This window comes from Streptomyces sp. A5-4 (assembly GCF_051131715.1).
In the GTDB taxonomy this organism is placed as follows: domain Bacteria; phylum Actinomycetota; class Actinomycetes; order Streptomycetales; family Streptomycetaceae; genus Streptomyces.
Genome location: NZ_CP178591.1, coordinates 6,064,444 through 6,178,828, shown reverse-complemented (window position 1 = coordinate 6,178,828; position 114,385 = coordinate 6,064,444). Strand labels below are relative to the sequence as shown.

General features: G+C 68.9%; 101 protein-coding genes, 1 tRNA gene and 4 pseudogenes (2 of these 106 running past the window's edge). 42 read left to right on the top strand and 64 right to left on the bottom strand.

Translation table 11 applies throughout. The features are described from left to right. The 3 genes from ACLLJJ_RS29085 to ACLLJJ_RS29075 form a co-directional block, all read left to right on the top strand. Positions 1-1,586 carry the 3' portion of a sensor histidine kinase gene (locus ACLLJJ_RS29085; protein WP_434596800.1) on the top strand. It extends 10 nt beyond the left edge of the window, so only the last 1,586 of its 1,596 coding nucleotides appear in the window; the start codon falls outside the window, past its left edge; it ends in the stop codon at positions 1,584-1,586. Positions 1,587-1,632: 46 nt separating this feature from the next. Further along, positions 1,633-2,307, top strand: a complete 675-nt coding sequence (locus ACLLJJ_RS29080; protein WP_434596797.1) for a response regulator — start codon at positions 1,633-1,635, stop codon at positions 2,305-2,307. A 267-nt stretch (positions 2,308-2,574) separates the two neighbouring features. Further along, a complete protein-coding gene (locus ACLLJJ_RS29075) occupies positions 2,575-3,249 on the top strand; it encodes a helix-turn-helix domain-containing protein (protein ID WP_434596795.1) in 675 nt (224 codons plus the stop codon). Between the two features lie 124 nt (positions 3,250-3,373). Here the strand turns inward: ACLLJJ_RS29075 and ACLLJJ_RS29070 are convergent, their stop codons facing one another. Continuing rightward, positions 3,374-4,399, bottom strand: coding sequence for an ATP-dependent 6-phosphofructokinase (locus ACLLJJ_RS29070; RefSeq protein WP_283515623.1), 1,026 nt, complete (start codon positions 4,397-4,399; stop codon positions 3,374-3,376). A gap of 302 nt (positions 4,400-4,701) precedes the next feature. Here ACLLJJ_RS29070 and pta point away from each other — a divergent pair, with 302 nt between their 5' ends. The 3 genes from pta to pyk all read left to right on the top strand — a co-directional run bounded on the left by pta (position 4,702) and on the right by pyk (position 9,610). After that, positions 4,702-6,777, top strand: a complete 2,076-nt coding sequence (pta, locus tag ACLLJJ_RS29065; RefSeq protein ID WP_434596792.1) for a phosphate acetyltransferase — start codon at positions 4,702-4,704, stop codon at positions 6,775-6,777. After that, the gene (locus ACLLJJ_RS29060) at positions 6,774-8,051 is read left to right on the top strand and encodes an acetate kinase (RefSeq protein ID WP_434596790.1); all 1,278 of its coding nucleotides are present in this window, start codon (positions 6,774-6,776) and stop codon (positions 8,049-8,051) included. The genes pta and ACLLJJ_RS29060 overlap by 4 nt, the downstream gene beginning before the upstream one ends. A gap of 128 nt (positions 8,052-8,179) precedes the next feature. Beyond that, positions 8,180-9,610 (top strand): pyruvate kinase, encoded by a 1,431-nt coding sequence (gene pyk / locus ACLLJJ_RS29055; RefSeq protein WP_434596788.1) that lies wholly within the window; start codon positions 8,180-8,182, stop codon positions 9,608-9,610. A 252-nt stretch (positions 9,611-9,862) separates the two neighbouring features. Here the strand turns inward: pyk and ACLLJJ_RS29050 are convergent, their stop codons facing one another. The 4 genes from ACLLJJ_RS29050 to ACLLJJ_RS29035 all read right to left on the bottom strand — a co-directional run bounded on the left by ACLLJJ_RS29050 (position 9,863) and on the right by ACLLJJ_RS29035 (position 14,088). Then, positions 9,863-11,230 (bottom strand): hypothetical protein, encoded by a 1,368-nt coding sequence (locus tag ACLLJJ_RS29050; RefSeq protein ID WP_434600552.1) that lies wholly within the window; start codon positions 11,228-11,230, stop codon positions 9,863-9,865. Next, positions 11,220-11,777: a DUF6114 domain-containing protein gene (locus ACLLJJ_RS29045; RefSeq protein ID WP_434596787.1), complete on the bottom strand. Its 558-nt coding sequence runs from the start codon at positions 11,775-11,777 to the stop codon at positions 11,220-11,222. The genes ACLLJJ_RS29050 and ACLLJJ_RS29045 overlap by 11 nt, the downstream gene beginning before the upstream one ends. Positions 11,778-11,875: 98 nt before the next feature. Continuing rightward, on the bottom strand, positions 11,876-12,517 hold the full coding sequence (locus tag ACLLJJ_RS29040) for a DUF6230 family protein (RefSeq protein WP_434596784.1): 642 nt from the start codon (positions 12,515-12,517) through the stop codon (positions 11,876-11,878). 590 nt (positions 12,518-13,107) lie between these two features. Continuing rightward, positions 13,108-14,088 carry a tetratricopeptide repeat protein gene (locus ACLLJJ_RS29035; RefSeq protein ID WP_434596782.1) on the bottom strand — a complete coding sequence of 327 codons (981 nt, stop codon included), beginning with the start codon at positions 14,086-14,088 and terminating at the stop codon, positions 13,108-13,110. A gap of 295 nt (positions 14,089-14,383) precedes the next feature. On the opposite strand from ACLLJJ_RS29035, the gene ACLLJJ_RS29030 reads away from it, so the two are divergent. Next, complete coding sequence (locus ACLLJJ_RS29030) at positions 14,384-15,025, top strand: TetR/AcrR family transcriptional regulator (protein WP_434596780.1); 642 nt, start codon at positions 14,384-14,386, stop codon at positions 15,023-15,025. 11 nt (positions 15,026-15,036) lie between these two features. Here the strand turns inward: ACLLJJ_RS29030 and ACLLJJ_RS29025 are convergent. Further along, positions 15,037-15,375, bottom strand: a pseudogene (locus tag ACLLJJ_RS29025) (GDP-mannose 4,6-dehydratase); the annotation flags it as partial. 72 nt (positions 15,376-15,447) lie between these two features. Between ACLLJJ_RS29025 and ACLLJJ_RS29020 the strand changes: the two are divergent. The 3 genes from ACLLJJ_RS29020 (at position 15,448) to ACLLJJ_RS29010 (ending at position 17,894) form a co-directional block, all read left to right on the top strand. Next, complete coding sequence (locus ACLLJJ_RS29020) at positions 15,448-16,137, top strand: MFS transporter (RefSeq protein ID WP_434596777.1); 690 nt, start codon at positions 15,448-15,450, stop codon at positions 16,135-16,137. Positions 16,138-16,156: 19 nt separating this feature from the next. Beyond that, entirely contained in the window at positions 16,157-16,909 is a 753-nt protein-coding gene (locus ACLLJJ_RS29015; protein ID WP_434600551.1) for a glycosyltransferase, read from the top strand. Between the two features lie 73 nt (positions 16,910-16,982). Beyond that, complete coding sequence (locus ACLLJJ_RS29010) at positions 16,983-17,894, top strand: NADP-dependent oxidoreductase (RefSeq protein WP_434596776.1); 912 nt, start codon at positions 16,983-16,985, stop codon at positions 17,892-17,894. A 38-nt stretch (positions 17,895-17,932) separates the two neighbouring features. On the opposite strand, the gene ACLLJJ_RS29005 is transcribed toward ACLLJJ_RS29010, so the two are convergent. Beyond that, complete coding sequence (locus ACLLJJ_RS29005) at positions 17,933-18,589, bottom strand: DsbA family oxidoreductase (RefSeq protein ID WP_434596774.1); 657 nt, start codon at positions 18,587-18,589, stop codon at positions 17,933-17,935. Positions 18,590-18,846: 257 nt separating this feature from the next. On the opposite strand from ACLLJJ_RS29005, the gene ACLLJJ_RS29000 reads away from it, so the two are divergent. After that, on the top strand, positions 18,847-19,470 hold the full coding sequence (locus tag ACLLJJ_RS29000) for a hypothetical protein (protein WP_434596771.1): 624 nt from the start codon (positions 18,847-18,849) through the stop codon (positions 19,468-19,470). 85 nt (positions 19,471-19,555) lie between these two features. Next, positions 19,556-20,122 carry an NADPH-dependent FMN reductase gene (locus ACLLJJ_RS28995; protein WP_434596769.1) on the top strand — a complete coding sequence of 189 codons (567 nt, stop codon included), beginning with the start codon at positions 19,556-19,558 and terminating at the stop codon, positions 20,120-20,122. A 61-nt stretch (positions 20,123-20,183) separates the two neighbouring features. Here ACLLJJ_RS28995 and ACLLJJ_RS28990 read toward each other — a convergent pair whose 3' ends face one another. From ACLLJJ_RS28990 to ACLLJJ_RS28980, 3 genes are all read right to left on the bottom strand, one after another. Then, positions 20,184-21,884: an acyl-CoA mutase large subunit family protein gene (locus ACLLJJ_RS28990; protein WP_434596767.1), complete on the bottom strand. Its 1,701-nt coding sequence runs from the start codon at positions 21,882-21,884 to the stop codon at positions 20,184-20,186. A gap of 92 nt (positions 21,885-21,976) precedes the next feature. Next, entirely contained in the window at positions 21,977-22,303 is a 327-nt protein-coding gene (locus tag ACLLJJ_RS28985; RefSeq protein ID WP_434596766.1) for a DUF3817 domain-containing protein, read from the bottom strand. Between the two features lie 74 nt (positions 22,304-22,377). Then, positions 22,378-22,887 (bottom strand): MarR family winged helix-turn-helix transcriptional regulator, encoded by a 510-nt coding sequence (locus ACLLJJ_RS28980; protein WP_434596764.1) that lies wholly within the window; start codon positions 22,885-22,887, stop codon positions 22,378-22,380. A 166-nt stretch (positions 22,888-23,053) separates the two neighbouring features. On the opposite strand from ACLLJJ_RS28980, the gene ACLLJJ_RS28975 reads away from it, so the two are divergent. Beyond that, entirely contained in the window at positions 23,054-24,097 is a 1,044-nt protein-coding gene (locus ACLLJJ_RS28975) for a glycoside hydrolase family 6 protein (RefSeq protein ID WP_434596762.1), read from the top strand. A 123-nt stretch (positions 24,098-24,220) separates the two neighbouring features. Here ACLLJJ_RS28975 and ACLLJJ_RS28970 read toward each other — a convergent pair whose 3' ends face one another. The 4 genes from ACLLJJ_RS28970 to ACLLJJ_RS28955 form a co-directional block, all read right to left on the bottom strand. Beyond that, on the bottom strand, positions 24,221-26,176 hold the full coding sequence (locus ACLLJJ_RS28970; RefSeq protein WP_434596760.1) for a galactose oxidase-like domain-containing protein: 1,956 nt from the start codon (positions 26,174-26,176) through the stop codon (positions 24,221-24,223). Between the two features lie 4 nt (positions 26,177-26,180). Then, a complete protein-coding gene (locus ACLLJJ_RS28965) occupies positions 26,181-27,959 on the bottom strand; it encodes a glycosyltransferase family 2 protein (RefSeq protein WP_434596759.1) in 1,779 nt (592 codons plus the stop codon). A gap of 358 nt (positions 27,960-28,317) precedes the next feature. After that, the gene (locus ACLLJJ_RS28960; RefSeq protein WP_434596757.1) at positions 28,318-28,728 is read right to left on the bottom strand and encodes a hypothetical protein; all 411 of its coding nucleotides are present in this window, start codon (positions 28,726-28,728) and stop codon (positions 28,318-28,320) included. Between the two features lie 5 nt (positions 28,729-28,733). After that, positions 28,734-31,829, bottom strand: coding sequence for an RHS repeat-associated core domain-containing protein (locus ACLLJJ_RS28955; protein ID WP_434596755.1), 3,096 nt, complete (start codon positions 31,827-31,829; stop codon positions 28,734-28,736). Positions 31,830-32,082: 253 nt separating this feature from the next. Between ACLLJJ_RS28955 and ACLLJJ_RS28950 the strand changes: the two genes are divergently transcribed. Then, positions 32,083-33,372 carry an ISL3 family transposase gene (locus tag ACLLJJ_RS28950; RefSeq protein ID WP_434596753.1) on the top strand — a complete coding sequence of 430 codons (1,290 nt, stop codon included), beginning with the start codon at positions 32,083-32,085 and terminating at the stop codon, positions 33,370-33,372. On the opposite strand, the gene ACLLJJ_RS28945 is transcribed toward ACLLJJ_RS28950, so the two are convergent. Next, entirely contained in the window at positions 33,322-34,788 is a 1,467-nt protein-coding gene (locus ACLLJJ_RS28945) for a DUF6531 domain-containing protein (RefSeq protein WP_434596751.1), read from the bottom strand. The two genes, ACLLJJ_RS28950 and ACLLJJ_RS28945, sit on opposite strands and share 51 nt — an antisense overlap. A 440-nt stretch (positions 34,789-35,228) precedes the next feature. Between ACLLJJ_RS28945 and ACLLJJ_RS28940 the strand changes: the two are divergent. Beyond that, positions 35,229-35,429 (top strand): annotated as a pseudogene (locus tag ACLLJJ_RS28940) (helix-turn-helix domain-containing protein); the annotation flags it as partial. Between the two features lie 231 nt (positions 35,430-35,660). Beyond that, a complete protein-coding gene (locus ACLLJJ_RS28935) occupies positions 35,661-36,473 on the top strand; it encodes a hypothetical protein (RefSeq protein ID WP_434600700.1) in 813 nt (270 codons plus the stop codon). Positions 36,474-37,176: 703 nt separating this feature from the next. On the opposite strand, the pseudogene ACLLJJ_RS28930 reads toward ACLLJJ_RS28935, so the two are convergent. Beyond that, positions 37,177-37,314, bottom strand: a pseudogene (locus ACLLJJ_RS28930) (thiamine-binding protein); the annotation flags it as partial. Beyond that, positions 37,311-37,658 carry a DUF3817 domain-containing protein gene (locus tag ACLLJJ_RS28925; protein ID WP_434596749.1) on the bottom strand — a complete coding sequence of 116 codons (348 nt, stop codon included), beginning with the start codon at positions 37,656-37,658 and terminating at the stop codon, positions 37,311-37,313. The gene ACLLJJ_RS28925 and the pseudogene ACLLJJ_RS28930, both read right to left, overlap by 4 nt. Positions 37,659-37,827: 169 nt before the next feature. Between ACLLJJ_RS28925 and ACLLJJ_RS28920 the strand changes: the two genes are divergently transcribed. The 4 genes from ACLLJJ_RS28920 to ACLLJJ_RS28905 all read left to right on the top strand — a co-directional run bounded on the left by ACLLJJ_RS28920 (position 37,828) and on the right by ACLLJJ_RS28905 (position 40,488). Beyond that, the gene (locus ACLLJJ_RS28920) at positions 37,828-38,466 is read left to right on the top strand and encodes an AIM24 family protein (protein WP_434596747.1); all 639 of its coding nucleotides are present in this window, start codon (positions 37,828-37,830) and stop codon (positions 38,464-38,466) included. Position 38,467: 1 nt separating this feature from the next. Continuing rightward, the gene (locus ACLLJJ_RS28915) at positions 38,468-39,118 is read left to right on the top strand and encodes an AIM24 family protein (protein WP_283517449.1); all 651 of its coding nucleotides are present in this window, start codon (positions 38,468-38,470) and stop codon (positions 39,116-39,118) included. A 5-nt stretch (positions 39,119-39,123) separates the two neighbouring features. Next, the gene (locus ACLLJJ_RS28910) at positions 39,124-39,903 is read left to right on the top strand and encodes an AIM24 family protein (protein WP_434600550.1); all 780 of its coding nucleotides are present in this window, start codon (positions 39,124-39,126) and stop codon (positions 39,901-39,903) included. A 108-nt stretch (positions 39,904-40,011) separates the two neighbouring features. Continuing rightward, positions 40,012-40,488: a MarR family winged helix-turn-helix transcriptional regulator gene (locus tag ACLLJJ_RS28905; protein ID WP_434596745.1), complete on the top strand. Its 477-nt coding sequence runs from the start codon at positions 40,012-40,014 to the stop codon at positions 40,486-40,488. Here the strand turns inward: ACLLJJ_RS28905 and ACLLJJ_RS28900 are convergent. Together ACLLJJ_RS28900 and ACLLJJ_RS28895 are read right to left on the bottom strand one after the other, a co-directional pair. Then, the gene (locus ACLLJJ_RS28900) at positions 40,485-41,885 is read right to left on the bottom strand and encodes an ATP-binding protein (RefSeq protein ID WP_434596743.1); all 1,401 of its coding nucleotides are present in this window, start codon (positions 41,883-41,885) and stop codon (positions 40,485-40,487) included. The two genes, ACLLJJ_RS28905 and ACLLJJ_RS28900, sit on opposite strands and share 4 nt — an antisense overlap. Next, the gene (locus tag ACLLJJ_RS28895) at positions 41,882-42,541 is read right to left on the bottom strand and encodes a response regulator transcription factor (RefSeq protein ID WP_434596740.1); all 660 of its coding nucleotides are present in this window, start codon (positions 42,539-42,541) and stop codon (positions 41,882-41,884) included. The genes ACLLJJ_RS28900 and ACLLJJ_RS28895 overlap by 4 nt, the downstream gene beginning before the upstream one ends. Positions 42,542-42,657: 116 nt before the next feature. Between ACLLJJ_RS28895 and ACLLJJ_RS28890 the strand changes: the two genes are divergently transcribed. Continuing rightward, complete coding sequence (locus ACLLJJ_RS28890) at positions 42,658-43,260, top strand: PepSY domain-containing protein (RefSeq protein WP_434596738.1); 603 nt, start codon at positions 42,658-42,660, stop codon at positions 43,258-43,260. Positions 43,261-43,687: 427 nt separating this feature from the next. Here the strand turns inward: ACLLJJ_RS28890 and meaB are convergent, their stop codons facing one another. Both meaB and ACLLJJ_RS28880 read right to left on the bottom strand, forming a co-directional pair. Then, entirely contained in the window at positions 43,688-44,644 is a 957-nt protein-coding gene (gene meaB / locus ACLLJJ_RS28885; protein WP_434596736.1) for a methylmalonyl Co-A mutase-associated GTPase MeaB, read from the bottom strand. A 76-nt stretch (positions 44,645-44,720) separates the two neighbouring features. Then, complete coding sequence (locus tag ACLLJJ_RS28880) at positions 44,721-45,923, bottom strand: acetyl-CoA C-acetyltransferase (RefSeq protein WP_434596734.1); 1,203 nt, start codon at positions 45,921-45,923, stop codon at positions 44,721-44,723. A gap of 138 nt (positions 45,924-46,061) precedes the next feature. Here ACLLJJ_RS28880 and mce point away from each other — a divergent pair, with 138 nt between their 5' ends. From mce to ACLLJJ_RS28855, 5 genes are all read left to right on the top strand, one after another. After that, positions 46,062-46,502 (top strand): methylmalonyl-CoA epimerase, encoded by a 441-nt coding sequence (gene mce / locus ACLLJJ_RS28875; protein ID WP_434596732.1) that lies wholly within the window; start codon positions 46,062-46,064, stop codon positions 46,500-46,502. 168 nt (positions 46,503-46,670) lie between these two features. After that, on the top strand, positions 46,671-50,633 hold the full coding sequence (scy, locus tag ACLLJJ_RS28870; protein WP_434596730.1) for a polarized growth protein Scy: 3,963 nt from the start codon (positions 46,671-46,673) through the stop codon (positions 50,631-50,633). A 183-nt stretch (positions 50,634-50,816) separates the two neighbouring features. Next, positions 50,817-51,758 (top strand): cellulose-binding protein, encoded by a 942-nt coding sequence (locus ACLLJJ_RS28865; RefSeq protein ID WP_434596727.1) that lies wholly within the window; start codon positions 50,817-50,819, stop codon positions 51,756-51,758. 86 nt (positions 51,759-51,844) lie between these two features. After that, positions 51,845-52,813 (top strand): ABC transporter ATP-binding protein, encoded by a 969-nt coding sequence (locus ACLLJJ_RS28860; RefSeq protein ID WP_434596725.1) that lies wholly within the window; start codon positions 51,845-51,847, stop codon positions 52,811-52,813. A gap of 2 nt (positions 52,814-52,815) precedes the next feature. Next, a complete protein-coding gene (locus tag ACLLJJ_RS28855; protein ID WP_434596723.1) occupies positions 52,816-53,586 on the top strand; it encodes an ABC transporter permease subunit in 771 nt (256 codons plus the stop codon). Here the strand turns inward: ACLLJJ_RS28855 and ACLLJJ_RS28850 are convergent. Further along, positions 53,567-53,998 carry a hypothetical protein gene (locus tag ACLLJJ_RS28850; protein WP_434596720.1) on the bottom strand — a complete coding sequence of 144 codons (432 nt, stop codon included), beginning with the start codon at positions 53,996-53,998 and terminating at the stop codon, positions 53,567-53,569. The two genes, ACLLJJ_RS28855 and ACLLJJ_RS28850, sit on opposite strands and share 20 nt — an antisense overlap. Positions 53,999-54,255: 257 nt before the next feature. On the opposite strand from ACLLJJ_RS28850, the gene ACLLJJ_RS28845 reads away from it, so the two are divergent. The 3 genes from ACLLJJ_RS28845 (at position 54,256) to ACLLJJ_RS28835 (ending at position 56,768) form a co-directional block, all read left to right on the top strand. Next, positions 54,256-54,612, top strand: a complete 357-nt coding sequence (locus ACLLJJ_RS28845) for a hypothetical protein (RefSeq protein ID WP_434596718.1) — start codon at positions 54,256-54,258, stop codon at positions 54,610-54,612. 99 nt (positions 54,613-54,711) lie between these two features. Next, positions 54,712-55,929, top strand: a complete 1,218-nt coding sequence (locus ACLLJJ_RS28840; protein WP_434596716.1) for an ABC transporter ATP-binding protein — start codon at positions 54,712-54,714, stop codon at positions 55,927-55,929. After that, the gene (locus ACLLJJ_RS28835; protein ID WP_434596714.1) at positions 55,926-56,768 is read left to right on the top strand and encodes an ABC transporter permease; all 843 of its coding nucleotides are present in this window, start codon (positions 55,926-55,928) and stop codon (positions 56,766-56,768) included. Before ACLLJJ_RS28840 ends, ACLLJJ_RS28835 begins: the two co-directional genes overlap by 4 nt. A 39-nt stretch (positions 56,769-56,807) precedes the next feature. On the opposite strand, the gene ACLLJJ_RS28830 is transcribed toward ACLLJJ_RS28835, so the two are convergent. Further along, a complete protein-coding gene (locus ACLLJJ_RS28830; RefSeq protein ID WP_434596711.1) occupies positions 56,808-57,875 on the bottom strand; it encodes a saccharopine dehydrogenase family protein in 1,068 nt (355 codons plus the stop codon). A 96-nt stretch (positions 57,876-57,971) separates the two neighbouring features. Here ACLLJJ_RS28830 and ACLLJJ_RS28825 point away from each other — a divergent pair, with 96 nt between their 5' ends. Then, a complete protein-coding gene (locus tag ACLLJJ_RS28825) occupies positions 57,972-58,919 on the top strand; it encodes a helix-turn-helix domain-containing protein (protein WP_434596709.1) in 948 nt (315 codons plus the stop codon). Positions 58,920-58,990: 71 nt separating this feature from the next. Here ACLLJJ_RS28825 and ACLLJJ_RS28820 read toward each other — a convergent pair whose 3' ends face one another. Then, positions 58,991-59,323, bottom strand: coding sequence for an ATP/GTP-binding protein (locus tag ACLLJJ_RS28820; RefSeq protein ID WP_434600549.1), 333 nt, complete (start codon positions 59,321-59,323; stop codon positions 58,991-58,993). A 224-nt stretch (positions 59,324-59,547) separates the two neighbouring features. Between ACLLJJ_RS28820 and ACLLJJ_RS28815 the strand changes: the two genes are divergently transcribed. Next, entirely contained in the window at positions 59,548-60,579 is a 1,032-nt protein-coding gene (locus tag ACLLJJ_RS28815; RefSeq protein ID WP_434596707.1) for an LLM class flavin-dependent oxidoreductase, read from the top strand. A 158-nt stretch (positions 60,580-60,737) separates the two neighbouring features. On the opposite strand, the gene ACLLJJ_RS28810 is transcribed toward ACLLJJ_RS28815, so the two are convergent. After that, positions 60,738-61,130, bottom strand: a complete 393-nt coding sequence (locus ACLLJJ_RS28810) for an SCO5389 family protein (RefSeq protein WP_283517413.1) — start codon at positions 61,128-61,130, stop codon at positions 60,738-60,740. A 219-nt stretch (positions 61,131-61,349) separates the two neighbouring features. On the opposite strand from ACLLJJ_RS28810, the gene nucS reads away from it, so the two are divergent. Continuing rightward, positions 61,350-62,021 (top strand): endonuclease NucS, encoded by a 672-nt coding sequence (nucS, locus tag ACLLJJ_RS28805; protein WP_434596704.1) that lies wholly within the window; start codon positions 61,350-61,352, stop codon positions 62,019-62,021. Between the two features lie 384 nt (positions 62,022-62,405). On the opposite strand, the gene ACLLJJ_RS28800 is transcribed toward nucS, so the two are convergent. The 3 genes from ACLLJJ_RS28800 to ACLLJJ_RS28790 all read right to left on the bottom strand — a co-directional run bounded on the left by ACLLJJ_RS28800 (position 62,406) and on the right by ACLLJJ_RS28790 (position 66,552). Continuing rightward, complete coding sequence (locus tag ACLLJJ_RS28800; protein ID WP_434596702.1) at positions 62,406-64,934, bottom strand: ATP-binding protein; 2,529 nt, start codon at positions 64,932-64,934, stop codon at positions 62,406-62,408. A 236-nt stretch (positions 64,935-65,170) separates the two neighbouring features. Further along, positions 65,171-65,494: an STAS domain-containing protein gene (locus tag ACLLJJ_RS28795; RefSeq protein ID WP_434596700.1), complete on the bottom strand. Its 324-nt coding sequence runs from the start codon at positions 65,492-65,494 to the stop codon at positions 65,171-65,173. Between the two features lie 209 nt (positions 65,495-65,703). Continuing rightward, the gene (locus tag ACLLJJ_RS28790; protein WP_434596698.1) at positions 65,704-66,552 is read right to left on the bottom strand and encodes a 3-hydroxyacyl-CoA dehydrogenase family protein; all 849 of its coding nucleotides are present in this window, start codon (positions 66,550-66,552) and stop codon (positions 65,704-65,706) included. Positions 66,553-66,906: 354 nt separating this feature from the next. On the opposite strand from ACLLJJ_RS28790, the gene ACLLJJ_RS28785 reads away from it, so the two are divergent. Beyond that, entirely contained in the window at positions 66,907-67,479 is a 573-nt protein-coding gene (locus tag ACLLJJ_RS28785; protein WP_434596696.1) for a cob(I)yrinic acid a,c-diamide adenosyltransferase, read from the top strand. A 10-nt stretch (positions 67,480-67,489) separates the two neighbouring features. On the opposite strand, the gene ACLLJJ_RS28780 is transcribed toward ACLLJJ_RS28785, so the two are convergent. Further along, on the bottom strand, positions 67,490-68,074 hold the full coding sequence (locus ACLLJJ_RS28780) for a hypothetical protein (protein ID WP_434596694.1): 585 nt from the start codon (positions 68,072-68,074) through the stop codon (positions 67,490-67,492). A gap of 88 nt (positions 68,075-68,162) precedes the next feature. Between ACLLJJ_RS28780 and ACLLJJ_RS28775 the strand changes: the two genes are divergently transcribed. From ACLLJJ_RS28775 to ACLLJJ_RS28765, 3 genes are all read left to right on the top strand, one after another. Then, positions 68,163-69,425: a sensor histidine kinase gene (locus tag ACLLJJ_RS28775; protein ID WP_434600548.1), complete on the top strand. Its 1,263-nt coding sequence runs from the start codon at positions 68,163-68,165 to the stop codon at positions 69,423-69,425. Beyond that, complete coding sequence (locus tag ACLLJJ_RS28770; protein ID WP_434596692.1) at positions 69,422-70,072, top strand: response regulator; 651 nt, start codon at positions 69,422-69,424, stop codon at positions 70,070-70,072. Before ACLLJJ_RS28775 ends, ACLLJJ_RS28770 begins: the two co-directional genes overlap by 4 nt. Positions 70,073-70,258: 186 nt before the next feature. After that, positions 70,259-72,085 carry a glycosyl hydrolase family 18 protein gene (locus ACLLJJ_RS28765; RefSeq protein ID WP_434596690.1) on the top strand — a complete coding sequence of 609 codons (1,827 nt, stop codon included), beginning with the start codon at positions 70,259-70,261 and terminating at the stop codon, positions 72,083-72,085. Between the two features lie 91 nt (positions 72,086-72,176). Here the strand turns inward: ACLLJJ_RS28765 and ACLLJJ_RS28760 are convergent, their stop codons facing one another. From ACLLJJ_RS28760 to ACLLJJ_RS28635, 26 genes are all read right to left on the bottom strand, one after another. Next, positions 72,177-72,623: a DUF2550 domain-containing protein gene (locus ACLLJJ_RS28760; RefSeq protein WP_434596689.1), complete on the bottom strand. Its 447-nt coding sequence runs from the start codon at positions 72,621-72,623 to the stop codon at positions 72,177-72,179. 125 nt (positions 72,624-72,748) lie between these two features. Next, positions 72,749-73,123, bottom strand: coding sequence for a F0F1 ATP synthase subunit epsilon (locus ACLLJJ_RS28755; RefSeq protein ID WP_434596687.1), 375 nt, complete (start codon positions 73,121-73,123; stop codon positions 72,749-72,751). Positions 73,124-73,233: 110 nt separating this feature from the next. Next, positions 73,234-74,676 carry a F0F1 ATP synthase subunit beta gene (gene atpD, locus ACLLJJ_RS28750; protein WP_283517398.1) on the bottom strand — a complete coding sequence of 481 codons (1,443 nt, stop codon included), beginning with the start codon at positions 74,674-74,676 and terminating at the stop codon, positions 73,234-73,236. After that, positions 74,676-75,617, bottom strand: a complete 942-nt coding sequence (locus ACLLJJ_RS28745) for a F0F1 ATP synthase subunit gamma (RefSeq protein WP_434596685.1) — start codon at positions 75,615-75,617, stop codon at positions 74,676-74,678. Before ACLLJJ_RS28745 ends, atpD begins: the two co-directional genes overlap by 1 nt. 20 nt (positions 75,618-75,637) lie before the next feature. Beyond that, the gene (gene atpA / locus ACLLJJ_RS28740) at positions 75,638-77,233 is read right to left on the bottom strand and encodes a F0F1 ATP synthase subunit alpha (RefSeq protein ID WP_434596683.1); all 1,596 of its coding nucleotides are present in this window, start codon (positions 77,231-77,233) and stop codon (positions 75,638-75,640) included. 145 nt (positions 77,234-77,378) lie between these two features. Beyond that, complete coding sequence (locus ACLLJJ_RS28735) at positions 77,379-78,194, bottom strand: F0F1 ATP synthase subunit delta (protein ID WP_434600547.1); 816 nt, start codon at positions 78,192-78,194, stop codon at positions 77,379-77,381. A 2-nt stretch (positions 78,195-78,196) separates the two neighbouring features. Next, positions 78,197-78,739 (bottom strand): F0F1 ATP synthase subunit B, encoded by a 543-nt coding sequence (locus ACLLJJ_RS28730; RefSeq protein ID WP_434596681.1) that lies wholly within the window; start codon positions 78,737-78,739, stop codon positions 78,197-78,199. Between the two features lie 41 nt (positions 78,740-78,780). After that, positions 78,781-79,032 carry an ATP synthase F0 subunit C gene (gene atpE / locus ACLLJJ_RS28725; RefSeq protein ID WP_434596679.1) on the bottom strand — a complete coding sequence of 84 codons (252 nt, stop codon included), beginning with the start codon at positions 79,030-79,032 and terminating at the stop codon, positions 78,781-78,783. A gap of 77 nt (positions 79,033-79,109) precedes the next feature. Further along, the gene (atpB, locus tag ACLLJJ_RS28720; RefSeq protein ID WP_434596677.1) at positions 79,110-79,922 is read right to left on the bottom strand and encodes a F0F1 ATP synthase subunit A; all 813 of its coding nucleotides are present in this window, start codon (positions 79,920-79,922) and stop codon (positions 79,110-79,112) included. Positions 79,923-80,147: 225 nt separating this feature from the next. After that, on the bottom strand, positions 80,148-80,585 hold the full coding sequence (locus ACLLJJ_RS28715) for a hypothetical protein (RefSeq protein ID WP_434596675.1): 438 nt from the start codon (positions 80,583-80,585) through the stop codon (positions 80,148-80,150). A 266-nt stretch (positions 80,586-80,851) separates the two neighbouring features. Next, positions 80,852-82,210 (bottom strand): MraY family glycosyltransferase, encoded by a 1,359-nt coding sequence (locus ACLLJJ_RS28710; protein WP_434596673.1) that lies wholly within the window; start codon positions 82,208-82,210, stop codon positions 80,852-80,854. A gap of 105 nt (positions 82,211-82,315) precedes the next feature. Beyond that, positions 82,316-83,575 carry a serine hydroxymethyltransferase gene (glyA, locus tag ACLLJJ_RS28705; protein WP_434596671.1) on the bottom strand — a complete coding sequence of 420 codons (1,260 nt, stop codon included), beginning with the start codon at positions 83,573-83,575 and terminating at the stop codon, positions 82,316-82,318. A 120-nt stretch (positions 83,576-83,695) separates the two neighbouring features. After that, positions 83,696-84,343: a protein-tyrosine-phosphatase gene (locus tag ACLLJJ_RS28700; protein ID WP_434596669.1), complete on the bottom strand. Its 648-nt coding sequence runs from the start codon at positions 84,341-84,343 to the stop codon at positions 83,696-83,698. Beyond that, positions 84,340-84,987, bottom strand: coding sequence for an L-threonylcarbamoyladenylate synthase (locus ACLLJJ_RS28695; protein WP_434596667.1), 648 nt, complete (start codon positions 84,985-84,987; stop codon positions 84,340-84,342). The genes ACLLJJ_RS28700 and ACLLJJ_RS28695 overlap by 4 nt, the downstream gene beginning before the upstream one ends. 44 nt (positions 84,988-85,031) lie before the next feature. Beyond that, the gene (prmC, locus tag ACLLJJ_RS28690; protein WP_283517382.1) at positions 85,032-85,877 is read right to left on the bottom strand and encodes a peptide chain release factor N(5)-glutamine methyltransferase; all 846 of its coding nucleotides are present in this window, start codon (positions 85,875-85,877) and stop codon (positions 85,032-85,034) included. 38 nt (positions 85,878-85,915) lie between these two features. Then, positions 85,916-86,995 carry a peptide chain release factor 1 gene (gene prfA, locus ACLLJJ_RS28685; protein ID WP_434596665.1) on the bottom strand — a complete coding sequence of 360 codons (1,080 nt, stop codon included), beginning with the start codon at positions 86,993-86,995 and terminating at the stop codon, positions 85,916-85,918. 135 nt (positions 86,996-87,130) lie between these two features. After that, positions 87,131-87,349, bottom strand: coding sequence for a 50S ribosomal protein L31 (rpmE, locus tag ACLLJJ_RS28680; protein ID WP_434596663.1), 219 nt, complete (start codon positions 87,347-87,349; stop codon positions 87,131-87,133). A gap of 160 nt (positions 87,350-87,509) precedes the next feature. Beyond that, the gene (locus tag ACLLJJ_RS28675; RefSeq protein ID WP_434596661.1) at positions 87,510-88,613 is read right to left on the bottom strand and encodes an LCP family protein; all 1,104 of its coding nucleotides are present in this window, start codon (positions 88,611-88,613) and stop codon (positions 87,510-87,512) included. 194 nt (positions 88,614-88,807) lie between these two features. Continuing rightward, positions 88,808-90,439, bottom strand: coding sequence for a trypsin-like serine protease (locus tag ACLLJJ_RS28670; RefSeq protein ID WP_434600546.1), 1,632 nt, complete (start codon positions 90,437-90,439; stop codon positions 88,808-88,810). A 347-nt stretch (positions 90,440-90,786) separates the two neighbouring features. After that, the gene (gene rho / locus ACLLJJ_RS28665) at positions 90,787-92,880 is read right to left on the bottom strand and encodes a transcription termination factor Rho (protein ID WP_434596659.1); all 2,094 of its coding nucleotides are present in this window, start codon (positions 92,878-92,880) and stop codon (positions 90,787-90,789) included. A 396-nt stretch (positions 92,881-93,276) separates the two neighbouring features. Then, positions 93,277-94,194, bottom strand: coding sequence for a homoserine kinase (gene thrB, locus ACLLJJ_RS28660; protein WP_434596657.1), 918 nt, complete (start codon positions 94,192-94,194; stop codon positions 93,277-93,279). 250 nt (positions 94,195-94,444) lie between these two features. Further along, positions 94,445-95,515 (bottom strand): threonine synthase, encoded by a 1,071-nt coding sequence (gene thrC, locus ACLLJJ_RS28655; protein WP_434596655.1) that lies wholly within the window; start codon positions 95,513-95,515, stop codon positions 94,445-94,447. Between the two features lie 3 nt (positions 95,516-95,518). Next, complete coding sequence (locus ACLLJJ_RS28650; protein WP_434596653.1) at positions 95,519-96,820, bottom strand: homoserine dehydrogenase; 1,302 nt, start codon at positions 96,818-96,820, stop codon at positions 95,519-95,521. Between the two features lie 109 nt (positions 96,821-96,929). Beyond that, positions 96,930-98,321 (bottom strand): diaminopimelate decarboxylase, encoded by a 1,392-nt coding sequence (lysA, locus tag ACLLJJ_RS28645; protein ID WP_434596652.1) that lies wholly within the window; start codon positions 98,319-98,321, stop codon positions 96,930-96,932. 13 nt (positions 98,322-98,334) lie between these two features. After that, positions 98,335-99,282: an ArgS-related anticodon-binding protein NrtL gene (gene nrtL / locus ACLLJJ_RS28640; protein WP_434596650.1), complete on the bottom strand. Its 948-nt coding sequence runs from the start codon at positions 99,280-99,282 to the stop codon at positions 98,335-98,337. A gap of 77 nt (positions 99,283-99,359) precedes the next feature. Continuing rightward, positions 99,360-99,848: a response regulator gene (locus ACLLJJ_RS28635; RefSeq protein ID WP_434596648.1), complete on the bottom strand. Its 489-nt coding sequence runs from the start codon at positions 99,846-99,848 to the stop codon at positions 99,360-99,362. Positions 99,849-100,062: 214 nt separating this feature from the next. On the opposite strand from ACLLJJ_RS28635, the gene ACLLJJ_RS28630 reads away from it, so the two are divergent. Continuing rightward, positions 100,063-100,134 (top strand) — tRNA-Arg (locus tag ACLLJJ_RS28630). A gap of 211 nt (positions 100,135-100,345) precedes the next feature. On the opposite strand, the gene ACLLJJ_RS28625 is transcribed toward ACLLJJ_RS28630, so the two are convergent. The 3 genes from ACLLJJ_RS28625 to ACLLJJ_RS28615 form a co-directional block, all read right to left on the bottom strand. Further along, on the bottom strand, positions 100,346-101,722 hold the full coding sequence (locus tag ACLLJJ_RS28625) for a tyrosine-type recombinase/integrase (protein WP_267838829.1): 1,377 nt from the start codon (positions 101,720-101,722) through the stop codon (positions 100,346-100,348). Beyond that, positions 101,719-101,892: a helix-turn-helix transcriptional regulator gene (locus ACLLJJ_RS28620; protein WP_267838830.1), complete on the bottom strand. Its 174-nt coding sequence runs from the start codon at positions 101,890-101,892 to the stop codon at positions 101,719-101,721. Before ACLLJJ_RS28620 ends, ACLLJJ_RS28625 begins: the two co-directional genes overlap by 4 nt. A 452-nt stretch (positions 101,893-102,344) precedes the next feature. Next, the gene (locus ACLLJJ_RS28615; RefSeq protein ID WP_434600545.1) at positions 102,345-102,521 is read right to left on the bottom strand and encodes a winged helix-turn-helix transcriptional regulator; all 177 of its coding nucleotides are present in this window, start codon (positions 102,519-102,521) and stop codon (positions 102,345-102,347) included. Between ACLLJJ_RS28615 and ACLLJJ_RS28610 the strand changes: the two genes are divergently transcribed. Then, on the top strand, positions 102,510-102,677 hold the full coding sequence (locus ACLLJJ_RS28610) for a hypothetical protein (protein ID WP_267839014.1): 168 nt from the start codon (positions 102,510-102,512) through the stop codon (positions 102,675-102,677). The two genes, ACLLJJ_RS28615 and ACLLJJ_RS28610, sit on opposite strands and share 12 nt — an antisense overlap. 1,142 nt (positions 102,678-103,819) lie before the next feature. Next, a pseudogene (locus tag ACLLJJ_RS28605) lies at positions 103,820-104,089 on the top strand (hypothetical protein); the annotation flags it as partial. A 54-nt stretch (positions 104,090-104,143) separates the two neighbouring features. Here the strand turns inward: ACLLJJ_RS28605 and ACLLJJ_RS28600 are convergent. Further along, the gene (locus tag ACLLJJ_RS28600; protein WP_434596645.1) at positions 104,144-104,815 is read right to left on the bottom strand and encodes a DUF1932 domain-containing protein; all 672 of its coding nucleotides are present in this window, start codon (positions 104,813-104,815) and stop codon (positions 104,144-104,146) included. Positions 104,816-104,993: 178 nt separating this feature from the next. On the opposite strand from ACLLJJ_RS28600, the gene ACLLJJ_RS28595 reads away from it, so the two are divergent. The 3 genes from ACLLJJ_RS28595 (at position 104,994) to ACLLJJ_RS28585 (ending at position 107,969) form a co-directional block, all read left to right on the top strand. Beyond that, positions 104,994-105,428: an NUDIX hydrolase gene (locus ACLLJJ_RS28595; RefSeq protein WP_267838832.1), complete on the top strand. Its 435-nt coding sequence runs from the start codon at positions 104,994-104,996 to the stop codon at positions 105,426-105,428. A gap of 39 nt (positions 105,429-105,467) precedes the next feature. Next, positions 105,468-106,163, top strand: a complete 696-nt coding sequence (locus tag ACLLJJ_RS28590; protein ID WP_434596642.1) for a radical SAM protein — start codon at positions 105,468-105,470, stop codon at positions 106,161-106,163. A gap of 207 nt (positions 106,164-106,370) precedes the next feature. Continuing rightward, positions 106,371-107,969, top strand: coding sequence for an ISL3 family transposase (locus ACLLJJ_RS28585; protein ID WP_434588078.1), 1,599 nt, complete (start codon positions 106,371-106,373; stop codon positions 107,967-107,969). Between the two features lie 707 nt (positions 107,970-108,676). On the opposite strand, the gene ACLLJJ_RS28580 is transcribed toward ACLLJJ_RS28585, so the two are convergent. The 5 genes from ACLLJJ_RS28580 to ACLLJJ_RS28560 all read right to left on the bottom strand — a co-directional run. Then, positions 108,677-109,474, bottom strand: a complete 798-nt coding sequence (locus ACLLJJ_RS28580) for a phosphoadenosine phosphosulfate reductase (protein WP_434596640.1) — start codon at positions 109,472-109,474, stop codon at positions 108,677-108,679. A gap of 227 nt (positions 109,475-109,701) precedes the next feature. After that, positions 109,702-110,346, bottom strand: a complete 645-nt coding sequence (locus tag ACLLJJ_RS28575; RefSeq protein WP_267838835.1) for a hypothetical protein — start codon at positions 110,344-110,346, stop codon at positions 109,702-109,704. Between the two features lie 186 nt (positions 110,347-110,532). After that, positions 110,533-111,444, bottom strand: a complete 912-nt coding sequence (locus tag ACLLJJ_RS28570) for a phospholipase D family protein (RefSeq protein ID WP_267838836.1) — start codon at positions 111,442-111,444, stop codon at positions 110,533-110,535. Continuing rightward, positions 111,441-113,321, bottom strand: a complete 1,881-nt coding sequence (locus ACLLJJ_RS28565; protein ID WP_434596637.1) for an ATP-binding protein — start codon at positions 113,319-113,321, stop codon at positions 111,441-111,443. Before ACLLJJ_RS28565 ends, ACLLJJ_RS28570 begins: the two co-directional genes overlap by 4 nt. Then, positions 113,306-114,385, bottom strand: the 3' portion of a protein-coding gene (locus ACLLJJ_RS28560) for a DEAD/DEAH box helicase (RefSeq protein WP_267838838.1). Its footprint extends 540 nt past the window's final position; the window shows 1,080 of its 1,620 coding nt (coding positions 541-1,620); its start codon lies off the right edge, out of view — the gene reads right to left on this strand; the stop codon is at positions 113,306-113,308. The genes ACLLJJ_RS28565 and ACLLJJ_RS28560 overlap by 16 nt, the downstream gene beginning before the upstream one ends.

Genomic DNA, 114,385 nt, shown 5'->3' with positions numbered 1-114,385 from the left:
CCCGCCCTCGCAGCCTGGCCGGCCAGCTCTTCGCGATGCAGGTCGTCCTGGTCACGGTGATCGTCGCCGGGTGTGCGGTCTTCACGTACGTCTCCGACCTCTCCCAGGCGGACGACAGCGCCCGCCGCCAGGCCACCGCCACCGCGACCGCCGTCGCGAACTCCCCGGCGGTGATCGAGGCGGCCCGCTCCGACAACCCCACACCACTCCTTCAGCCGTACGCCGACGGGCTGCGCGAGGAGACCGGGGTCGACTTCGTCGTGATCATGGATCCGAACGGCACCCGCTGGACCCACCCGGAGCCGGGCCAGATCGGCAAGACCTACCTGGGGCACACCGACCCCGCGCTGAAGGGCGAGACGTTCTCCGAGACGCACGTGGGGGTGCTGGGGCGTTCGGTGCGCGTGGTGACACCGGTGCTGGACGGCGGGCGGATCACCGGGCTCGTCAGCGCGGGCATCACCGTCGAGAAGATCAGCGCGCAGCTGCGTCGGCAGGTGATCGCGCTGCTCGGGGTCGCGTCCGGCGCGCTGGCGCTCGGCGGTCTCGGTACGTACGTCATCAATGCCCGGCTCAGGCGGCACACTCACGGCATGAACGCCGCCGAGCTGAGCCGCATGCACGACTACCACCAGGCCGCGCTGCACGCCGTGCGCGAGGGGCTGCTGATGATCGACGGACAGCGGCGGATCGCGCTGATCAACGACGGCGGGCGTGAGCTGCTCGGGCTCGGGCCGGACGCGGTCGGCCGACCGGTGGCCGAAATGGATCTGCCCGCCCCGCTCACCAGCGCGCTGCTCGACCCTGGTGCGCGCGTCGACGAGGTGCACCTGACAGCGGACCGGGTGATCGTCGTCAACAGCAGGCCGGTCTCCGGCGGCGAGCAGAGCGGCACCGTCGTCACCCTCCGCGACCACACCGAACTCCAGGCACTGTCGGGCGAGTTGGACTCCGAGCGCGGCTTCACACAGGCGCTGCGCTCGCAGGCCCACGAGGCGGCGAACCGGCTGCACACCGTGGTGTCCCTGATCGAGCTGGGCCGCGCGGACGAGGCGGTCGACTTCGCCACCTCGGAGCTGGAGCTGGCCCAGGTGCTCACCGACCAGGTCGTCGGCGCGGTCGGCGAGCCGGTGCTCGCGGCGCTGCTGCTCGGCAAGGCCGCGCAGGCGAACGAGCGCGGCCTGACGCTCGTCCTCGACGAGCACAGCCGCATCGACGACGGGCTGCTGCCACGCACGCTGCCCGCCCGCGACCTGGTGACGATCCTGGGCAACCTGATCGACAACGCGATGGACGCGGCCCAGGGCAGCGAAGGCGCGCGCGTCACCGTGACGGCCCGCACCGACGAGCCCGGCGACGAGCTGCTGCTGCGGGTCTCGGACACCGGCCCCGGGGTGGCCCCGGCCGCCGCCGACGCGGTGTTCGCCCGGGGCTGGTCGACGAAGAGCCCCGGGCGGGGGCTGGGCCTCGCCCTGGTGCGCCAGGCCGCGCACCGGGGCCGCGGCACGGTGGTGCTGGCCGAAGGCCCGCACCACGGCGCGGAGTTCACCGTACGGCTGCCGTTGCGCGCGGAGGTGACCGCATGATCCGGCCCAGGGCGGGACGCGGTCCGAGAAGCCCGCGGGGGTCCGCGTGATCCGCGTCCTGGTCGTCGAGGACGACCCCGTGGCGGCCAACGCCCACGCGCTGTACGTCGGCCGGGTCACCGGGTTCTCCGTGGCGGGCGTGGCCCACTCCCGGGCCGAGGCCGTGCGCGCACTGGACCGCACCCCCGTCGATCTGCTGCTGCTCGACCTCTACCTGCCCGACGGCCACGGCCTGGCGCTCGTGCGGTCGCTGCGCGGGGCGGGCCACACGGCGGACGTCATCGCCGTCACCTCGGCGCGCGATCTGACCGTCGTACGCGAAGGGGTCTCGCTCGGCGTCGTCCAGTACGTCCTCAAGCCGTTCACCTTCGCGACCCTGCGGGACCGGCTCACCCGCTACGCGGAGTTCCGCGCGACGGCCGGCGAGGCCAGCGGCCAGGACGAGGTGGACCGCACTCTCGCGGCCCTGCGCACCCCGCAGCCCGCGGGGCTGCCCAAGGGGCTGAGCGCCCCGACGCTGGAGGCGGTGACCCGTACCCTGCGGGCCGCCGCGGCCGACGGGGTGACCGCGGCGGCGGCCGGCACGGCGGTGGGGATCTCGCGGATCACCGCGCGCCGGTATCTGGAGCACCTGGTGACGGCGGGCCGCGCCGAGCGCACTCCGCAGTACGGGCAGATCGGCCGGCCGGAGCTGCACTACCGGTGGATCTCCTTGCGCTGAGGGCCAGTTGACAGCCGCTTGACACCAACGCGCGGCCGTGCATGGGCATTGACCCTGCTGGCCGGTGCTCGTCCTCTACATCGTGATCTCCCGGCGGCTGGGCGGCGGCTTCGCACTGGGCGGTGCGGTCAAGGGGTGAGCGGCGGTCAATGCGCGATCGACGCACGTCACGCACGGTGCGAACAGGCAGGTCCGGTGGGATGTTCCTACGAGTGGTGATGTTGGCGGAACGCACCGTAGTCAGCGCACCCCACTCCTCACTACGGTATGCCCGTGCACCCCACCCCGCCGTTCAACGCCCCCGCCGCGCGCCGCCTGCGCGAAGCCCTGGGGATGGCACCCGGTCATGTCGCGTACGGCCTGCGCGCGCAGTACGGCCTCAATGTCGGCCCCGATCTGGTGATCGCCTGGGAGCGCGGTGCACGGGCCCCCGACTCCCGCGAGATCACCGCGCTGGCCGGGGTCCTGTGGTGCTCGCCCGGCGAGCTGTTCGCCGCCCCCACCACACTGCGTGAGCACCGGACGTCGCGCGGGCTCGCGGCGCAGGATCTGGCGCGCCGGATCGGCATGGAGCCGGCCGCGTATCAGCGGATGGAGGACGAGGGGCGGTGGCGCGGCAACGAGCGGCAGTCCGCGGCGCTCGCCGAGACGCTCCAACTGGCGCCGCGCGAGTTCATGACGGTGACCGGCCGCGACGACGAGCTGGCCGAGCTGTTGCGCAGCGCGGTGATGACCCGCTGGCAGGCGTACGTACGCCCGACGACCAAGGTGCTGCCGCTGCCCCGGCAGCGGATCGAGGATGTGCTCCAGCAGCTGCACACCGACTACCAGTCCCGGATGGTGGCGACGCTGAGCTGGGGCGGCGGCGATTCGGGGGGCGGCGCGGCGGGCCGGGAGTTCCTGGACGGGATCCTCGGACACTTCTGGCAGCTGGCGCGCTGATCCGAAGCCCGTTCCGGCGGGCACACCGGGGACGGGCCGCACACGAAGCGGCCCCGGCGCCCCCGGAGGGACGACAGAGCCGGTCGGCCGTGCGGAGCAGGGGCGAAAGTCCCTCGGGGCCGGGTCAGAAGACCGACTCGGCCTCGTACATCCGGTCCTCGGGGACCCTCTTGAGCTCGGACACACCCTCCGCGAGCGGCACCATCGCGATCTCGGTGCCGCGCAGTCCGGTCATCATGCCGAATTCACCGCGATGAGCGCCCTCCACCGCGTGCCAGCCGAAGCGGGTCGCCAGCACCCGGTCGTACGCCGTCGGGGTGCCGCCGCGCTGCACGTGGCCGAGGATGACCGGGCGGGCCTCCTTGCCGAGCCGGTTCTCCAGCTCGATCGCCAGCCGGGTGCCGATGCCGGTGAAGCGCTCGTGGCCGAACTTGTCGATGAGCCCCTTCTCGTACGGCATCGAGGAGCCCTCGGCCGGGCGTGCGCCCTCCGCGATGCACACGACGGCGAACTTCTTGCCGCGCGCGAAGCGCTCCTCGACCATCTTCACCAGGTCGTCGACCTCGAAGGGCCGCTCGGGCAGGCAGATGCCGTGCGCGCCGCCCGCCATGCCCGACTCCAGCGCGATCCAGCCCGCGTGGCGGCCCATGACCTCGACGACCATGACGCGCTGATGCGATTCGGCCGTGGTCTTGAGCCGGTCTATCGCCTCGGTCGCGACGCCGACCGCGGTGTCGAACCCGAAGGTGCGGTCGGTGCCGTTGATGTCGTTGTCGATGGTCTTCGGTACGCCGACGACGGGCATCCCGGCGTCGGAGAGCATCCGCGACGCGGTCAGGGTGCCCTCGCCGCCGATCGGGATGAGCACGTCGATGCCGGACCGCGCGGCCAACTCGTGCCAGTTCTCGGCCGCTTCACGCAGCCGGTCGCGCTCCAGACGGGCCGAGCCCAGGATGGTGCCGCCGCGGGCCAGGATGCCGCTGACGGCGTTGAGGTCGAGGGGGCGGTAGTGACCGTCGAGCAGGCCCTTGAACCCGTCCTCGAAGCCGATCACTTCATCGCCGTGACCCACGGCACGGTGCACGACCGACCGGATCACTGCGTTCAGCCCCGGGCAGTCGCCGCCTGCGGTGAGAACTCCGATACGCATCGCGCTGTTTCTCCTGCTCGCTAGTGGTACATGTGAGCCAGCACCCGATTGTTCCACGGGTGACAGGGGCCCCGCTCTCCCGGCTGCTCCGCCGGGAAGGCGCTCGGACCCGGCGGACAGGCCTTTCGCCCGGCGGGCGCCCTATCCACCCACGGAGGTATTGTCAAGAGGGCGGAGCCACTCCCATGGGCGTTTTCTCCGGGTCTGCCGGGGGGCAATCACACACGACGCATCCCGCACGTCGCATGCGGCCCACATGACGCATACGGACAGCACAAGCGAGCAAGGGACGGAGAACACGCGTGACGCGCAGCGTGTACGTGACCGGCATCGACCGGGGGGACGGCCGCCAGGTCGTCGAGCTGGGAGTCATGGAACTCCTGACCCGCCAGGTGGACCGGGTGGGTGTTTTCCGGCCCCTGGTGCACGACGGCCCCGACCGCCTGTTCGACCTGCTGCGCTCCCGCTACCGGCTGTCGCAGGACCCGGCGTCCGTGTACGGCCTCGACTACCACGAGGCGTCGGCGCTCCAGGCCGAGAAGGGCACCGACGAGCTGGTGTCCCGCATCGTCGACCGCTTCCACCGCGTCGCGCGCGAGTACGAGGTCGTGCTCGTCCTCGGTACGGACTTCGCCGCCACCCAGCTCCCCGACGAACTCGCCCTGAACGCCAGGCTCGCCAATGAGTTCGGCGCCTCGGTGATCCCGGTGGTCGGTGGCCGCAAGCAGACCGCCGAGTCGGTGCGCGCCGAGACCCGCAACGCCCACCGCGCGTACGGGGTCCTGGGCTGCGACGTACTGGCCATGATCGTCAACCGCTGCGCCCCCGAGGACCGCGCGGCCATCGCCGAGCGCCTGGAGGCCCGCCTCCCGGTGCCCTGCTACGTACTGCCCGACGACCCGGCGCTCTCGGCGCCCACCGTCGCCCAGATCACCCAGGCCCTCGGCGGCACCGTGCTGCTCGGCGACGAAGCGGGTCTGGCCCGCGACGCGCTGGACTTCGTCTTCGGCGGCGCGATGCTGCCGAACTTCCTGAACGCCCTGACCCCCGGCTGCCTGGTGGTCACCCCCGGCGACCGCGCCGACCTGGTGGTGGGCTCGCTCGCCGCGCACAGCGCGGGAACCCCGCCCATCGCCGGCGTCCTGCTCACCCTGGACGAGCGGCCCGGCGACGAGGTCCTCACACTGGCCGCGCGCCTCGCGCCCGGCACCCCGGTGGTGTCGGTGGCCGGCGGCTCCTTCCCTACCGCCGGCGAGCTCTTCGCCCTGGAGGGCAAGCTGAACGCCGCCACCCCGCGCAAGGCGGAGACCGCGCTCGGCCTCTTCGAGCGGCACGTCGACACCGCGGACCTGCTGGCCCGGATGTCGGTGGCCCGCAGCGGTCGCGTCACGCCGATGATGTTCGAGCACGACCTGCTGGAGCAGGCCCGCGCCGGCCGGCGCCGCGTCGTACTCCCCGAGGGCTCCGAGGACCGGGTGCTGCGCGCCGCCGACGTCCTGCTGCGCCGCGACGTGTGCGACCTGACGCTGCTCGGCGATCCGGACGTGATCCGCAAGCGCGCCGCCGACCTGGGCATCGACCTCGCCGGGACCCAGCTCATCGACCCGCGGACCTCCGAGCTGCGCGCCGCTTTCGCCGAGACGTACGCCCAGCTGCGCTCCCACAGGGGTGTCAGCGTGGAGCTGGCCCACGACGTGGTTGCGGACGTCAACTACTTCGGCACCATGATGGTCCACGAGGGCCTGGCCGACGGCATGGTCTCGGGTTCGGTGCACTCCACCGCGGCGACCATCCGCCCGGCCTTCGAAATCATCAAGACCAAGCCGAACGCCTCGATCGTCTCCTCGGTGTTCTTCATGTGCCTCGCCGACCAGGTCCTCGTCTACGGCGACTGCGCGGTGGTCCCCGACCCGAACGCCAAGGAGCTCGCGGACATCGCGATCCAGGCGGCCGGCACCGCGGCCCAGTTCGGGGTGGACCCCCGGCTCGCGATGCTGTCGTACTCGACGGGCACCTCCGGTTCGGGCGCGGACGTCGACAAGGTCCGCGAGGCGACCGCACTCGTCCGGGAACACCGCCCCGACCTGCGGATCGAGGGCCCGATCCAGTACGACGCGGCGGTCGAGCCGTCCGTCGCCGCCACCAAGATGCCCGAGTCCGAGGTCGCGGGGCGGGCGACGGTGCTGATCTTCCCCGACCTGAACACCGGCAACAACACCTACAAGGCGGTGCAGCGCTCGGCCGGCGCGGTGGCCGTGGGTCCGGTGCTCCAGGGGTTGCGCAAGCCGGTCAACGACCTCTCGCGCGGCGCGCTGGTGCAGGACATCGTCAACACGGTCGCCATCACCGCGATCCAGGCCCAGGGCAGGAGCGAATGACCGCCGTTCCCGCCATCCCGTCCGCCGCCCCCGCGACAGAAAGCACCGCCCCCGTGACCGCTGACGCCACGCGTATCCTCGTCCTCAACTCCGGCTCCTCGTCGGTGAAGTACCAGCTGCTCGACATGCGGGACGGCTCACGGCTGGCCGCCGGTCTGGTCGAACGGATCGGTGAGGCCACCTCCCGGCTGGTGCACACGCCGCTGACCGGGCAGGACGGCGAGGGGGCGAAGCGCGAGCGCACCGGCCCCATCGCCGACCACGAGGCCGCGCTGAAGGCGGTCGCCGAGGAGCTGGCGCGGGACGGGCTCGGCCTGGACTCGCCCGAGCTGGCCGCGATCGGGCACCGGGTGGTGCACGGCGGGCTGACGTTCACCGAGCCGACCGTGATCACCGGTGAGGTGCTGGCGGAGATCGAGCGGCTCGTGCCGGTGGCGCCGCTGCACAACCCGGCGAACATCACCGGTATCCGCACGGCGCAGACCCTGCGCCCGGATCTCCCCCAGGTCGCCGTCTTCGACACCGCGTTCCACACGACGATGCCGGAGTCCGCGGCCCGCTACGCGATCGATGTCGAGACCGCCGACGCGCACCGCATCCGCCGCTACGGCTTCCACGGCACCTCGCACGCGTACGTGTCGCGCGAGACGGCGAAGCTGCTCGGCAAGGACCCCTCCGAGGTCAACGTCATCGTGCTGCACCTGGGCAACGGCGCCTCGGCCTCCGCGGTCCGCGCCGGGCGGTGCGTCGACACCTCGATGGGGCTGACGCCGTTGGAGGGGCTCGTGATGGGTACCCGCTCCGGTGACATCGACCCCGCGGTCGTCTTCCACCTGGAGCGGGTGGCCGGGATGTCGACGGACGAGATCGACGTACTGCTCAACAAGAAGAGCGGCCTGGTCGGCCTGTGCGGCGACAACGACATGCGGGAGATCCGCCGCCGCGTCGACGAGGGCGACCAGCAGGCGCTGCTGGCCTTCGAGATCTACATCCACCGGCTGAAGAAGTACATCGGCGCCTACTACGCCGTTCTGGGCCGGGTCGACGCGGTGGCCTTCACCGCGGGCGTCGGCGAGAACGCGGCGCCGGTGCGCGAGGCGGCGATCGCGGGCCTGGCGGAGCTGGGCCTGGCGGTGGACGCGGACCTCAACGCCGTACGGGCGGACGGGGCGCGGCTGATCTCGCCGGAATACACGAGGGTCGCGGTGGCGGTGGTTCCGACCGATGAAGAACTTGAGATCGCTCGTCAGACCTACGCGTTGGTCACCGACTGACCTTACTGATGATCAATTGGCCAATTGATCAGGGATTTGAAGGCCATCGCCTGAGCGGCCTCCCGCCCATTTGTACATTCCACCAGACGGAATATTCCGCAGGGAAACAAACCGATAGGATCCGCCTCATGCGCCGTTCCAAAATCGTCTGCACACTGGGCCCCGCCGTCGACTCTCACGAGCAGCTCGTGGCTCTGATCGAAGCCGGCATGAGCGTGGCCCGCTTCAACTTCAGCCATGGCACTCACGCCGAGCACCAGGGCCGTTACGACCGCGTCCGCAAGGCCGCCGAGGAGACCGGCCGGGCGGTGGGCGTACTCGCCGACCTCCAGGGACCGAAGATCCGGCTGGCCAAGTTCGCCGAGGGGCCGGTGGAGCTGGTCCGCGGGGACGAGTTCACCATCACCTCCGAGGACGTCCCGGGCGACAAGTCGATCTGCGGTACGACCTACAAGGGTCTGCCGGGCGACGTCGCCAAGGGCGACCCGATCCTGATCAACGACGGCAACGTCGAGCTCAAGGTCATCTCGGTCGAGGGTCCGCAGGTCAAGACCATCGTCATCGAGGGCGGTGTCGTCTCCGACCACAAGGGCATCAACCTGCCCGGTGCGGCGGTCAACGTCCCGGCCCTCTCCGAGAAGGACATCGACGACCTCCGCTTCGCCCTCGGGATGGGCTGCGACCTGGTCGCGCTCTCCTTCGTACGCGACGCGGACGACGTCAAGGACGTCCACAAGGTGATGGACGAGGAGGGCCGCCGGGTCCCCGTCATCGCCAAGGTGGAGAAGCCGCAGGCCGTCGAGCACATGGCCGGCATCGTGGACGCCTTCGACGGTGTCATGGTGGCCCGCGGCGACCTGGCCGTCGAGTACCCGCTCGAAAAGGTCCCGATGGTGCAGAAGCGCCTCATCGAGCTGTGCCGCCGCAACGCGAAGCCGGTGATCGTGGCGACCCAGATGATGGAGTCGATGATCACCAACTCCCGCCCCACCCGCGCCGAGGCGTCCGACGTCGCCAACGCGATCCTGGACGGCGCGGACGCGGTGATGCTCTCCGCGGAATCCTCGGTCGGCGCGTACCCGATCGAGACGGTCAAGACGATGTCGAAGATCGTCGTGGCGGCCGAGGAGGAGCTCCTCTCCAAGGGCCTCCAGCCGCTGGTCCCCGGCAAGAAGCCGCGCACCCAGGGTGGCTCGGTCGCGCGTGCGGCCTGCGAGATCGCGGACTTCCTGGACGGTAAGGCACTGGTCGCCTTCACCCAGTCCGGCGACACCGCCCGCCGCCTCTCGCGCTACCGCACCGCCCAGCCGATCCTGGCCTTCACCACGGACGAGTCGACCCGCAACCAGCTGTCGCTGAGCTGGGGCATCGAGTCCTTCGTCGTCCCGCACGTGGACAACACGGACGCGATGGTGGACCTGGTCGACGGCGAACTGCTGAAGCTCCAGCGCTACAACCAGGGCGACACGATGATCATCACCGCCGGCTCGCCCCCCGGCGTCCCCGGCACGACGAACATGGTCCGGGTGCACCACCTGGGCGGCGGAGAGCGCGGCTGACGCGCGCTCCGCAGGCACGCGGCGAGGGCGGTACCCCGGATTTCCTGTTCCGCGGTACCGCCCTCGCCGCGTTCACCGCCGGGCCGACTCCTGCTTCCCCGCCGCCTCTTCCGCTTCCTCCGGCCCCGCGGGGCTCAGGCACAGCGGCCGGCCGGTACCCGGACGACTGTGGCCCGCACCGACCAGGGGCGCTCTCTAGGGGTCGGTGCGGGCCACAGCCCTTTCTCGCGGCTCCCGGGAAGGTGCGAGGCCTCAGGCCCCGGGGCTGAGGATGTGGTTGTACAGGCCCGGAACCTTCAGCGAGCCGCCGAACTGGCCGGCCTGGGTCACCTTGACCTTGGTGAACATCGCGAAGGGGACATTGATCGGCGGCGGGGTCTCCGGGCTGAAGGTGATCGGGATGAGGCCGAAGAGGTTGCCCTTCAGCTCCTCCGTGTACATCGTCACCGTGCCGCCGCGGATGGTCGACGTCGAACCCTCACGGGACTCGACCTTGTGAGTCGTGCCGCTGGGACCGACGACCGACTGGTCCAGGTCCTTGATGTCGACCGTGTCCGCGGTGAACTTCAGGACCTTCTTGATCTTGCCGGAGTACGTCTTGACCTCGACGATGCCGTGGTAGTCGAGCCCGCCCAGCGTGAGCATGGAGCTGTTGAGCATCCAGGCCTCGTCCGGGAGGAGCGGGATGCCGGGCTCCAGCTCGGCATCGGCCAGAGCCTTCGGGTCCGGCGTCGGGCAGGGGAAGGGCTCCTTGCCGTCCGCGTCCTTCTTGGCCTCGGCGTCCCTGGCCTTCCCCGCGTCCTTGGCGGCCTGGTCGAGTTCCTCCACGTCGGCGCCGGCCAGCTCGGCCGCGTCCTCAATGGCCTTCTTCGTCCTGGCCGCAGCATCGTCGGTCTTGTCCTTGACACCGGCCTCGGCCTTGGGATCCGCCTTGGGATCGGCCTTGGGATCGGCCGCCTCGTCCTTCTTCCCCGCGTCGGACGTCGGGGCGGCCTTCGCGTCGGACCCGGCATCGTCCGTCGGGCTGGACGGAGTGTCCGTCGGGTCCTTGGGCTCCTCCTTGTCCGGGCCGTCGAAGAGATCCTTGAGCGCGTCGCCCACACCCAGCGGGTCGAGCGGGTTCTTGGTCGCGCTCGGCGACGGGGTCGCGGACGGAGTCGGCTTGGTGTCCGGCGCCTTCGTGACCGGCGGCTTCGCGGCCTGACCCGCTACCGACTCCTTGGCCGGGTCCGCCGCCTCGGAGCTGCTCGCACTCGCGTCCGGCGCCGGAGTCTCCTCCGGCGTGTCCGTACTCGCACTCGGGCTCGGGGTCGCCGTGGCGGAGGGCTCCGCCGAGGGGGACTTCGACTCGGACGCGTCGGGGTCGGGGGTGTCCGAGCGGGTTACGCAGGGGCCCGGCGCGAAGGGGTTGGTCGGCTGCTCGTCGGCCAGTGCCAGCTTGGGGGTGAGCCCCATCCCCACGAACACCGCCGTGGGCATCGCGGCCAGAGCCATCGCCTTGCCCGCGGGTATCTGCCACTTCGTCAGCAACGACTTCCGTGGGGCCGCGTGACGCGGCCCGCTTCTCGCACGGACCCCGTCGCCCACAGCCGCGGTCAGCTCTGTCTCGTCACCCCGCACTGTTCCTCCCGCCATTCGCGTCTACAGATGAGTCGGTAGCGTGTGTGTTCGGTTCACCGGCCCGCGGCTCGGGAAAAACGGCTCCGTCCGGTTCGCCGCCGAAGGTCTGCGCCGCGTCGGGTTGCTTCGGCTCGACGGATGGCGCAGCGGGTTTGCCCGGCGCCCAGGCGATGGACAGCGCTCCGCCGAGCATGGCCAGCAGGAAGCCGATGACGAAGCCACCGATATTCGCCACCGGCAGGGAGACCATCGCCAGGACGATCGAGGCAACGCCCGCGAAGACCCGGACGATCTGGTGGAACCACATCGTGAAGCCCAGCGTGACCAGGAGTACGCCGATGATCAGCGAGCCTGCGCCCGCTGTGGTCGCCATGGCCAGCGTGACGTTGCCCAGCTTGAGATTGGCGTACGGGAAGTACGCGATCGGCACGCCGCCGATCATGGTGAGTAGGCCTGCCCAGAACGGCCGCGATCCTCGCCAGGCACGGAATCGCCGCCGAAATACGCGGAGGTGGTGCTCGTTGTGCCCCGGTGACTCGGCGCTCATGGAAAACAGCTCCCTGGAACCGGCATCGCCGGGGAGATAGAAGTTGGAGACAGGGGGTCGGGCAGCGGTGAAGCTCCCCGACCCCCCTCAGCGAGTGCTTAGTAGCACTCCTTGACACCCTTGTGCAGCTTCAGGCTCAGGTTGCTGAGCTTGAAGGTTCCGGCAGTGGTGGCCCACGCCGTCTGCTCCACGCCACTCAGCGTCGCCTTCCTGGCGCGCTGGGCGAACCCGAACGGATTGACCTTCTTCTCCGTACCGGGCTGGATCTTGGTCGGGTTGTTCTTGTCACCCGCCGCGACACCGATGTCGATGTCCTCGAACAGGGCGTCAGCCTTCAGCTGGGCCACGTCGAGGTAGAGGTCGGTCGCTTCGACCGGCTTCTTGGCGTTGGTGCCGGCCCTGAGCTCAAGGCTGATGGCGCCGAAGACCGGCACGTTCGGCGTGACCACCGACTGGCACATGTTGGTGATGGTGGCCCTGCTGAAGCCCGACACGGCCACCGGGTTCAAGGTGTCCTTGCCGTTCAGGTCCTTGCCCTCGGCCATGCTGCCGTACTGAATGAAGTCGTAGCCGACGAGTTCGTCGGCGCTGACCTTGAAGCTCTGGCCGGAGACGCTGAACGAAGCCGCCAGCGCGCCCTGAGCCAGGGCGATGCCTACCGCGGCCGTAGCGGCCACGCTCGGCACCATGACTATGGCGAACCGCTTCCATCTGGTTCCACCGCGTACTTGGGAACTCATGACTTTCCTCCTTCTCGGACGTACATCTCCATTACGGGCTGGAACCCGCAGGGGGATGGGAGAAGTGCTACGTCCTCGGGAAGGAGAGCGCCCGTATCGGAGGCGCGAACAGCGCCCGAAATCACCGGCGATCACCCCCGAGCGACAACCACTGGCCACGCATTCGCGCAACCGCACTGGACAGGCCCCGCCGGGTAGCAGGGACCCCCCTGTCCACAGCCGACGCGCCACTGCCGCCGGCCCACTCGGTGGGGATCCAGGGGACCGCGGCACCGAATGGCTGTCGGGCTGGTGCGGTGTTGGACCGAGCGTGGCCGATCGTGGTGCATTACAAGCCGGTGCACAAGGGGGTTCGTTACTCGCTAGTAACGGCCCGATAACCAAGGCGCGACCGCCCGGCATCGGGCGGCCGTGGATGGTGTCGTCGAGTGACGTGAAAAAAATGGTGATTGAGGATCAGAACCGGGCAGAACGACGCTCTCGGCTTACTGCAAGTAACAGCGGCCGCGATTACCAAGTTTTGGTAAAGCGCGGCCGCTTATTGTCACTGTGTCGCTAAAACTTCAGGAGTACCCCAGGGGTACCACCCGTCAGAACAGCACCCTCGCCAGTGCCATCCGCGCCGGGGCCACCCGCGGGTCGTCCGCGCCGATGACCTCGAAGAGTTCCAGCAGCCGCACCCGCGCGGCGTTCCGGTCGTCGCCCACTGTGCGGCGCACCGTCTCGACCAGTCGCCCGAAGGCGTCTTCCACATGGCCGCCGACCAGATCGAGGTCGGCCGCGGCGATCTGCGCCGGTACGTCGGCGGGGTGGTCGGCCGCGTCCTGGCGGACCCGCTGGGGGTCGAGCCCCTGCACCCGGCCGAGCAACTCGGCCTGGGCGAGGCCCAGCTTGGCCTCGCTGTTCGCGGGATCGTCGCCCAGCACGTTCTGGTACGCCTGGACCGCGCCGCCGAAGTCGCCCGCGTCCAGCGCCCGCACAGCGGCCTCAAGGAGCGCGTCGTAAGGGCCGACCGGCTCCTCGATCTCCGCGGCCTCCTCGACCGGGGCCTCCTCGGCATCGGAGTCGACGGCGATGCCGGTCAGACCGAAGCGCTCCTCCGCGACCTGGACCAGCTGGTCCAGCGTCTCGCGGATCTGCGCTTCGGGGGCCAGACCCTGGAAGAGCGGCAGCGCCTGTCCGGCGACCACCGCGAAGACAGCCGGGATCCCCTGGATCCCGAACTGCTGCATCAGCATCTGATTGGCTTCGACATCGATCTTGGCGAGGATGAAACGGCCCTTGTACTCCAGCGTCAGACGCTCCAGCAAGGGGCTGAGCTGCTTGCACGGCTCACACCACTCGGCCCAGAAGTCGATGACGACAGGGACTTCGGAGGAGCGCTGGAGGACATCGCGCTCGAATCCGGCCTCATCGACATCGATCACCAGACTCGACGGGGCGACACCCGTGGGGCCGCCCTCCGTGGCGGCCTGGGCACGGGCCTGCTCCGCCTTCTGCCGGGCTTCGCCGGCCGCCTTCACCGCGGCGAGGTCGACGACGCCGCTCATAGACATGTTCCTAGGCTGCATGCGTACATCCTCCCCCTTTCGCGCGCGGTTCTGGAATGCTTCACGAACCGGGGCCCGCTCGCAGCCCCCCGCCGGATTGCGGGGCATACGGGCGGACGGCGGTCCGAGGCCCCGAGGAGGACCGGTGGCCGGCGCCGGATCCCCATCCGGCGCCCGTGGTCGTGTCGTAGTGGCCGCGTGGTTGTCGCTGCTTTCGCTACGGGTCGTAGCGTAACTCGAAAGGCCGTCGCGCCGCTGCCCCCTTTCGGTGATCTCCCTCACTGACAATCGCCTACCGGCCGGTATGGTCACGGGCATGTCCAGCCGGATCCACCCCACCTCCCCCTCCCGAACGGGCCGCCCACGCAGCCCTGGGGCCAATGCCGCGATCCTTGAGGCGACCAGGGCGGCACTGGTGGAGCTGGGCTGGTCCAAGCTCACGATGGGCGATGTGGCGAGCCGGGCCGGGGTCGCCAAGACGACCCTCTACCGCCGGTGGGCGCACAAGAACGAGTTGGTCGTCGATGCCGTGGCCGTCCTCTTCGACGAGCTGGAACTCCCCGACCTGGGCAGCCTGGCGGCCGACATCGAGGGCGTGGTGCTGCAGTTCGCGGCGCTCCTGGACCGGCCCGAGACCAAGACCGCGCTGATGGCGGTGGTCGCGGAGTCGACGCGCGACGAGGCGCTGCGCCGGCGCATCCGCTCGGCGATCGTCGACCGGCAGAAGCGCCTGGTGGTGCTGGGACGCGAACGCGCGCAGGCCCGCGGCGAGCTGCCGTACGAGGAGGACCCCGAGCAGGCGGCCGGCAACGCGGACCTGATCTTCGACGTGATCGCCGGAGCCGTCGTCCACCGGGCGCTGGTGAGCGCGGAACCGGTGGACGCGGCCTGGGCGCACAGCTTCACGCTGCTGCTGGTGAGCGGGCTGGGAGCCACCCCGCCGGCCGGGCGGACCTGAGGGTCCGTACGTCAGACCTGGTAACGGTCCGGCGCGAACAGCCGGAGGTTCTCCGCGACCCACTCCGAGGTGTGCTTGAGCCCGTCCTCCAGCGAGACCTCCGGCCGCCAGCCCGACCACTCCAGCGCCCGCGTGTTGTCGGAGAGCAGCCGCTCCACCTCGCTGCCGGCCGGCCGCAGCCGCGCCGGGTCGACCACCACCTCGGCGTCCCGCCCCGACGCGGCGATCAGCGCGTGGGCGAGGTCCCCGATGGCGATCTCACGACCGGTACCCAGGTTGACGGCCTCGCCGAGCGCCCGGTCGCAGCCGGCCATCGCGAGGAAGCCGCGGGCCGTGTCGGTGACGTACGTGTCTTCTCCTGGCACGGCCCGTTCGCCATCTACCTCGTCGGCATTCCCACCGCGGTCGCGATGCTCATCGCGATGCCGAACCTTCCCGCGGCGGGACGGGTCAAGGGCGGCGGGATCCTCACTCTGCTGCGGTCAACACCCCAGCTGCTGGGCCTGTACGCACTGTCGGTGGTCGCTTCGTTCCTGCTGTACGTGCTGATCGTCTTCTTGCCACAGCGGTTCGACCAGCTGGGTGTCGCCGCGCCCTTCACCATCGCGGCGATCATCGCGAGCATCTCGCTCGCCGGCAGTTTCTCCGGGTTCTTCTACGGCAAGATGCGGGCGCACCTGGGTTATCTGCCCCTCATCCGTGCGGCGCTCGTGCTCTGGGGCGTGGCTTTCCTAGTGGGCGCGCTCGCGGACCAGCCCGCGCTGCTCGCCGTCGCCGCGGTCCTGTTCGGCGCGGGCAGCGGGGTCTCGGTCCCGGCCCTCGCCATACTCACCGGAGAGACTTCACCGGCCGAGATGCGCGGACAGGCGTTGGCGTTGTCGGGCACGGCCAACTTCGGCGGCCAGTTCGCGGCGCCGCTGGTGATCGGCCCCCTGGTCGGGGCCACCTCGCTCACGGCCGGATTCCTGGCCGCTGCGGCGCTCAGCGGGCTGGTGCTGCTGGTGCTGCTCTTCGTGAAGCTCGGCCCGCCCACACCGGAACTCGAAGCCCGGGAGCAGGAACAGGAACGCGAGCGGGAGGAGCAGGAGCGCTCCCAGGGCTCGGCGACCTGAGCCCCGTAGGCCCCGAACCATCGACCTGGCAGCCGCCGCCGAGCTGGGGTTCTCCCTGAAGCGCCTGGGCCTGTACGACATGCCGCGCTTCGATCTGTTCGTGGACACCTGCCCGCCGAGCCTGCGCGTGTGGGACGCCCCCGCCGCCCAGCCGATGCGGTACGTGCCCTGCACCACGCCGAAGAAGCTCGCGCCATGGATGTACACCAAGGGCAGCCGGCCCCGGGTCATGGTGACCGCGGGCAGCCGCATCACGCCGGACTACTACTACGACGTACTGGCCGCCCTGGTGGAAAAGGTGCAGCACTTGGACGTCGAGCTGCTCGTCGGAGCCCCCGACGACATGGCCGCCAAGCTGGGGCCGCTGCCGGACAACGTCCGGGCGGGCTGGCTGCCGCTGGACGTGGTCGCCCCGACCTGCGACGTGGTGGTCAATCACGCCGGCGGAAACACCGTGCTGGGCAGCATGGCGCACGGTGTGCCGCAGGTGCTCATCCCGTACCTGCCCTACGTCGTGGACTACTCCACCCGCCTGACCGAGTACGGCGCCTCGAAGATGATCCGGCCCGGCGACGACACCGCGGAGAACATCACCGCCGCGGTGCGGGAAGTCCTGGACACCCCCTCGTACCGCGAGCAGGCCGGGAACCTGCGCGACGAGATGGCCCTGATGCCGACCCCGGCGGCGGTAGTCGCCGCGCTGGAGAAGCAGGCCGAGCAGGGCCGTGCCGAACCGGCGGCCCCCAAAAGCCGTGAGCTCGCCCCGGGGTGAGCCCGCCGCACGCGGCCCGCACGCCGAGCCGGGCCGGCCGCATTCCCCGATCCGACGCATGAAAGGCATTCCCATGAAGGCAGCAGCGATCAATTCCTTCGGCGGGCCCGAGGTAGTGGAGCTCCTCGACGTCGATACGCCGACGGCAGGCCCGGGTCAGGTCCGGGTGCGGGTCAGGGCCGCAGGCATCCAGACCGCCGACTGCTCGGTGCGCGGCGGCTGGACACCGCCCGGCCAGACCCTGGCGTTCCCGCAGAAGATCGGCAACGAGTTCGCGGGGGTCGTCGACCAGACCGGCGAGGGTGTCGAGGGGGTCGAGGTGGGCAGCGAGGTGCTGGGCTGGGCCCTGCTGTCCTGCCACGCCGAGTACCTGGTGGTGCCCACCGACCAGATCGTGACGAAGCCGGCCGGTATGCCGTGGGACGTGGCGGGAGTCTTCTCCGCCTCCGGACAGACGGCGCACACCGCCCTGGACAAGCTGAAGGTCGGCTCGGGCGACACGCTGCTGGTCCACGCCGCGGCCGGCGGGGTGGGCACCGTGGCCGTGCAGCTCGCCCTGAACTACGGCGCGACCGTCATCGGCACCGCGAGCCCGCGCAACCACGACTACCTGCGCTCGCTGGGCGCCATCCCCGTGGCCTACGGCGAAGGACTGGTCGACCGGGTACGGGAGCTGGCCCCCGAGGGGGTCACCGCGATCCTCGACGGCGCGGGCGGCGAGGCGCTGGACGCCTCGGTGGAGCTGCTGGACAACCGCGACCGGATCGGCACCCTCGTGGGCTTCGAGCGGCTCGAAGAGCTCGGGATCGTCGGGGTGTTCACCCAGCGCGCCCTGACCCGCCTCAGGGAGCTGGCCGAGCTCTACACCCAGGGCAAGCTGCACATCGAGATCGCCCGGACCTTCCCGCTGGCAGCGGCCGCCGACGCCCACCGCGAGGTCGAGACCCGGCACACCCGCGGAAAGCTCGTCATCGTCATCGACTGAGCCGCCGGCCCGAACCGCTGATGGACGGGCGCCGCGCGTCAGTCGCTGCTCGCCGCGACGGTGTGCCGCTCCCACTCCTCGGTGAGCATGGCGAGTATCGCGTCGGACTCCACGGCGCCGTGGATGGCCTCGCGCCCGTCGACCACGAACGCCGGCACGGACGTCACCTTGATCGCGGCCCCCCGGGCCTCGTCCGCGCGCACCTCGGTTGCGCATCCGTCGCCGGACAGCACCTCGGAAATCGTGGCCCGGGACAGGCCGGCGTCCACCGCGAGCGCCCGGAGCACCTCATGGTCGGCGATGTTCGACAACTCGGAGTGATAGGCGTACAGAACCCGCTCCATCAGGGCGTTCACCAGGCCGTGCCCCTCGGCCGCGTGCAGCAGTCGGTGCGCGTCGAAGGAGTTGACGGGCCGGTACTCACCCGGGCGCAGTGCGATTCCCTCCTTGTCACCGAGGTCGATGATGCTCTGGAAAATGCCGTCGAGCTCCTCCTGGGAATGCCCGTCGCGCCGCATCATCTCGTTGAGGGAATCGCCTGGGACGATGGGCTGGTTCACCCTCAGCTCGAACGACCGCCATACGGTCTCGACCTGATCCGCGTGCGGGAACCGAGCGAGAGCCGCTTCCCACCGCCGCTTTCCCAGATAGCACCACGGACACACCACATCGGACCAGATCTCCACAGTCAGCACTGGGTGACACCCTTTCCTCGCAACGGAATGACACCTTCAATTCTGCATCCTCAACTGCGCTCCAGGTCAAGGGAGTAGAGAAGATTGCCGACCACCGGCGGATAACAAGGAGCGAAAATTGAGTCCACTTAGAGCGTGACGGCCGAAACTGGTGGCGCATTCCGGACGAGAGATGAATACAGCTCCGGGCATCGGAGTGCACCGACTCGTTGGCCCACCCACCGGGATCGACCGTTCTTTAGCAAGGGAGAATTTCGTTGCGTATCCACAGCACCCTGACGCGCGCTCTGGCTGTCACCGCCCTCGCTGCCTCCAGCGCAATAGCCTTTCCGGCAAGCGCTTCAGCGGCGACGTCCACCGTGCCGTACCTGTGCCCGGTCGAATTCGGCGGCGGAAGTTACGTGCTCGAATACAGCCGTAGTTTCAACGTGACCGCCCCGGCGACCGTACGGCCGCACCAGACATTCACCGTCGCGTACGACCCGGAGCCCGTCAACCCGCGCACCGAGTTCAACACCAAGGCCTGGGACGTGAAGTTCGTCTACAACCTCCCGGCAGGGGCCAAGATTCTCGGCCACAAGCTGGTCGGCGGCTCCAACCTGGGCGACTCCAAGCAGACGGTGTCCTTCTCCCCCGGCCAGGTCACGGTCTCGGCGACCGGGCCCTTCACCGCGGGGGTGGACGCCGACGTCCCCACCCTCAAGGTGAGCCTGCGCGCCCCCGCCGCCGGCGAGCTGACCACCTCGGTGGCCGGCACCAGCGCGGCCGACCCGGGCTTCCGCTGGATGGCCGAGGACCCGACGACCCACGAGATCGGCGAGCTCCCCTGCTACCCGAACCCGGCCGCCCCTGTCGTGCTCTCGCGCACCGTCGTCTCCTGACTCGAACTCGTCGGCGGCAGCGCCGGTGGGGCTGACACCTTCGTCCCCGAAGTCGGGGCACGCCCGCGCCAAGGAGGTCGAGCACATGGCCAGGATTGCAGTGATGTCCGGGAGTCTGCGGCGTGAGTCGGTGAACTCCTCGGCAGTCCTCACAGTTCAGCGGATCATCGAACGGCGCGGCGGCCATACGACGTTCCGCGTCCCCCTGCGGGATTTCCCCCTGTTCGACGAGGACACCGAGCGGGTTGGCGGCATGAGCCGGCTGTTGTCCGCGCTAGAGCGGTTCTCCACCGCCGACGCCCTGTTCATCAGCAGCCCGTCCTACAACGGCTACCCGCCGGGCGTGCTGAAGAACGCGCTGGACTGGCTCTCGCTGGGTGGTGAGAACAGCCCGCTCGCCGGCGTCCCCGCATCGGTCGCCAGCGCGTCCCCCGGTCGGGCCGGGGGGGCGAACGTACAACCGCACCTGCGCCGGATTCTCGCCAACTGCGGCGCGCGGCCGATCGAGCACGAGGAAGTCGCGATCGGCGACGCGACCCGGCTGCGCGGCGACGACGGCCTGTTCATCGAGCCCGGCGTCGTCGGCCGCTTGGAGCGCCTGGTGGACGCGACGCTGGCCGCCGTGGCCGTGCCGGTCGGCCGGCCCCTGTAGCGGGACGACGCCCGGGAACCCGCAATGCGGGTTCCCGGGCGTCCCGTTGCACGCGTCCGCGTCAGAACCCCGGCGGCTCGGTGTACACGCCCCACTCGTCGCGCAGGATGTTGCAGATCTCGCCCAGGGTGGCCTCCGCGCGCACCGCGGTGAGCATGGGCTCGATCATGTTCGAGCCGTCGCGCGCCGAGGCCAGCATCGCGTCCAGCGACGCGCGCACCTTCGCCTCGTCACGGGCCGCCTTGCGCGCGGTCAGCGCCTGGACCTGGTCGCGCTCCACCTCGTGGCTGACCCGCATGATCTCCAGGTCGCCCGTCACCGAGCCGTGCAGGCAGTTGACGCCCACGACCCGCTTGTCGCCCTTCTCCACCGAGCGCTGGTACTGAAACGCCGACTCGGCGATCTCCCCGGTGAACCAGCCGTCCTCGATGCCACGCAGGATGCCGGAGGTGATCGGGCCGATCGGGTGCTGTCCGTCCGGGTGCGCCCGGGTGCCGCGCTCCTTGATCTGGTCGAAGATCTTCTCGGCCTCCGCCTCGATGCGGTCGGTGAGCTGCTCGACGTACCAGGAACCGCCCAGCGGGTCGGCGACGTTGGCGACGCCGGTCTCCTCCATGAGCACCTGCTGGGTGCGCAGCGCGATCTCCGCCGCCTGCTCGGAGGGGAGCGCGAGGGTCTCGTCCAGGGCGTTGGTGTGCAGCGAGTTGGTGCCGCCCAGGACCGCCGCCAGGGCCTCGACCGCCGTGCGGACCACGTTGTTGTACGGCTGCTGCGCGGTCAGCGAGACGCCGGCCGTCTGGGTGTGGAAGCGCAGCCACTGCGCCTTGTCGCTCTGGGCGCCGTACACCTCCTTCATCCAGCGGGCCCAGATCCTGCGCGCGGCGCGGAACTTGGCGATCTCCTCGAAGAAGTCGACGTGCGCGTCGAAGAAGAAGGACAGGCCGGGCGCGAAGTGGTCCACGTCCATGCCGCGGGACAGGCCGAGCTCGACGTATCCGAAACCGTCCGCGAGCGTGTACGCGAGCTCCTGCGCGGCCGTCGCGCCCGCCTCGCGGATGTGGTAGCCGGAGACCGACAGCGGCTTGTACGCGGGGATGGAACGGGCGCAGTGCTCCATCAGGTCGCCGATCAGGCGCAGGTGCGGCTCGGGGGTGAAGAGCCACTCCTTCTGCGCGATGTACTCCTTGAAGATGTCGGTCTGGAGGGTGCCGTTGAGGACGGCGGGGTCGATGCCCTGCCGCTCGGCCGCCACCAGGTACATGCAGAAGACGGGCACGGCGGGGCCGCTGATCGTCATCGACGTGGTGACGTCACCGAGCGGGATGTCCTGGAAGAGGACCTCCATGTCGGCGGCGGAGTCGATGGCGACGCCGCAGTGGCCGACCTCGCCGAGCGAGTGGGACTCGTCGGAGTCGCGGCCCATCAGGGTCGGCATGTCGAAGGCGACGGAGAGGCCGCCGCCGCCGTTGGCCAGGATGGTCTTGTACCGCTCGTTGGTCTGCTGGGCGTTGCCGAAGCCCGCGAACTGGCGGATGGTCCAGGTCCGGCCGCGGTAGCCGGTCGCGTGCAGCCCGCGGGTGAAGGGGTACTCCCCGGGCCAGCCGATCCGCTCGAAGCCCTCGTACGTATCACCGGGCCGTGGCCCGTACGCGGGGTCGACCGGGTCTCCGGAGAGCGTGCTGAAGTCCGCGTCGCGCTTGCGGGCCTTGTCGTAACGGGCCTGCCAGCGCTGGCGGCCTTCCTCGATGGCGTGAGCGTCCATGCCATCGAATTTACTAGGACGTCCTAGTAAATGTCGATGGCTGACCACCACGAGCCTCGCGCGCGGCGGTCACAAATCGAGAAAATGAGCGATTACGCCTTGGCCGGAGCCGGGCGGGCGTCCGTGACCAGCGGGCGGACCTCACGCGTGATCTTCGGCTCCACAAAGAAGGAGGCGACCGGAATACAGCCGGCGGCCAGTACCCACGCCAGCTTGCCGAGCGGCCACTTCGCCTTGGTGCCCAGATCGAAGGCGAAGACGACGTAAACGATGAACAGCACGCCGTGGACCTGCGAGATCAGCATGGTGTCGCCGGTCCCGAAGCCGTACTTCATGACGATCGCGACGGTGAACACCAGCAGCCACACGGCGGTGATGTACGCCATCACGCGGTAGCGGGTCAGCACGCTTTGTTTCATGGCATCGAGCGTAACCGGGCACAACAGGCGATCTTCGGGCGGGCTGCCGCTCCCCGCCCGCCGCTGCCGCCCCTCTACTGCTCGTCGAAGTCCTGCGCGGCCACCCGCAGCGGGCGCAGCATCGCGAAGATCTCCGCGCACTCCTCCGCGTCGTACGCCCCGAGCCCGAAGTCCATCGCCATCAGATCCCGGGTCGCCGCCTCCACGACCTCGCGCCCCTTGTCGGTGATCGAAGCGAGGGTGCCGCGCCCGTCGGCGGGGTTGGGCCGCTTGTCGACGAGACCTGACCGCACGAGGCGGTCGATGGTGTTCGTCACCGAGGTGGGGTGGACCATCAGCCGCTCGCCGATCTTCGACATGGTCAGCTCCCCCTCCTTGGAGAAGGTGAGCAGCACCAGCGCCTCGTACCGCGCGAAGGTCAGTCCGTACGGCTTGACGGCGGCATCGACCTCGGCGAGCAGGATCTGGTGCGCGCGCATGATCGAGGTGATCGCGGCCATCGAGGGCACGGGACCCCAGCGCTGCCGCCAGAGCTCGTCGGCTCGGGAGATGGGGTCGAAGGGGAGGCTGAGCGGCTTTGGCACGGCATCGACCTTACCGGTCGGTCACATGCCGGTCAGCTCTGTCTCGAACTTCGGTACGGGCGCCGGGCCGCCCCACGACGGCCGGTGTCGTACCCGCACACCGTATGACCGCTATGCGACGATTGCCCGGTCCGTTCCGCCCAGTCGAACCGTTCAAGGGGGCTGGATGTCCGGCCGCAGACCGACCCGCTCACGCTCGCTCACCGGCGCCACCCTCGGCGCCCTTCTCACACTCGCCGCGGTCGGCTGCTCGTCGGCCGACCCCGCGCCGAAGTCCGAACCCGGCAGGGGCAAGGCCGCCGTCGTCCAGGGGCCTGCCCAGACGCAGCCCCCGTCCCCCTACTGGGTCGACCCGGGCAGTGACGCGGCGCGCCAGGTCAAGGCGTGGGAGGCGGCGGGCCGTGCGGCCGACGCGAGCGCCCTCAAGCGGATCTCCGAGCGGCCCGTCGCCGACTGGCCGGCCGGTGACGACCCCGCGCCCGACATCAAGAACGCCGTGCGGGGCGCGGCGGGCGACGCCCGGACCGTCGTCCTCGTCGCGTACAACATCCCGCACCGCGACTGCGGGCAGCACTCCGCGGGCGGGGCGACGGACGCGGAGGCCTACCGGCGCTGGATCGGGACGTTCGCCGATAGCATCGGCGACGCCCCGGCCATCGTGATCCTGGAGCCGGACGCGGTGCCGCACATCGTGGACGGCTGCACTCCGGTGGAGAACCACACCGAGCGCGCCCTGCTGCTGTCCGACGCGGTCGACCGGCTGAAGAAGCAGCCCAAGACCCGGGTCTATCTGGACGCGGGCAACCCGGCCTGGATCGACGACCCGGCCAAACTGGTGGCGCCGCTGCGCAGCGCGGGGGTCGCCAGGGCCGACGGCATCTCGCTGAACGTCTCCAACTTCCAGCCGGACAACGCCGTCAAGGCGTACGGCACCCAGCTCTCGGGGCTGCTCGGCGGCACGCACTTCGTGATCGACAGCAGCCGCAACGGGAACGGGCCGCTGCCCGGCAACCGCCGCGACTCCTGGTGCAACCCCTCGGGCCGCGCCCTGGGTACGCCGCCGAGCGACCGTACGGACGCGCCGCTGCTCGACGCACACCTGTGGATCAAGCGCCCCGGCGACTCGGACGGCCCGTGCCGGGGCGGGCCGTCGGCGGGCACGTGGTGGCCGGACTACGCGCTGGGGCTGGCGCGGCGCGCGAAGGCGTAGGTGCGGATGCGGGTGCGGGTGGCCGGGGCGCCGTTCCCCTGCCCGCCCCTTACCGAGGTGCGCCGACGCCGGACGGGCTGAAAGAAGATCTTTCAGCCCGTCCGGCGTTGACGGTCAGGGGGCCTACTTCACGTGGATCCACTTCGCCTCGGACGGCGTCCCCTCCGCGTCCGTGACGAAGAGCATGTACGACCCGGGCGGCACCAGCGACTTGTCCCCCGGCACCGCGAGCGTCACCTCGCCCTTGCCCTTGGTCACATCGAGCTCGATCGAGCGCTGCTCGACGTCCGTGGTGTGGGTGACCGCACTCGGCCGCATCAGCCTGGCCCGCTCGATCCGCTCGGGATGCGCCGTCCGGTACGTCACCCGGCCCCGCGCGTCCGGCGTGCGCGGCCCGTCCTGCAGCGCCGGGCGCTGCGCCTTGTCCCTGAACAGGTACGGCGGTGTGTAGATCTCCATCCGCTGCTCGAACTTGCCGAGCTTGGTGTTGTCCCTGTCGCCGAAGAGCGAGTCGGAGCCGAAGGTGACGACCCGCCCGTCGGGCAGCAGCAGCGCCTCGGAGTGGTAGTTGCGCCCCACCGTCGGCTCGGCCGCCTCCCGGAACCCGTTCGTCCTGGGGTCGTAGAACTGCGCCCTGAGGATGTTGCTGGCGCCGCGCCCCCGGTAGTCCTCCGAGCCGCCGCTGGTGAAGACCGAATCATCCGGCATGATCACACTGTTCAAGTACCGTGTGCCTTGCGGGAGTTCGGGTCCGGTCTTGAAGGCCGGACTGTCCTCCTTGAGGTCCACGATCGCCGTGCGGCCGGTCGCCTTCTCCGACTCACCGACGCCGCCGCCCCCGAGGATCATCACCTTCTGATCCTGCGCCGGCGGCAGGACCAGCGAGGCCGAGGTCTCGGTCTGGTCCGGGTCCGTGAGCCCGCCGACCTTCTTGAAGGTGTTGGTCTTCAGGTCCCACAGACCGGGCTCGCGCCCCTTCTCGGCGGGCCCGTAACCGGCGTTCGACCCGGAGTAGAAGAGCTTGCCGCCCTTGGTGAGGAACAGCGCGGGGTAGGTGGGGAAGTACCGGAAGGGCGCCTTGGACCACTTCTTCGTCTTCGGGTCGTAGTACTCGTTGTCGCCGGTGACGATCGCGCCGACGTCGTCGAGGCCGGAGACGGCGAGCACCCTGCCGTCCGCGAGGGTGACCAGCGTCGGATACCAGCGGGCCTCCTTCATCGGGTCCACGGGTATGTACTTCTCGGCCTTGGGGTCGAATTCGTACGCCGCCTTGATCCCCTGGAAGTCCTGCTTCTCCATGGTGATCTTTTCGGCGAGACCGTACGCGTTGTCGGCGTCCTCGCCCTTCAGCCCCTCGATCTCGTACTGTGCGGCCTCCTCGGTGACCGCCTGCTTCCCGTCCTTGACCGCCTCCACGAAGACCCGTGACTCGGCCGCCGTGACGGAGGTCTTCCAGGGCAGCATGCGCCCGCTCCTGGCGTACGAGATCTTGAAGTCACGCTTGGCCTTGGGCACCGTCACGGCGAACTTCGAGACGTAGGTGACGCCGGACGGCGAGCGGAAGCGGGTGCCCTTCTTGAACGTGATGGGCTTGTCCGGGTTCTCGTTCTTGACCCGCATGCCGCCGCCGGCCCGGGTGACCGTCCCGTCGAGCACCTCGTAGCGCGCGGTGCCGCCGGCCACCAGGAGGCGCCCGTCGGGGAGTTGCGAGTGCCCGGCGCAGAAGAAGTCCTCGGGGGTCGGCACCAGCTTGAAGGAGTTGTCCTTCGGGTCCCACAGGACGGTGTCGAAGGAGCCCTCATCGAACTTACTCTCGTTGTTCCCGGAGCCCGCGATGATCAGCACCTTGCCGCTGTTGAGCAGGGCCGCGTGGATCGCGTTCGTACGGTATTCGTCCGGGATGCCCACGGTGTCCCAGGCGCCGTACTGGGCCTTGTAGCCCGGCTGGTTGATCTTGTACGCGTGGTACTTCTCCTCGGCGAAGGAGACGGCGGCCGGTGCGTTGAGTCCCGCGAGGACCACGACCGCGCCACTGCCGAGCAGTACCTTCTTGAACTTCTTCGTCGGCCGGTAGCCCATCACGTCAGTTCCCTCCTGTGGTCGTGGCGAAGGCGGGCTCCGGCTCCTCGCCCGTCGCGGCGTCGCTGCCCAGGGCCGCCGCGGCGGCCCTGGCCACCGCCTCGACCCGGCCGCGCTCCCGCCGCGTGGTCCAGGTCCACACGGCGACCGGCGACAGCGCGATGACCAGCGCCAGTACGGCCCAGGTGCGCATCGCCGCATGGGTGTGGCCGAGGTAGACGGACGCCACCAGGGAGCTGACCAGCACCGCTGCCCAGAAGAGGTGGATCCGGAAGGTCAGCAGCCGGTCGGGGCTCGCCTGTCCGCCCTTGGGCGTGACGACGAACCTGCCCCGGGTGCGCAGCACCGCCGAGCCCAGCGACTTGGCGTAGATCGGCGCGCAGAGCGCGGACATCGCCATGCCAGCGAGCCCGCCCGAGCCCTCCGGCTCGTGCGGCGAGACATTGTGCCGCCGGTTCCAGAGGTAGAGCCCGATCTGGAGGGCCGCCGCGTCGCTGTAGAGCATCAGCCACATCGCGGAGGAGACCTGGGTGCCGGACGCCCCGAACCACAGGAACAGGACACAACTCAGGATGCCGAGCAGCCAGTTGATGGCGGTCATCGGGTAGTAGACGAGCATCAGCGTGTACGTGAGCAACCGGCCGGGCGGCACCCGGAACGGCGCCTTCCAGTACTGCTTGAACAGCGTCTCGTAGGTACCGCGCGACCAGCGCAGCTGCTGGGTGAAGAAGTCCGTCCAGGAGGCCGGCCCCTCACCGACGGCGAGCACGTCCGGGGTGTAGACGGACCGCCAGAAACGGCCGGTCCTCGGGTTCTTCCGGCGATGCAGCTCGAAGCCGGTGGCCATGTCCTCGGTGATCGAGTCGTACAGGCCGCCGACCTGCTTGAGCGCGCTGATGCGTACGACGTTGTTGGTGCCGACGAACATCGGGGCGCCGTAGCGGTTGCCCGCGCGCTGGATCAGCGCGTGGAAGAGGAACTGCTGGCTCTCGGCCGCCTTGGTGACGCAGGACGTGTAGTTCCCGTACACCTGCGGTCCGACGACAAAGGCGATGTCCGGGTCGCGGAAGTAGCCGAGCATCCGCTCCAGGAAGTTCGGCAGGGGCACATGGTCGGTGTCCACCGACGCGAAGAAGTCGTAGTCGTCGCCGTGCATGGCGAGCCAGGCGTTGTAGTTGCCGTGCTTGGTCTTCGCCCGGTGCGGGCCCTTCTTGCGGTTCCACTCGGGTACACCGCTGCGGGTGAAGTGCCGTACGCCCAGTTCGGCGCAGAGCGCCCTGGCCCGCTCGTCGTCGCCCTCGTCGAGCAGCCAGATGGTCAGCGGCCCGTCGTGCCGCAGGGCGACCGCGCCTTCGAGGGTGGCCCGCACCATGCTGATCGGTTCCTTGCACGGGACGTACGTCGTGAGGAACGCGACCCGGGTTCCCTCCTCGGGCGTCACCGGTACCGGGTCCCTGGCGACCATCGTGGCGTGTGCGATCGACACCACGTTGACCAGCATGAAGAACATGATCAACCCGATGGACGCAAGCATCACGGCGTCCAGATGCACCAGCCAGCGGGCGCCGCCCTCGCGCTCGGTCCAGTGCGTGGGCCAGACCAGATAGGCCAGCAGGACCGCCGAGAGCAGGGGCGCCAGGGTCATCAGCAGCACGGCCCGTATTCGGTGCGGCTCCTGCGAGAGCAGACTCCGGTACTGCACCCGATAGGCGGCAGTACCCGGTTCCGTCAGCGGCCCGGCGAGCCGGCTGTGGGTGTCGTAGTCGTAGCCCTCCGACCGCACGGTGCCTCCAAGCTGATCGATTGAGATCGATAAGCCCAGAAAAGTGGAGATCACGCGGCGTGTCGACTTGAGTACGGCCGACTGGGCGTCCCCGTGACCGGACGTCAGCGCCCCGGAGGCTTCCTGACGGAGCGCCTGAGCCGGTGCCGCACCGCCCGCTGGGCGACGGGTCCGAGGCCCGTCGGGTAGGCAAACTCCCCGGGCGAGGTACCGGTCGACACCTGGGCGAGGACGCCCCGCCCTCTCCACGGCGCATACCTGCCGCGACAGAACCCGAGCAGCTCTTGTTGGCGCGCGATACGCGTCAGCGAGGTGGCGTCCGCAGCGCCCCTGCGAGGCCGGGGCGCACCTCTACTTTTCAGTAATACCCCTCAGGAAATACCGAAACGCCCTGCACGTCCTCTTCAAGATCGTCCGGATCAGAAACAAAGAGAGCGAACCCCAGCTCAGGGAATTCGATGCCCTCTCCGTCCTCCACTCCTTGAAGCCCTCGCTCTCTCAACCCAGCAAGCACCTCACCATAAGGACGCCCCAGAAGTGAGATCCCTTCGTATCGAACATCGGCGAGAGGGGTCAATTCGATGAACTCCAGAGCATCATTCTTGTCAAAGCTCAGCTGCAACCCCTTTTCCACATAGTGGTCCACGGGACTGGACGCCGGGGTACGCCGAAACGACGCATGCTCCCCAAGGCGCCTGCGCAACTCTTCCCTCCCTTCACCAAAACGCGCGACATCAACGCCCTGACCCGACTGAATTTCATAGGCCACTCGAATCACCATCCTTTCGGAAGAAAGTAGATCATTTCCTTTATTGCATTGTCGTACTTGTCGCCGAACTTGGAACGAATATCGGCGATGTCCATATCAATGGCGTCCCGATAACGCCCCTGATCGACCAGAGCCTTCTGTTGAGCTCTGTAATCCCTTGCCTCATGACTCCGCCCCCAGCTCGCCGTCTGATAGTGGTCCGCCTGGTCCATTTGGATAGCCGCGCCACGGTTTGTCGGCACACCATTCACCGAATTCGGCGGCATGTGATTGATTTCAGTCCCGGGTATATTGCGCTTGTAGCCCGTACTCGGGTCCTTGAGCCACTTATAGATCCCACCCCTGTACACATGCCCCGCTGGAGCGACGGCACCACCGCACGGCGCCAGCCCCAGCGGGTCGGCCCAGGCATGCGGATTGTCTACGAACGCGACGGGATTCGGCGCGGGCTCCAGGCCGAGCGGGTCAGGACTGAGGTAACGGGCAGTCTCGGGATCGTAGTGGCGGAAGTAATTGTAGTGAAGGCCAGTTTCAGGGTCATGATACTGGCCGGGGAAGCGCAGTGGTGTGTACGCACTGCTGTTGGTCGCCCAAGCGGTGGTGCCCCACAAAGTAGCGCGGGCACGCCACGCAATGCCGCCGTTCTCGTCCAGAAGTTCAGTGGGCTTGCCAATGAGGTCGGTGACGATGGCGAAGAATCGTGAATCAACCTCGTGCTGGGGTTCATCAACTGCAGATATGCGCTCGGCCTGGGCAATAGGGGCGAAACCTTGGTGATCCCAAGTCAGTGTCACAGAGTTCGGGAGCGACGTCGATGTCGTGGTCTGCTCACAAAGCGTCGTACCGTCCCAGGTGAAGACGACGCGCTCGACCACGGTTTCATCATCGGGGGCCAAGCGCAGCTTGGATGTCCGACGGCCCAGAGGGTCGTATGTATAGAGCCAGCGTGTACCGTCCGGAGTGATCACTGAGGTGAGACGGTCTTCCGCATCCCACTCGTAACGCCACGTGTCGGGTTTGCGGGAAAGCCGCGTCTTCTGGCGCAGGGTGGTACGGCCGAGCTCATCGTATTCATAGCGGACGTGCCCTGCGCTGATAATGCGCGTACCGGAGTAACTGCGCACTCCGGTGGCCTCATGGCCGGGGTGCGTGCGCGGCCAGTCCGATTCAATCTGGTTGCCGGCAGCATCATAGGCGTAAGTCTCGGTCCAGTTCGCAGCATGGACGGCGGTGACTCTGCCCGCAACATCCACATCAAAGCTGCGCTTACCGGTGAGCGCGTCATCGATTCCGGTGAGATGACCATCGCTGCGGTAGGTGTAGGCACGATGTCCGATGGTGTGCCCGTTCCGGGTCGCCACCGACTGGGTGACGAGCCGGCCGAGTTCGTCGAACGCGTGGTCCAGAGTGAGGTTGGTGCCGACTCTGCGAGTGATCTCCCGCCCCTTGATGTCACGATCAAAATCGATCGCACGGCCTGAGGCGGTGAGCCGTGCGAGGAAGCCGGACTCGTCGTAGGTCCAATTGCTTGTTGCACCGGCCGGAGTAAGGCGATTGGTGCGACGGCCTGTCTCGTCGTACACAGAGGCGAGGGTTCGCTCGTCAACGGTTTCAGCGACAAGGTTGCCGGATCGGTCTCGTTCCAGGAGGAGTGAACTCTCTGCGCTGATGGCGCGGGCAAGATTTCCGAGCACGTCATATTCGAATTCGGTGACTGCCCCGCACACATCTTTACGGACCAACTGCCCTCTGACGTCGTACTCGTAGACAATGGATTGTCCCAGAGCATTGGTACGAGCGATGAGACGGCCGGCGGCGTCGTGAGCATAGGTGATGGTTCGACCATCGAAATCAGTTTCTGAGATCAATCGACCGGCCGCATCGTAGCGGTACCCCCAAGCCAAACCAAGAGGGTTGAGTACCTCTACGAGGCGCAGCGACGTGTCATACGAGAAGTGATAGCGGGCGCCACCTGGCGCCGTACTGGTGGAGAGCAGATCGAAGTGTGTGTATTCGTAGCGTGAGACTTGCCGCAACTGATCTGTATGGCTGGTGCAATTTCCCTCACCGTCATGCGCCCAAGATTCGCTGGAACCATCAGCCAGGACACGGTGGACGAGGAGCCCTTCCACCGACCACGCAAAGCGAGTCGTAGAGTCCAACTCATCCGTGCGAGCGGTGGTGCGCCCGAATATATCGCGCTGCCAGACCGTGCTGAATCCCAAGTGATCGATGAGCTCCAGAGGCAAGCCCGCAGAGTTGCAGCGCACCACAGTGCGATGCCCCAGCGCGTCGGTGACAGTGAGTGGGACTCCCGTCCAGCTGTATGTGCTGCGGGAATTGTTTCCGGAGGGATCGGTGACAGATGTGCAGTTGCCGAAGTCGTCATACGTGTATCGCCAGCATGTACCATCCGGAAGCGCGATCATCTTCGTGAGATTGAGGGCGCCATACTCATATCGGATGATGGCACCATCGGGCCCGACCACCGCAATGGGCTGTCCCAGGCGGTTGTGGCTGATCCTCGTCATACGACCAAGCTGATCCGTGAAAGCGGTGATGTTTTGGTTGGCGTCGTACGACGTCCGCACCTCGCCACCCATCGGATCGACCTCGGCAACAATCAGACAGTGTTCGTCGACAACGAACCGAGAGGTAGCACCCTCGGCCGTAGTTGCCTCAGTGACTCTGCAGCCGGGCCACGCGGGGGCTTCCAAGTCGTAGGCGAAGGCATGAGTCAGGTGTCGAGCCTCGCCGCCCTGGCTGATGCACCGGTCCCGCTCGTCGTAGGTGTAGTTATATCGGCTGCCATTGGTGTCCTCCCAGGATGTGATCCGGAGCCGCTCGTCATAGAAAAACTGGGTAGGAATTTGCGAAGAATTGATGGTGCTGGTGAGGTTGCCACTCGTATACCCATATTTTTTGACCGTTACGTCCGGTCCGCCTTCGCCACCGTCGACGAGCTCCAGCGTGACAACACGACCGTCATCAATAGTCAACGTGATGTGGTAGCCGCCCGAGTGACGGATCGCGAGAGGAGATCCTTGGGCATCGTAATCAAATGTGAGGGTGTTCTGGTTACGGTCAGATATCCGTTCCAAGAGCGCCAACCCCAAAGAGGGGGGAGCGAAATACCGGGTCTTCGAGCTTGGTGGGGGTGCGGTGAGTGCCAACGGCCGCGATGGCTACGCAGCGTGACGTTTAGTCGGGTGTGGCGCCCCCGATGTGAAGAGCCCGCAGGGCTTCGTGATCATGGTTGGTGTCTAGACAACGGATCAAGAAGAACCTGCGGGCTCGACCATCAACGATACAGAGATCAACGCGGCGGCGACGCGCCTGCTGGGGGTAGAGGGGGTGAGTGTGGTGAACGTCGTGGACGACGGGGCGGGCGGCAGCCTGGTGCACGTGGTGACCGCCGACCCGGCCGCGCGGGCCTGTCCTGGCTGCGGGGTGTTCGCCACCCGGCTCAAGGACTACCGCACCACCCGGCCCAGGCACCTGCCCTGCGGGGGCCGGCCCGTGGCCGTCCACTGGCGCAAGGCCCGCTGGTACTGCGCCGAAACCCGGTGCGAGCGCGGCTCGTTCACCGAGCAGATACCGCAGGTTACTGCCGGAATGCGGACGACGATCACGTTGCGCCGGGCGGCTGGGGCGGCGGTGGTCGACGGCGGCCGCACCATTGTCCAGACCGGCCGCGATCTGGGGCTCTCCTGGCCGGTCGTCCACCGCTGCTTCATCTCCTTCGCCGCCACCGCCCTGCCTGCCGAGCCCGAGGCCACCGAGGCGGTCGGGATCGATGAGACCCGGCGCGGCAAGCCGGTCTGGAAGCAGAACCCGGACACCGGCAAGTGGGAACTCCTCGCGGATGCCTGGCACATCGGCTTCGTCGACGCCATCGGCGGACGCGGCCTGTTCGGCCAGGTCGAGGGACGCAACGCCGCCTGCGTCGCCGCCTGGCTCACCCTCCAGCCCGAACACTGGAAACAGCACGTCAAGTACGTCGCCATCGACCTGTGCGCGACCTTCCGGGCCGCCGTGCGCACCGCACTGCCCGATGCGGTCGTGGTCGTCGACTGCTTCCACATCGTCCAGCTCGCCCAACGCCACCTCGCCGACCTGCGCCGTCGCCTCACCTGGAAACAGCACGGCCGCCGGGCCCGCAAGGGCGATGGCATCTACACCGTCCGCAAGCTGTTGCGCCGTAACAAGGAAGACCTCAACCCCGACCAACTCACCATTCTGAACACCGAGTTGGACCAGATGGGCACCTACGGGCGGCAGATATACGCCGGCTGGCAGGCCAAGGAACTTCTGCGCGACCTGCTCCGCCTGGCCTTCAAGCACACCCACACCCACCCTGACCGCTCCGCGATCTCCGCCGCCCGCCACCGCTTCAACACCCACATCGCCGACCACGCCCACCTCCCCGAACTGGTCACCCTCGCCGAGACCATCGACACCTGGTGGGACGGCATCGAGGCGTACATCACGACCGGGATCACCAACGCCGCCAGCGAAGGCAACAACCGCCTCATCAAGCTCGAAGCCCGCAACGCCTTCGGCTTCCGCAACCGCGCCAACCAACGCCTGCGCTCACGTTGCGCTACAACCCGGCGAGCCCGACGGGAGCAGCACCCCCACTAAATTCGAAGACCCGAAATACCGGCTGTGCCCAGTGATCGGGTCGGTGATGCAATAACCTTCGTGCTCCATGCGAGCCAAGGGCCAGCACGGTCCTGACTCGGGCAATACCGGCTCGCCCACCAAGCTCGGGTGGGGATACTCAAGCAGCATGCCGTCCTCAGTAACAAATATGATTCCCTCCTCATCAATCTCCAGGCGCTGGTCGATGGTGGAGGACCAGGAGGGACCAAACCAGCGCCCTGTGCGACATCCCGAGGATCCTCTGCGGGTGAACGCGAACGGCAGGGTGCCGGGCAAAGCAATGTCAGTCATTTCCATGAACATGTGCCCGGTAGCGACATCGACCGGATCTCCGCAGCCCCTGACCTTGGTCCTGAGCCGGTTGTACGTGCCTTTCGCGCCGTCGGCGATGGACCCGCGCGCCGACTTCGCCAACCCGAGTACGGACTTGCCCATGGCCTTCATGCCGCCGCGGGCGACCGCGAGGCCGCCCTTGAGACCCTTGGCGAGCCCGCCGAGGGTGGTCAGGCCCTTCATCCCCGGGATGCAGTCCAGCGCGGCGAACGCCACATCCCACAACGACGCCTCACCCTTGGCGTATTTGTTGAGGGTGTCGGCGAGGACGATCAGGGCGGCGGCCAGGACGATCAGCGCAATGGGACCTCCGATGATCATCGCGACGATGCCCAGCACGGCGACGACGACCTTGCAGACCGCGACGATGGTGTCCCAGTTGTCGGTGACCCAGTCCCCGACCTCCTCCCACCACTTCCGGTTCTTAATACCGGCGTCCGACGCCTCGTCGAGCTTGTCCTTCGCCTCCCGCGCCGCGTCCTCACGCATCTTGCGTGCGTCGGCGGCCATCTTCTTCGCCGCGTCCAGCGCACTGTTCGCCGACGACACATCCGACTTCGCCGACCCCTGCGCGGACTTCGCCGACTGCGCGTTACGCGTCGCCGCCCGTACCTTGTCCTCATCCGGCGCCGGCGCGTCCTTCTTCTCCTTGTCCTTCTGGAAGTCGTCGGACTCCTTCGTGGCCCGCCCCACCCACGAATCGGCATCCGTCACACGGGCGGTCGCCGACTTCAAATCGGCCTGCGCCTCACGCCCGTTCACCAGAGCCTTGTCCGCCAACGCCTGCGCCCGCTCCAACTTCGGCCAGAACGCCGCCAAAGCATCCCCGGCCATCCCGTAGGACTTCTCCAGCTTCCTCAGATGCTTCGGAACATCCTCAAACTCGTCCTGGAAGGCCTTGGCCGACTTCCCCGCCCACTTCAGGACGGCCTCCTCGCTGGCCATCCCCTTGACCAGCCGCAAAGCATCCGACACATCATCAGCGAAATCCTGCAACTCACGCGACAACGCCTTCACCCGCTGCGGATCACCCGGCGTCGGATCCGACTCCAGATCCAACACATGCCAATCACCCGGCCGATTCGCCGCCATCCCCACAACCCCCGTCACACCACAACCACCAGCAACCGTACGCACGAGCGAAGTTACTACGGGCATCGGAGACTGGGGTAACGGTGATCAAAGTTCGGGTGATGTGCCTTCCAGCGATCCCGGCCCTAGCTCGGAACGCACGCCCTGGGTGTGATGTCTTTTCCCGCCCCCATACCGCACTGACCTGCTGAAATGCCGCCGAAGTGAGGTTGGAACGGCACTGTTAAGGGGTGGGGAGTGCCCTCCTAACGCCCTGATCGGGGACCGGACCGTATTAGCACCTCCGGCCCTGGACGGGTTTTCGACCCGCTGAAACGACGGTTGGTCACCCCTCAACGGGCAGCCCCAAGTCATCCCTATGACCAGGGCAGTTCCCGCGCGTACGCTGGACAGTGGCTGCTACTCATCCCATGGGGGTGCTTGTGTCTGAGTCTCTACCGACCGACCTGACAACCGGCGAACGTATCCAGCTACTTCGCGAGCGTCGCGGGATGTCCCGTCCCGTCCTTGCCGGGCTCTGCGGCAGGGGCCCGGACTGGCTGAAGAACATTGAGAAGGGGAAGCGGCCACTTCGCGACCATGGGCTACTCGTCCGTCTGGCGTCCGCGCTGAAGGTCTCGGATCTGGCGGTCTTGACTGGCGGGGAATCGGCACCTGTTGACGCCGGGGCACGGCTCACGCTGCCCGCTGCGAGTGGCATCCGGGATGCCGTCCGGGGCCCTCTGTTGGCTCCGGTGCCATCGGATGGACCGTCGGGCATTGACGTACTCCGGGGCCGCCTACGGGCTGCCTGGCAGCTCTGGCATTCCTCGCGGTTCCAGCGGTCAGAAGTGGCGGCCCTGTTGCCTGACTTGATCCGGGATGCGCAAGCCATGCCACGTCAGCTTGAGGGGGTGGAAAGGCGTCGTGCGTATGCCGTGCTTGCAGACGTGTACCACCTGGCTCAGCAGACCACGGCGTACGGGGTTGAGGCTGAGCTGTATTGGATCATTGCGGACCGTGGCCGGTTGGCGGCGCAGGATGCTGACGACCCGCTGTGCCTCGCCGGAGCAGCGTGGGCGTTCGGCAATGGACTCCGAGAAACTGGCTACGCCGAGGAAGCCATCCGAGTTGTGGACGAGGCAGCCGAAGCGATCCGCCCTCAGCTCGAAGACGGGCCGGATGACCTACGGGGAATGTTCGGCGCGCTGCACCTTCATGCCGCTGTGACGTGTGCCCGCGATGGTCGCGAAGGTGACGCCTGGCGGCACTGGGATGCGGCAGACGAGGCAGCGAAGCGCTTGCCCGCTGGATACGTCCACACCTGGACTGTCTTCGGTCGTGCGAACACCGACTTTCACGGGGTCAGCGTCGGCGTGGACCTACGGACTCCGGGCCTGGCCCTGAACCGTGCCGAATCCATCGATCTGGACGCGATGCCCAGCGTTGAGCGCCGTTCACGAGTGCTGGTTGAACTGGCCCGTGCACAACGTCAGCGGAAGGACCCGGCAGGCGCGTTGCACTGGATGGGGCGGGCGTACAAGGCGTCACCGGAAACGGTCCGCTACACCCCTTCAGCACGTGGCTTGATCGCTGACTTGGCAAAAGAGACACGGGGACCGCTCAAGTCCGATGCGCTCCAACTCGCAGACGAGGTAGGGGTACTGGCCGCGTAGGGGGACAGTCTGTCCCCATTGCCAACTCGCCAGCGTCTTAGCGTCCTCCGCTACAGACTGCGAGGGGACGGCGACGATGGCGAGCGCTACCGACACTGACGCGACCAAGGATGAGTACGGGACCTTTGCCCCGGCGGGCGAGAGATGCCCCGCATGCATGAAACTGATCAAGCCTCTTGAGCCGGTACGCCGGGGTTCGCTGAAGCGGCAGTCCGGCCCGCCAGTGGTCGTGTATCGGCACGCGGCGTGCGTCCGCAAGGTGGAGCGGTGACGGCCCCAGTGCGGGTCCATAAGCGGCCCGTGGGCGACTTACCCGAGCCCGAGCTAGTCAGCCTCATGGGCGACCCGTCAGGCCCGTACGCGGCCTCTCCGGCCGGTTGGTGGTCGGAGTACGGCGGAGCACTGGACGTGGCTTCTGGCGTGGTCTACCTCCCGCCTGCGGCAACTCCCCCGCCGTGCCCGTTCCCGTGTGCGAGGTGCGGGACGGAGTGAAGCACTTACAGCGCTGGGGACTCCGCCTGTTCCTGTTCGGCGCAACGTTCGTTGCCTACGCCCTGATCGGTTACCTGATCTTCGACGCACGCCCATAGCCCCCGTCCCTCCCGTGTTCGCGGCGGCGTGATGCGGCAGGGACGGGACCACGGGTCCCCGGTTCGCACTTCCCCCGAGTGCTGGCCGTTCTATGACCTCAGAGCTGTACTCTTTCGCCCTCGATCGAGGTGAACATCGCGTCGGTGCGGTTGGGCAGGCCGGATTCGCGAACCACGCGGACGGCGTCGGCGACGTACTCCCCGACGTCCTCGCCCACGCCCAGCGGCGAGACGGAGAAGGCGACGATCATGCGGTGGTCACCGTGCCCTCCTTGCGCGCGTGCCCGGCGATGAGCGCGTCCTCGGACTCCCGCTTCAGCCTGCGGTCGGCGAAGAACCCGCCGGTGGGCAGGACCGACATCAGGAGGTAGAAGGCCGAGGTCCCCAGCGACCACTTGGCTCGCCTCCAGGAGCCCGCCCAGAAGAGGACGTACAGGACGAAGAGCAGACCGTGCACCGCGCCCATCACCGGAACCGCGTTGAACTCCGTGGTGCGCTTGAGCACCGAGCACAGGAGCAGCAGCAGGAAGGACACCGCCTCGGGGGCGGACACCAGGCGGAGGCGGCGGAGTGCGGAGGCGGTCTTGATGTCCACGGAGAGGCAACCTTCGTCGTCGCGGGAACGGTCGATCTTGTGAATGTACGCACAAGCTCGCCCCATTGTGGCAGCCCCCTTTCGCCGGATCCCCCCAGGGTCCACTCGAAGGGCGGATCGTGCCGTGGACCACTGTGCCCGGGCGCTAAGGACGGATAACGTCACCCTTGTGGCTCAGTTCCGACTGCAAGGCAGCAAGGTGCTCGCCGTCGACATGACAGGCGATGCCGTCAAGGCGAAGAACGGCTCGATGGTCGCGTACGACGGCCAGGTGGCGTTCAAAAAGATGTCCGGCGGTGGTGAGGGCATGCGGGGCATGGTCACCCGCCGGCTCACCGGCGAGCAGATGACCGTCATGGAGGCCAAGGGACACGGGACCTGTTATTTCGCCGACCGCGCCAGTGAGATCAACCTCGTGTCGCTGCGGGGCGAGAAGCTGTTCGTCGAGTCCAGCAACCTGCTCTGCACGGACGCGGGCCTGCGCACCGGCACCAGTTTCACCGGGCTGCGCGGCGGCGCGACCGGCAACGGCCTGTTCACGACGACCGTCGAGGGCACCGGCCAGGCCGCGATCATGTCGGCCGGCCCGGCGGTCGTACTGCGCGTCTCCGCCCAGTACCCGCTCCAGGTCGACCCCGGCGCGTATGTCGCGCACACCGGCAATCTCCAGCAGCACTTCCAGTCCGGGGTGAACTTCCGGACCTTCATCGGCGAGGGCTCCGGCGAGGCCTTCCAGATCCGCTTCGAGGGCGAGGGGCTCGTCTACGTGCAGCCCAGCGAGCGCAACACCATCGGGGGCGACGTCTGACATGCCGTTCCGCGAGATCAACTCCAAGGTGGTCGAGGCGCAGGTCGCGCCCGGCCAGAAAATGTTCAGCCAACGCGGCGCGATGCTCGCCTACCAGGGCGAGGTGTCCTTCACGCCCAACATCAGCGGCGGCCAGGGCGGCGTGATGTCCATGATCGGCCGCCGGGTCGCCAACGAGGCGACCCCGCTCATGACGGTCGAGGGCTCGGGCACCGTGCTGTTCGGCCACGGCGGTCATCACATCCAGGTGATCAACCTGGCGGGCGACACCCTCTATGTCGAGGCGGACCGCCTGCTGGCCTTCGACGGCGCCCTCACCCAGGGCACGATGTTCATGGGCTCGCAGGGCGGGGTCATGGGGATGGTGCGCGGCCAGGTGTCCGGCCAGGGCCTGTTCACCACGACGCTCAAGGGGCACGGCGCGGTCGCCGTGATGGCGCACGGCGGGGTGATCGAGCTGCCGATCACTCCCCAGCGCCCGGTCCACGTCGACCCGCAGGCGTACGTCGCGCACCACGGCGACGTACGCAACAAGCTCTCCACCGCACTCGGCTGGCGCGACATGGTGGGCCGCGGCTCGGGCGAGGCCTTCCAGCTGGAGCTGTCCGGCAACGGCGCGGTGTACGTACAGGCCTCGGAGGAAAAGCTGTGACCACCATGCCCGCGGGCCCTGTCGTCTTCGACCCGCAGACCCTGCCCTCCGACGACAACGTCACCCCGTACACCTTCTGCGTGGAGCTCAAGGGGAGCCAGTGGTTCCTGCAGAAGGGGAAGATGATCGCCTACTACGGGCGGATCGAGTTCAACGGCATCGGCCACGGCCGCTTCGACCGCCTGCTGCGGACCAGCTTCCACTCGCCGCTGCACGCGAGCGACTGGGTGGTGGCGGAGGGCCAGGGCAAGATGCTGCTCGCGGACCGCGCCTTCGACGTCAATTCCTTCGACCTCGACAGCGGCAACCTCACGATCCGCTCGGGCAATCTCCTGGCGTACGAGCCGACGCTCGCCCTCAAGCAGTCGATCGTGCCCGGCTTCCTCACCCTGATCGGCACCGGCAAGTTCGTGGCGGCCTCCAACGGCCCGGTCGTCTTCATGGAGCCGCCGATCCGGGTGGACCCGCAGGCCCTCGTGGGCTGGGCGGACTGTCCGTCGCCCTGCCACCACTACGACCACGGCTACATGACGGGCGTCATGGGCGGGATCCGGACACTTACCGGCCTGGGCGGTACGTCGGGCGAGGAGCACCAGTTCGAGTTCGTGGGCGCGGGAACGGTGCTGCTCCAGTCGACGGAGCTGCTCATGGCTGAGCATGCGGTCGGCGGGGTTCCGGACCAGGCGGGGGTGCCCGGAGGGCACGGCTCCGGCCAGGGGCAACCGGGCGGCTCACAGCGTCTTCCCGGTCAGCTGGGGGACCTCCAGCGTCGCTTCGGCCTGTGAGCGGTAGTCTGCAGAGTGTGACGTCGAACGTCTGCACGCCCTTTCGGGTGCCCAGTGTCACACCCTCCAGCTTAGTCCAGAATTCAACTTCTTAGGTAGAATCCATACATGGAGACCGAGACGGCCGCCCCCTGGCTGACCGATACCGAACAGTGCGCCTGGCGCACCTATCTGGATGCCAGCAGGCTGCTGGCATACCAGCTCGAGAAGGACCTGCAGCCCTACGGGCTGACCATGAACGACTACGAGATCCTGGTCAACCTCTCCGAGTCCGACGACCGACGGATGCGGATGAGCGACCTCGCCGCCGCCACCCTGCAGTCCAAGAGCCGGCTCTCGCACCAGATCACCCGCATGGAGAACGCCGGAATGGTCCGCAGGGAGAACTGCGAGTCCGACCGGCGCGGGCTGTACGCCGTGCTCACCGACCAGGGCGGCGACACCATGAAGCAGGTCGCTCCGCACCACGTGGAGTCCGTGCGCAAGCACTTCATCGGCCTCCTCCCCCCCGAGGCCCTCGCCAAGCTCAGCACCTCGCTCACCCCCGTCGTGGAGCACCTGCGCGGCAGCCGCGGCAAGCTCTAGGCCGCCGGCAGTCGCAGCGTGAAGAGAGCACCGCCGCGCTCTCCTTCACCCACCGTCAGAGTGCCGCCGTGCCTGAGCGCGACATCGCGGGCGATCGCGAGACCGAGTCCCGCGCCCCCGTCGTCACGACTGCGGGCGTCGTCGAGCCGTACGAACCGCTCGAAGACCCGCTCCCGCTCCGCCTCCGGAACCCCCGCACCGTCGTCGGCGACCATCAGCAGCACATCCCCGCGGTCGCCGTGCACCCACACCTCGACCGAACCACCGGCGTGCCGCTGCGCGTTGTCCAGGAGATTCCCGAGCACCCGCGCCAACTGCCCGCGCGAACCGGCCACTTCCAAGCCGTCGGTCACCTTCACCATCACCGGCAGCCGGTCGGAGCGCTGGGAAACCTCCTCGCGCACCAGCAGGCCCACGTCGACATGCGCCTGCCCTGGCCGCTCCCCCGCATCCAGCCGGGCGAGCAGCAGCAGATCGGCGGCCACCGCCTGGAGCCGCACGGTGTCCCTCACGGCGCCCTCCACATCCAGCAACTCCGGGTGTGCGGCGCCCACTTCCAGCTGCGTCCGCAGGGAGGCGATCGGGCTGCGCAGCTCGTGCGAGGCATCCGCGACGAACCTGCGCTGCCGCTCCACGGACACTTCGAGCGCCCCGAGGGTCTCATTGGTGGTACGGGCCAGCCGCGCCACCTCGTCGTGCGCGTCCGGCTCCGGAACCCGCCGGGACAGATCCTCCGAGGCCGTGATCGCGGCCATCTCCTTGCGGATGCCCTCCACGGGCCGCAGCGCGCGCCGGGTCACCAGCCAGGTGACACCGCCGACGACGGCCAGCATCGCGGGCAGCCCGATCAGCATGGCGTCGGTCACGGAACCCACGGCGCCCTGCTCGGCGGAGAGCGGAGCGCCCGCGTACGCCGTCACGGTCTGCCCCTGAGGCGTGGTCGCGTCGACGGCGGCGAACCGGTAGTCGGCCTGCTCCCCGTCCACCACCGCGCTCCCGCCCGACAACTTCGGCTCGTCGTCGGAGACTTCACCGCGACCGGGGTCGTCCTCACCGTCCTCGTCCGCGGCCGGCTCCGCGCCCCCGACCCGCACCTGCGCACTCCCGGCGCCTTCCACGCTCTCCAGATCCTCACTCACCGCGAGAACCCGCCCGCCCTCGCTCACGACCTGAACGACCCGGTCGTCGGGCAGATCCAGGTCCTTGAACGCCTTCCCCAGCGCCACCTGCGAGGCCACGTCCTGCGCCCCGACCTCGGCCTGGAGATCGGTCTGCTCGGTCAGATTGACCCGCAGCACCCACAGCAGGGCAAGCCCCGCGGCCACCATGGCCACCGCGACGACCAGCGTCGCCCCGATCGCCGCCCGAGCCCGTACGGACCCGAAGAGCCGCCTCATCCCGCCACCAGCCGATACCCGGCGCCGCGCACCGTCTGGATCCGCTCGGCACCGAGCTTCCGGCGCAGGGCGCTCACGTAGACCTCGATGATGTTCGGATCGCCGTCGTACGCGAAGTCCCAGACGTGCTCCAGAATCTCGGCCTTGCTCACGACCTCGCCGGCCCGCACGGCGAGCTGCTCCAGTACGGAGAACTCCTTGACGGTGAGCACGACCTCGTCCTCGCCCAGGTGCACCCGCCGGGCAGCGGTGTCCATCCGCAGATCCCCCACGCTCAGCACCGGTGAGGCGCCGCCGCCACGCCGCCGCAGCAACGCCTTGACCCGGGCCACGAGCACCACGTACGAGAACGGCTTGGTCAGGTAGTCATCGGCACCGGTGTCGAGCCCTTCCGCCTCGTCGTACTCGCCGTCCTTGGCGGTCAGCATCAGGATCGGCACGTCGTTCCCGGCGGCACGCAGGGCGCCGCAGACCCGGTACCCGTTCATGCCGGGCAGCATGATGTCGAGCAGGACCAGGTCGTACGCGCCTTCCCCGGCCCGGTGCAGCCCTTCGAGGCCGTCGTGCACCACATCAACGGCGAAGCCCTCGGCGGTGAGCCCCTTGGCCAGGGACACCGCGAGGCGCCTTTCGTCCTCCACGATCAACAAGCGCATGTGCACAGGGTCGCAAAGGGAACCTGAAGAGCCCTTCAGGCGCCTTCAGGTCCCCTTCAGCATCACTCGGGCACGTTGGACCACATCGCAACGGACAACGACTCCGGGAGGACCCCATGAAGCGCAACATCCTGATCGCCACGGTAGCCACCACCGCGCTGATCGCAGGCGGAACGGCCACCGCGTTCGCAGGAGCGGACACCACCGCCGCCACGGCCCGGACCGCCCCCGCCAAGGCAAAGGCGGAAACGACGACAACGCTCGAAAAGGCAACGACGGCAACCCTCGAAAAGACGCCGGGCACGATCACGAGCGCCGAACTCGACCGGCACAGCCATGGCGACGACGAGTCCAAGGCCGCCGCCACCACCCCGACCTGGGAGATGGACGTCTACGGCAAGGACGGCAAGTGGCACGAGGTGGACGTGAACGCGAAGACGTCCAAGGTCACCCGCACGGACACCGACGCCGATGACGACGACCTCGCCCCGAAGAGCTCGGCGATCAACGTGAACGAGGCCGCCGCGGCAGCGCTGAAGGCCCGCCCCGGCACCCTCGAGTCGATCGACCTGGACGACGACGGAAAGCTGTCCTGGGAAGCCGAGATCAAGGGCAAGGACGGCAAGTGGCACGAGCTGAACGTGGACGCGAAGACGGCCAAGGTCACCCATGACCAGCCCGACACGGACGACGACGCGGACGACGCATCCGACGACTGAGCCCCACCCGCGCGTCCCGAACACGCCCCGCCCCTAGCCGCACACCACGCGCGCCCCGAACACCACGTCAGCCACGCCCCGCCCTTAGCCACACACCACGCGCGTCCCGAACGCCATCCTGCCCCCGCCCCGCCCCTGGCCACACACACCACGCGAGGGGGCGGGACGTGGAGGGGGTGGTGTTCGGGACGTAAAGCGTGATTTGTGGGCCTCACCCCGGTCAGGGCCCCAGGCACCCCGCAGTGCGCCTAAATCATGCAGTCCCGAACGCCGCCCCCGGAACGTCACGCCCCCGCACGCACCCACCGGCACCAGCACCCCCGCGCCGCACCCACACGCACCACCGGCACCAGCACCAGCACCCACGCACCGCACCCACACGGGTCCGCACAGATCCGCACGGACCCGCACACCACCCCGCCAGCCATCACCCCTCGGTAAGCCCCGCGACCAACTCGTCCGCGGCGGCGTAAGGATCAAGCTCCCCCGCCACGATCCGCGAAGCGAGCGCCCCGAGCCGCCGATCGCCCCGCAGATCCGCGATCCGCTCGCGCAGCGCGGTGACCGCGATGTTCTCGACCTCGTAGGCGGCCCGCCGAGCCCGCCGCTCCCCCAGGACGCCCCGCTCCTCCATCCAGGCCCGGTGCTTCTCCAGCGCCTCGACGACCTCGTCGATGCCTTCGCCCCGGGCCGCCACCGTCTTCACGATCGGTGGCCGCCAGTCCCCGGGCCCCCGGGACTCCCCGAGCCCCAGCATGTGATTGAGCTCCCGGGCCGTCGCGTCCGCCCCGTCCCGGTCGGCCTTGTTGACCACGTACACATCGCCGATCTCCAGAATCCCGGCCTTCGCGGCCTGAATCCCGTCCCCCATCCCCGGCGCGAGCAGCACAACGGACGTATCGGCCTGGGAGGCGATCTCCACCTCCGACTGCCCGACCCCCACCGTCTCCACGATCACCACGTCGCACCCGGCCGCGTCGAGCACCCGAATGGCCTGGGGTGCCGCCCAGGAGAGCCCGCCCAGGTGCCCCCGGGTCGCCATCGAGCGGATATAGACACCGGGATCCGACGAGTGCTCCGACATCCGCACCCGGTCCCCGAGCAGCGCACCCCCGCTGAACGGCGAGGACGGGTCGACGGCGAGCACCCCGACCCGCTTCCCGGCCCGCCGGTACGCCGACACCAGCGCCGAAGTGGACGTCGACTTGCCGACTCCGGGCGACCCGGTGAGCCCGACGACGTACGCATGGCCGGAGAGCGGGGCCAGCGCGGCCATCACCTCACGGAGCTGCGGAGACGCCCCCTCGACCAGCGAGATCAGCCGGGCGACCGCACGCGGCCGGCCCTCTCGCGCCTGAGCCACCAGCTCGGGGACGTCCTGCATCACCACTCCGCTCTCTCAGGGCGCGCACCGCACACACGCCCGCACAACGAACCGCGACCGGCCAACGGCCGAGGGCTTACTTCCCCGAAACCCGGAGGATCAGCGCGTCGCCCTGGCCACCGCCGCCGCACAGCGCCGCTGCGCCCACGCCGCCACCGCGCCGCTTGAGCTCAAGCGCCAGATGCAGCACCACACGCGCGCCGGACATGCCGATCGGGTGGCCAAGAGCGATCGCGCCGCCGTTGACGTTCACCTTTTCCTGGGATACCCCGAGGTCCTTCATTGACTGCACGGCGACCGCCGCGAACGCCTCGTTGATCTCGATCAGATCAAGATCCTCAACGCCGAGCCCCTCCTTGCCCAGTGCGTGCGCGATCGCGTTGGAGGGCTGCGACTGGAGCGAGCTGTCCGGCCCGGCCACGTTGCCGTGGGCGCCGATCTCCGCGATCCACTCCAGCCCGAGCTCCTGGGCCTTGGCCTTGCTCATGACGACGACGGCCGCGGCGCCGTCGGAGATCTGCGAGGCGGTCCCGGCCGTGATGGTGCCGTCCTTGGCGAAGGCGGGCCGCAGCTTCCCGAGCGACTCGGCAGTCGTGTCGGGCCGGATGCCCTCGTCCTTGGAGAACAGCACGGGGTCGCCCTTGCGCTGCGGAATCTCGATCGGGGTGATCTCGGCCTCGAAGAGCCCGTTCTTCTGAGCGGCGGCGGCCCGCTGGTGCGAGAGCGCGGCGAACTCGTCCTGCGGCCCGCGGGCGATCCCGAGCCGGGTGTTGTGCTTCTCCGTGGACTCGCCCATGGCGACGCCGTCGAAGGAGTCGGTCAGGCCGTCGTAGGCCATGGAGTCGAGCATCTCGATCGCGCCGTACTTGAAGCCCTCGCGGGACTTGGGCAGCAGGTGGGGCGCGTTGGTCATGGACTCCTGGCCACCCGCGACGACCACGTCGAACTCACCGGCGCGGATCAGCTGGTCGGCCAGCGCGATCGCGTCGAGACCGGAGAGACAGACCTTGTTGACGGTCAGCGCCGGGACGTTCATGGGAATGCCGGCCTTGGCGGCGGCCTGGCGGGCGGGGATCTGCCCGGCGCCCGCGGTCAGCACCTGGCCCATGATCACGTACTGGACCTGGTCGCCGCCGATCCCGGCCCGGTCGAGCGCCGCCTTGATGGCGAACCCGCCGAGATCCGCGCCGGAGAAGGTTTTGAGGGAGCCGAGCAGGCGGCCCATGGGCGTACGGGCACCGGCAACGATGACGGAGGTGGTGCGGTTCGTTCCAGGCATGAGGCACGGCCCCTTGGATGGTGAGGAGTGAACGAGGGTTTACCTCAATGTACTGAGCGGTACGGGCCGGGTCACCGGGCAGCGAGTGTGATCGCGCGCACGTTGCGTAACCACCCTCCGAGGCGCTGCACTGGACCCATGCTGACGCGAATCGATCACATCGGGATCGCCTGTTTCGACCTCGACAAGACCGTCGAGTTCTACCGGGCCACTTATGGCTTCGAGGTGTTCCACACCGAGGTCAACGAGGAGCAGGGGGTCCGGGAGGCCATGCTCAAGATCAACGAGACCTCGGACGGCGGCGCCTCGTACCTGCAGCTCCTCGAACCCACTCGGGAGGACTCCGCGGTGGGAAAGTGGCTGGCCAAGAACGGTGAGGGCGTGCACCACATCGCCTTCGGCACCGAGGACGTCGACGGTGACGCCCAGGCGGCACGGGACAAGGGCGTGCGGGTGCTGTACGACGAGCCCCGGATCGGCTCCATGGGGTCGCGCATCACGTTCCTGCACCCCAAGGACTGCCACGGCGTACTGACCGAACTGGTCACATCTGCCCCTCCAGTCACCACGGAGCACTGACCCCGGGAATCCCAGGCCGGTAGAGTGGTCCCTTCCGGGCCGGGGCCGGGTCGGGGCCTGTGACCCATGCCTCACTGTTGATCTGACACCATTCCCCCGGGGGCCGCCCGATGTCAGGGTGGTGCTTGTTCACATGAGTTGCGACCAGGGGACGGATGGGACCGCGCAGTGCGGGGCTACGAACGCCACGAGCCTGACGACCATCTCTCGCGGTTCGAAGCCGAAATGGAACGGCTGAAGACCGATCGGGAGAAGGCCGTTCAGCACGCCGAGGACCTCGGCTACCAGGTCGAGGTGTTGCGCGCCAAGCTCCACGAGGCGCGCCGCAACCTCGCGTCCCGCCCTGCCTACGACGCGGCGGACATCGGCTACCAGGCCGAGCAACTGCTTCGTAATGCCCAGACCCAGGCCGACCAGCTGCGCACCGACGCGGAGCGCGAGTTGCGCGACGCCCGTGCGCAGACGCAGCGGATCCTGCAGGAGCACGCGGAGCACCAGGCCAGGCTCCAGGCCGAGTTGCACACCGAGGCCGTCACCCGCCGCCAGCGCCTCGACCAGGAGCTGGCGGAGCGCCGCCAGACCGTCGAGTCGCACGTCAACGAGAACGTGGCGTGGGCCGAGCAGCTGCGCGCCCGTACCGAGTCGCAGGCCCGTCGTCTCCTGGAGGAGTCGCGGGCCGAGGCCGATCAGGCGCTGGCCGCGGCCAGGGCGGAGACCGAGCGCGTCGCCGAGGAGGCCCGTCAGCGGCTCGGCTCGGAGACCGAGAATTCCCGCAGCGAGGCCGAAGCGATTCTGCTGCGCGCCCGCAAGGACGCCGAGCGACTGCTGACCGCCGCCTCCAACCAGGCGCAGGAGGCGACCTCCCACGCCGAGCAGCTGCGTACGTCCACGACCACCGAGTCCGACCAGGCACGCAGGCAGGCCGCCGAGCTGAGCCGCACCGCCGAACAGCGGATGCAGGCGGCCGAGACGGCGCTGCGCGAGGCGCGCGCCGAGGCCGAGAAGGTCGTCACCGAGGCCAGGGACTCCGCGGCCAAGCAGCTGACGACCGCCGAGTCCGTCAACGAGCAGCGCACCCGTACGGCCAAGTCCGAGATCGCCCGGCTGGTCGGCGAGGCCACCAAGGGCGCCGAGGCGCTCAAGGCGGAGGCCGAGCAGTCGCTGGCCGACTCCCGCGCGGAGGCCGAGCGGCTGCTCGCCGAGGCCGGCGACAAGGCCCGTGCGCTGGTCGCCGAGGACTCGGCGGCGCAGCTCGCCAAGGCCGCCCGTACCGCCGAAGAGGTCCTGACCAAGGCGTCCGAGGACGCCAAGGAGACCACCCGCAAGGCCTCCGAGGAGGCCGAGCGGATCCGCCGCGAGGCGGAGGCCGAGATCGACCGGCTGCGCGGCGACGCGGCCGAGCAGGCCGACCAGCTCAAGGGCGCGGCCAAGGACGACACCAAGGAGTACCGGGCCAAGACGGTCGAGCTGCAGGAGGAGGCGCGCAGGCTGCGCGGCGAGGCCGAGCAGCTGCGGGCCGAGGCGGTCGCCGAGGGCGAGCGGATCCGCGGCGAGGCCCGCCGGGAGGCCGTCCAGCAGATCGAGGAGGCGGCCAGGACCGCCGAGGAGCTGCTGACCAAGGCGAAGGCCGGCTCCGACGAGCTGCGCAGCTCCGCGTCGACCGAGAGCGAGCGGGTCCGCGGCGAGGCCATCGAGCGCGCCACCACGCTGCGCAAGCAGGCCGAGGAGACCCTGGAGCGCACCCGCGGCGAGGCGGAGCGGCTGCGCACCGAGACCGAGGAGCAGGCCGAGCTCACCACGGCCGAGGCCCAGGAGGCCGCCCGCGCCCTGCGCGAGGAGGCTGAGCGTGGCATCGAGGCCCGCCGGGCCGAGGCCGCCGACGAGCTGACCCGGCTGCACACCGAGGCCGAGCAGCGTGTCGCCTCCGCCGAGGAGGCGCTGGGTGAGGCCCGCGGCGAGGCCGAGCGGATCCGTCGCGAGGCGGAGGCGGAGATCGAGCGGCTGCGCGGCGACGCAGCCGAGCGCGTTCGTACGCTCCAGGCGCAGGCCGAGACGGAGGCCGAGCGGCTGCGTGACGAGGCCGCGGCCGATGCCGCGCAGTCCCGCGCCGAGGGCGAGGCCGTCGCCGTACGGCTGCGCAGCGAGGCGGCGAACGAGGCGGAGCGGCTCAAGACCGAGGCGCAGGAGAGCGCCAACCGGATGCGCACCGAGGCCGCGACGGCCGCGGAGCGCGTCGGGACCGAGGCCGCCGAGGAGCTGGCCGCCGCCCAGGAGGAGGCCGCGAGGCGCCGCCGGGAGGCCGAGGAGACGCTGGCCGCCGCCCGCGAGGAGGCCGAGCGCGAGCGCACGCAGGCCCGCGAGCAGAGCGAGGAGCTGCTGGCGTCCGCCCGCAAGCGGGTCGAGGAGGCGCAGACCGAGGCGCAGCGCCTGGTCCACGAGTCGGACTACCGGGCGACCGAGCTGGTCGCCGCCGCCGAGCAGACCGCGCAGCAGGTGCGGGACGCGGTGGCCGGGCTGCACGAGCAGGCCGAGCAGGAGGTCAGGGGGCTGCGGTCGGCCGCCGAGCACGCGGCGGAGCGTACGAAGACTGAGGCGCAGGAGGAGGCGGACCGGGTCCGCTCCGACGCGTACGCCGAGCGGGAGCGCGCCGCCGAGGACGCGGGCCGGGTGCGCCGACAGGCACAGGAGGAGACGGACGCCGCGAAGGCGCTCGCCGAGCGCACCGTCGGGGAGGCCATCGAGGAGTCGGAGCGGCTGCGCTCGGACTCCTCCGAGCAGGCGCAGCGGATGCGTACGGAGGCGTCGGACTCGCTGGCGTCGGCCGACCAGAACGCGGCCCGTTCGCGCGCCGAGGCCCGCGAGGACGCCAACCGCATCCGTGGCGACGCCGCCACGCAGGCCGACCGGCTGGTCGGCGAGGCGACGAACGAGGCCGAGCGCATGGCGGCCGAGGCCGTGCAGGCGCTGACGGCGGCCGGGCAGGACGCGACCCGGATCCGTTCGGAGGCCGAGCAGATCAAGGTGGACGGCGAGGCGGAGGCCGAGCGGCTGCGCGCCGAGGCGCGTGCCGAGAACGAGCGGTTGCTGGACGAGGCGCGGCAGGCCGCCGACAAGCGGCGCGGCGACGCGGCGACGCAGGCCGACCAGCTCATCTCCGAGGCGGCGGGCGAGGCCGAGCGGCTGCGCGCCGAGGCCGCCGAGACGGTGGGCTCCGCGCAGCAGGCGGCCGAGCGGATCAGGGCCGATTCGGAGCGGCTCGGGGCGGACGCCGAGGCCGCCTCCGAGCGCATGCGTGCGGAGGCGCGCACCGAGTCGGACCGGCTGCTCGACGAGGCACGCGAGGCGGCGTCCAAGCGCCGCGCGGACGCGGCCGAGCAGGCCGACCAACTGATCGCGAAGGCGCAGGAAGAGGCGCTGATCGCCGCGACCCAGGCGGAGGAGCAGGCCGACATCATGGTCGGCGCGGCCCGCACGGAGGCCGATCGGCTGGTGGCGGAGTCCACGATCGAGGGCAACTCCCGGGTGGAGAAGGCCCGTACGGACGCCGACGAGCTGCTGGTCGGTGCCCGCAGGGACGCGACCGCCATAAGGGAGCGCGCGGAGGAGCTGCGCACCCGGGTGGAGGCTGAGATCGAGGAGCTGCACGACCGGGCACGCCGGGAGACCTCCGAGCAGATGCGGACGGCCGGCGAGCGGGTCGACAAGCTGGTGAAGGCGGCGACCGAACAGCAGGCCGAGGCGCAGGAGAAGGCCAAGGAGCTGGTGGCCGATGCCAATTCCGAGGCGAGCACGGTGCGGATCTCCGCGGTGAAGAAGGCCGAGCACCTGCTGAAGGAGGCCGCGCAGAAGAAGGCCGAGCTGGTGCGGGAGGCCGAGCGGGTGCACGCGGAGGCCGAGGCCGAGGCGAAGCAGATGGTCGAGGACGGCCGGCGCGAGCTCGATGTGCTGGTACGCCGCCGCGAGGACATTCAGGCGGAAATCTCCCGTGTCCAGGACGTACTTGAGGCGTTGGAGTCATTCGAGGCCCCCACCGCGGGCGGCAAATCCGGGGCCGGCGGCGGCACCGGGGGCGTCAAGGCGGGTGCGGCGGCCGGCGGAACACGTTCGGGTGGCAAACCTTCCGAGGGCTAGCGCGCCGCGCTTCTGCCGCGCCTGACGAGGGAGTTCATCCTTCCGAGTGGCAAGCGGTCCGACAGTTAGCCACTCAAAAGGGGTGTCATTCTCCAGATCAAACGGGCATTGGCTCGATGACACGCCGCTTGGGCCCCTAGGATTCCCCCTATCACCTCACCGGTCTCATTCGACAGGAACCCCATGAGCGACACTTCCGCCTCCCCCTACGGCTTCGAGCAGGTGCGGCGTGGTTACGACCGCGGTCAGGTGGACGACCGCATTGCCAAGCTGCTCTCCGACCGTGACAGTGCTCTGGCCCGCATCACTGCTCTGGAAAAGCGCATCGAGGAGCTCCACCTCGAAACGCAGAACGCCCAGGCCCAGGTAAGCGAGGCCGAGCCTTCGTACGCCGGTCTCGGTGCGCGCGTCGAGAAGATCCTCCGCCTCGCCGAGGAGGAGGCGAAGGACCTGCGCGAGGAGGCCCGCCGCGCTGCCGAGCAGCACCGCGAGCTCGCCGAGTCCGCCGCTCAGCAGGTGCGCAACGACGCGGAATCGTTCTCCACGGAGCGCAAGGCCAAGGCCGAGGACGAGGGCGTACGGATCGTCGAGAAGGCGAAGGGCGACGCGTCGACCCTGCGCACCGAGGCGCAGAAGGACGCGCAGTCCAAGCGCGAGGAGGCGGACGCCCTCTTCGAGGAGACCCGCGCCAAGGCCGCCCAGGCCGCCGCGGACTTCGAGACCAACCTGGCCAAGCGCCGCGAGCAGTCCGAGCGCGACCTGGCTTCGCGTCAGGCCAAGGCCGAGAAGCGTCTGGCCGAGATCGAGCACCGCGCCGAGCAGCTGCGACTGGAGGCCGAGAAGCTTCGCACGGACGCGGAGCGCCGCGCCCGCCAGACGGTGGAGACCGCGCAGCGCCAGGCCGAGGACATCGTGGCCGACGCGAACGCGAAGGCCGACCGGATTCGCAGCGAGTCCGAGCGCGAGCTGGCTGCGCTCACCAACCGCCGCGACTCGATCAACGCGCAGCTGACCAACGTCCGCGAGATGCTGGCCACGCTGACCGGTGCGGCCGTCGCCGCCGCCGGTACCCCCGCCGACGACGAGCCGATCTCGCGCGGTGTCCCGGCACAGCAGTCCCGGTAGTACCCCGTCAGACACGGTGAGTGAAGTCCCCGAAGCCTTCCGCCATTCCAGTGGCGGGGGGCTTTGTGGGCCCTTAGCGTGGCCGCATGATTGAGCTGACGGGGCTGACAAAACGGTACGGCGACAAAATCGCCGTCGATCAACTTTCCTTCACCGTGCGTCCGGGCATCGTGACCGGCTTCCTGGGGCCCAACGGCGCGGGCAAGTCGACCACCATGCGGATGCTGCTCGGCCTGGACAACCCGACCGCGGGTGACGTCCGGATCGACGGCAAGCACTACGCCGACCTCAAGGATCCACTGAAGTACATCGGCGCGCTGCTCGACGCCAAGGCGATGCACGGGGGCCGCAGCGCGTACAACCACCTGCTGTGCCTGGCCCAGAGCAACGGCATCCCGAACAGCCGGGTCTCCGAGGTGCTCGACACGGTGGGCCTCACCCAGGTCGCCAAGAAGCGCGCCAAGGGCTTCTCCCTCGGCATGGGGCAGCGGCTGGGCATCGCGGGCGCCCTGCTCGGCGATCCTGAGATCCTGATGTTCGACGAGCCGGTCAACGGGCTCGACCCGGAGGGGATCCACTGGATCCGCAACCTCATGAAGTCGCTGGCCTCGCAGGGCCGCACGGTCTTCGTCTCCTCGCACCTGATGAGCGAAATGGCCCTCACCGCCGAACACTTGGTCGTCATCGGCCAGGGCAAGCTGCTCGCCGACACCTCGATGGCCGACTTCATCCGGGAGAACTCGCGCAGTTACGTACGTCTGCGCTCACCGCGGCAGGAGCAGCTGCTCGATGTCCTGCACCAGGCCGGGATCACCGCGGTCACCGCCGGCAACGGCACGCTCGAAGTGGACGGTTCGACCTCGGAGCAGCTGGGTGAGCTCGCCGCCCGGCACCAGCTCGTCCTGCACGAGCTGAGCCCCCAGCGGGCCTCCCTGGAGGAAGCCTTCATGCAACTGACCGCGGAATCGGTCGAATACCACGCGCACTCGGAGAACGGCGGACCTCCGCCGGGAACCGGCTGGGGCGCGGCCCCGCCGCAGCAGAAGGGGGCCTGACCATGGCGACCGCGCAAGTGCTCAAGTCGGAATGGACGAAGATCAAATCCGTCCAGTCCACGGTCTGGACGCTCGGCCTCTCCGCAGTGGTGACGATCGTTCTCGGCGTACTGATCAGTATTCTATCGAAGAGCGAATTCGAGAAGCTGAGCGCGGAGGACAAACTCACCTTTGATCCGACCTTCGTGAGTTTCGCCGGTACGAGTCTCGGTCAGCTCGCGATGATCGTTTTCGGTGTGCTGGTGGTGTCCAACGAATACAACACCGGAATGATCCGGATGTCCCTGGCCGCCGTTCCGCAGCGCGGCACCTTCCTCTTCAGCAAGGTCGCGGTCGCCTCGGCGCTCGCCCTGCTGGTCGGCATGGTGACGAGCTTCATCGCGTTCTTCCTCGGCCAGGCCATGCTGGGCGACCTGAAGGCAAGTATCGGCGACCCGGGCGTACTGCGCGCGGTGATCGGCGGCGGGCTCTACATGACACTGATCGCGATGTTCTCGATGGGTGTCGCGGCGATGCTGCGCGGCCCGACGCTGGCGCTCGGCATCCTGATGCCGTTCTTCTTCCTGCTCGCGCCGATCCTGGGCAACGTCTCGGCGACCAAGAAGGTCGGCCAGTACCTCCCCGACCAGGCTGGCAGCAAGATCATGCAAGTGGTGTCGCCTCTCAACGACGACGTCCCCTACGGCCCCTGGGGCGGCCTGCTGATCATGGCTCTGTGGGCAGCGGCAGCCCTGCTCGGCGGATACGTCCTGCTCAAGAAGCGCGACGCGTAGGCTCCCCGACGCCGGGGGCGGGACCGGGCTGCTGCCCGATCCTGCTCCCGGGGCCGGGCCCGTCACCCGGGTCCGGTCCGGCGCCGGGCCCCCGCGCCGGGTCGTCGCCCGGCTCGGGCAGCAGCCCGTCGAAGTCCCGCCACCCGTCCCAGGACCACACGTCCCGGTCCACGTCGGCCTCCAGCGGCACGAAGCGCCCGAGCTCGAAGCCGCACGTACTGCCCTCCCGCAACTCGAACCACCGCTCGTCGGCGACCTCCGTGCCCAGGCCCACCGTCCTGGCCGTCAGCCGCACCAGCAGCCGCACGTCCGTGGCGGCCGAGAGGTCCTTGCCCTGGATCTCGGTGAAGGGCAGCTCGGGCACCGGGGCGTCGACCGGGATCCACACGGTGAACGGCGCGCCCCGCTCCACGGCCAGCCAGGACCGCTCGTCGGCCGGCTCGCCCTTCTCGTCCAGGACCTTCAGCCACTTCTTGTAGATGACCTGGCTGTGGTCGCTGCTCGGGCCACATCAGCCCGGCCGGTTACGTCGCGGGCACCCCGTACGTCGCCAAGGGCGCCGAGGCCACGCTGGTCGTCGCGTGGCTGGACAGCTCCCAGCTCAAGGCCGTCGACGACACGGAGTTCCCCGACTACCGGCGCGCGATACTGCCCGGCGACGGGTTCCCGATGACGATGCCGTCCGGCGAGCGGCTCGGCGGCGCGTACATCTACTTCAGCGTGCACGGCGTCCTCGCCGGCCCCGACGGCGCCCCCCGCCCCGGCGGCGGCGACCAGTCCGAGCTGCTCGCCGCGCTGCTCGCCTCCTCCTCGCGGCTGCGCGACCTGCTCGGCCCGGACCCGGAGTCCTGGGTGCGGCAGGCGGGCGCGGACCGCTCGCTGCGCGAGAAGGGCACCCGGATCTTCGGCGAGGAGGGCTGGGTGCTGCCGCAGACCGACTTCCTGCCGTACGTGGACGACTCCCCCGTGCTGCGCCTGTACGACGACCTGCCCGCCCTCGGGGGTTCGCTCCCGTCCCCGGCTTAGCAGGAACCGTCAGCCGCTGGTTATCCTCCTAATCCTTACGGGGGCGCGTTCGGCCACACGGTCACAGCCCCGACACCCGAACTGTCGATGGGCTTCAGAATGATCGAGGCAATCGGCCTGACGAAGCGCTACGGCGCCAAGACGGCCGTGTACAACCTTTCCTTCCAAGTGCGGCCGGGCACGGTGACGGGGTTCCTGGGGCCCAACGGCTCCGGCAAGTCCACGACGATGCGCATGATCCTGGGGCTCGACAACCCCACCGCTGGCCATGTCACGATCGGCGGCCACCCCTTCCGTCAGCTGCCCAACGCCCCTCGTCAGGTGGGTGCCCTGCTCGATGCCAAGGCGGTGCACGGCGGGCGCAGCGCGCGCAATCACCTGCTCTCGCTGGCACAGCTGTCCGGCATCCCGGCGAGCCGGGTCGACGAGGTGCTCGGGGTCGTCGGCCTCCAGGAGGTCGCCAAGCGGCGCTCCAACGGCTTCTCGCTCGGCATGGGCCAGCGCCTGGGCATCGCCGCCGCGCTGCTCGGTGACCCGCAGGTGCTGCTCTTCGACGAGCCGATCAACGGTCTGGACCCCGAGGGCATCCTGTGGGTCCGCAACCTCATGAAGTCACTGGCCGCCGAGGGCCGTACGGTCTTCGTCTCCAGCCACCTGATGAGCGAGATGGCGGTCACCGCCGAGCACCTCATCGTCATCGGGCGCGGGCAGCTGCTCTCCGACATGAGCGTCAAGGACTTCATCTCGCACAACTCCGCGGACTTCGCCCGGGTGCGTACGCCGCAGACCGACCCGCGGCAGCGGGAGAAGCTGTCGTCGGCGCTCGCCGAGGCAGGCGGCCAGGTCGTGCCTGAGCCGGACGGGGCGCTGCGTGTCGTTGGGCTGCCGCTGCCGCGGATCAGCGACCTCGCGCACCAGGCCGGCGTACAGCTGTGGGAGCTCTCCCCGCACCAGGCCTCGCTCGAAGAGGCGTACATGCGGATGACGCAGGGCGCGGTGGACTACCGCTCGACGGCCGACCAGCTGGCCGGTTTCCAGCAGCCGCCGCTCCCCGGGCACTTCCAGCCCGAGCCGATCGCGGCGCCGCAGCAGGGCTGGTACCCCCCGCCGCCGCCCCAGGCCGGCGGCCAGCAGCCCTTCGGCGGCATCTCGGGGCCCCCGGGCACCGCCCCGGGCGCGAACCCGTACGCCACCCCCCAGGCCGCCCCGCAGGCCGCTCCTGCGGCCCCTGCCGCCCCGCCGGTGGCGCCGCCCGCTCCCCCGGCAGCGCCCGCCGCGGACCTGACCAAGAGCGACAGCCCCGAGGACGCCCGATGACGACCCCGTACCAGCAGGTCCCGCCCCAGTACCAGCAGCAGGGCGCCATGTACGTCTCGCCGATCCCGGTGCGCCGGGCGAACCTCACCGACGCGCTCGCCTCCGAGTGGACCAAGATCCGGTCCGTGCGGTCCACGATGTGGACGCTCGGGGTGATGATTCTGCTGGTGATCGGCGTCGGCCTGATCATCGCGCTGGTCCTGTCCTCGGCCACCGACTCCGGCCCGGTGAACGACCCCGCCCTCGTCCTCGGCGTCGTCGGCACGATGCTCGGCAGCATCTGCGTCATCGCGCTCGGTGTGCTGACCGTCTCCTCGGAGTACGGCACCGGCATGATACGGACCACCCTGACGGCCTGCCCCAGCCGCTCGCGGGTGCTGACCGCCAAGGCGATCGTCTTCTTCCTGCTGTCCTTCGCCATCACCACGGTGTCGACCACGGTCGTGGGCCTGTTGCAGACCGCGATCGTGAACGCCCCGAACGCCTCCGGCGAGGTCTGGCTGCGCTCCACGGTGGGCGTCGGTCTGTTCATGGCGCTGCTCGGCCTGGTGTCACTCGCGGTCGGCTCGATGCTGCGGCACTCCGCCGGCGGGATCACCGTGATGATCGGCCTGTTCCTGTTTCCGCTGGTGCTGGCGATGTTCATGTTCTCGGAATCGCTGGTCGACGTGCAGCAGGCCCTCTTCCAGTACGCGATCCCCAGCCAACTGGCCGCCCTCTACGGCGCCGAGCTCTCCGAGTCCGGCCCGGCGGGCTGGGAACCCGTGTGGATCATGCTGGGTATCGCGGTAGTGGCCCTGGGCGGCGCGTTCCTCGCCCTGGAGAAGCGGGACGTCTAGCGCGTTACCCGGAGCAGGAGCGCGGGCGTCCCCGGCCGCTCACCGCTGCTGCTTCGGGCGGAGTCCCGATGCAGGCCGGTCCGGAAGCTCGACCGACACATACGGTTCCAGCGACCGGAGGAAGTCCGCCGCGTCGAACATCGCACCGGCCGAGGCCACGCCCGCGGTCCGCGTACGACCGGTGAGGATGCGCTCCACGGCCTCGACGGCCAGGGGTGCGGTGACCGCGTAGATGTCCTGTCCGCGGGCCGTGGCGCGGCGCTCGGCGGAACCCGCGCGGACCAGGACGTCGACGACGAACGTCTGGTCCGACCGCCCCAGGGCGTCGACCGCCTCCGGCGCCGGCGTGTCCGCCCTGGCCAGGTCCCCCGCGGCCTCGACGGTCATGTGGGTGCGGACCTCGGGCACGTCCAGGTGGCTGGGGACGGTGACGACATCGGCCATGGTGAACTCGGAAATCATCGCTCGCCGGCCCAGCGGGGCGGGAAAGAGCCAGTCCCGCTCCGTCGCCTTGTCGTCGTGGTACCGCAGCGCGCCGTCCACGAACCGCACCCGACGGCCCGCGCGGCGCTCGTGCGACACCTGACCCGCCACCCGGGTGCCCGCCGTGGGACGCCAGCTGCTCAATCCGTACGCGACGTCCACCGTGTCCGCAGCCGTCCACTCGCCCATCGCCGCGGTCACCAACAGGTCACCCAGCCCGCCGTAGAAGGCCATCGCCGGCACCACGGCGGTGCCCGACTTCCGGGCTGCCTCCGCGTGGTCGGCGAACATCGCGGCGTTCGCCTCGATCTCCGCCGCGACGTCGACGTACGGGATCCCCGCCCGCAGGGCCGCCTCGACGACCGGGCCGCCCGTCACCGCGAAGGGGCCGGCGCAGTTGATGACGGCCGCCGCCCCCGCGAGGGCCCGGTCCAGCGCGCCCGCGTCGTCCACGGCGGCCGGGCGCACCACCACGTCTGCCCACTCGGCCGCCAGCGCCTCAAGCCGGGCCGCGTTCCGGCCGGAGAGGACCGGGGCGAAGCCGCGCCGCCGCAGTTCGGCGACGATGAAGCGACCGGTGTGCCCGGTCGCTCCGTAGACCACTACTGCCGCCGCTGTGTTCATGGTTCCCCGCTCTCGATGTGGTGATGGCCCCAGTCTCGGCGAGGGCGGTAGGCGACTGTGATGGTCCGGAACGACATCATGCGTACACTTTCGGACATGCCAACTGTCGCGCTACTGGCCGCCGGTGACCTCCTGCACTTCGAACTGGCGGTGGCGTACGAGATCTTCGGCAACCCCCCGCGCGAGGCCGCGGAGGACTGGTACGACGTACTGCTCTGCGGACCGGGACCGGTGCGGGTCGGCCCGTTCAAGGTCGAGCCCGACCATGGGCTGGAGCGTGCGGTCGGCGCCGACACCGTGATCGTGCCGGCCTGCGTCGACATCGACGCCCCGCCGCCGCCTGAGCTGATCGAGACCGTGCGCGCGGCCCATGAGGCGGGTGCCCGCGTCGCCTCCTTGTGCACGGGAGCGTTCGTGCTCGGCGCCGCGGGTCTGCTGGACGGCCGGCGGGCCACCACCCACTGGGCCCATGCCGCGGAGTTGAGCGCACGCCATCCCCGGGCCGTGGTTGACCCGGACGTCCTGTACACGGACAACGGCAGCGTGCTCACGGCCGCGGGCAAGGCCGCCGCCGTGGATCTCTGCCTGCACCTGATCCACCTCGATCACGGCGCCGCCGTCGCCAACTCGGTCGCCCGCCGCCTCGTCATGGCGCCGCACCGGCCCGGCGGCCAGGCCCAGTTCGTGGCCACGCCGGTACAGACCTCGGGGGACCACGCGCTCGTCCAGCTGCTCGCCTGGGTCCAGCAGCGGCTGGACCAGCCGCTGACCGTGACGGACATGGCGCGAAGGGCGAACACGAGCCCGCGCCATCTCGGCCGGCAGTTCCGGTCGGTGATCGGGCAGACGCCGATCCAGTGGCTCCTGACCCAGCGCGTGCGCCGGGCCCAGGAGCTGCTTGAGGCCACCGACGAGAGCATCGAGGCGGTCGCCCTCGCCACCGGCATGGGCACCGCCACGACGCTCCGGCGTCAGTTCAAGCGGATCGTCGGGGTCCCGCCGGACAGCTACCGGCGCTCGTTCCGCAGCGCGAGACCCGCCTGACCGGGCGGCCCGGAGCTGAGGTCCCTGTGCATCCCGTACGCCGGCACCCAGCGGGTCGACATCAGGTACGCCTAGTGCTTCGGCGCGTTGCGGGACCGCTGCACCCTGGAGGTGCGGCGGTCCTTCGCGTTCCAGCAGGCCTTGTGCCAGTGCCTGCGGTCGTCGACACCGCCGTACTCGGACCAGGCCACCAGATGCGCAACCCCAGACGGAATCTCCTGGTCGCAGCCGGGGCAGCGGTAGCGCTTGCCCGCCGCGCCGCCACCGGCGACATGACGCAGCGACCACTGCTCGCCCTGCCAGGTCTCGGTGCTCTGCAGCCCGAATCTGTCGCCCGTCGCAGCACTGTCGAACTCGGGTGGCTTCTCGTCGCCGCCTCGGGGGCGGTTGCGGCGCGGGGACACGTAGAACCTCACGGGGCCGATCGGACTGGTTCCCCCCAAGCCTAGGGCCATTCGGTGCGGGTAGGCGTACCGCACTGCGCGGGGCGGCGCCGGGCCGCCGGACTCCGCGGAGACGGCTTAGCGGAAAATCGCAACAACTTCTCTGTCGGCCGTGCCCATGGCACGTGTCAGACGTTATTGCCAGTAAGGGGGAGACCGCGCCGGCCGCAAGGAGGCAGAAGGCAATGCGCGTAGGAACGTTCGTATTGGCCGCCCAGTTTCCGGGCCAGGGCCAGGGGGAGGCACTGCATCGAGCGGTGCGGTCGGTGGAGGTCGCGGAGGAGTCCGGACTCGATTCGGTCTGGCTCGCCGAGCATCATTTCGTCCCGTACGGCGTGTGTCCTTCCGCCGTGACGCTGGCCGCGCTGCTGCTCGGCCGCACCAGCCGGATCCGCGTCGGGACGGCGGTCAGCGTCCTGCCGACGGCGCACCCCGTCACCCTCGGCGAGCAGGCGGCACTGCTGCATCTCACCTCCGGCGGGCGCTTCACGCTCGGCGTCGGGCGCGGTGGCCCCTGGGTGGACCTGGAGGTGTTCGGATCGGGTCTTTCCGCGTACGAGCACGGGTTCCCGGAGTCGCTGGACCTGCTGCTGCGATGGCTGCGCGAGGCCCGCGTCTCGGCTCAGGGGGACCGTTTCGCCTTCCGGGAGGTGGCGGTGGTGCCCAGGGCCGACGAGCTGCTGCACGAGGAGCCTTCGGGACCCGAGGTCGTCGTCGCCTGCACCTCGCCCAACAGCGTGCGGCTCGCCGCCGAGCGCGGACTGCCGATGCTGCTCGGCATGCACAGCGGCGACGAGGACAAGGCGGAGATGGTCAAGCTGTGGCGTACGCACGCACGCGCCGCGGGGCACCCGCCCGCTGCGGTGGCGCGGGCCGCCCATGTGTCGGCCGGTGTCGCCCAGATCGGGGACAGCACGGCGGAGGCGTCGGAGCAGCTGACGAAGGCGATGCCCGGCTGGCTCAAGCAGGGGCTCGACGCCCATGTGACGGTCGACGGGCGACACCGCGCCATGCGCGATCCCGTCGCCTACACGGAGATGCTGTGCGGGCTGCACCCGGTGGGCCCGCCCCGGCTGGCCGCGGACCGGCTGGCGGCCACCGCGGAGCGCACGGGCATCACGCGCTTCGCCCTGCTCGTCGAGGGCTCGGGCGATCTGGCGACGACCGAAGAGAACGTACGCAGGCTGGGGACCGAGGTCCTGCCCCTGCTGACCTGAGGCCGGGCCCGGACGGAACACTCGCGAACGACGCACACCCGGACGGCACGCCCACGGCCCGGGCGCCCGCGGAACAGGCCTGCTTGGAGGGGTACTTGAGGGAAACTGCCGCTCCGGCATCAGTTGCACCTCCCGCAATGCGGAGCGGCAGCGAAGGCTCAGCAGTCCCGCAGCAGCGGAGACTGGTTGAGCAACTGGCCCCTCATCGAGGTGAAGCGGCCGAGCCGCTCGTCCGATGAAGCATCCAGCGGGAACACCGCTACGCGGTGGCAGTTCTGGAAGGCAAGACGTACGCCGAAGTGCCGCTGCAGTGCACCGCGAATCGCGTCACTCGCGAGTGCGCGCAGCAGCTGACCACGTGCCTGCTCGTCCGGCGGGGGCGTCTGGTTGTCGGCGAACTCGCCACCGTCGACCTTCAGCTGAGCCACCAGAGAGCTGATCATCTCCCATGCGTAAGGCAGGGAAGTCCGGACGCAGTCGACGAATGCGGCTTCGTCGACCTCGCCTCGCTCGGCCTGTTCCAACAGTGCCGGTGAGACGTCCAGCGACATGGGTTCTCCTCTCGCGACTCCACCGCACGGAGCGGTGGAGTCTTACGGGCAGGGAAGGCGGTTGGCGACGCAGAGTGCACGAACGACAACCACCTGCTTCCACGGTAAGCGCGCAGTCCACGCCGCACCAGGAGATTGGGAACACAACCGGCCAATGGCGAACGTGGTCTTACAGGGCGAATCGCGTGGACGAGGCATCGTCGAGTAGCGTTGCCGACCATGCGTCTCGTCATCGCCCGCTGCTCCGTGGACTACGCGGGCCGGCTCACCGCCCATCTGCCCTCCGCTCCCCGCCTCATCCTGGTGAAGGCGGACGGCAGCGTCTCGATTCACGCGGACGACCGGGCGTACAAACCGCTCAACTGGATGTCACCGCCCTGCACACTCAAGGAGGGCACCGGGGACGACGCCGGTGTCTGGACGGTGATCAACAAAGCGGGCGAGAAATTGATCATCACCATGGAGGAGATCCTCCATGACACGTCGCACGAGCTCGGCGTGGACCCGGGGCTCATCAAGGACGGCGTGGAAGCGCACCTTCAGGAGCTGCTCGCGGACCGGATCGAGACACTGGGCGAGGGCTACTCCTTGATCCGGCGCGAATATCCCACGGCCATCGGCCCGGTGGACATCCTGTGCCGCGACGCGGACGGGGCGACCGTGGCGGTCGAGCTCAAGCGACGCGGCGACATCGACGGTGTCGAGCAGCTCACCCGCTACCTCGAACTGCTCAACCGCGACCCGCATCTGGCGCCCGTCCGGGGCGTTTTCGCGGCGCAGGAGATCAAGCCGCAGGCGCGCGTCCTGGCGACGGACCGTGGCATCGGCTGCGTGGTCCTGGACTACAACGCGATGCGAGGCATCGAGGACGACAAGCTCAGGCTCTTCTGACCCCGTTACGGGCCTCACCCCGGCCGGGCCTCGACAACGGAGCCCGACCGGCACCGCGCTGAGCCCGCGCCCTCAGCGGGTCGAACCCGGGACCCTCAGCCCGTCCGGCGCTGACGAGCCACGGTCGGGACCGGGTAACCCCGCACACCTCAGCCGTCCGGCGCGTGAGGACCGGGGTCGGGACCAGGTCACCCCACCCCTCACCCCGTCCGGCGCTCAAGGACCGGGGCCGGAACCGGGCAACCCCGCACACCCCGCCCCTCACTCCGTCCGGCGCTCAAGGACCGGGGTCCGGGGCGGAGCCCCGGTTTCGGGAAGGGGCGGGTAGGGGAACAGCGCCGCAGGCAACCCGCACCCACCCGCCGCACCCCACACCTTCCCCCGCTAAATGACGGGCGCCGTCCCGGACGCACCACTGCTACTCCTCGACGCACTCGCCGAGTCCGACGTACCCGTCTCGGCCGGCGGCGGCAGCGGAGGCGTCGTCGTCGGGGGCGGAGAGGAAGAGGACGGCGGCGGGCTCGACGGCGTCGTCGGGGGCGTGGAGGGCGAGGACGGCGGCGGGCTCGACGGCGGCCGCGTGGACCCACCCCCACCCGGCGGCTTCGTGGGCCCGGCGGAAGGCGGCTTGCCCGGCGTCGAGGGATCGGACGGACTGTCCGACGGCTTCCCGCTGGTCGACGGGTCACCGGGCACGGCGCCGCCGCCACTCTCGCCCGGCTCGGGACTGCCGGACGAACCCGGCGCCGCCGGGAAGCCCGGATCACCGGGGCGTTCGGTCGACCCCTGGGTCGGTTCGTCGGCCGGCAGGCCGTCCTGGCCGTCGCCCTCGTTGGCCGACTGCTCGGACTTGACCTTGTCCGGCGAGTCCTCGCCCCCGGACGTCGCCCCGAGCGTCACCACCGTGCCGAGCACGGCCACGAGCAGCGCGCCCGCTCCGGCGGCCACCACATTGCGCCGGGCGCCCTTGAGCACACCGCGCCGCGCACCGCCGCCCCCGGCGGGCGCCGAGTGGTTGGTGACCAGAGTGCTCTCGCCACTCGTCACCGCGGGCCGCTCGGGCCTCGTGGGCAGCAGAAGCGGCGCGACAGCGGCCGGTACCCCGCCGGGCGGCGACGCCGACTCCTCGTACCGCGCCGCGGGGACCTCTTCGCCGGGTGGCGTACGCCCGCCGGACACCAGGGCGTCGGACCGGTCGGTGACCAGGGCGCCGGACCGGTCGGTGACCAGGGCGAGCGCCCTGCGGCCCGCGACGCTCCCGCTCCTGTCGGCCAGCGCACCGCGCAGCGCGATGGAGGCCTCCAGCTCGGCGCGGGCCCGGTCGAAACTCCCGGCGCACAGCGCGAGCACACCCAACTCGTGGTGGAAGTACGCCTCTTCGGCGACCTCGCCGGCGATCCGTGCGGCCTCCTGCCCGATTCGCAGGGCCCGCTCCCACGCGCCCCAGCACAGCCCCGCGGCGAACGCGGGCGCTGCCGTACGGGCCAGCAGTACGCCGGCGCTGGCATGGCCGGACGCGGCGCCCGGCACCATCGCGGTCATCGCCGCCAGGACGGCATCGGCCTCCGTCGCCGCCCGCTCGGGCGTGACCGAGGGGTGCCCTGCCCACCAGGCGTAGTGCTGGGCCGCGGTGTGCGCCCGCTCCGCCAGATCGTCCGCGTACCCGGCGGACTCGAGCTGGAGCGCCACACCGGCCGCCAGCCGATGGCGCGCTCCGACCGGTGAGAGCAGGCCGCAGCTCAGCAGCTCGCCGAGCGCGGCATCCGCGTGGGTGTCCCCCACGAGGGCCGGCAGATGCGCCTGGTGCGGCACCTCGCCGCCGAGCGCGAGGGCGAAGCGCAGGGTGGCGCGGGCGGACTCGCTGAGCCGGGAGACGAGCAGCGGCACGGGCGCCGCGCCCTCCGCCAGCGTCGGCAGCGGCACGTCGTGGCCGTCCGGGGCGTCGAAGGGCGCGTCGACGCGCTGCTCGGCGAAGTATCCGTACTTGTCGAACGCGTTGGGGTCGGCGCGCAGCATCTCGCGCTGCACCAGCAGGGCGCCCGCCTGCACGAAGCGCAGCGGCAGCCCCTCGGACTCGAACCACAGGTCGCCCGCCCAGTTCGCCTCGTCGTCCGTGAGGGGCCGCTCCACGGCCCGCTCCAGGAGCTTCACGGTGGAGGCGCGGCCGAGGCCGGCGAGGGGAACCTCCTCGACGTGCGCGTCGGGCGAGGGCGCGGCGGTGTCCGGCGTGGTGGCGAGGAGGAAGGCGCACTCTGGTGTGGCGTCGAGGAGCTCGTCGAGGGCGGTTCCGCCGAATTCCAGGTCGTCCAGGACGACGACCGCGCCGATGTCGTGGACCAGGTCGAGCAGCTCCGCGCGGTCGGGGCGGTGCAGTGGTGCGCGGTAGACGGCGGCGAAGAGGCCGTGGAGCAGGTCACCGGGCGCACGACGGTGTCCGCTGAGGCGTACGACGCCGTCGGGGGCGAGGTCCGTGCAGTCGCCGGCGACTGCGTCGAGGAGGACCGTACGGCCGGATCCCGGGGGTCCGGTCAGCCGGACCGAACGGCCTCGCGCGAGCAGCCGTCGCAGCCGCTCACGCTCCTCCTGGCGCTCCAGGAGCGGGCGCTCGGGAACGGCGGGGCCCGCCGGTATGGGTGGCCTGGACGCGCGCAGCAGCTCGGCGCGGCCGTCCGGGCCGTGCCGGGACGGGCGCTCACCGGGAGGGCAGGTCTCTATTTCGCTGCCGTCGACCGGGTTGACGGTGAGCAGCAGGTCGCCCGAGATGAGCTGGACGGTACGGACGAGGGTGGGTGACGGCTCCCCGAAGTCCGCCGTGAGCGCGTCTCGCGGTGGTCGGCGCGCGTCGTCACCGGCACTGTTCTCGCCACGGTGATCGTTCTCGTACTCTTCCGGTCCCCGGATTATCGGGTCCATGGTCAAAGCCCCCCAGATGCGTGGCGTGCGGATGCCCCTCCCGGCCTTTCACACGCTCGCTGTCGCTTCTGGTCCGGTGCCCGCCGCATTTGGGTTCGTCATTCGGCAGGCGACCGAACCCTAGACCTTTGCTCAGTATCTATGAATGGGTGGGGGGCCACCCCGCCCTAGACGTCACAGTCTCGTGAGGATTGTGCGCGACGCGCCGTTCGCACAATTGCTCCACATCACACGCGTCACACGCGAGGCAGTGACTCCGCCACGATGCCGCCCTCGATCGCGAGGATGCGGTGCAGCCGGGTGGCGACCAGCAGGCGCTGCATCTGCGGTGGCACACCGCGCAGCACGAGCCGCCGGCCGGCCCGGCCGGCCCGCCGGTGGGCTCCCATGATGACGCCGAGACCAGTGGCGTCCCAGGAGTCCAGCTCGGTCAGGTCGAGCACCAGGTCGCCGACGCCGTCGTCGACGGCCAAATGCAGGGCCGTCCGGGCGTCCGCCGCGCTGCGAACATCGAGGCGGCCCCCGACGACCAGCTCGACATGATCGCCCCTGATATGCATATGCGCTCCCCAAGAGTGCTCGGTGCTCGTATGTACCGGCCGTAACTTCTCTACTGCTCTGCGCTTCTTGTCACTTCTGCACGACGCGACTTCATCTGCTACTTCTGACCTCACTGCAACTGACTGCCCGGAAGGCAAAGAAGTTGCCGTCTGTAAGCGAACCGATACCGAATTCACTCCTGAGGGTGATCCCTGAGGGGTGACACGGCTCAGTGCTTGTAGAACCCTTGCCCGCTCTTGCGCCCGATGTCACCCGCGTCCACCATCCGGCGCATCAGCTCCGGCGGTGCGAACTTCTCGTCCTGCGACTCCGTGTAGATGTTGCTGGTCGCGTGGAGCAGGATGTCGACGCCGGTCAGGTCGGCGGTGGCGAGCGGGCCCATGGCGTGGCCGAAGCCGAGCTTGCAGGCGATGTCGATGTCCTCGGCCGAGGCGACGCCCGACTCGTAGAGCTTGGCGGCCTCGACGACGAGCGCCGAGATCAGGCGGGTGGTGACGAAGCCGGCGACGTCGCGGTTGACGACGATGCAGGTCTTGCCGACGGACTCGGCGAACTCCCGCGTGGTGGCGAGGGTTTCGTCGCTGGTCTTGTAGCCGCGTACGAGTTCGCAGAGCTGCATCATCGGTACGGGCGAGAAGAAGTGGGCGCCGACGACCCGCTCCGGGTGCTCCGTAACGGCCGCGATCTTGGTGATCGGGATCGCGGAGGTGTTGGACGCGAGAATCGTGTCCGGGCGGACGATCTTGTCCAGCGCCCGGAAGATCTCGTGCTTGACCTCAAGCTTCTCGAAGACGGCCTCGACGACGATGTCGGCGTCGCCGACCGCGTCGAGGTCGGTGGTCGTGGTGATGCGGGCGAGCGCGGCGTCCGCGTCGGCGCCCTCCAGCTTGCCCTTGGCGACGAACTTGTCGTACGAGGCCCTGATTCCGTCCCGGCCGCGGGTCAGCGCGGCGTCGGTGACATCACGCAGCACGACGTCCCAGCCCGCCTGCGCCGAGACCTGCGCGATTCCGGACCCCATGAGTCCGGCCCCGATGACGGCGAGCTTCCTGGCCACGACGTACCCCTTGATTCCCTTGGCCCCATTGCCTGTTCAATTCAGCCTCTTCGGCGGAGGTTAGCGCTCGTGAGGGGCCGTGTGGCGGCTAAGAGATGCGCGTCACGTCTCAGATGACGGACATCACACCGGGACGCCTCATTCGGTGTTGCGTACCGCATAGTTGAGCCCCTTTTTCGCTCAGGAGTTCCCCCCTGCGGTCCCTCACGACGGGGGCCTCACAGGGCGCCCCGGTCACCTCGCGGCCCTCGGGCGCCCCCCGCGCGAAGCCGCCCGGGGCAGGTGGGCGTGACGGTCGGCACACGTGTCTTCCGCGGGGCCGGCGCGTGCCCCGCACCGCCTACGCTCGGGTGCATGGTCAATCTGACGCGCATCTACACCCGTACCGGCGACCAGGGCACCACCGCTCTCGGCGACATGAGCCGCACCGCCAAGACCGACCTGCGGATCTCGGCGTACGCCGACGCCAATGAGGCCAATGCCGTCATCGGCACGGCCGTCGCCCTGGGGCAGCTCTCCGAGGAGGTCGTGAAGGTCCTCGTCCGGGTCCAGAACGACCTCTTCGACGTGGGCGCGGACCTGTCGACGCCGGTGGTGGAGAGCCCCAAGTACCCGCCGCTGCGCGTCGAGCAGTCGTACATCGACAAGCTGGAGGCGGACTGCGACCACTTCCTGGAGGAGCTGGAGAAGCTGCGCAGCTTCATCCTGCCGGGCGGCACTCCGGGAGCCGCGCTGCTGCACCAGGCGTGCACGGTGGTGCGCCGGGCGGAGCGTTCCACCTGGGCCGCCATGGAGGTGCACGGCGAGGTGATGAACCCGCTGACCGCCACCTACCTGAACCGGCTCTCCGACCTCCTGTTCATTCTGGCCCGTGCGGCCAACAAGGAGGTCGGAGACGTGCTGTGGGTCCCGGGCGGCGAGCGCTAGGCGCGCGTGGTCAGGACTTGGTGAAGGAGCGCGGGCGCTCCGCCTCGGCGGAGCCCGTGCCCGCCGGGGCCTTCTTCGGGAAGAGCGTGTACGTCGCGGCGATGACCACGTTGATGCCCGCCAGCAGCAGCATCCTGTCCTGCCAGGTGCGCAGCGAGTCGATCGCGCCGTCGCCCCCGACGTACCAGATCGCGGCCTGGAGCAGGCCGAGCGCGATCGCCGCCGCGAGGATCCAGCGGCCCGCGGTCCGCCACTCGTTGGCGGCGCGGGCCATTCCGTACTTCGGCGGTGCGACGGGGGCCGGGCCGCCGAAGAAGCGGTGCGCGACCCGGGCGTCCGCCCACTTGATGGCGCGGTGGCCCATGGCCACCGTGAAGCCGATGTAGACGGCTGCCAGGCCGTGCATCCAGTCCGGCTCGGCGCCGTTCTTCAGGTCGATCGCCGTGACGACCAGCAGCACGACTTCGAGCAGCGGTTCCATCAGCAGCACGGCCGCTCCGGCGCGCGGCATTTTGGCCGCGTAGCGCAGGGCCAAACCTACGGCCAGCAGCACCCAGAAGCCGACCTCGCAGATGACGATCAATGTGACGATCACGGTGCTCTCCTCCCGATACACCTCAAGCCTGTCGCCCGCGTGGCCGTGCGGCGTCGTCGCCAGTGAGGAACCGTCACTGCATCCTTCGATGTACCGGCGGCTCACCCCGGACGGGGAGGACGCGGAACGGCGCACCGTGTTGGATGGTGGAGTGACCTGGTTCCCCCGCCCCCATCGCGACGACGTCCTGCTCGCGCTGCTGGGCCTGTCCGGCGGACTCCTGCTGTGGGCCCTGGGCCTGCACAGCACGGGCAACCGCCATCTGCTGCCCGCCTGGACGACCCTCGTCCCGCTCGCGGTGATGGCCGGCATGGAGCTGCTGCGCAGGTCCATGCCGCGGACGATCCTGGCCGTCGGCACGCTCGCGGTGATCGCGGACCAGTTCACGGTGGGAAACCTCGGTACGGTCATCATGTTCACCGACCTGATGTATGCCGCCGTGGTGTACGGAACCCCCGCCTCCGCCCGCCGCATCCCGGTGATCACGGGGCTGATCACCGTGGCCATGACCATCGGGGCCCTTGCCTGGCTCCGGCGGCCGGAAGCCCTGCTCATCGGCGTGGTCACCGGTCTGGTCTCGTTCGCGCCCGCCCTCACCGGCGCCGCCCTGCGCAACCATCGCGAGGCGGCGGTCGCGGCGCGGCTGCGCGCCGAGCAGACCGCGCTCCTCGCCGAGATCGACCGGACCCAGGCGATCACCGCCGAGCGGTCCCGGATGGCCCGCGAGCTGCACGACATGGTCGCCAACCACCTCTCCGCCATCGCCATCCACTCCACGGCCGCCCTGTCCATCGGCACCCCCAAGGCATCGACCGACGCGCTCGCCGTCATCCGGGAGAACAGCGTCCAGGGTCTGTCGGAGATGCGCCGCCTGATCGGCCTGCTCCGCGACAGCAGCGGCGACCAGGAGCCGACCGCCGCCCCGTCGCTGGACAGCGTCGACGTCCTGCTCGACCAGGCGCGCACGGTCGGCGCGGACAGCGGCCTCGCCTTCACCCTGGACGACACCCGCCCGCCCGGCGGCCGGCTGCCCGCCCCGGTGGAGATGGCCGCGTACCGGATCGTCCAGGAGTCGCTGACCAACGCGCTCAAGCACGCGTCACCGGGCACGGTCGCGGTGACGCTGGCCCACACCGACCGGCTGCTGTCCGTGGCGGTGACCAGCCCGTACGGAGAGCGCCCGGGGCCGCGGGCGCCCGGCTCCGGCGCGGGCCTGGTGGGTATGCAGGAGCGGGTCACCCTGCTCGACGGGGCCCTGGAGGCGGGGCCGACGAACACGGACGCCGACAGCAAGATCTGGCAGGTACGGGCGGAACTTCCCGTCGAGGACGATACGGAGCTGCACGCATGACGATCCGGGTTCTGGTCGCCGAGGACCAGTCGGCGGTACGCGCCGGGCTGGTGCTCATCCTGGGCAGCGCGCCGGACATCGAGGTCGTCGGCGAGGCCGGGGACGGCGAGGCCACGGTCCGCCTGGCGCGCGAACTGCGCCCCGACCTGGTCCTGATGGATGTCCAGATGCCCCGCCTGGACGGCGTGTCGGCCACTCGGCAGGTGGTCGCCGAGCAGCTGGCCGACGTCCTGGTGCTGACCACCTTCGATCTCGACGAGTACGTCTTCGGGGCGCTGCGCGCGGGCGCCTCCGGGTTCCTGCTGAAGAACACCGACGCGAAGGATCTGATCGAGGCGGTACGTACGGTCGCGCGCGGCGAGGGCCTGATCGCGCCCGCCGTGACCCGCCGACTGATCGCGGAATTCGCCGCGCCCTCGCCCGTACGATCGCCCAACGCGCCGAGCCCCGCGGCGCTGGACTCCCTCACTCGGCGAGAGCGCGAGGTGCTCTCCTGCCTCGGCGACGGCCTGTCGAACGCCGAGATCGCCGTGCGGCTGACCATGGCCGAGGCCACCGTGAAGACGCACGTCAGCCGCCTGCTCGGGAAGCTTGAGCTGCGCAGCAGAGTACAAGCGGCGGTACTCGCTCAGGAGTTGGGTGTGTGAACGGCCGATAAACTCAGCTGGTCCAGACCTCTTGACGATTGGTACAGACCTTCTTACGCTCACCGCACCGCAGTGGTGAGCCTGTCATGACAAAAAAGTGCTCACCGGCGGCGCAGGTCCCACCTCCGTCATTGTTGGACCTCTCTCACGGGAGCACCCTTGAGTACTGCATCCCCCCTCCAACGCATGCGTCTGAAATCAAGAGCGACAGCCGGGCTCACCGCGCTGCTCGTCCCGCTCGCCGCCATGGTCGCCCTGGCCTCCCCCGCCGAGGCCGCCGAGTCGGCGACCGCCTCGTACACGAAGGTCTCCGACTGGGGCACCGGCTTCGAGGGCAAGTGGACGGTGAAGAACACCGGCACCACCAGCATCAGCTCCTGGGCCGTCGAATGGGACTTCCCCACGGGCACGTCCGTGACGTCCGCCTGGGACGCCGATGTCACCAACGCGGGCAACCACTGGACCGCCAAGAACAAGAGCTGGGGCGGCAATCTCGCCCCCGGCGCCACCGCGACCTTCGGCTTCAACGGCAAGGGCACCGGCTCCCCCAGCGGCTGCAAGCTCAACAGCGCTTCCTGCGACGGCGGTTCGGTGCCCGGCGACACCCCGCCGACCGCACCCGGCATCCCGTCCGCGAGCACCATCACCAACACATCGGTGACGCTCGCCTGGACCGCGGCCACCGACGACAAGGGCGTCAAGAACTACGACGTCCTGCGGGACGGTGCCAAGATCGCGACGGTCACCACGCCTGCGTACACGGACAACGCGCTCTCCGCGGGCACCGACTACTCGTACACGGTCCAGGCCCGTGACACCGCCGACCAGACCGGTCCGGTCAGCGGCGCCCGCGCCGTACGGACCACCGGCGGCGGCACCGACCCGGGCCCCGGTCCGGGCAGCCAGGTCAAGCTCGGTTACTTCACCGAGTGGGGCGTCTACGACCGCAACTACCACGTGAAGAACATGGACACGTCGGGCTCCGCGGGGAAGATCACCCACATCAACTACTCGTTCGGCAACGTCGTGGGCGGCAAGTGCACGATGGGTGACGCTTTCGCTGCGACCGACAAGGCGTACACCGCCGACCAGAGCGTCGACGGCAAGGCCGACACCTGGGACCAGCCGCTGCGCGGCAACTTCAACCAGCTGCGCAAGCTCAAGGCGAAGCACCCGAACATCAAGGTGCTGTGGTCCTTCGGCGGCTGGACCTGGTCCGGCGGCTTCACCGAGGCCATGAAGAACCCGGCGGCGTTCGCCGACTCCTGCTACAAGCTGGTGGAGGACCCGCGCTGGGCCGATGTCTTCGACGGCATCGACATGGACTGGGAGTACCCCAACGCCTGCGGTCTGTCCTGTGACACCAGCGGCCCCGCCGTCTTCAAGAACATGATGCAGGCGATGCGCGGCAAGTTCGGTACCAACAACCTGGTCACCGCGGCCATCACCGCCGACGGCTCGGCCGGTGGCAAGATCGACGCCACCGACTACGCCGGTGCCGCCGCGTACTCCGACTGGTACAACGTGATGACGTACGACTTCTTCGGCGCCTGGGCCGCGAAGGGCCCGACGGCCCCGCACTCCCCGCTGACGTCGTACGCCGGCATCCCGCAGGCGGGCTTCAACTCCGCCGACGCGATCGCCAAGCTCAAGGCACAGGGCGTGCCCGCCAAGAAGCTGCTGCTCGGCATCGGCTTCTACGGACGCGGCTGGACCGGAGTGACGCAGAAGGAGCCGGGTGGCACGGCGACCGGCGCCGCGCCGGGCAAGTACGAGACGGGCATCGAGGACTACAAGCTCCTCAAGGCCAAGTGCCCCGCCAACGGCACCATCGCGGGCACCGCGTACGCGCACTGCGGCAGCGAGTGGTGGAGCTACGACACCCCGGCCACCATCGGCGCCAAGATGAGCTGGGCGAAGAACCAGGGCCTGGGAGGCGCCTTCTTCTGGGAGTTCAGCGGTGACACCAGCAACGGCGAATTGGTGACCGCGATCGACAGCGGTCTGAAGTAGTCACCACAGCGCAGTAGCCACACAGCATGAAAAAGCCGGGGAGACGAGTGACTGTCTCCCCGGTTTCGCTGTGCGTGGTGGCCGTACGGGACTACGCGACGTTGACGCGCTGGCCGGGAGGCGCGGCCTCCAGCCAGGCGAGGAAGCCGGTCAGAGCATCCTCGCTCATCGCCAGCTCAAGTCGCGTACCGCGGTGCGAACAGCCGAGGATGAAAGCGTCGGACAGCAGCGCCAGCTCCTCCTCGCCCTCCGGAGAGCGGCGCGAGAGCACCTCGATGGACGAACGCTCAAGAGCGCGGCGCGGGCGCGGAGAGTACGAGAAAACGCGGAACCAGTGGATCCGGTCGCCGCTGTAGCGAGCGACGCCGTACACCCAGCCCTTGCCCGAGAGATCGGTCTCCTCGGTGGTGTCCCAGCGCAGGCTGCAGTCGAAGGTGCCGCCCGAGCGCTGGATCAGCCGCCTGCGCAGACCGAAAACGAAGAGCCCCACCAACACCAGTGCGACGATCAGGCCGCTCACAAGCAGGGCGAGGAACATCTCCACCGACCTCCTCGCCTCATCCGGTAACAGAATCAGAACTTGGGTTACATCGCCTCAGCCGCGACCCGGTCTGGATTATCCAGTACGGGCCGCGGCTGAGGGCAAATCTCTCGGCGCGGGACTCAGTGCCCCGCCACCGCGCGCAGTCGGACATCGGCGCGCCGCTCGGCAGCGGCGTCGTCGTCCGATTGGGCACGCTCCAGCGCACGCTCGGCGCGCTGGGCATCGATCTCGTCCGCAAGCTCCGCGATCTCGGCGAGCAGCGAGAGCTTGTTGTCCGCGAACGAGATGAAACCGCCATGGACGGCGGCGACGACGGTGCCGCCCTCGCTCGTACGGATCGTCACCGGGCCCGATTCCAGCACACCGAGAAGCGGCTGGTGACCGGGCATGACGCCGATGTCGCCGGACGTGGTGCGCGCGACAACCAGGGTGGCCTCGCCGGACCAGACGTTACGGTCCGCCGCGACCAGCTCGACGTGCAGCTCAGCAGCCAAGGTGGCTCCTCGGGTCACCACCCGGCGGTTCGGCCGGGTGTTGGGTCAATTCTAGGGGGCGTGCGGAGAGGGGTGGGACGTACCCACCCCTCTCCCTTGAGTCCGGGGACTCAGGAGACGCCGAGCTCCTTGGCGTTGGCCTTGAGGTCCTCAATGCCACCACACATGAAGAACGACTGCTCCGGGAAGTGGTCGTAATCGCCGTCACAGATCGCGTTGAACGCGCCGATCGACTCGTCGAGCGGTACGTCCGAACCGTCCAGGCCGGTGAACTGCTTGGCGGCGTGGGTGTTCTGCGACAGGAAACGCTCGACGCGACGGGCGCGGTGGACAACGAGCTTGTCCTCTTCGCCCAGCTCGTCGATGCCGAGAATCGCGATGATGTCCTGGAGGTCCTTGTACTTCTGCAGGATTCCCTTGACCCGCATGGCGGTGTCGTAGTGGTCCTGCGTGATGTAGCGCGGGTCCAGGATGCGGGACGTCGAGTCCAGCGGGTCGATCGCCGGGTAGATGCCCTTCTCCGAGATCGGCCGGGAGAGCACCGTCGTCGCGTCGAGGTGCGCGAAGGTGGTCGCCGGAGCCGGGTCGGTCAGGTCGTCCGCGGGGACGTAGATCGCCTGCATCGAGGTGATCGAGTGGCCACGCGTCGAGGTGATGCGCTCCTGGAGCACACCCATCTCGTCGGCCAGGGTCGGCTGGTAACCCACTGCGGACGGCATACGGCCGAGCAGCGTGGAGACCTCGGAGCCGGCCTGGGTGAAACGGAAGATGTTGTCGATGAAGAGCAGCACGTCCTGCTTCTGCACATCGCGGAAGTACTCCGCCATGGTCAGGGCAGAGAGCGCGACCCGAAGACGGGTGCCCGGCGGCTCGTCCATCTGGCCGAAGACCAGTGCGGTCTTGTCCAGGACGCCCGACTCGGTCATCTCGTCGATGAGGTCGTTGCCCTCACGGGTGCGCTCGCCGACACCGGCGAACACGGAAACACCGTCGTGCAGCTTCGCCACACGCATGATCATTTCCTGGATGAGGACGGTCTTGCCGACGCCCGCACCACCGAACAGACCGATCTTGCCGCCCTTGACGTACGGGGTCAGCAGGTCGACACACTTCAGGCCGGTCTCGAACATCTCGGTCTTGGACTCGAGCTGGTCGAAGGCCGGGGCCTTGCGGTGGATCGGCCAGCGCTCAGTGATCTGAGCCTCGGCGTCCGGGTCGTTCAGGATCTGGCCAAGGGTGTTGAAGACCTTGCCCTTGGTGATGTCACCCACGGGAACGGTGATGCCCGCGCCCGTGTTGGTCACCGCGGCCTGGCGGACCAGACCGTCGGTGGGCTGCATCGAGATCGCACGGACCACGCCGTCACCCAGGTGCTGGGCGACTTCGAGGGTCAGCAGCTTGCGCGCGCCGTCCTCGGCAGGGTCGTCGACCTCGACGTGCAGTGCGTTGTAGATCTCGGGCATCGCGTCGACGGGGAATTCCACGTCGACGACCGGGCCGATGATCCGCGCGACGCGGCCCGTGGCCGTGGCCGTCTCAACAGTGGTCGTCATTACTTTTCACTCCCCGCGGTCGCGTCGGCCAGAGCGCTGGCGCCACCGACGATCTCGCTGATTTCCTGGGTGATTTCGGCCTGGCGGGCCGCGTTGGCCAGCCGGGAGAGGCTCTTGATGAGATCCCCGGCGTTGTCTGTCGCCGACTTCATCGCACGACGACGGGCGGCGTGCTCGGAAGCGGCTGCCTGCAGCAGTGCGTTGTAGATACGGCTCTCGACGTAGCGCGGCAGAAGAGCGTCGAGGACGTCCTCGGCCGACGGCTCGAAGTCGAACAGCGGAAGGATCTCGCCCTTCGTGCTGCTCTCCTCCGCGCCCGTGGCGGAAGCCGCTGATGTCACTGCGTCGAGCGAAAGCGGCAGCATCCGGTTGTCGATCGGGTTCTGCGTCATCATCGACACGAATTCCGTGAAGACGATGTGCAGCTCGTCGACACCACCCTCGGAGGTATCCGTCTGGATGGCCTCGATCAGCGGTGCGGCCACATTCTTGGCATCCCCGTAAGTGGGGCTGTCGGTGAAGCCGGTCCACGTTTCCGCGACCTTGCGCTCGCGGAAGCCGTAGTAGGCGACACCCTTGCGGCCGACGATGTACGAGTCGACTTCCTTGCCCTCGACACGGAGCCGCTCCCTGAGCCGCTCCGCCGCCTTGATGGCGTTGGAGGAGTAGCCGCCGGCCAGACCGCGGTCGCTCGTGATGAGCAGAACCGCGGCGCGGGTCGGCGCCTCGACCTCGGTGGTCAGGGCGTGCTTCGTGGTCGAGCCGGTCGCCACCGCGGTCACCGCGCGGTTGAGCTCGTTCGCGTACGGCATCGATGCCGTCACCTTGCGCTGCGCCTTGACGATGCGCGAGGCGGCGATCATCTCCATCGCCTTGGTGATCTTCTTGGTCGCGGTGACGGATCGGATGCGACGCTTGTAGACCCGGAGCTGCGCTCCCATGAGTCAGGTCCCTTCCGTCGTCACTTGGAGACGTTGACGGCCGGCGCGTCCTCGCCGAGGAGCTTGCCGTCCGAGGTCTCGAACTGCTGCTTGAACGCCTTGATCGCGTCGCCGATGGACTGCAGCGTGTCGTCGGACATCTTCGCGCCCTCGGCGATCGAGGTGAGGAGCTCCTTGCGCTCGCGGCGCAGGTGCTCCAGCAGCTCGGACTCGAAGCGACGGATGTCCTCGACCGGTACGTCGTCCAGCTTGCCGGTGGTGCCGGCCCAGACGGAGACGACCTGCTCCTCGACCGGGAACGGTGCGTACTGCGGCTGCTTGAGCAGCTCGACCAGGCGCTTGCCGCGCTCCAGCGAAGCCTTGGAGGCCGCGTCCAGGTCGGAACCGAAGGCGGCGAACGCCTCCAGCTCGCGGTACTGGGCGAGGTCCACACGAAGGCGACCGGAAACCTGGCGCATCGCCTTGTGCTGGGCGGAGCCACCGACACGCGAGACCGAGATACCGACGTTCAGCGCCGGGCGCTGGCCCGCGTTGAACAGGTCGGACTCCAGGAAGCACTGACCGTCGGTGATGGAGATGACGTTGGTCGGAATGAACGCCGACACGTCGTTCGCCTTGGTCTCGACGATCGGCAGACCGGTCATCGAACCGGCGCCCATCTCGTCGGAGAGCTTCGCGCAGCGCTCAAGGAGACGCGAGTGCAAGTAGAAGACGTCGCCCGGGTAGGCCTCGCGGCCCGGCGGACGGCGCAGCAGAAGCGACACGGCGCGGTAGGCGTCGGCCTGCTTCGACAGGTCGTCGAAAATGATCAGGACGTGCTTGCCTGCGTACATCCAGTGCTGGCCGATGGCCGAACCGGTGTACGGGGCGAGGTACTTGAAGCCGGCCGGGTCGGAAGCCGGGGCGGCGACGATCGTCGTGTACTCGAGCGCGCCCGCCTCCTCCAGCGCACCGCGTACGGACGCGATGGTGGAGCCCTTCTGACCGATGGCGACGTAGATGCAGCGAACCTGCTTGTTCACGTCGCCGGTGCGCCAGTTGTCGCGCTGGTTGATGATCGTGTCGATCGCCAGAGCGGTCTTGCCGGTCTGACGGTCACCGATGATCAGCTGACGCTGGCCTCGGCCGATCGGCACCATCGCGTCGACGGCCTTGTAGCCGGTCTGCATCGGCTCGTGCACCGACTTGCGGACCATGACGCCAGGCGCCTGCAGCTCGAGTGCGCGGCGGCTTTCGGTCGCGATGTCGCCGAGGCCGTCGATCGGGTTGCCGAGCGGGTCGACAACGCGGCCGAGGTAACCCTCGCCGACGCCGACGGAGAGCACCTCACCGGTGCGCTGCACCGGCTGGCCCTCCTCGATACCGCTGAACTCGCCGAGGACGACCGCACCGATCTCCCGCTCCTCAAGGTTGAGGGCGAGACCGAGGGTGCCGTCCTCGAACTTCAGCAGCTCGTTCGCCATGGCCGAGGGAAGACCCTCGATCTTGGCGATGCCGTCGCCGGCAGCGCTGACCGTGCCGACCTCCTCGCGCGAGGCCGCGTCCGGCTTGTACGACTGGACAAAGTTCTCCAGTGCGTCCCGGATCTCATCCGGCCGGATCGTGAGCTCCGCCATCTGGGTTCCCTGCTCTCCTTGTTGGGCCCGAAGGTTCTAAAGGGGTCTGGGGGCCGACCCCCAGGAATCTTCTGCAATCTCTGCACGGCCCAACCGGGCCGCTGGTACTACTACGGGTATTGCGTGCTGTTCAGTTGGTGGCTGGTCAGCCGGCCATGCGACGGGTCGCCTCTTCGAGGCGGTCCGCGATGGTGCCGTTGATGACCTCGTCGCCGACCTGTACCTGGATCCCGCCGAGGACCGTGGGGTCCACTTCGAGGTTCAGGTGCATCTGGCGGCCGTAAAGCTTCGCCAGTGCACCGCCGAGGCGCTGCTTCTGCTGGTCGGTGAGCGGTACCGCCGAGGTGACGACGGCGACCATGCGGTCCCGGCGCGCCGCGGCGAGCTTGGAGAGGGATTCGATTCCCGCTTCCAGGCTACGTCCACGCGGCTGAGCCACGAGACGGACCACAAGGCGCTCGGTGACCGGGTTGGCCTTGCCGCCGAGCAGGCTGCGCAGCAGCTCACTCTTGGCGGACACCGAAGCCGACTTGTCGGTCAGCGCGGACCGCAGGCCGGTGTTGGAAGAGACGATCCGGCCGAACCGGAACACCTCGTCCTCCACTTCGTCGAGCGCGCGGGCCTGCTGCGCCGCGGTGAGGTCGGCGGTGGCCGCCAGCTCCTCGATCGCGTCGACCAGGTCACGCGACTGCGACCAGCGGGACCGGACCATGCCGGAGACCAGGTCGGCAGTCTCGCCGCCCACCTGCCCGCTCAGCAGTCGCGCGGCAAGCTGGGCCTTGGCCTCGCCTGCCTGCGCCGGGTCGGTGAGGACCCGTCGCAGCGACACCTCGCGGTGGAGCAGCGCGGTTACGGCTGCCAGCTCGTCGGCGAGCTTCGCCGCGTCGGCCGACGTGTTGTCGGTCAGCGCGTCGAGACTCGTCCGTGCGGTCGCCAGTGCCTCGCGGCTCGCTCCGTGCATCGTCATCGGGCCGCCTCGGCCTTCTCCTCGAGCTCGCCGAGGAAACGGTCGATGGTGCGGCTCTGCCGGGCGTTGTCCTCAAGGGACTCGCCGACGAGCTTGCCGGCCAGGTCGGTGGCGAGCTTGCCCACGTCCTGACGCAGCGAGTGCGCGGCCTGCTTGCGATCGGCTTCGATCTGCGTGTGGCCGGCGGCGACGATCTCATCGCGCTGGCGCTGGCCCTCTGCGCGGAGTTCTTCCTTCAGCGCAGTGCCCTGCTCCAGTGCTTCCTGGCGCATGCGGGCGGCCTCGTGGCGGGCCTCGGCGAGCTGAGCCTTGTACTGCTCAAGCACGCTTTCGGCTTCGATCTTGGCCGCATCGGCCTTCTCGATGCCGCCCTCGATCGCCTCACGACGCTCGTCCAGAACCTTGTTGATGTTCGGGAGGAGCTTCTTCGCGAGGAATCCGAAGACGATGACGAAGGCGATCAGGCCGATGACAAGCTCGTCGAGATGCGGGAGGAGGGGGTTCTGAGGCTCCTCCGCAGCAAGCCTAAGAGCGTTCACATCAGTGCCTTCCGTGAAAGGGGTTGGGCCGTCGGTCCGGCTTACTTGTAGACGAAGCCCATGACGATGCCGATGAGGGCGAGCGCCTCACAGAAGGCGAAACCCATGATCTGGTTGGTACGGATCAGGCCGGCCGCTTCGGGCTGACGGGCGAGGGCCTGGGTGCCGTTACCGAAGATGATGCCGACGCCGACGCCGGGGCCGATCGCGGCGAGGCCGTAGCCGATTGCCGAGACGTTGCCAGAGACAGTGTCCTTGGCGGCGATGTTGACCATTTCGAGAGCAGCGGACATGCCGTTACTTCCTTCTCTTTCACGGACCGGTGGGGGTTGGCCACCGACGTCTGTTGGTTCTGATGGGCGGGGCTGGCTCAGTGACTCTTGGCGAGCGCGCCCTGGATGTAGCTGGAGGCCAGGAGCACGAAGACGTACGCCTGGACGGCCTGGATGAAGAGCTCAAAGAGGGTCATGGTGATGACCATCACGAACGAGGCGCCGGCGTAGACAAAGCCGAGCCCGTTCATCAGGTACCACGTGGCCAGCGAGAACATCACGATCAGCAGGTGCCCGGCGAACATGTTCGCGAACAGCCGGACTGCGTGGGTGAAGGGCCGGATCAGCAGGTTCGAGAAGAACTCGATCACCACGACGAGCGGCATGACCCAGCCGAGCGACTTGTCGTAGCCGGTGATGTTCTTCCAGCCGCCGACGAAGCCGTGCTTCTTGAAGGTCAGGCTGACCCACAGGACGTACACGATCAGCGCCAGGGCCGCCGGGAAGGCGATCAGCGAAGTCACCGGGAACTGGGCGAGCGGAATGATCGACCAGACGTTCAGAATCCAGACGAAGAAGAAGAGCGACACCATCAAAGGGACGTACTTCTCACCGTCCTTCTTACCGATGATCTCGTAGACGATCCCACGGCGGACGAAGTCGTAGCCGGCCTCACCGATCATCTGGATCTTGCCCGGCACCAGCTTCGGCTTGTTGAAGGCCGCCCAGAAGAATCCGACAATCACGACGGTGCCGAGGAAGGCGAGCAGCATCGGCTTCGTGAAGTCGAAACCGGCGACCGTTGCGATCGGCTCATACATGAACGTATGAAGCCCCGGAGCGGGGAACGCACAGCCGGAGAAGATATGGCAGTTCGGGTCGAAGGCGAGCATCTGTGGGTCAGCACTCACCGCGGACTCCTTCAGCGTGGCGCATAGGTACGGCAACCTCGTTGTGTCGGCGCGGCGAGGAGCCGCGGTTCGGCACTGGACTGGTGTAACGGATGTGGGGGCGGCTCTCAGACATGGAGCCTCGCGATGGAACAGGCGTCAGCTCGGATGCCCGCGCCCGCAGTGCCGCAGTTGGCACCGGACGATAGCAGGGTCTCGAACGACTACTTATCCCGGCCCTACCCTTCACGACGAGGACTCCGACTTCTCGCCCCGCGGGGCGGCGGAGGAGCCCGGTTCGACGTACAGGATCTTGGCCTTCATATAGCCGCGAGCCTGAGCCGCGATCCACACAACCGTCGTGGCGACCAGCGAAATGCCGAAGGCCTTGGGATTAAAGAAAGTGGTGTCCTGCAACGCCGCCATGAGAACGAAGATCAGCAGCAGTTGGACCGTGTAGAGCAAGAGCCCCATGGCCTGAAACAGTTGCGGATACGACTTCGCCGTTCGCTGAAGAGCGACCAGCCCGATTCCCATGAACAGGACTGCCACCAGGGTGCCGATGAACGCGCCGAGCGCTCCCTTGCCACCGGCGACCACGGCACTGATGGCTACGGCGACCGCGCCGGCGACAGTGGCGGGTACGGCGGCTTGGAGGAGAGTCCGGGCGTCGTTGGACGGCATGGCGGCAGCTCCGCTTACTCATGGGGGGCAGGTAGGTGTCGTCATGGACGAGCGTAGGCCCGGGCCGAGGTCTCACCTCTGGCCAATAGACCGTCGCACTACGGTCTTTCGGCTCTGTCTCCGGGTCTCGTGAACGGTATCACAAACTATTTGATGAGGTCTTTACCAAGAAAGTGTGCTGCCTGTCACACATGAGAGTGACCCTGCCCTTGTGTGCGGGACAAGCCGACTCTTTGTCTGGTATTGGCACTTGGTGCGGCAAATCGTCAACGTGGTGTCTTGGTTCCCGGCCGGTGAGGGAGCCGAGATCGGTGCCCGATCGCGGTCGCCCCGTTGACGCCCGCCGGCACCGGCGGCCCCTCGGCTTGCGCCTCTTCACCGGAATCCGTGAGCTCCTCGGCCTCCTGGGCGCTCTGCGGCGAGGACGCGTCGGAGGACGCCGTCGCGAGCGCCGTGCGCCGCCTCCGGTAGCGGGGCGGCAAAAACGCCTCCGCCCAGCGCGGGGCACGCGGCGTGAACCGCGGCAGGAGCAGCAGCACCAGGCCGCCCGCGCTCAGCCCGACGATGGCGAGCACGATCCACATGCTCGCCGAGTGCACCGAGTAGGCGACGGCGCCGAAGGCGATCAGGGCCGACCAGAAGTACATGATCAGCACCGCCCTGCTGTGCGAGTGGCCGATCTCCAGCAGCCGGTGATGCAGGTGCCCCCGGTCCGCGGCGAACGGCGACTGGCCCTGCCAGGTACGCCGGACGACCGCGAGGAGCAGGTCCGCGATCGGGATGGCGGTGATCGTCAGCGGCAGCAGCAGCGGGATGAAGACCGGCAGCATCGCGTGCGTGGCCTCGCGCGTACCGCCCGTGAACAGCTTGAGCGCGTCCGGGTCGACCTGGCCGGTGACCGAGATCGCACCCGCAGCCAGGACCAGGCCGATGAGCATCGACCCGGAGTCGCCCATGAAGATTCTCGCCGGATGCATGTTGTGTGGCAGGAAGCCCAGACACATGCCCATCAGGATCGCGGCGAAGAGGGTGGCCGGCGCCGCCTCCTCGATGCCGTACCCGTACCAGATCCGGTAGGCGTACATGAAGAACGCCGCGGAGGCGATGCAGACCATGCCTGCCGCCAGGCCGTCCAGGCCGTCCACGAAGTTGACCGCGTTGATGGTGATGAGCACCAGCGCGACGGTCAGCAGATTGCCCTGCCACGCGGTCACCGAGACCGGGCCGACGCCGGGGATCGGCAGCCACAGGATCGTCAGGCCCTGCGCGACCATCACACCCGCGGCGATGAACTGACCGCCCAGCTTGATCAGCGCGTCCAGCTCGAACTTGTCGTCGAGGACGCCGATGAGCCAGATCACCGCGGCGCCCGACAGCAGGGCACGCGGCTCGTTCGACAACTCGAAGACACTGTTGAGGTTCTGCAGGTGGTCGGCGACCAGCAGACCGGCGCACAGACCGCCGAACATGGCGATGCCACCGAGCCGCGGTGTCGGTTCCCGGTGTACGTCACGGGCACGGATCTCCGGCATCGCGCCGATCGCGATGGCGAACTTCCGCACCGGCCCGGTCAGCAGATAAGTCACTGCCGCCGTGACACAAAGCGTCAGCAGATATTCACGCACGGGCTGCCCCACAGATATCGCCGGCCATCTCAGCCCCACACACTAGCTTCGAGACCACATGCTCCAGGACATTCGATTACCCGCTGATGGTTGCACGACGTAGGACTATTGCGGATATGGCGGAAATCTTCCGGCCAGTTCCTGAACTTCCGCGAGCACTTCGCGCTCTTCCCGCAGCGCCTGCGAGAAGAGGACCGCGATGCGCGCCATCTCGGCCTCCCCCATTCCCTGCGTGGTGACGGCCGCCGTGCCCAGCCGAATACCGCGCTCTTCGCCGTACGGAAGGGCGCAGGTGTCGAGGACCAGTCCGGCCGCCGCGAGCCGGCCGCGGGCCGTGCGGCCCTCGATGCCCAGCGGGGTGGTGTCCGCGGTGATGAGGTGGGTGTCCGTGCCACCCGTGGTGATCACGAGGCCCTCGGCGGCCAGTGCGTCGGCGAGCACCCGTGCGTTGGCGACCACTTGATGGGCGTACGTCGTGAAGGCGGGCGCCGCGGCCTCGCCGAAGGCGACGGCCTTCGCGGCGATCGTGTGCATCTGGGCGCCACCCTGGGTGAAGGGGAAAACCGCCCGGTCGATGCGCTCGGCGAGCTCCTGGCCGCACAGGATCATGCCGCCGCGCGGGCCGCGCAGCACCTTGTGCGTGGTGGCGCACACGACGTCGGCGTACGGCACCGGGCTCGGCGCCGCGCCCCCGGCGACCAGGCCGATCGGGTGCGCCGCGTCGGCGATCAGATACGCGCCCACCTCGTCGGCGATGTCGCGGAAGCGCCGGTAGTCCGGGTGGCGGGGGTAGGCGATGGAGCCCACCACGATCGCCCTGGGGCTGTGCGCGTGCGCGAGGAGGCGTACCTGCTCGTAGTCGATCAGGCCGGATTCGGCGTCGACGCCGTATCCGATGAACTCGAACCAGCGGCCGGAGAAGTTCGCCGGGGACCCGTGCGTCAGATGCCCCCCGTACGGGAGCCCCATGGCGAGCACCGTGTCACCGGGGCGCAGCAGTGCGGCGTACGCGGCGAGGACCGCGGAGGAGCCGGAGTGCGGCTGCACATTGGCGTGCTCGGCGCCGAAGAGACCGGTGGCGCGGTCGGTGGCGAGGCGCTCGGCCACGTCGACCAGCTCGCAGCCGCCGTGGTGGCGGGCGCCGGGATAGCCCTCCGCGTACTTGTTGGCGAGAGGGGAGCCCAGGGCGGCGAGGACGGCGGGCGAGGTGAAGTTCTCCGCGGCGATCAGCTGCAGTCCGGTGGCCTCGCGGCGCAGTTCGCCGAGGATGACATCGGCGATCGCCGGGTCCTGGCGGCGCAGCGCGTCGAAGCCGGGCCCGTGGGCGGTGTGCGGCGGCTGGACGGGTGCGGTGGTGACCGGCATGTCGGGCTCCGGGCCTGGCTGAGGGGGCGCTGGGCATCGAAACAGGGCTTCGAAACCAATGTAGGCCCACAGCGCCCGCGCCGCCCGGTGCACGTGATGACTGCAGGGGGGCGGCCGGTATCAGGTGTGGGCCGGAATCCCCGTGATGGCGGTGACCACCGGGTCGAGCGCCGTGTTGATCTCGTCGCCGATGGAGCGGAAGAACGTGATGGGGGCGCCGTACGGGTCGTAGACCTCGTCGGCCTCCACGTTGGGCGCGAGCAGCCAGCCGCGCAGCGCGGCGGCGGCGCGCACCAGCGCGCGCGCACGCGCGACCACGCCGTCCTCGATCGGGTCGGGCAGCGTCGCGGGGTCTATGGCCCGTACCAGCCGGGTGAACTCCTTGAGCGTGAAGGTGCGCAGGCCCGCGGAGTGGCCCATGGAGATGACCTGGGCGCGGTGGTCTCGGGTGGCGGTGAGGACCAGGTCGGCGCGGATGACGTGCTCGTCGAGCAGCTCGCGGCCGATGAAGCCGGTCGCGTCCGCCCCGAAGTCCGCGAGGACGGCCGCCGCGTTGGCCTCCATGGGGGCGCCCTCGTGTCCCCAGGTGCCCGCGCTCTCCACCAGGAGCCCGTCGCCCAGGCGCGCGCCGAGGCGGTCGCTGAGGGCATGGCGGGTCAGCCGCTCGGTGATCGGTGAGCGGCAGACGTTGCCGGTGCTGACGTGGAGGATACGGAAGGTGTCGCTCGCGGTGCCTTCGGCTATGCCACGCCCGTCAAGGGCGGTCAATTGGCCACCTCGAGGTCGGGTACGACCTTGCGCAGCTCCTCGGCGTCGAGCGCGCCCGCCCGCAGCAGGACCGGGACCTTGCCCGAGACGTCGACGATCGACGACGGGACGATGCCGGGGGTGAGGCCGCCGTCGAGGTAGACGGAGACGGCGTCGCCGAGCATCTCCTGCGCCGCGTCGCAATCCTCGGGGACGGGGTGGCCTGTGAGGTTGGCGCTGGAGACGGCCATCGGGCCGACCTCGGTGAGCAGCTCGATGGCGACGGGGTGCAGCGGCATGCGGACGGCGACGGTGCCGCGCGTCTCGCCCAGGTCCCACTGGAGGGACGGCTGGTGGCGGGCGACCAGGGTCAGGGCGCCGGGCCAGAAGGCGTCGACGAGCTCCCAGGCCTGCTCGGAGAAGTCCGTGACGAGTCCGTGCAGGGTGTTCGGGGAGCCGATGAGGACGGGCGTGGGCATGTTCCGGCCACGGCCCTTGGCCTCCAGGAGGTCGCCGACGGCCTCGGAGCTGAAGGCGTCCGCCCCGATGCCGTAGACGGTGTCGGTCGGCAGCACGACCAGCTCGCCACGACGGACCGCCGCCGCGGCTTCGCGCAGACCGGTCTTGCGGTCGGTCGCGTCGTTGCAGTCGTATCGCCGTGCCATTTAACGGGCCTCCTCGTACGGGATCTGGTCTGGGTCGCCGGCGGTCACGGCATGGCCCTGCGGGCCGTCGCGAAGCGGGGCCGGTTGTTCAGGTCGGGGTGGTCGGCCGCGTCGGCCCAGCCCCGCTCCTCGGTGAAGATCCACGGGACCTGGCCGCCCTGGGTGTCGGCGTGCTCGATGACGACGACGCCGCCGGGCCTCAGCAGGCGGTGTGCGGTGCGCTCGATGGAGCGGATCAGGTCGAGGCCGTCCTCGCCGGAGAACAGGGCCATCTCCGGGTCGTGGTCACGGGCCTCGGGGGCGACGTACTCCCACTCGGTGAGCGGGATGTACGGCGGGTTGGAGACCACCAGGTCGACCTGGCCGTCGAGCTCGGGCAGGGCCGTCCTGGCGTCGCCCTGGTGGACGGTGACCCTGGACCCCTCGGCGTTCTTACGGGTCCACTTCAGGGCGTCGTCGGACAGCTCGACGCCGTGCACGCGCGAGCGCGGCACCTCCTGGGCCATGGCGAGCGCGATGGCGCCGGAGCCGGTGCACAGGTCGACGATCAGCGGCTCGACGACGTCCATCGCGCGGACGGCGTCTATGGCCCAGCCGACGACCGATTCGGTCTCCGGGCGGGGCACGAAGACGCCGGGGCCCACCTGGAGCTCCAGGTAGCGGAAGAAGGCGCGTCCGGTGATGTGCTGCAACGGCTCGCGGGCCTCGCGGCGCGCGACCGTCTCCCAGTAGCGGGCGTCGAAGTCGGTGTCGGGAACGTTGTGCAGCTCCCCCCGCTTGACGCCGTGCACGTACGCCGCGAGTTCCTCCGCGTCGAAGCGCGGTGAGGGCACGCCGGCGTCGGCCAGCCGCTGGGTGGCCTGGGCCACCTCGGCGAGCAGCAGATTCATCGCGGTCCTCCGGCTTGCAGGGGGTTTGACCTTGGGTCTTACTGGGCTGCCGCGAGCTTGGCGGCGGAGTCGGCGTCGACGCAGGCCTGGATCATGGCGTCCAGGTCCCCGTCGAGGACCTGGTCCAAGTTGTACGCCTTGAAGCCGACGCGGTGGTCCGAGATCCGGTTTTCCGGGAAGTTGTACGTCCGGATCTTCTCGGAGCGGTCGACCGTACGGACCTGGCTGCGACGTACGTCCGATGCTTCCTGCTCGGCGGCCTCCTGGGCGGCGGCGAGCAGCCGCGAGCGCAGGATGCGCATGGCCTGCTCCTTGTTCTGGAGCTGGCTCTTCTCGTTCTGGCAGGAGGCCACGACACCGGTCGGCAGGTGCGTGATGCGCACCGCGGAGTCGGTGGTGTTGACGGACTGGCCGCCGGGGCCCGACGAGCGGTAGACGTCGATGCGCAGGTCGTTGGCGACGATCTCGACCTCGACCTCCTCGGCCTCGGGCGTGACGAGCACACCGGCCGCCGAGGTGTGGATGCGGCCCTGCGACTCGGTGGAGGGCACGCGCTGCACGCGGTGCACACCGCCCTCGTACTTCAGTCGCGCCCAGACGCCCTGGCCGGGCTCGGTCGCGCCGTTGCCGCCCTTGGTCTTCACCGCGACCTGGACGTCCTTGTAACCGCCCAGCTCGGACTCGGTGGCGTCGATGATCTCGGTCTTCCAGCCGACGCGCTCCGCGTACCGCAGATACATGCGCAGCAGGTCGCCGGCGAACAGGGCCGACTCGTCGCCGCCCGCGCCCGCCTTGACCTCAAGGATGACGTCCTTGTCGTCGCTGAGGTCGCGCGGCACCAGGAGCAGCCGGAGCTTCTCGGTGAGCTCGACGCGCTGCTTCTCCAGTTCCTTGGCCTCGGCGGCGAAGTCGGGGTCGCTGGCCGCGAACTCGCGGGCCGTCTCGATGTCCTCGCCGGTCTGCTTCCAGGCCTGATACGTGCGGATGATCGGGGTCAGCTCGGCGTAGCGCTTGCCCAGCTTGCGCGCGTTCGCCTGGTCGGCATGGACCGAGGGATCGGCCAGCTTCTTCTCAAGATCGGCGTGCTCGCCGATCAGATCCTCGACCGCCTCGAACATCTTCGGGCTCCTGGGTTACGTGTAAACGGGAAGAGCAGCCTGTGCGTCTGGGTGCCGCGACGGATGTGTGTCACGACAAAGCGCCGGTCCTCCCCCGCCCCGTACGGAGCGGCTGAGGACCGGCGCAATGGCTCGCTACTTCGCGGCGGTTGCCTTGCCGAAGCGGGCCTCGAAGCGGGCCACGCGGCCGCCGGTGTCGAGGATCTTCTGCTTGCCCGTGTAGAACGGGTGGCACGCGGAGCAGACCTCGGCGCGGACGGTGCCGCTGGAGATCGTGCTGCGGGTGGTGAATTCCGCACCGCAGGTACAGCTGACCTGGGTCTCGACGTACTCGGGGTGGATGTCGCGCTTCAAGGTGACTCCTAGTTTCGGGAGGGCTCCGGGTCGCACGCGCGGATTGCGCGCACGTGAACCGGGACCGACGTACCAGTCTGCCAGCACTGGCCGTATCTCCCAAAACGGGAGGAGGCCCGGATGTATTCCTGATCCACCGCGGCACTCCGCGGAGCTCCGGTTACGAGCTCTCGACGACCTTGCCGGCGTCTCCCTTGTCACCCGCGGAGTCCTTGGTCGCGGAGGCGGGGATCGGCTTGTCCTGCCGCAGTGCGTCCCAGACCTGCTGGGAGTTGCGCTGGAGCGGTATGACGCGGTTGAGGTCGGCCGGGTCGTACCGAACGGGCAGGGTGACCATCTTCATGTCGCCCGCGCCGATGCCCTTGAGTCCGTTCGCGAAGGTCACCAGCTCATTGACCGAGGACAGCTCGGAGTCGGTGGTGACGGTCTTGGTGGCGGTGTTCGCGAGGTCGTAGAGCTTCTTGGGGTTACTGAAGACGCCGACGTCCTTGACCTGGTTGATCAGCGCCTTGATGAAGGCCTGCTGGAGCTGGATACGGCCCAGGTCACTGCCGTCGCCGACGCTCTTGCGGGTCCGGACGAGGCCGAGGGACTGCTCACCGCTGAGGGTGTGGGTACCAGGCTTCAGGTCCAGGTGGCTCTTGTTGTCGTTGATGGCCTGCTTGGTGGTGATCTCCACCCCGCCCAGGTCGTCGATGAGCGTCTTGAAGCCGCTGAAGTCGACCTCGATGTAGTGGTCCATGCGGATGCCGGACATCTTCTCGACGGTCTTGACCGCGCAGGCCGGGCCGCCGACCTCGTACGCCGTGTTGAACATCTGGTGCTGCCCGCCGGTGTCCTTCTGGTCGCCGTCGGAGGCGCACTCGGGGCGGCTGACCATGGTGTCGCGCGGGATCGAGACGACGCTGGCCTTCTTGTGGCCCTCGTAGACGTGGACGATCATCGCGGTGTCCGAGCGGGCGCCGCCCTCGTCCTTGCCGTACTTGGCGTTGTCGCCGGTACGGGAGTCGGAGCCGAGCACCAGGATGTCCTGCGAGCCGTTGTCGACGTTCTCCGGCCGGTCGGTGCCGAGCTGGGAGTTGATGTCGACGCTCTTCAGGTTTCCGTCGAGCTGGAAGTAGACATAGCCGAGCCCCGTGCCGCCCAGCACCACCACGGCCGCTGCGGCCCACGCGGTGATCGTGAGTGCCTTGGCGCGCTTTTCGGGTTCCCTCCGGCGCCTGCCGGTCCCCCGTATTCGCCCGCTCCTGCCCTGCTCCGTCATACGCTCCTCAGCCCCTCGTTCGGTTCCCAGTACCCCCTGCCGTGGTGATCAGGCACGGTATGTCTCCTCTTGTCAGACGGCGGATCACCGTGAAGGGTTGCACAACGCCCTGTGGCCCCTGCTGGGAGCAGGGGCCACAGGGCGTGGAAACGCCGTCCGGGCGAGAGGCCGGGCATCGGCTCTCACCTGGGTTTTCAGCCGAAGATGTTGAACTGCTGCCAGCCGGTTCCGATGGTGATCCGTGTGGCGAAGATCTCCGAGGTGGCCTTGCCGGTGCCCGGGTAGAGGTAGAGCGTGCCACCGGGCGTACGGGCCAGGAAGTCGGCCTTGCCGTCGCCGGTGATGTCTCCCGCCGCGTCGAAGGCGTTGTAGCCGCCCCACGTACGGACCAGGACGCGGCCGGAGAAGGCCGCGGTGCCCGCCTTGCCGGTGCCCTTGTAGAGATACATCTTGCCCTCGCTGCCGCGGGCGATCAGGTCGGTCTTGCCGTCGCCGGTGAAGTCGCCGTGACCGCGCAGCTGGCTGTACTGGCCCCAGCCGGTGCCGACCTTGGTGCGGGCCGCGAAGGTGCCGTTGCCCTCGCCGGGGTAGATCCACAGGGCGCCGCCGGAGTCGACGGACAGCAGGTCGGGCAGGGCGTCGCCGGTGACGTCGCCGGGGACGACGAGGTGCTTGCGGGAGCCCCAGCCGGAGGCGATCTTGGTGTTGACCCCATCGTGCGACCAGAGGACGTCACCGCCGGTGGTCCGCGCGAGCAGGTCCTGGCAGCCGTCCCGGTTCAGGTCGGTCTGCAGGATCACATTGGCGTCGCTGTAATCGCCCACGGACACCCGCCCGGCGAACGAGGTGCCGTTGGAGGCGTACTCGAACAGCTCGCCCGAGGTGCGACGGGCCAGGACGTCGGCCCGGTGGTCACCGTTGATGTTGGTGTCGTCGACCCGCGGGACGACGGCGCCGACGAAGGAGCTGACCTTCGCGTAGACGCTGTAGGCGCCCTTCTCGACACAGTCCTCGATGCCCCACGAGACGACGCCGACGATCCTGCCGCCGACGACCAGCGGGCCGCCCGAGTCGCCGTTGCAGGCCGTGACCGTACCGGCGTCCTGGCCGCTGGCCGGCGTGCCCGCGCAGACCATGTGACCCTTGACGAACTCGCCGCCCAGGCTCCAATCGGCGCAGGTGGCATCGGAGTTGACCGGGACGGTCGCTCGGCGCAGAGTCGCCGAGATGTCGTCGTTGGTCGAGCTGGTGCGGCCCCAGCCGTAGACGGTGGCGCTGGTCCCCGGCGTGTACGACGCCGTGTCGTCCGACTTCGTGACGGGGATCGGCTCGGCCTTGACCGGCTCGGGCAGGGTCAGTACCGCGATGTCGTTGTCGAGGGTGGCCGAGCTGTACGACGGGTGGTTCCACTGGCGCCAGACACCGGACATGGCGCCGCCGTGGCCCGCGGTGGTCGCCAGCTGCTCGGTGCCGGTGACGATGACGCCCTTGCTCTTCCAGTCCTTGCCCTTCACGCAGTGCGCGGCGGTCAGGATCTTCGTCGGCGCGATGACTGCGCCGCCGCAGAAGAAGGAGTTGTCGCCGTCCTCGTAGAAGAGCTGCGCCATCCACGGAGCCGAGGCGATGGGGGTCGTCGTACCGCCGATGATCTTGGGGTCGATCGTCGCGCCGGCCGAGAGCCTGGCCGGCTTGGCCGGCCGCTCGGCCGTCTTGGCGGCCGACTGCAGGCGCGCTTCCAGCTCCGCCTGCGAGGGGGCTCCGACGCGCGGCTCGAAGCCGGGGGTCGGCAGGGGCGACGCGGTGGCGCCGGCCGGGGCCATCAGCATCGCGCCCGCTATACCGGCGGCGATGAGAGCGGCGGCTGCGGGGACGGCGACGCGTATGCGCCGCCTGTGCTTCCCGCCCTGTTTGGCAGACAACACTCGGGCTCCTGTCAGAGGTCTGTGAATGCCCGGAGACAGGGAGGGGCGAACGCGTCGCGGACGACGGCCTGATGAGCCCCCCCCACCCGCGGCTGGTTGATCGTAAGACCGACTCATGGACCCCACCAGCCATTTCCGGGGGAAACGTGAACACAACTTGGCAACATCGCGTCACGGAACGCGTCAGGAACGACAAAGCCGCCCCGTCACTTCCGTGACGGGGCGGCCCAGTTGGCCCGATCGAGGCGAAATCAGTCGCTGTTGTTGCCCGAGGGAGTCGTCTTCGCGATCTGCATCAGGAACTCGGCGTTCGACTTGGTCTGCTTCATCTTGTCGAGCAGCAGCTCGATCGCCTGCTGCGAGTCGAGTGCGTGCAACACCCGGCGCAGCTTCCAGACGATGGCGAGCTCCTCCGAATTGAGCAGGATCTCTTCCTTACGGGTGCTGGACGCGTCGACGTCCACCGCCGGGAAGATGCGCTTGTCCGAGAGCTTCCGGTCGAGCCTGAGCTCCATGTTACCGGTGCCCTTGAACTCCTCGAAGATCACCTCGTCCATGCGCGAGCCGGTCTCGACGAGCGCGGTCGCCAGGATCGTCAGCGAGCCGCCGTCCTCGATGTTGCGCGCGGCACCGAAGAAGCGCTTCGGCGGGTAGAGCGCGGTGGAGTCGACACCACCGGACAGGATGCGGCCGGAGGCCGGGGCCGCCAGGTTGTACGCACGACCCAGGCGGGTGATCGAGTCCAGCAGGACGACGACGTCGTGGCCCAGCTCCACCAGCCGCTTGGCACGCTCGATGGCGAGCTCGGCGACGGTGGTGTGGTCCTCGGCGGGACGGTCGAAGGTCGAGGAGATGACCTCGCCCTTCACCGACCGCTGCATGTCGGTGACCTCTTCCGGACGCTCGTCGACGAGGACGACCATCAGGTGGCACTCGGGGCTGTTGACGGTGATCGCGTTGGCGATCGCCTGCATGATCATGGTCTTGCCGGTCTTCGGCGGGGCCACGATCAGACCGCGCTGGCCCTTGCCGATGGGCGCGACGAGGTCGATGATGCGGGTCGTCAGCACACCCGGGTCGGTCTCCAGACGGAGCCGGTCCTGCGGGTAGAGCGGCGTCAGCTTCTGGAACTCGGGACGGCCGCGGCCGGAGTCGGCAGCCATGCCGTTCGAGGAGTCCAGCCGGACCAGCGCGTTGAACTTCTCGCGGCGCTCGCCGTCCTTGGGCTGGCGGACCGCGCCGGTGACGTGGTCACCCTTGCGCAGGCCGTTCTTGCGGACCTGGGCCAGCGATACGTACACGTCGTTCGGGCCCGGCAGGTAGCCGGAGGTCCGGATGAACGCGTAGTTGTCGAGGATGTCCAGGATGCCCGCGACGGGGATCAGCACATCGTCGTCGGTGACCGGCGGCGCGTCGCTGCCGAACTCCTCGCGGCCACGACGGCCACGGCGGTCGCGGTAACGTCCGCGGCGGCCGCGACGACCGTCACCGAACTCGTCGTCGTCCTGCGGCCCGTTGTTCTGGCCGCCCTGGCCCTGGCTGCTCTGCGCGCCCTGGCCGCCCTGACCACCCTGGCCGCCCTGGCCGCCCTGGCCGCCCTGGCGCTGCTGGCGCTGGCCGCCCTGGTCGTCGCCCTTGCCACGGTCACGGCGGTCGCCGCGGTCCTGGCGGTCGCCACGGTCCTGACGGTTGCCGCGCTGGCGGTCGCCGCGCTGACCGCGCTCCTGGCGGTCACCCCGGCGGCCGTCCGCGCTTTCCTGGGCCGACGCGGAAACCGCGGTCTCGGCCTTGCCGTCCTGCTGGGCCTCGGTCTTCGCCTCGGCCTGGGGCTCGGACTTGGTCTCGGTCTTGGTGTCCGTCACAACAGTGCTCTCGGGGCTGCCCGCCTGCGCGGTGGCGCGGCGCCGACGACGCTCACCGACCGGCTGGTCGTCGTTGGCCGGCTGGCCCGGAATGTCGATCTGCTGCTGGGCGACGGCCCTTTCGGCCGCGGGCGCCGCGGCCGTGGCCTCGGCGTCATCTCCGGTGCGTGCCTTGGACGTGGCGCGGCGCTTGGGCTTGGTCTCGGCGGCGGGGCCTGCCGTGTCGGCGCCCTTCGCCGCGGACGGGCTGCCGGCCTGCGTTTCCTTGATGACCTCGATCAGCTGGCTCTTGCGCATCCGCGCAGTGCCCTTGATGCCGAGGCCGGACGCGACCTGCTGCAGCTCGGCCAGGACCATGCCGTCGAGGCCGGTGCCGGAGCGGCGGCGGCGGGCGGCACTACCAGTGGCAGCACCTGCGGCGGGCGCGGCGTTGTCGACATTCTTGTCGGCAGTCACGCCCATCAGATCGGTGGTGTCGCTCACGAAGGGTCCTTCCCTGGAGCGGGCGTCGGCCTGTCTGGCTCGGCGACCGGTTGTGCTGTCCGGCTGCGGCCTTGGAGACCGTGCCGGGGCGGTGGTCCGCCGGGAAACGGCGGAGAGGAACGTGCGTGGGGTCCGGCTCGATGTCCCCTACTGCCCCTCCTGGGATGAGCCTGGGGTGTCGCGCCAGTTCCGGAGCGTGCTCAAAACTGCTCAGGCAGGCTGCTCAGGCAGTTGGGGAGGCTCCCGGAAGGGTGGTGGTCCCGAATGGGGACGCAAAGCACCGCGCCACAAAGACGTCGGGTGCAGACTTGAGATTAACACTACCGGATCCAACAAACATTCCCCCTCTCCCTCACCGGCAATCACGCTCTTCAGCTGGTGCAGCCCGGTACGGCCCTACGTCCCGAGCGGCAGCACGACCGCACCCCTGGCGTCGAGCGTCAGCCGATTGGCCGCCCACCCCTCGCCGGCCAGCCGTGCGACCTTGTCGGCCGCACTGTCCTCGACCAGCGCGAGCACCGTGGGGCCCGCACCGGAGATGACTGCGGGGACGCCGTCCGCGCGCAGTCGGTTGACCAGAACCAGGCTCTCCGGCATCGCCGGGGCCCGGTAGTCCTGGTGGAGACGGTCCTCGGTCGCCGCGAGCAGCAGCTCGGGACGCCTGGTCAGGGCCTCTACGAGCAGGGCCGCGCGGCCCGCGTTGGCCGCCGCGTCCACATGGGGGACGGTCCGCGGCAGCAGGCCGCGCGCGGTCTCGGTCAGTACGGCCGTTCCGGGCACGAAGACCACCGGAACGACGGAATCCGCGGGATCCATCCGAATCGCGCGGGCCGCTCCCCCGTCGGTCCACGCGAGGGTGAATCCACCGAGCAGACAGGCCGCGACATTGTCGGGGTGCCCCTCGATCTCGGTTGCCAGTTCGAGCAGGGCCGCGTCGTCGAGCTTCGCGTCGCCGCCTATGGTCACCGCGCGCGCGGCGACGATGCCGGCGCAGATGGCGGCGGACGAGGAGCCGAGGCCCCGGCCGTGCGGGATGCGGTTGGCGCAGACGACTTCAAGGCCGCGCGGCTGCCCGCCGAGCAGGTCGAACGCGGTGCGCAGCGACCGTACGAGCAGATGACTCTCGTCGCGGGGCAGTGTCCGCGCGCCCTCGCCGGCGATGTCGACGTGCAGCCCGGAGTCGGCGACCCGGACGACCACGTCGTCGTACAGCCCCAGCGACAGGCCGAGGGCATCGAAGCCCGGGCCGAGATTGGCGCTGGTGGCGGGGGTGCGCACCCTTACGGCGGCGGCGCGGAACGCGGGACCGGCCATCGCTCGACGACTCTCCTTGTGGGACTGCGGTCTTTTCGAGAACTGCAAAGACGCGGGATTTTCCAGACGTACGAACACCCGAGGGCCACTACGGCGACAACATCGCGGCATATGCGGCGGGGCGGGTTCGGTACAGCCTATCGAAGGAAGGTTCCGTGACGACATAGGGCGCACAGGAGGCGCACGATGCGTGTCGCGGGCCTCCTGTGCGCTCTGTACCGTTCCATCCGGTCTGTCCACCCCTGAGGGGTCAGACCAGGCCGAGGAACTCGGCGGCGGCGACCGCGTCGACCGGGATGGTGACGGGCTGCGGGGCTCCCGCGACCGCCCAGTCCGGGTCCTTGAGGCCGTTTCCGGTGACCGTGCAGACGATTTTCTGTCCCGGGTCGACCTTGCCCTCGTCGGCGGCCTTGAGCAGACCGGCGACGCTGGCGGCCGAGGCGGGTTCCACGAAGACACCCTCGCGGGCGGCCAACAAGCGGTAGGCGGACAGGATCTGACGGTCCGTCACCTCGTCGATGAAGCCGCCCGACTCGTCGCGTGCGGCGATGGCGAAGTCCCAGGAGGCCGGGTTTCCGATGCGGATCGCGGTGGCGATGGTGGACGGGTCCTTGACCACTTCGCCGCGCACGATGGGCGCCGAGCCCGAGGCCTGGAAGCCCCACATGCGGGGGGCGTGCGTGGCGATCCTGTCGCCCGCGTACTCGCGGTAGCCCTTCCAGTACGCCGTGATGTTGCCGGCGTTGCCCACGGGCAGCACATGGATGTCCGGGGCGTCCCCGAGCGCGTCGACGATCTCGAAGGCCGCGGTCTTCTGGCCCTCGATGCGCACCGGGTTGACGGAATTGACCAGCGCCACCGGGTAGTTGTCCGAGAGGCGGCGGGCCAGCGTGAGGCAGTCGTCGAAGTTGCCGTCGACCTGGAGGATCTTGGCGCCGTGGACCAGCGCCTGCCCCATCTTGCCCAGCGCGATCTTGCCCTGCGGCACGAGGACCGCGCAGACCATGCCGGCCCGCACCGCGTACGCCGCGGCCGAAGCCGAGGTGTTGCCGGTGGAGGCGCAGATGACGGCCTGCGCGCCCTCTTCCTTGGCGCGGGTGATCGCCATGGTCATGCCGCGGTCCTTGAACGACCCGGTCGGATTCGCGCCCTCGACCTTGAGATACACCTCGCAGCCGGTGCGCTCGGAGAGGACCTGCGCCACTACGAGCGGCGTGCCACCCTCGCCGAGGGAGACCACCGGCGTCGTGTCCGTCACCGGAAGACGGTGCCTGTACTCCTCGATGATGCCGCGCCACTGGTGGGTGCCGTTGGTGGTCATCCCCTACTCCCCTTCAACACGCATGATGCTGGCGACACCGCGCACGGTGTCGAGCTTGCGCAGCGCCTCGACGACCCCGGAAAGGGCCGCGTCGGGCGCGCGGTGGGTGACGACGACGAGGGATGCCTCGCCGCCTCCGTCCTGTCGGCTCTGCTGGCGCACCGTGTCGATGGATACGCCGTGCTCGGCGAAGACCGTCGCGACCTGGGCGAGTACGCCAGGCTTGTCGGCCACGTCGAGACTGATGTGGTACCGCGTGACGACCTCGCCCATGGGGCTGACAGGCAGCTGTGTGTACGCGGATTCGCCGGGACCCGTGGTCCCGACCAGTTTATTGCGGCAGACGGCGACGAGGTCGCCGAGGACCGCGGAGGCGGTGGGCGGGCCGCCGGCGCCCGGACCGTAGAACATCAGCTGTCCGGCTGCCTCGGCCTCGATGAACACCGCGTTGTACGCCTCACGGACGGAGGCGAGCGGGTGCGTCAGCGGGATCATCGCGGGGTGCACCCGGGCCGTCACGGACTTGCCGTCGGCGGCGCGCTCGCAGATGGCGAGCAGCTTGACGGTGCAGCCCATGCGGCGGGCCGAGGCGATGTCGGAGGCGGAGACCTCGGTGAGGCCCTCGCGGTGGACGTCGCCGATGCGCACCCGGGTGTGAAAGGCGATGCCGGCCAGGATCGCGGCCTTGGCGGCGGCGTCGAAGCCCTCGACGTCGGCGGTGGGGTCGGCCTCGGCGTATCCCAGGGCGGTGGCCTCGTCGAGCGCCTCGGAATATCCGGCTCCGGAGGAGTCCATCTTGTCGAGGATGAAGTTGGTCGTGCCGTTGACGATGCCGAGCACCCGGTTGACCTTGTCGCCGGCGAGGGACTCGCGCAGCGGGCGTACGAGCGGAATGGCGCCCGCCACCGCCGCCTCGTAGTAAAGGTCCCGGCCGTGCTTCTCGGCGGCGGCGTGCAGGGCCGCGCCGTCCTCGGCGAGCAGTGCCTTGTTCGCCGAGACGACCGACGCGCCGTGCTCGAAGGCGGTGGTGATGAGGGTGCGGGCGGGCTCGATGCCGCCGATGACCTCGATGACGACGTCGATGTCACCCCGTTCGACCAAGGCTTTCGCGTCGGTGGTGACCAGCGCCGGGTCGATGCCCTCGCGGATCTTGGAGGGGCGGCGGACCGCGACCCCGGCGAGCTCTACGGGGGCCCCGATCCGGGCGGCGAGGTCCTCGGCGTGCGTCGTCATGATGCGCGCCACCTCTGAGCCGACCACGCCACAGCCCAGCAGCGCCACCTTCAGTGGACGCGTACGCATCATCCGACCTACGCCTTTCATCAAGTACAGCCATAACTCTTGAGTACGAACCAGTCTCACTCACCGGACGGGAGTTTTTGTCTCCCGTCCAGATTGCGAGACATCTATTTCATCAGCCGACATCGAGACGCAGGAGATCTTCCTCCGTCTCGCGCCGGACGATCACGCGCGCCTCGCCGTCACGGACCACGACGACGGGCGGACGGAGCGAGTGGTTGTAGTTGCTGGCCATCGAGCGGCAGTAAGCGCCGGTGGCGGGGACCGCGATCAGGTCGCCGGGCGCCAGGTCCGCGGGGAGGAAGGCGTCGCGTACGACGATGTCGCCGCTCTCGCAGTGCTTGCCGACGACGCGGGAGAGCATCGGCTCGGCGGTCGAGGTGCGCGACACGAGGGCGACGCTGTACTCGGCGTCGTACAGCGCGGTACGGATGTTGTCGGACATGCCGCCGTCGACACTGACGTAGGTGCGGAGCCCTTCCAGCGGCTTGATCGTCCCCACCTCGTAGAGCGTGAAGGCGGTCGGCCCGACGATCGCGCGGCCGGGCTCGACGGAGATGCGGGGGGTGGTGAGCCCGTGCGTCTCGCACTCGCGCGTGACGATCTCCAGGAGCGACTTGGCGATCTCGTGCGGCTCGCTGGGGTCGTCCTCCGAGGTGTACGCGATTCCGAGGCCACCACCGAGGTCGATCTCCGGCAGCTCGACGCCGTGCTCGTCACGCACCTCGGCGAGGAGCTGGACGACCCGGCGCGCGGAGACCTCGAAGCCCGCCATGTCGAAGATCTGCGAGCCGATGTGGGAGTGGATGCCGATGAGTTCGAGGCCGTCGAGCTTCAGGACCCTGCGGACCGCCTCGGCGGCCTGTCCCCCGGCGAGCGCGATCCCGAACTTCTGGTCCTCGTGGGCGGTCGCGATGAACTCGTGGGTGTGCGCCTCGACGCCGACCGTCACCCGGATCTGGACGCGCTGGCGCTTGCCGCGGCTCTGCGCGACATGCGCGACGCGGACGATCTCCTGGTAGGAGTCCAGGACGATGCGCCCCACGCCGGCGTCGACCGCCCGCTCGATCTCCTCCGTCGACTTGTTGTTGCCGTGGAAGGCGATGCGGTCGGCGGGCATGCCCGCTTCGAGAGCCGTGATCAGCTCGCCGCCGGAACACACGTCGAGGTTGAGCCCCTCCTCCTTCAGCCAGCGCACGACGGCGCGCGAGAGGAAGGCCTTCCCCGCGTAGAAGACGTCGGCGTTCGGGCCGAAGGCGTCGGACCAGGCGCGGCAGCGGGCGCGGAAGTCGGACTCGTCGAGGAAGTAGGCGGGGGTGCCGAACTCCTCGGCGAGGCGGGTCACTTCGATACCGCCGACGGCCACGACCCCGTTGTCCTGACGACGTACGGTGCGCGACCAGACCTTCTCGTCGAGGAGGTTCAGGTCGTCGGCGGGGGCGGTGTAGTGGCCCTCGGGGTAGACGTCGGCGTGACGCGGCCCGGCGGGGTGTGCGGAACGGCTCATTCTTCTGTCTCTTTCACAGATGTTCTGGTGCGCTGATGCCGAGCAGTGAGAGGCCGCCTGCGAGCACCGCACCGGTGGCTTCGGCGAGAGCCAGCCGGGAGCGGTGGGCGGCCGAGGGTTTCTCTTCGCCGACGGGCAGGACGGGGCAGGTGTCGTGGAAGCGGAAGAACCGGTCCGCGACGGTGTCGAGATGCCGGGCGAGCCGGTCGGGCTCACGGCGGCGGGCGGCGGCTTCGAGGACGGCCGGGTGGTCGGCGAGGGCGCCGAGCAGGCCGGGCGCGTCGACGGCCTCCTCGTACGCCGCACGGAAGCCGAGTCCCGCCGCGTTGCGGGTCAGCGCGCGGGTCCTGGCGTGGGCGTACCGCACCCGGAAGAGCGGATTGCTCTCGCGCTGGGCGAGCAGGTCCTCGTCGGTGGCGGCGGTGGGCAGGAGCAGGCTCCAGACGGCGGCGTCGTGTCCGAGCCGCGCGACGAGCGCGGCGGCGCCGTCCGCGGGCCCGTCCGCCGCCCCGCCGTCGTCCGTCCGCGGCACGGTCGCGCCCTGGGCCCGCAGCAGCCGGGCGACGGCGTCGGCGCGCGGCCCGGGGCCGACGCCGAGAGTCTGTCCGGCGAGCGCGGCCCCGTGCCCGTACGCGCCGCCCTGCGTGCGGATCGTGCGCACCAGCGTGTCGTACGGGTCCGGGGCCAGCGTGAAGTTCAGGAAGCCGGGCCCGGTGATCTCGACCCCGGAGATGGCGGCGTCGGCGTCGAGCATCGCGCGGAGGATCTCGGCGACCTCCCGGGCGGGCAGGCCCGCGGGCCCGGCCAGCTTGAGGGCGACGTTGGTGGCGTAGTCCCCGCGCCCACCGGGACGCGGGCGCTCGACGACGGCCCGCTCGGGCACCGGCGCGCGCAATACGTCCTCCTCCACGGCGCGGCGCACGGCGCGCACCACGGTGCGGGAGAGATCTGCGGGGGTCACGGGGCAAGCGTATGGGAGGAGGGGGGGCCTTTCGCGAACCGGTTTCGCCATCCGGTCACCGAGGGGGCGGTCGCCGATCAGCGGACCGTGCGCCCTGCCCGCCCGGCCTCGTGCCTGCCGTCGGCGGACCGCGGACCCTCCCGATGGGCCAACTGCCGTACGAGGCGGACCAGGTCGGCCGGTTCGAACGGTTTGGAGAGGAAGGCCTCCACCCCGGCGGCGAGGCCGCTCTCCACTTCGTACTGCGTACACGCACTGATGATGGCGACGGGCAGATGGCTGGTCCGCGGGTCGTCCCGGAGTCGGGCGGCCGTACGCAGACCGTCCAGGCGCGGCATCACGACATCGAGGGTGATCACATCGGGGCAGACCTGGTGGACGATGTCCAGGCATTCGGCACCATCGGCCGCGGTCACCACCTCGAAGCCCTCCAGCTCGAGATTGACCCTGATCAGCTGCCGGATGACCTTGTTGTCGTCCACAACGAGCACCCGGCCGGACGCGCCTGCCACAACTCGAGAGTAGGTCGCCGCCCGGGGCTGCGTCCGGGTTTTGCCCACTTCCACCCCGTGTGGGGGAACACATGAGGAACGAGGGACGCGGGGCGAGTCATGGGGCTCCGCGCGGGCGCGAGGGGAGGCCGACAGGGGGCTCGGCGGAGGCTCGTCGGGAGAGCGGATCAGTGCGGATCCGACGCGCGGCGAAGGTGGAAATACCTGTTCATGGACACCGGGTGGGAGCTGGTAGGGTTCTAGACGTTGCAGCGCGACACGCGACATTGCCCCCGTAGCTCAGGGGATAGAGCATCGGCCTCCGGAGCCGTGTGCGCAGGTTCGAATCCTGCCGGGGGCACCGCAGTTCAGGTGCCTAATAGGCCCTCTGATCAGGCAACTAGCCAGATCAGGGGGCCTGCAGTCGTATGCAGCCGCGTGCCAGCGAAAGCACCCGTAGGACACGCCCCGTGGGACATGCGTGGGATCGGACATTGATCCGCATATCAGACGAACCATCACACAAGAAACGCCCCGAGGCGGCTGCCTCGAGGCGTTGAATGTGACGATCATCACTCGTATTCGCGCAGTAGGTCGTCAATGCGCTGATTGGCTACAACGTGCCGCCCATGAAGGCATTTGGCATATCTCGCCAGCAGGATCTCCACGCTGTTGCCGGCGCGCTCGGCTACCTCAGTCGGGTCGAGTCCAGCGTTCAGCCACGTGGAGAGTGCGGAGTGGCGAAGATCGTAGGGCACGTCCGCCAGCGGGCTGTTGACGAGCTCGGGCGGCAGGCCCAACTCGCGAGCCTCCCCCCAAACTCGGGAATACGTGGATGATCCCACCAAACCACCACGTTCGTTGAAAAAGAGACGTCCGTCATCAGCCGTGCCGAAGGTGTCGATACTGTCTCGCCAGATAGCGACGAGCGGAGGAGGCAGCGGAGCCCGACGCACCTCAGCCGGATCACGGTTCTTCAGTCCCCGGTCGTCGTGGACCTCCCCGGTCTTGGTCCACTTCTTCCCGGCCGTCGGCCTGGTCCGGTGCAGGACCGCCTCCCCCCAGCCTTCGCTGGGCAGCGTGCAGTCCGGAAGCGCGACTCCCACCGCTTCGGCCGGACGCAGGCCGGCGTAGTACATGCCCGCGAACAGGCCGACCAAGCGCCTGCCCCTGGCGCGCGTGTATCCCCCCACGTACGAGACGGCGCCGAGCAGGTTGCCCGCCTGACGTGGGTTGGCCACAACCCGAGGGTCGACTTGCGCAATTCGGGGCGGCTTCTGCCAGGAAACCGACTTGATCGGATTCTCGGCAAACTCCCCGAGTTCGGTGGCGTAGTTCAGCGCGTTAACGAAGCCCTTTCGCTTCCTCTTGATCGTCTCCCCCGCAGCCGCCTCACCATCGAGTTTCAGCGTCAACGCATCCAGCACGCCGCGCGTGACCGCGGGCTTAGAAAGGTCGCTCAGCGGAGGTGAATTCCTGGAGATCCAGTCGAGTACGACCCGAACATCCGGAGGGACTTCACGCTCATCCGGGCCGGGCAATATGAAAGCCCAGTCCCGGAGTGCCCGCTGCATTGCAGCACCCGCTGGCCGCCCAGGCTTCTTCGGCATGAGCGCCTTGGTTATGCCAGTCAGCGCCTCATTAATCTCATCGCGATAATTTGGCGAGCAGTGGGGCCATTTCATGCGCAAGTAGTCCAGTGCGAAAGCGTACCAAGTTCGAGCTGGCGCCTTTTCCTCCATCGAAGGAGGGAATCCTGTCTCGGTGTCGAACTGCTCACCTGCCTCCTGAGCCATGAGCAGCTGCGCCCGCAGCTTGTCGGCAAGCCCCTTCGTACGACGCGATCGGGATATGGGGCGGTCGCCCACCCTCCAGCGGACCTCGTAGGCGTCTTTCCCCTGGCGCGACTTAACCCTGACGCCCCAAATAAGCACATCAGTTGTCTTCAAGCCGCATACCTCTCTCGATCGTCGAGCCATTCCACGAATGCGCTACGCCATACACGAAGTTCACCGTTAGGAAGTTTGAAGGACGTCGGGCCGGTCCCCATTTCTCGCCACCGATAGAAAGTCCTACGGGAAACACCTTTCAGTTCCGTCAGCACCTCTGGCACGGTCATCAACTCATCGTTCCGATCCCGTCCCCTCACGGTGCACCCCCACCCAGAAACGCTTGCAGAGCAGCTCTCTGCCTAAGGCCCGCTTCGACCTCTGCGAAAGAATACGACTCGGTGGTGCCCAGGTTTTGGGCAGGGGGTATCGCAAGAGGGCGCACTGGAATGAATCCTTACGAGTAGTGTTGGGCGCTCATGCCGGTCGAAGTCGGCATGGATCCACGGGGTGAGACCTACGCAGCCCTTTCGAGTGGGGAGGTCGGTTCGGGATGGGTACCAGAACACTGCGTTCCGGGCATCGGTCAGACTGTCCGCCGCGGTCCACCGCCAAGCAGCCGGTGCGAACTTCTTCAATGGTCTGGGGAATCCCCGGTTTGGCTGACCGGGGATCGTCGGCTATGTATCCGCCCCAGCCCCCAAAGGTGACCTGCGGTCCGGGTCTTACTCCCGTCCTGGAGTCAGCCTGCGAGCCGGTAGGAGCGAGGCTCGGAGGCCGGCCCCTCTTCGCACCGTTCGAGCAGCCCGTCGTCGGTCAGCCGGGAAAGGCTCCTGGCCACAACCTTCTCCGCGGCGCCCAAGGACCGGGCCGTCTGCCTCGGCGTTGCACCAGGATGCGCAGCGACATGGGCGAGCACGGCTCGGTCCCGCCTGTAGCCGTCCTGAAGGAGGTCCTCAGCAAAGAGGCCGGCCGCGCACACGCAGAGGCAGAGCGCTGTGGCGACGGCGGCGTAGTCGTGACGCTGTTGGCCGGTCACGGCGTAGGCAGCACCGAGGGCGAAGAGGAGCGGTGAAGTCAGGCGGAGCGAGCGGTGAACGGTGTTGGACAGAAGAACCTCCTGAAGTGGTGGCTGGGCAAGGGCCCGGACCTGCGAAGCGACCGATGTCCAGCGCCTGATGACGCACGCTCGGCGAAGAGGACAGCGACAGGCTGCACCCCTATCTGACCTGCTGTTTTCGGAGACGTTGTACGTTGACATGGTCTGAAGGAAGGTTCCAGTCCTTCGGGCCTCTATGTCGTCTGCCGTGGGCGAATCCCAATGCCGAGCAGCCCTCCTGCCGAGGAAGGACTGTCGGATGCTGACGGACGATGCGGGTTGGGACCGTTCGCTGGCCCGGTTGCGGGCGCTGGGGCAGCTGTCCGCCACGGCGACCACACGGGCCGCTTCGGCTCGCGAGGCGATCGTTTCCGCTGGTGCCGATCGTGAGGTGCGTGACCTGCGCTTGGCCGCGTATTCGGCACGGCAGGCCCAAAGCAAGTCATGCGACGTGGCCTACCTCAGGGCGGCCGGCCTCCTGCTCCGGCGAGCGGCCTCGGGTCGCCGCCCGCCGATGCTCCTTCCCCGTCTGCGTTCTGTGGGCGCTGCGGCGCCGCTTTGGTGGGTGAAGGCGCTCCATCGTTCCGGCTCCGTGTGGCGGAGCATCCCCCAGGCTGGGCCGGAGCGTGCCCTGGGGCTGCCGCTGGATCACCCGGCTGTCGCTGCCGTCACCACTTGGGCGAAGTTGTTGGGCAGGAGCCGCCGGGCGAAGGACGTCCGGGGCTCTTCGGCCCTATACGAGATCACCGAGTACGGTCGCGCTGCGGACGGCAGTCGAGCACCAGCTGGCCTGCGTATCCGCCCCGGCATGGAAGACGAGACCCGTCGGCTCCATTCCGACCGGCACAAAGTGTGGGAGCGGGCCCGAGCCTACGGTGACGCCGCCCAGGCCCTGCTGGCCGAATGTGCGGTGGCCAGGGCGCCATAGTCCTGGCGCTGCTGCGCAGTCCAGGCGTTCAGGACGCCGAGGGAGAAGAGGATGGGGGCAGTGAAGCGGAGGGACCACAGCAAAGCGTTGGACAGCTGGACTCCTTGTGGGAGGCCGGGCCAGAGAAGGAACGGGCTGCGCCTCGCAACCCTCGCTGACCTGGTGTTTTCTGGGGACGTTGTACGTTGACATGCCCACGGAGCAGGTTCCAGTCCTTTGCGGCATCTTCTCGTCTGCCGTGGGCGAATCCGCGCTGCTCCGCTTGAACCGCGTCCTCGACGAAGCCCCTCGCGCAGCTGCGGGCGCTCTACGACCACCCGTACTGGGCAGAGCACGTTTCGACAACCCCAGGGCGGTGCAGATCCGGCTGCCCGGATTCACCGTCGAGTCCCGCACCGAGCTCGGCGGACACGTACGCGACCTGTACGCCGCCGGATCCACCGCTGGCGACCGCATCGCTGCCGTTGCGGACGATGACTATCTCGCCGAACTCGCCAAGGTCGTAGCTGGAGGGCTAAACGCTCTGGCTCCGCAAATGTGCGAGGACGTCCGCGAGCGGGAGGTCGTACTGGTCTTTGTCCCCTTCCCAGTGCGACATCACGGCGACCGGAGCCTCGGCCATGTCCGCCGGCAGGTCGGCCGCTCGGAGGGTGTCGGCGATGTCCTGCATCTCCGGCGCCCAGCGCCAGGCCCGCGCCGCCACGCTCGGCAGATATCCCGGGTCGGAAAGGATGTTGGAGGCCATGGCCTCAGCCGCGGCGGTCAGCTCGTCGCCCACGCCATGGGCGGCGGCGAGAGCATGAGCGACGCCGGCGAGGGTGCGGGCGGCCTTCTGGTAGCTGGCGAAGGCCATCTTCAGAGCGGATGCGGAGCCGACGTGGCCGTTCGCCCGGCGCACGTGCAGCGCGGTGTCCTTGAACAGGGGCTCCACCAGGTCCATGGCCGCAGCGTCACCTGCGAGGTAGAGCCGGGCCACCCGGCGGCCGCCGGGTGGCGGGCCGAAGATCGCTCCGTCAAGGACCGTGGCCCCCGGCCTGATCTCCTCCGCGATGTGCTGCATGCGCTGGGGGTTGATCGCGTTGGCATCGACGTACACCCCGCTGAAGACACTGTCGGCCACGGCGGCCGCCACGTCCTCGGCGGCCTGCGGCGGGCAGATCGACAGGACGATCTCGCTCCGCTCCAAGGCCGCCAGCAGGCCAACGGAACGACTGAATAGCGCTGATTCGACCGCAAGTTGGAGCCCTAGACTCGTGGGCTTCCCGGCGGCCCTGCCTCACCACGGCCGGCCGTGGGGCGTACAGCTGGATCCCACACGGGCCGGGGCCCTCAGTTCAGCTCTCGTACCAAGCGGAGGTTTCGCAATGCCCGAGAAGGTCACGAAGGAAAAGGTGCTCGTCTACGTCGTACGCGACGGGCGACTGCTGGTGTTCCGCCACACCGACTACTCGTACGAGGAGGTCGGCATCCAGGTCCCGGCGGGCAGCATCCGTCCCGGCGAGACCCCGAAGGCCGCCGCTCTGCGCGAGGTCCGCGAGGAGACCGGCCTGTCGGACTTCAAGATCGTGCGCAAGCTCGGCGAGACCGAGTACGACATCAGCCCGTACCGGTTCGAGATCCAGCACCGGCACGTGTTCCACCTGGAGCTCACCGAGCCGACGCCGGAGCGGTGGATGAGCCAGGAGGACCACGACGGCGAGCAGGAGCCGACCCACTTCGAGTGCTTCTGGATGCCCCTGGAGGCCGCGCACATCCTCCAGTCCGGGCAGGGCGCCCTGCTGGGACGTCTGTCCGACTGACCACTCGTCCGTTCACGGCAAACGCAGGAGGGGCAGCCGATGAACCACCGCACAGAACAGCGCCACCCGATCGACGGGCTCTACCGGAGCCTCGACGTAGACGACACCGGCACCGCGGTGTCGGTCATCGTCAAGACGCGCGGCGAGACGCGCGACATCGACTGCCTCTACTGCTATGAGAAGCACAAGGAGGCCCCGGGTGGAGCCCGGGTCGGCGCCGGTCAGATCCGGCGCCTGGCAGAGCTCTTCAAGGGTCGGCCGCTCGCCGTCGAACTCCACGGCGGCGAGCCGCTGACCGCGGGCCGGGACCACATCGCCGAGATCCTCACCGAGCTAGCGGCTCTGCCCCAGGTCGTCCGTGTCACCGTCCAGACCAATGGGGTACTACTGGACGCGGACTGGCTCGACATGTTCGACGGCCTCTGCCCGGATCTGCAGATCGGCGTATCCCTCGACGGGGACGCCCAGGGCAACGCCTGGCGGGTCGGCTATGACGGGAAGCCCGTCTATCCGCGCGTAGCCGCAGCCCTGGACCTGCTGGCTGAACGAGGCCGCAGCGTCGGCGTGATCGCCGCCGTGACGCCTGCCGTGCTGGGCCGAGCCGAGGCGGTCCTGGACCACCTCGCCAGCTTCGGGTCCGTCAACGCGATCAGTTTCGTGCCCTGCTTCGACTCCACCATCCGCCGCTCCACGGCCCTACCGGGGCGTCGTAGGGCGGCCAGCCGCATCCTCTAACAGGCAGCGGTGACCGCCGAGGACGGACCCGCGTGGGCGATCCATCCTGATGAGTACGCGCAGTTCGTCCTCGCCGCGACCGCCCACTGGATCAGCGCCGGGTGTGAACGATCACGTAATTCGGCTCTGTCGCTGATCTTGTGACGGGGCGGGTGGTGTCAGTGGCGGCTGTGATCATGAGCCAGGTGTACTTCACGGAGTTTCGGGGTGTTGTTCCCTCATCTGGCCGGTGTTGTGGTCGAGGTGGTCGAGCGGTCGTTGTCCGGTGTGGTCTCGATGCATGCGCGTGCTCGGTCGTCGGGCGGGGTGTGTCCGCACTGCGGTAGCGCGTCGGGCCGGGTGCACGGACGGTACGTACGGCGGCTCGCGGACGCGGCGGCCAGCGGCGCCGGGGTGGTGATCGAGTTGCTGGTGCGGCGGTTCAAGTGCCTGAACCCCGGGTGCCGGGCGGTGACGTTCGCTGAGCAGATCGCGGGGCTGACCAGCCCGCATGCCCGCTATACGCCGCTGCTGCGCGGCCAGTTGACCTCGATCGCTCTCGCGCTGGCCGGCCGCGCGGGGGCCCGCCTGGCCGGGGTATTGGGCTTGGACGTCGCCAAGGACACTCTGTTACGTCTGGTCCGTGCGGTGCCGGAAGAGCCTGTCGGAGAGATCCGTGTGCTCGGTGTCGACGATTTCGCGCTCCGCAGGGGTGCGACGTACGCCACGATCTTGGTGGACCTGGAGACCCGGCGCCCGGTCGACGTGCTGCCCGGCCGTGAGGCCGAGCCACTGGCCGCATGGCTGAGCAACCACCCGGAAATAGAGATCGTGTGCCGGGACAGGGCCGGAGCGTATGCCGAGGGCACCCGCAGCGGCGCCCCGCAGGCGGTCCAGGTCGCAGACGCCTGGCATTTGTGGCACAACCTCGGCGAGGCGGTGGAGAAGACCGTATCCGCCCACCACGCCTGCGCCCGGGCCGCGTTCGAGAACACCGTACCGGCCAAGCCGCCGCCCAGCGACGACATCTGGCAGACGCCGCCCCCGGTTGACGCGATGCTCGATGTCTGCGGACGCGAACGCCGTCTGGTGACCCGGACCAGGGAACGCTACACCGCAGTGCGGGAACTCCTGGACGGCGGCAGCACGCTGGAGGGGATCTGCCGGACACTGCGGCTGAGCCGCAAAACCGTGCGCCGCTTCGCCCGGGCCACCAGCATCGACGAACTGCTGGTCAAGGCGACAAACCGGTCCACCCTCCTGGACGAGCACACGCCCTACCTCCACCAGCGATGGAACGAGGGCTGTCGCGACAGTGCCCAGCTCCACCAGGAAATCGTCGCCCGGGGGTTCACCGGAAGCATCCAGACCGTCCGCCGCTACCTCCGCCCGTTCAAGACCTCCACCACCGCGCCGCCAGTGCCCCGTCCAGCTCCGCGGCCCCGCCGCATCGTCCGCTGGATCATGACCGCCCCCGGAAACCTGGCAGCCGTGGACGCCGCCGACCTCAAAGAGATCCGGGCCGACTGCCCCGAACTCGACGCCGTCACCGACCATGTCCGCGACTTCGCCGCCATGATGAGCGACTTGCGCGGCGACCAGCTGCCAGCCTGGATGGAACGCGTCCTCGCCGACAACCTGCCCGCCCTGCACTCCCTGGTCAACGGCCTGCGCCGGGACCAGGACGCCGTCACCGCCGGCCTGTCCACCCCCTGGAGCTCAGGCCAGGTCGAAGGCCAGGTCACACGAGTGAAATTCCTCAAAAGGCAAGGATACGGACGAGCCAACCTCGACTTCCTCCGCAAGCGGGTGCTCCTCACACCCTGACCACCCCGTCACAAGATCAGCGACAGAGCCGAATTACGTGACGCGGAACCCGCCCCACCTGGGGAATTTCGTGATCGCTCACACCGGGCACTTCACCCGGATCAAGCTCGAACCGGCTGTCTCCACGATCCGGCGATTACGGGGGCTGGGAACCGGCTTCTGCCACTTCTCCGATCTCAAGTGCGACCACGTCTTCACCCTGTACCCCGACGGACGCCTCGGTAGCTGCGACGAACTTCCCTGGCCCCAGGCCCGCCTGGTCCAGCTGGAGTCAGCCGCCGACCAGCACGAGGGTGATCCGCGCTCAGCAGGGCTCCCTCCTGCTGAACCAGGGCAAGGCCCTGATGAACAAGTGCACGACCTGCGACTACCGCGACTTTCTCGTCTGCCGCGAGCGGATCCGCCCCGGTCGCCTGGCGCGCGGGGCGGGGCGATGGCGCCCGGTGGCTTATACAGCTGCGAGCAGTCACCCGCCCCGTGGTCGCCCAACTGCTGGGCGCCCGAGCACGTCTCCAGGCGATTGACCGATACGGGCGTCTGCCATCGGGGAACTGTGAGATGAGCCTTGATGTAACGCGTGGCGCCGGCACTCATGCAGGTCTGACGGCCGGTCACCGTCGTGCGGTCTTCAGCACCCTCCGAAGACCGACATCTCGGATTTCATGGAACTCGCGACAGAGCCAGTATTCCAAGTCCACTGACATCGTTCAGGTCATGCACCAGCCGGAGTCGCATCCGCTGTCCTCCGCCTCCTCCGTCGCCGCATCCCTCTGAGCAGGGATTGCTTCCGCGAGTGGTCGGCCATAGCGAGTGAGGTAGACAGGGTCGCGTCCGAGGGCGGCGCGAAGCCTGTTCACCGTTTGCTCCACCTCTATTGATCTAGCAAAGAGATCGGGATCCTCGCGCCGCTGCTGGCGCCAGGCGTCGACAGTACGGAAGGGGCAGAAGAAGCACGAGCTCTTGGGCGGCACGGGGAGGCCCGCGGTTTCGATGATCCGTTCGCAGTCGTCCCTCCGCAGTCGCAGGTCGAGCAGCGGGTATTCGACCTGCTCATGCGGTTCACTGCGTCGGCGGTTTGCCCTGTGGATCTCGTCGACGGAGATGCCGATCCCGACCACAGCCGGCTCGTTCGCCGTAGCGCCGTGCTCGCGGAGCCACCGTCCGACTACTTTGATCTTGAAGTCCGCCGTACAGGACCTTCGTCCAGGCGCACCGTTCGCCATCCTGACGGGGATAGGTATCGAGCGGGTGTCCCTCCTGTTCAGTCTCTCCATGAGGGTCTCGGTTGTGCCGTCACGCCGCGTGCGACGGAGCTGGTGGAGCTCGATCCCGGCTCTCGCTGCATAGGGCGCAGCGACGTCGCGGATGTAAGCGAGGGTCGCCGGGTGCTCGCTGTCATCGCCGACGTTGGCGAACAGAAAAGTGGAGTAATCGATTCGACCCTGGGCCGCGAGGACGAGAAGCGCGGTGGACTGAACTCCGCCACCGAAGGAGATCACCTTCACGAGCGGGTCCCCCGCTCGCGTCGAGACGCCAGGAGGCCAGCGTGGGCTGGCCTAGTGAGAGTGCAGGCGTGACGCGACATGAGGGCCTCCGTGTGTGCAGTCCGATGCTGACGTGAGAGACTCTATGGATGAAGCTCGATCAGATCAACTGTTTCTCCCAACCCAGGGTGCGCCAACATGAGGCTGGGCGCGGATACCTGCCGGGCCGTGGCGCTGAGCGGTGGGTTCTACCGCGTGGGCCGGATCATCACACTGTGACCATCGGAGAGCACCTCAGTGACGAAGGCGACGGCCTCGTCGTACTCCGCACTTGTGAAGCTCTGCGCCACCGGGAGAGGCTTCTTGGCTGGCCGAGTAGCGGGTGTTGTCCTGCGCCCTCGGGTCTTTTGGGGTGCCCGGTCACCAGACCGAAGGCGTGCGAGCTCAGCAGACACGAGGGCACGACCGCGCTCGTGAGCGTCCGTCGCGATCGTGTCGAGCAACCAGAGGGGGGACCTGGAGAGAACGAGGTCGGCCGCGGCGATCTGTTTGCGGTTTCTCCAACGAGATACGGCCTGCTGGTTGGTGCCTAGAAGCTGTGCGACTTCCTTGATCCCTAGAATGACTGGGAGCACCTCGGGGCTGTCGACGCGGTACCCGTTATGGATGCTCGTTTGGTAATGCTCGAGGCGTTGCGCGGTGGCTTGCCGACCAGCGTGGCCGTCGAGCCGGAGAACGGTGCCCAGCAGCCAGTAGGGATTGCCGGAGGCGACAACGTCAGGGGTGGCCAGTGTGCCGTCGACGCGCCATTTCTGTGAGGTCTGGCGTTCGACGCCGAACAAATCGGCAATCTCAGCATGGCCCAGCAGGTACGGGATCCGCGCCGCTGCCATGTCCCAGTACCTTCCCCGCTGTACGCAACACGATGAAGCCCTAATTGCCGGTAGGGCGGAATAAAGATATCGCGCCGACCTCGCCCCTGCTGGGCCGCGGCGCCGGACGCTGTGCGATCGAGGGCGGCATGCGGAGCGCTGGACGCAGCAAGCCACCCGATAGAACGAATGTGCGACGGCAGGGCACTACCTGAGTTCTTTGCCCTGCCGGATCTCCCAGGGTCCGACCGGCACGAGGTGTACCTCGTCGAAATAGCTCAGCCAGGCGGCGATGGTCTCAACTGTCCGCTTCGACTGCTCGGCTGTGCATCCCTGTGTTGCCACTAGTTCCGCTTGCGCGTCGGCCAAGTTCATGCGGCCAGCCTGGATCAACGCCTGGAGTTCGGGCATTGTGTGCAGGCGGGCCAGGACGGCCGCCCCGAACGCCTGCTCAGTGAACCCGGGGCCGACGTCGAGGTGGGCAAGGTCGCGGAGTACGCCGGCGAGTACGTCGCCGCCGATGTGCTGATGGTGTCCGTTGTAGACGCGGTAAAGGCGTTCTGGGTTTCGGGTCTCTGGAAGCCATCGCGCGGGTTGCTCGTCCTGGCCCGGTACGACGACCCTGGGGCTGTCCTCGTCTGCCAGCATAAGGTTCGCCTGCTCGCGCATCTGCAGGGCCAGCTCGAGCGTCCCTGGTACGGCGCCGGCCTCGAGCGCGGCGAGTACCCGCTGCACCTCGGGATGAGTGGTGCCCACTTCCACCAGGAGTTCGATGTTGGCCGCGGGCACGCGGCCCGTGGCCTTGCCCGTCAGGTTGGCGGATCCTACGAGGCAGCGGTCGTCGGCTGCGAAGAGTTTCGCGTGCAGGTTGTGGCAGAGCAGGACGGAGGCTCGCCCGTCCCGCTGCGCCAGCTCGGCGATCTCAGGGTCGGAGACTCCTGCGGCTACTTCCGGGACAGACCAACGGGTTACGCAGGTGATCTGTTGGACGCTGGCCGGGATGGAGTTGAGCGCCGCTTGGAAGACCTCCTTCTTGATGAAGGGGGCGATCAGGACCGCGCGGTGCGTCGCCGTGGCGAGGAGCTCATCGATCTGACGCCAGACGTGATCAGTCGTCACTCGTCGTCCTCGTCGTCAGCGTCGCTGGCCCCGAGGAATTCACTGGCGAAGCGCCCCCAGTCCTGGCGCATCCGCTTGGCACGTTCGCGGGGCTTCTCCGGTTGTTCGTCCTCGAACCGTGCCCATGAGATGAGCAGGAGCTTGAAGGCGTTGGCCGCGGCCGTCAGTCGGCCGGCGAGCTCTTCGCGGCTGGCTCCGTCGATGTCCTGGTCGAGAACTGCGATCAAGTCGCTGTAGACCGGGTGGTCCATGTTGAGTGCAACCTGGAGCATGCCGGGGATGTACTCGACGTTGAAGAACGCGGGGGAGTCAGGGTTGCGGCTGGTCAGCAGCCGGATGTGCTTGCCCTGAGACATGGTCTCTTCGATGATGCGCTGGGCATCTGCCGGGCTGTAGCGGTGGGTCTCGACCAGGCTCTCGTACTGCAGTTGTTTGCTTTCCTCCTCGGTGGTTTCCGCAGCGAGTTGGTCGGTCAGGCTCGGCGGGGCTTCCGCACGGCGGCGCTTGACTGCTTCCTCGGCCTGCACCTCGGCCACCTCGTGTCGCTTGCGGCTCGTACCCGTTCCCTGAGTCTGGTCTGCCAGGTCAGAACGTAGTTTGCCGAGAAGCTTCTCGCGGATGTGGTAGACGATCTCGATAAGCGGCAGGCGTCGGTCGCCCTCCTCGCGGAGCGTCTCCCGGAACTCCTCATATGACAACCCTGCCGCTTCTTCACGCCAGTTGAAGTGGGCCAGCTCGGAAAAGATCGTTGCAGACTGCTTGTTGTTCGTGACGCCGAAGACCTCGTCGAGAGCAGGAGGGAAGTCGATTTCTACTCCCCACCACCGCTCTTGCGGCTCGTAGGAGTTCACCCACCCTGTGTCGAGATCGAGCTCGCGGTCCGCGCGAATCAGGGAGATTCCCAGGTTCTTGGAGGCATGCTTACCCCAAGGGGTTTCACCGGGCTTCAGGCTCGTTGGCACGTTCCTCGGCCACGGCTCCCCCGGGATATCGGTGCGTCGGGCGGCCTCAACAGCGATCGAAGAGCGGACCAGGACGGGGTATTCGTTACCGTCCGCTCCCTTGATCAGGAACCTCTCCTCGCCAATCTGGCCAGTGTTGCCGGCCCCATGGGCACGGAACATCGGCTTGGCGTCGAAGGGGACTGGAGTGGAGCTCGGCGTCATGAGGTAAAGCGGGTCGTTCGGGCGAGTGTCCCGGACACCAGGCAGCTGTGCCCAGCCGCGCACCGGTACAAGTTTAATCCGCTTTCCCTTGGTGATGAGACGCCGGTAGACCCGCCCGATCAGGTGCTCGGTGTTCGAAATGGTGGTCTCGGCACCGCGCCACTGGACGCGTTCTAGCTCAGTCCACTGCACGAGGGTGCCCGAGCTGCCGAGTCCTTCGGCAAGCGCCTGCCATTCAGTCGGCAGTGCGTCGAGCTTGGGCTCGGGCACCTCTTCGAGCCCAAGGGCGATCTCTCTGAGGTCGAGGTAAGTGTGCAGGGCGTTGTCCGGACCGTTGGTCCAGGACCAGACGTCAACGCGGTCACACTGAGAGATGCTGGAGTTAGGAAGCCCGACGCCGAAGCGCCCTATGCCCTTGCGTTCCTGTCGGGTTCCGGCTCCGAAGCGCAGCGACTGCCGAAGGGTCTCGGGATCCATACCGTCCCCGTTGTCCAGGACTGCGATCTTCTCGACTCGGTAGCGGGCCCGGTGGGTGGGGCGGTCCGTCGACTCGACAACGAAGAGTTCGACAAGGTCGGCATTAGCTTCGAGACCGTTGTCGATGAGTTCCGCGATGGCGTGTGCCGTCGACTTATAGCCGCTGTCCTGCAGGGCTTTGACCGTCAGGTCAGAGGTGACAATCGAATACTTAGACGTCATCGGGTCTTCCACACGTCCTCCCAGTTGGTGAATGCTTCCGCTACGTCTCCGAAGCCTGGGAGTTCAGGGTCGATGACGGTGACGATGTCGCAGTTGGGGGTTCCGCCGGCCTTTGGTCCGCGGATGACCCGTCCGACCATCTGGCTGTAGAGCACCAGGGACTGGGTGGGACGGGCGATGACAGCTGCGCTCGCTGCCGGGGCATCGAAGCCAGTTGTCAGAACGCCATAGTTCGAAAGGATCATGGGCCGGGTACCAGGCCCCTTAAAGCGGGCAATGGCCCGGTCTCGGTGACGTGCGGGGGACTCGGCCGTCACCTGGTCTGCGTCAAGCCCGAGCACCGAGAGGACTGCGACGAGCAGGCGGCTGTGCTCGACGGAGGCGGCAAAGAGCAGGATCCGGCGGTGGTGCTCGCTGAGATCGAGCACGGTGCGCACGACCTGCAGATTCCACTGCACGTTGTCCGCGAGCCGTGTCATCAAAGCGTCGGGGATGTCGAAGGACGCGGCGAGGGCCTGCTGGTCCCGAGAACTAAGGTGCGCGCCGGAGTCAGCGGCCACGGTGCGGAAGGCAGGGCGGGCGAGGTAGCCCTGTTCGATGAGTGCCGTAACAGGGTTGTCGTGCCCGTCGATCTCCAGCATCACTTTCTGTCGGGCGAAGAAGTCCGACAGCTTCTCGTCCTCGGCGATATCGGCCCATGTCCGGCCCGGGGTCGCGGTCAGACCCAACAGGCTCGAGTCGCTGCGTAGTGTGAGCGCATCGACAATTCTGCGATAGGTCGGAGCGATGGCCTGGTGGGCTTCGTCGAAGGTAGTGAGGGTGGCGCGTAGACCGAGGCGGTCGAGGAAGGTCGGGTCGGCGTTCGCAGCGGCGCTGGCCTTGTCCAGGCCGAGGATCACAATTCCGTCCCCTATGGCGTCGAGGTCTGTCGGCGCGTCGCCCCACATCCGCGCCACGGCCACTTCCCGATTGCCCAGCACGGTCCACGCCTGCTCGAACTCGACCGCCGCCTGTTCCAGCAGCTCCCGGCCTCTGGCCAGCCACACCACGACGGACGGCTCATGACGGCGGAGGTG

Bases quoted from the DNA above. Each gene is read 5' to 3' on its own strand.
- atpA (WP_434596683.1), bottom strand. From the start codon at position 77,233: ATGGCGGAGCTCACGATCCGGCCGGATGAGATCCGGGACGCACTGGAG.
- ACLLJJ_RS28650 (WP_434596653.1), bottom strand. From the start codon at position 96,820: ATGATGCGTACGCGTCCACTGAAGGTGGCGCTGCTGGGCTGTGGCGTG.
- ACLLJJ_RS28595 (WP_267838832.1), top strand. From the start codon at position 104,994: ATGCCCGAGAAGGTCACGAAGGAAAAGGTGCTCGTCTACGTCGTACGC.
- ACLLJJ_RS28765 (WP_434596690.1), top strand. From the start codon at position 70,259: ATGCGTCTGAAATCAAGAGCGACAGCCGGGCTCACCGCGCTGCTCGTC.
- ACLLJJ_RS28865 (WP_434596727.1), top strand. From the start codon at position 50,817: ATGAGCGACACTTCCGCCTCCCCCTACGGCTTCGAGCAGGTGCGGCGT.
- ACLLJJ_RS28825 (WP_434596709.1), top strand. From the start codon at position 57,972: ATGCCAACTGTCGCGCTACTGGCCGCCGGTGACCTCCTGCACTTCGAA.
- meaB (WP_434596736.1), bottom strand. From the start codon at position 44,644: ATGCAGGACGTCCCCGAGCTGGTGGCTCAGGCGCGAGAGGGCCGGCCG.
- thrC (WP_434596655.1), bottom strand. From the start codon at position 95,515: ATGACCACCAACGGCACCCACCAGTGGCGCGGCATCATCGAGGAGTAC.
- glyA (WP_434596671.1), bottom strand. From the start codon at position 83,575: ATGCCGGTCACCACCGCACCCGTCCAGCCGCCGCACACCGCCCACGGG.
- nucS (WP_434596704.1), top strand. From the start codon at position 61,350: ATGCGTCTCGTCATCGCCCGCTGCTCCGTGGACTACGCGGGCCGGCTC.
- ACLLJJ_RS29035 (WP_434596782.1), bottom strand. From the start codon at position 14,088: ATGCAGCCTAGGAACATGTCTATGAGCGGCGTCGTCGACCTCGCCGCG.
- ACLLJJ_RS28785 (WP_434596696.1), top strand. From the start codon at position 66,907: ATGGTCAATCTGACGCGCATCTACACCCGTACCGGCGACCAGGGCACC.
- ACLLJJ_RS28995 (WP_434596769.1), top strand. From the start codon at position 19,556: ATGGCCAGGATTGCAGTGATGTCCGGGAGTCTGCGGCGTGAGTCGGTG.
- ACLLJJ_RS29020 (WP_434596777.1), top strand. From the start codon at position 15,448: ATGCCGAACCTTCCCGCGGCGGGACGGGTCAAGGGCGGCGGGATCCTC.
- lysA (WP_434596652.1), bottom strand. From the start codon at position 98,321: ATGAGCCGTTCCGCACACCCCGCCGGGCCGCGTCACGCCGACGTCTAC.
- ACLLJJ_RS29045 (WP_434596787.1), bottom strand. From the start codon at position 11,777: ATGAGCGCCGAGTCACCGGGGCACAACGAGCACCACCTCCGCGTATTT.
- ACLLJJ_RS28590 (WP_434596642.1), top strand. From the start codon at position 105,468: ATGAACCACCGCACAGAACAGCGCCACCCGATCGACGGGCTCTACCGG.
- mce (WP_434596732.1), top strand. From the start codon at position 46,062: ATGCTGACGCGAATCGATCACATCGGGATCGCCTGTTTCGACCTCGAC.
- thrB (WP_434596657.1), bottom strand. From the start codon at position 94,194: ATGGCCGGTCCCGCGTTCCGCGCCGCCGCCGTAAGGGTGCGCACCCCC.
- ACLLJJ_RS28975 (WP_434596762.1), top strand. From the start codon at position 23,054: ATGTCCGGCCGCAGACCGACCCGCTCACGCTCGCTCACCGGCGCCACC.
- pyk (WP_434596788.1), top strand. From the start codon at position 8,180: ATGCGCCGTTCCAAAATCGTCTGCACACTGGGCCCCGCCGTCGACTCT.
- ACLLJJ_RS28895 (WP_434596740.1), bottom strand. From the start codon at position 42,541: ATGCGCTTGTTGATCGTGGAGGACGAAAGGCGCCTCGCGGTGTCCCTG.
- ACLLJJ_RS28760 (WP_434596689.1), bottom strand. From the start codon at position 72,623: ATGTTCCTCGCCCTGCTTGTGAGCGGCCTGATCGTCGCACTGGTGTTG.
- ACLLJJ_RS28835 (WP_434596714.1), top strand. From the start codon at position 55,926: ATGACGACCCCGTACCAGCAGGTCCCGCCCCAGTACCAGCAGCAGGGC.
- ACLLJJ_RS28575 (WP_267838835.1), bottom strand. From the start codon at position 110,346: ATGGCAGCGGCGCGGATCCCGTACCTGCTGGGCCATGCTGAGATTGCC.
- ACLLJJ_RS28855 (WP_434596723.1), top strand. From the start codon at position 52,816: ATGGCGACCGCGCAAGTGCTCAAGTCGGAATGGACGAAGATCAAATCC.
- ACLLJJ_RS28610 (WP_267839014.1), top strand. From the start codon at position 102,510: ATGGGCGAGCACGGCTCGGTCCCGCCTGTAGCCGTCCTGAAGGAGGTC.
- ACLLJJ_RS28695 (WP_434596667.1), bottom strand. From the start codon at position 84,987: ATGGCACGGCGATACGACTGCAACGACGCGACCGACCGCAAGACCGGT.
- ACLLJJ_RS28715 (WP_434596675.1), bottom strand. From the start codon at position 80,585: ATGCCGTCCAACGACGCCCGGACTCTCCTCCAAGCCGCCGTACCCGCC.
- ACLLJJ_RS28880 (WP_434596734.1), bottom strand. From the start codon at position 45,923: ATGCCTGGAACGAACCGCACCACCTCCGTCATCGTTGCCGGTGCCCGT.
- ACLLJJ_RS28810 (WP_283517413.1), bottom strand. From the start codon at position 61,130: ATGTCGCTGGACGTCTCACCGGCACTGTTGGAACAGGCCGAGCGAGGC.
- ACLLJJ_RS28795 (WP_434596700.1), bottom strand. From the start codon at position 65,494: ATGCATATCAGGGGCGATCATGTCGAGCTGGTCGTCGGGGGCCGCCTC.
- ACLLJJ_RS29040 (WP_434596784.1), bottom strand. From the start codon at position 12,517: ATGAGTTCCCAAGTACGCGGTGGAACCAGATGGAAGCGGTTCGCCATA.
- ACLLJJ_RS28910 (WP_434600550.1), top strand. From the start codon at position 39,124: ATGCCCGCGGGCCCTGTCGTCTTCGACCCGCAGACCCTGCCCTCCGAC.
- ACLLJJ_RS28890 (WP_434596738.1), top strand. From the start codon at position 42,658: ATGAAGCGCAACATCCTGATCGCCACGGTAGCCACCACCGCGCTGATC.
- ACLLJJ_RS28775 (WP_434600548.1), top strand. From the start codon at position 68,163: ATGTACCGGCGGCTCACCCCGGACGGGGAGGACGCGGAACGGCGCACC.
- ACLLJJ_RS28670 (WP_434600546.1), bottom strand. From the start codon at position 90,439: ATGCTGATGGCCCCGGCCGGCGCCACCGCGTCGCCCCTGCCGACCCCC.
- ACLLJJ_RS28990 (WP_434596767.1), bottom strand. From the start codon at position 21,884: ATGGACGCTCACGCCATCGAGGAAGGCCGCCAGCGCTGGCAGGCCCGT.
- ACLLJJ_RS28900 (WP_434596743.1), bottom strand. From the start codon at position 41,885: ATGAGGCGGCTCTTCGGGTCCGTACGGGCTCGGGCGGCGATCGGGGCG.
- ACLLJJ_RS28970 (WP_434596760.1), bottom strand. From the start codon at position 26,176: ATGGGCTACCGGCCGACGAAGAAGTTCAAGAAGGTACTGCTCGGCAGT.
- ACLLJJ_RS29075 (WP_434596795.1), top strand. From the start codon at position 2,575: ATGCCCGTGCACCCCACCCCGCCGTTCAACGCCCCCGCCGCGCGCCGC.
- ACLLJJ_RS28830 (WP_434596711.1), bottom strand. From the start codon at position 57,875: ATGAACACAGCGGCGGCAGTAGTGGTCTACGGAGCGACCGGGCACACC.
- ACLLJJ_RS28735 (WP_434600547.1), bottom strand. From the start codon at position 78,194: ATGCACGGAGCGAGCCGCGAGGCACTGGCGACCGCACGGACGAGTCTC.
- atpD (WP_283517398.1), bottom strand. From the start codon at position 74,676: ATGACGACCACTGTTGAGACGGCCACGGCCACGGGCCGCGTCGCGCGG.
- ACLLJJ_RS28800 (WP_434596702.1), bottom strand. From the start codon at position 64,934: ATGGACCCGATAATCCGGGGACCGGAAGAGTACGAGAACGATCACCGT.
- ACLLJJ_RS28840 (WP_434596716.1), top strand. From the start codon at position 54,712: ATGATCGAGGCAATCGGCCTGACGAAGCGCTACGGCGCCAAGACGGCC.
- ACLLJJ_RS29010 (WP_434596776.1), top strand. From the start codon at position 16,983: ATGAAGGCAGCAGCGATCAATTCCTTCGGCGGGCCCGAGGTAGTGGAG.
- ACLLJJ_RS29070 (WP_283515623.1), bottom strand. From the start codon at position 4,399: ATGCGTATCGGAGTTCTCACCGCAGGCGGCGACTGCCCGGGGCTGAAC.
- prmC (WP_283517382.1), bottom strand. From the start codon at position 85,877: ATGAATCTGCTGCTCGCCGAGGTGGCCCAGGCCACCCAGCGGCTGGCC.
- ACLLJJ_RS28985 (WP_434596766.1), bottom strand. From the start codon at position 22,303: ATGAAACAAAGCGTGCTGACCCGCTACCGCGTGATGGCGTACATCACC.
- atpE (WP_434596679.1), bottom strand. From the start codon at position 79,032: ATGTCCGCTGCTCTCGAAATGGTCAACATCGCCGCCAAGGACACTGTC.
- ACLLJJ_RS28675 (WP_434596661.1), bottom strand. From the start codon at position 88,613: ATGACGGAGCAGGGCAGGAGCGGGCGAATACGGGGGACCGGCAGGCGC.
- ACLLJJ_RS28915 (WP_283517449.1), top strand. From the start codon at position 38,468: ATGCCGTTCCGCGAGATCAACTCCAAGGTGGTCGAGGCGCAGGTCGCG.
- ACLLJJ_RS29060 (WP_434596790.1), top strand. From the start codon at position 6,774: ATGACCGCCGTTCCCGCCATCCCGTCCGCCGCCCCCGCGACAGAAAGC.
- ACLLJJ_RS28860 (WP_434596725.1), top strand. From the start codon at position 51,845: ATGATTGAGCTGACGGGGCTGACAAAACGGTACGGCGACAAAATCGCC.
- ACLLJJ_RS28620 (WP_267838830.1), bottom strand. From the start codon at position 101,892: ATGACCGTGCCAGAGGTGCTGACGGAACTGAAAGGTGTTTCCCGTAGG.
- ACLLJJ_RS28905 (WP_434596745.1), top strand. From the start codon at position 40,012: ATGGAGACCGAGACGGCCGCCCCCTGGCTGACCGATACCGAACAGTGC.
- ACLLJJ_RS28770 (WP_434596692.1), top strand. From the start codon at position 69,422: ATGACGATCCGGGTTCTGGTCGCCGAGGACCAGTCGGCGGTACGCGCC.
- prfA (WP_434596665.1), bottom strand. From the start codon at position 86,995: ATGTTCGAGGCGGTCGAGGATCTGATCGGCGAGCACGCCGATCTTGAG.
- ACLLJJ_RS28845 (WP_434596718.1), top strand. From the start codon at position 54,256: ATGACGATGCCGTCCGGCGAGCGGCTCGGCGGCGCGTACATCTACTTC.
- ACLLJJ_RS28745 (WP_434596685.1), bottom strand. From the start codon at position 75,617: ATGGGAGCGCAGCTCCGGGTCTACAAGCGTCGCATCCGATCCGTCACC.
- ACLLJJ_RS28815 (WP_434596707.1), top strand. From the start codon at position 59,548: ATGCGCGTAGGAACGTTCGTATTGGCCGCCCAGTTTCCGGGCCAGGGC.
- ACLLJJ_RS29030 (WP_434596780.1), top strand. From the start codon at position 14,384: ATGTCCAGCCGGATCCACCCCACCTCCCCCTCCCGAACGGGCCGCCCA.